This window comes from Arthrobacter glycogeni, assembly GCF_054511155.1.
The window spans coordinates 57,672-144,489 of record NZ_JBTNDE010000007.1 but is presented as its reverse complement, the minus strand read 5'-3'; the positions used below and the strand labels follow the sequence as shown (position 1 = coordinate 144,489).

Sequence of the window (86,818 nt, the reverse complement as noted above, 5' to 3'; positions counted from 1 at the left end):
GTGGGGTTGCGATCTCCTGGCACCCCCAGACGATACGGCGAAAGCACTCCCCCGCCCCCCCCCCCCGCCATTCAGCAGACCCGGAAAGCGACGACAAAAGGGGGACGCGTGCCTGTGGGGTCTCTTCGGCCTTCTTGGTCTGGCGGGCCTGGCGGGCCTCAAGAAGAACAAAAAGGATGACCACACTCGCATGGGCACTGCTGGTGTAGACGATTCCAGAAGTCCCGGATACTGATTGACCTGGTTCGCCGAGTCTGCAGTAGGGATTGACAGCGCATTGCTGGACGAGGGCTACCGAGTTGGGTGCGGGTGCTCCGGCGGAGTTGGCGAGAGCCCAGAATCAGCTCGGAAGACTGCAGTGAATACTGCCTGCACCCAGCGCCGCCCTCATTGTCTTGGGAGCCCAACAACGAGTATTGCGCTCAGCGGACATTTCCACGCGACGCTGACTCGACCCGAACGCAGGGTCAGACCCTCCAACCTAAACCCCATCGAATCAATAAAAAACCGGTTGAGCACACGGTCACCAGCGTGGATCTATTCATCGCCACCGCGAACACACCCAGACGACAATCGACGACATTCCAGCTCTTGCGAAGAACTGATAAGCGTGCTTATCTTTAACTGTAAAGCTAAGCATGCTGTTCTTCCGGTAGTTAGGGCCCCGGGCCCCACCGGCAAGCGCACCAGAATCTTGACAACTTGTGTGGAGTAAAGAATGGTAACGTGCCGCGAGCACCAGCCGCCTTCTCGTACACAATCCGCGTCATACCGAACGCCACACCGATAAGGCCGGGTTTTCCACACTCGGCCCCGTACCAAAGGAGAACACTATGAGTACCCAAAATTGGTCGGAAGACCCGGTCATTCCCGTACCGCCTACGGAAAGGGTCGGCACCTCAGGCAGTGCTCAGTCGTCATCGACCCAGGCGAAGGATGAAGCAAAAAATCTTGGTCAGGAGGGTACGGATGCGGCGAAGGGAGTCGCGCAGACCACTGCTTCCGAGGTGAAGAATGTTGCCTCCGAGGCAGGCACCCAGGCGAAGAACTTGCTAGGCGAATTGGGCTCGGATTTGAAGAGTCAAGCGGGAGATCAGCAGCAGAAAGTCACCGAGGGCTTGCGGGCGTTGAGTGATGAACTGCGATCCATGGCCGACAAAACTGAGGACGAAGGGCCGGCAAAGCAGTTGGTGCAGCAGGCTGCTGATCGAACGGGATCCGCTGCCGGTTGGCTTGAGGGCCGCGACCCGGGTTCGCTGCTCAATGAGGTCAAAGGTTATGCTCGGTCCCATCCGGGAACCTTCTTGGTGATGGCCGCTGGCGCCGGACTCGTGGCAGGGCGTCTGGCCCGAAATCTGGGCGGATCCGACGGTTCCGGTTCAGGCAACACTTCCGTTGGTACCCAGAGTGGGCCACCATCGCAGACGGCGATGACGCCGCCAGCTGGAACACGGATTCCGGCCCATGCCGCCCCCGCGGTACCTGATACGCAGGTACTGGATCCGGCAGATACCTATCCGACCATCGCGCCGGGAACACCACCAATCGGCGACCTTCCCGGCCGACGAGAGATTCGCTAATGAGCTACCCACCAACAAGCGGCTCATCGTACACCCCTGGGCAACCGCCCCCCAGCGAGGCTCACGAAAAGGCCGAACACGAATCCTTGGGCAGCCTCCTAGGCGAGGTCAGCCGTGACATTTCTACCCTGATGCGCCAGGAACTGGAACTCGCTAAAGCTGAGCTCCGCGAAACCGGTACCCAGGCAGGTAAGGGCGCGGGAATGCTCGGCGGCGCTGGGATAGCAGGGCACTTTGTTCTGCTTTTCCTGTCTTTGGCTCTGATGTGGGGATTGGGGGATCTGATCGGTCTCGGTTGGTCCTCGGTCATCATTGCCGTGCTGTGGGGCATTGTTGCCGCCGTTCTTGCCTCCAAAGGCAAGAAGGAACTCAAAGCCGTCCGCGGAATGCCGGACACCGCTGAGACCCTCAAAGAACTCCCTCCCACACTGAAACCAGGTGAACACACTCCATGAACAAGACACCAGAACAAATCCGCGCAGAAATCGAATTGACCCGGGCCGACCTCGGAACGAACGTCGATGCCGTGGCCGATAAAGTCAACCCCTCCAATATCGCCCAACGTCAGACAGACAAAGTCAAGGGCGCCGTCGGTAACGTAAAGGATAAAATCATGGGTTCCGCTGACAACGTCAAAACTGGAGTCATGGGATCAGCCGGAAATGCCGGAGACTCCGCAAAGTCCGCAGTCCACGACGCCGGTAACGCCGTGCACGACGCGCCCCATCAGCTCAGCGATAAAGCCAAGGGCAACCCCCTTGCCGCAGGACTGATTGCCTTCGGAGCCGGCATGCTTATCGCGTCGCTGATCCCAGCAAGCGAGAAGGAAAAGGAAGCCGCGTCAGCCCTGAAGGACAAAGCACAGCCGCTGACAAGCGAAATCACCGGGTCCGCCAAGCAGGTCATGGAAGACATGAAAGAGCCGGCCCAGGAAGCAATGGATTCCGTCAAGGAAACAGCAACTGAATCAGCTCAAACAGTCAAGGACGAAGGTACCGGCGCCGCCTCCGACCTGAAGGATAAGACACAGGACGCAAAAGACAACATCCAGTCCAGCCAAACTGCCGGCACTGAAACCAGGAGCCCCGGGACCAGCGGCCCCATCTAACGCCCGCCAGGATCCAAGGAATCCGAACACAAATTTTCTCTAGGAGGACATCATGACCGCCCATAGCAATCAGGTTAATAGCACTCGCGAGAAGACGACCATGCAGAAAGCTGCAATGACTATCGGGGCGGTGTTTCTGCTAGTCGGCATCCTTGGCTTCATCCCCGGGGTCACCAGTCAGATGGACCAAATGGACATGGCAGGACACGAGTCCGAAGCGTTTCTGCTCGGAACGTTCCAGGTTTCGATCCTGCATAACATCGTCCACTTACTGTTCGGCGTCGCGGGATTGGTCCTTGCCCGCACCTATTCGAACGCCAAAAATTACCTCCTCGTTGGAGGAGTGATTTACCTGGTGCTCTGGATCTACGGGCTAGTGATTGACCAGAACTCCGACGCTAACTTCGTTCCGTTGAACGACGCGGATAACTGGCTGCACCTATTCCTCGGTGTCGCGATGATCGGTCTGGCCCTGATCCTCAGCCGGAAGCGGGAGCACGACACCGCCAGCCGGACCTAAAGCAACGCCAAACCGTCGGGGTCCCGCTCACCACCAGGACCCCGACGGTTTCCAGCACCGACCGTGGGGGTCTCGTCCACTAAGGAACAACCAATGAGTATTGCCGCCCCTACCCGTAGTGTGCGCGTTTCGAAGCCTAACGACATTGTCGCCTCCTATTCCATCCTGCTCAAGCAGGTGCGCAAGGAGGGGCTGCTGAACCGTCGCCGCCGATACTACGTCTCGGTCTTCGCCGTGCTGGCGCTGACCATGGGCGCCGCCTGGACCGGATTCGCCCTGCTCGGTGACACCTGGTTCCAGTTGCTCATCGCCGCAGTGCTCGGCATCGTCTTTACCCAGCTAGCGTTTCTGGCCCACGAAGCGTCCCACCGGCAGATCTTCAAGACCCGCAGCGCGAACGACTGGTCCGGGCGGATCCTGGCAGCCGGCGTCGTCGGCATCAGCTACCAATGGTGGATGAACAAACACACCCGCCACCACAACGATCCCAACGTGCTGGGCAAGGACCCCGACATCGAGATCGACACCATTTCCTTCATCGAAGAAGACGCCGCGAAAGCCAAGGGCCTCCACGCCTGGATCACCCGCCGCCAGGGCTACCTCTTCTTCCCCCTACTCACCCTCGAGGGACTGAACCTGCACGCCAAATCCATCGGCACCCTGTTCCGCCCCGGAGCCGTCCAGGGCCGCTGGATTGAACTCGCGCTCCTCGCGGTCCGGTTCGGCGCCTACCTGGGCGTCCTGTTCTGGTTCCTGCCCGTCGGCATGGCGTTTGCCTTCATCGGCGTGCAGATGGCCGTGTTCGGGATCTACATGGGTGCGTCCTTCGCCCCCAACCACAAGGGCATGCCGATCATCCCGAAAAACAGCAAACTCGACTTCTTCCAGAAACAAGTCCTCACCTCACGAAACATCAAGGGCGGAACGTTCGTCAACAACGCCTTCGGCGGGCTGAACTTCCAGATTGAGCACCACCTGTTCCCGGACATGCCACGCCCGCACCTGCGCCAGGCGGCCCTGATCGTCCGCGAACACTGTGAACGCCTCAAAGTCCCCTACACCGAGGTCGGCGTCGCCGCGTCCTACGGTGCAGTGGTCTCCTACCTCAACCGGGTAGGACTCGCAGCCCGCGACCCCTTCGACTGCCCCATGGTCAACAAATACCGGCACCAATAGCCGACCGGCTATTGAGCAAATAGGAGTTTCGAAGCGATGCAGGAGCTGGACTTGGATCAATGGTCAACAAACCGCCTTCTGCTGACCGCTACCCGGCTCGTAGAAAACGCGTGGAACAAGGAACTCGCCATCTTTGGGATAACTCACGCGGGGCTGACCGTACTGCTGGTGATTACCCTGCAAGGCGCGGGAACCCAAGCTGACATTGCCCGCCGCGTCCGGGTCCAAACACAAACCATGACCAGGATCCTGGACAATCTCGAAACCGGAGGCTTCATCTCCCACTCTCAACCTGCGGTCGAACAAAAAAGACGGCTATTCACCATCACCCCTGCAGGCAGTGACGTCATTCAGTCAACCACTGGAACCGAGCAAAACATTCTGCCGCTAGGCGCGCCCCACGACCGAAACGTACGCCACTATCTACAGCAAACAATTGTTGAGCTGACTCGACGTCACCACCGGCATTCACAGAAATATCTGTTGCCATGAAAAGTTCAACCGCAGTAGTGCCACAGGACGCGCCGCCAGACACGCCCTGACCACCGGGCGCAATCACGGCCATTAAGTGACAGTTATCGTCCGCGATCCCCCCCAAACTTCCGAAATCCACTACCACGTCCCAGGGTACGGCCGGTGCGCCTATGTCGCGGAGCATTGCATCCATAGCGGCGTCGACACGAATTCAGTTTGGCCTTTCAGACTCCGGGTGACCGACTACAGCGAACTAGTGCAGCACTGCCTTTTGTGGACGAATTCGTTCTCTGACAGGCAGATTCAGGCCTTCGTCTGGTGGGCTTCGACATTGGCGCGGCACGACGGCGTGCGGTTGCCGGAGCATGCACATATTCCCATTAGTGTTGCGAAGGTTACCGGCCAGTAGCTATCGTTTGTGCGGTGCATGCTCCCGTCCGGGGAGCTTCGATGATACGAAGAGGTTTCAGCGCATGCCCCACCGTTTTTCGACATTCCTTGCCACTCTGGCCCTGCTTGGCGGAAGCCTAGCCGGGGCGCCGCCTGCCACAGCCGATACCGAGGACATTTCCCCGCCCGGCGCGAACAACTGGTCCTGCCAGCCGAGCGCCGAACACCCGTACCCCGTCATCCTCGTGCCCGGAACGTTCGAAAGCATGCTCAAGAACTGGTCCACGCTCTCTCCGGTCCTCGCCGGGCAGGGTTACTGTGTCTTCGCCCTCAACTACGGCACCACCAACAACATCGATGCCACCGGCCCGGTAGCTGATTCTGCCGCGGAGCTTGGCTCGTTCGTCAACGCTGTGCTGGGTGCTACTGGAGCGGAGAAGGTCGATCTGGTCGGCCACAGCCAGGGCGGCATGATGCCGCGCTACTACATCGGGTTCCTCGGCGGCGCCAAGAAGGTCAACCACCTGGTCGGAATCGCTCCCTCCAACCATGGCACCGAGGGACTACTCGTGCCTGCCGATGAGGACCCGTCGCTCGCTGCGTCTGACTCCAACTCCCTCTGCCAGGCATGTTCCGATCAGCAGGCTGGTTCACCTTTCCTGACTGAGCTGAACTCGATCGGTGACACGGTGAATGGTCCGTCGTACACGGTGATCAGCACGAAGTACGACGAGGTTGTAACGCCGTACACCAGCCAGTTCCTCGACGGGCGAGCTCAGCAGGTCACCAACATCACCATTCAGGACAAATGCGCGCTGGACCTGGTCGAGCATGACCAGGCTCCCAACGATCCGGTGGTGCACCGGCTGGTGTCTCATGCTCTTGCGCAGGAGGGCCCAGCGGATCCGACGTTCCAGCCGCGCTGCCTGTAGGCGTTCCCGACCCAACGCACTCCGGCAGAGCCACAGCCGAGTCAAGGCGGCTCAACTTTGGTTCAACACTGGAGTGAGGCGGAGTAGTGTGCAAAACGCTCAATTTGGGCGCGTCGGCACCAGACCTGCTCTAGCTGGCCGACAAGCACGAGGGGACCATCAAGGCTGACGAAGGGCTGTGCAATGTCACTTTCAGGGAGGGTGACTCCTTCCGCCAAGCTCACTGCTCACTTGTTGGTCGGCTCATCCGTGGGATGTCCGAATGTGCCGGTCAAGAGAAGCAGTTCCTGGCAACCCTAAAAGGCCTCCAACCCACAGTCCGCTTGCAGGCTTCGGGCATGACATCCGATGACGCCCCGAGGTCAGCTACCTGGGCTCAACCGCCGACCACGAGAAATTCTAGGCTGTCAAAGCCCCGCCGAGCAGCTCGCGAGTCTCCTCTCACCACCGACAGACTCCTAAACTGTTGCAACGACCGCTGAAACCTGCCGCCGTCACAACGGCTCAATTTTCCGACCGCCACCGAAACTACCCGCCATGGACCGAGTTCACCCTCTGAAGGAACAGCCCCGCCACGCCGTCGCCGAACTTTGACTGGACAGATTGGGCCGACTGCACCCTCTGATAGATACTTGGAACCTGTTGAGAACTGCACGATACAGTTGGCCAAACTACCGTAGAAGGTGGCCATTTAGGGTGGGAAATGGCCACCTTCTGTAGAATCTCGCACGCAGCTCGGATACGGGACTGAATCGATGCGCGAACCGCCACCTCGTCTCCGACCTCACAGAAAAACTCAGATCAGACATAGACAGCAGACTAGAAGTCCCAGTCGTCGTCCTCGGTGTTGACTGCCTTACCAATCACATAAGACGAGCCTGATCCGGAGAAGAAGTCGTGGTTCTCGTCGGCGTTCGGTGACAGCGCCGACAGGATCGCAGGATTCACATCGGTGACCGACGCCGGGAACATGGCTTCGTAACCGAGGTTCATCAGCGCCTTATTGGCGTTGTAGTGCAGGAATTTCTTGACGTCCTCGGCCAGGCCGACGGAGTCGTAAAGATCGTGGGTGTACTGCACTTCGTTTTCGTACAGCTCGAACAGCAGTTCGAACGTGTAGTCCTTGATCTCCTGCTTCCGCTCAGCGGTCTCCTTCTCGAGCCCCTTCTGGAACTTGTAGCCGATGTAGTAGCCGTGAACAGCTTCATCGCGGATGATCAGACGGATCAGGTCAGCCGTATTGGTCAGCTTCGCCCTGGAGGACCAGTACATCGGCAGGTAGAAGCCTGAGTAGAAGAGGAAACTCTCGAGCAGCGTCGACGCCACCTTGCGCTTCAGGGGATCGTCACCGCGGTAGTAGTTCATGACAATCTCCGCCTTGCGCTGCAGATTCTCATTCTCCGTCGACCAGCGAAACGCCTCGTCGATCTCCTTGGTGGAAGCCAGCGTGGAGAAAATCGAGGAATAGCTCTTGGCGTGCACCGACTCCATAAACGCGATGTTCGTGTACACGGCCTCTTCGTGCGGAGTGATCGCATCGGGGATCAGGCTGACAGCGCCAACGGTGCCCTGGATCGTGTCCAGCAGGGTCAGACCCGTGAAGACGCGCATGGTGAGCTGCTGCTCGTCAGGAGTCAGCGTCGCCCACGACTGCACATCATTCGACAGCGGCACCTTCTCCGGCAGCCAGAAGTTGTTGACCAGACGATTCCAGACATCCACGTCCTTGTCGTCCTGGATGCGGTTCCAGTTGATTGCCTCAACGTGGCTAAGCAGCTTGACCTTCTCGGTCATGTCATCCCCTAAATGGTGGGTTAGTTCCTAGATAAAGCGTACGACGACGGGCGAGGACCCGCCGTCGTACCCAAGCAAATATCAACCGATATCGGTTACAACATACAGCTGACGCAGCCCTCCACCTCAGTCCCTTCCAGCGCGAGCTGGCGGAGACGGATGTAGTAGATGGTTTTGATGCCCTTCTTCCAGGCGTAGATCTGGGCCTTGTTGATGTCACGCGTGGTGGCGGTGTCCTTGAAGAACAACGTCAGCGACAGGCCCTGATCCACGTGCTGTGTGGCGGCCGCGTAGGTGTCGATGACCTTCTCGAAGCCAATCTCGTACGCGTCCTGGTAGTACTCGAGGTTGTCGTTCGTCAGGTACGGCGCCGGGTAGTAAACGCGGCCCAGCTTGCCTTCCTTCCGGATCTCGATCTTCGACGCCACCGGGTGGATCGACGAGGTGGAGTTGTTGATGTAGCTGATCGAACCGGTCGGCGGCACCGCCTGCAGGTTCTGGTTGTAGATGCCGTGCTCCATCACCGAAGCCTTCAGCGCGCTCCAGTCCTTTTGGGTAGGAATGTGGATGCCCTTGAACAACTCGGCAACCTTCTCCGTCTGCGGAACCCATTCCTGGTTCGTGTACTTGTCGAAGAACTCGCCGGAGGCGTACTTGGACTTCTCGAAGCCACCGAACGTTGTGCCGGTCTGAATCGCCAACCGGTTGGACGCGCGCACTGCGTGGTACACCACCGAATAGAAGTAAATGTTGGTGAAGTCCAGGCCCTCTTCGGACCCGTAGTGGACCCGCTCACGAGCCAGGTAACCGTGCAGGTTCATCTGGCCGAGACCGATGGCGTGGCTCTGGTCATTGCCGCGGGCGATCGATGGTACTGAAACGATGTTGGACATGTCCGACACCGCCGACAACGACCGGATAGCCGTCTCGATGGTCAAACCGAAGTCCGGCGAATCCATGGTCTTCGCAATGTTCAGCGAACCCAGGTTGCAGGAGATGTCCTTGCCGGTCTCGTCGTAGGACAGATCATCGTGGTACGTCGTGGGCTGCGAGACCTGGAGGATCTCGGAGCACAGGTTGGACATGATGATCTTGCCGTCGATCGGGTTGGCCCGGTTCACCGTGTCCTCGAACATGATGTACGGGTAGCCGGACTCGAACTGGATCTCCGCAAGAGTCTGGAAGAAGTCGCGGGCCTTGATCTTGGTCTTCTTGATCCGGGCGTCGTCAACCATTTCGTAGTACTTCTCGGTGACCGAGACGTCGGAGAACGGCATGCCGTACACCTTTTCGACGTCGTAGGGCGAGAACAGGTACATGTCCTCGTCCTTCTTCGCCAGTTCGAAGGTGATGTCAGGGATCACTACGCCGAGTGAGAGGGTCTTGATCCGGATCTTCTCGTCAGCGTTCTCACGCTTAGTGTCGAGGAAGCGGTAGATGTCCGGGTGGTGCGCGTGCAGGTACACGGCTCCCGCACCCTGGCGGGCTCCCAGCTGGTTGGCGTAGGAGAAGCTGTCCTCAAGAAGCTTCATCACGGGGATAACACCCGAGGACTGGTTCTCGATCTGCTTGATCGGCGCACCGACCTCGCGGATGTTGGTCAGCGCGAAGGCCACACCGCCGCCCCGCTTGGAGAGCTGCAGCGCCGAGTTGATGGACCGGCCAATGGACTCCATGTTGTCTTCGATGCGAAGCAGGAAGCAGGAGACCAGCTCACCGCGCTGGCGCTTGCCGGCGTTGAGGAAGGTGGGGGTGGCCGGCTGGAAACGACCCTCAATGATCTCGTCGACCATCTGCAGCGCCAACTGCTGGTCGCCGCGGGCCAGGTGGAGTGCCACCATGCAGACGCGGTCCTCATAGCGCTCCAGGAAACGCTTGCCGTCGAACGTCTTCAGCGTGTAGGAGGTGTAGAACTTGAAGGCGCCAAGGAACGTCTCGAAGCGGAACTTCTTTGTGTACGCGCGCTTGTAGAGGTCGCGGATGAAGTTCATTGAGTACTGGTCGAGGGTTTCCCGCTCGTAGTACTCGTTCTTCACGAGGTAGTCGAGCTTCTCCTCGAGGTCGTGGAAGAACACCGTGTTGTTGTTGACGTGCTGCAGGAAGTACTGGTGTGCAGCCTCGCGATCGGCCTCAAACTGGATCTCTCCGTTGGGACCGTAGAGGTTCAGCATGGCGTTGAGCTCGTGATAGCCCATGCCGTGGAACCGCTCAAGCTGAGGTGCGGCGGTGCCGCCTGCTCCCGTGGTCTCTGTCTCTGTCTCTGCAACAGTCATATCCAAAACGCTTCCAATCCTTGGGCTACGCGGTCAACGTCCTCGGACGTTCCCATCAGTTCAAATCTGTATAGAACGGGTACCCCACATTTGGCGGCGATGATGTCCGCCGCCAGGCAGTAGGTTTCCCCGAAGTTGGTGTTCCCGGCGCCGACGACGCCCCGGATCAATGATCTGTTTCCCTCGTCGTTGAGGAACTTGATCACCTGTTTAGGTACTGCACCCCGTCCGGAGACGCCTCCATAAGTGGGGAGGACCAGCACAAACGGCCGTAGTGCTTTGAGCGTCGGATTCCGTGTCAGCAGCGGCATTCGCGCAGACTCCACATCCATTGCTGCGTCCAGCTTCTGCACGAACCGGTGGGTGTTATCCGAGGACGACGAGAAATAGATCAGCCGGGCATTGGTCACTCCGCCCGGTTCGCCAGGAACCGGTGCGGTTGGTGAGGTGTCCACTGCTGTGAGGGTCATGTCCGGGTGGATGCTTCCCGACGACGGCTCGCTGGCCATCTGGTCGAGGAGAGATCCGTTTCCTCTCAGATCAGGCGACCGAGCTGACCGATGCATGGCTCAGTTCGGCCAGTTCGTTGATCTTGTCTGGGCGGAACCCCGACCAGTGGTCCTGTTCGGTGATGACAACTGGGGCCTGCATGTAGCCCAGCGCACGGACCCGCTCCAAAGCAGCTGGATCCTGTGAGATATCCACACTTTGGTAGGTGATGCCCTTCTTGTCCAAGGCCCGGTAGGTGGCGTTGCACTGTACGCATGCTGGCTTGGTGTAAACCGTGACGGTCATAGTCCCTCTCCCCTTGTAATTCTTAGCTTGTAATCGACGCATATTCAGGAATTGGAGGGCTTCAAAAAGCGGGCTGTCCGGTGGTGTTCCGGGCTGCTCCGCCTATGCCTACCTTGCCAGCGGTTCGATATATAAATACTACATCTAGTGCAAACCGATGGATGCGACCCCAAGATGATGTATTACAAGTATGTCATTCATCGGTGAGTTAGTCCACAGATAATCCACAAGCGAACCCCTCGAAAACGCGCGGAAACCGGCCAATCCGTGCGCGTCATCCACACCCCTGTGGAGTACTTGCACACAGGAAAAATACCTCTGTGTCGCGTGTCATCGGCGTGTCGCGGTTCCGTGGGCTAAGTGTCGGTAACCCGCAGTGCTTGGTGGCGAATGCCCATAGCCGCGAGCCGACGCCAATGAGGAAGTCGGTCGCCGCAGGTGGGGCGGGGCCGCCGTGGCCACTGGGCCACCGTCGTCGTTCCCTCGCCCCCACCGCCACCGGCCAACGCAGCCATCGGCACCCTCCCCACCGCCGTCACCGAACAACTGCGCAGTACTGGCGAGTGGGACCGCCCACAGACAAAACTAAAGCGCAGCTCTCGTGGGTGCGACCGCCCCGCACCCACCAGAGCTGCGCAAAAGACTGGAGGGAGCCCAAAACGGCGACGCCGCACCCACCACACCTGCACACATGAGGCAGACACCAGAGCGATCAGCCCCACGGATCAACCGGAGCTCGCCGGATAGCTGAGCCGACGCCAATGAGGAAGTCGGTCGCCGCAGGTGGGGCGGGGCCGCCATGGCCGCTGGGCCGCCCTCGTCGTTCCAACGCCGTCGCCACCGGCCAACGCCGTCACAGCCACCGGCCAACGCCGTGGCCGCCATCGGCACCCTCCCCACCGCCGTCACCGAACAACTTCGCAGTACTGGCGAGTGAGACCACCCACAGACAAAACAAAAGCGCAGCCCTGGCGGGTGCGACCGCCGCGCACCCACCAGACCTGCGCAAGACATTCAAACCCCGCAGAAATGCCTCGCCCACGGGACCGGGAGCCGGAGAGTCCGAGCCAGGGATTCCCAGCCCAAGGGACCGAGCCCACGAACGCGAGCCCGAAGAAACCTAGCCGAGCGGCTTCTGGGACAGAATCTGGTCCACTCCCATGCGCCCGTCGCGGAAGGTCATCATCGCGCCGACCAGGTAGAGGCGCCAGACGCGGGCCACTTCCTCGCCCATCATGTCGACTGCCTTGTCCCAGTTGGCGTCAAAGCGGTCATGCCAGGCATCGATGGTGCGAACGTAGTGCTCCCGCATTGCCTCGACGCCGAGAATTTCGAAGCCGGCGTTCTCGATCAGGTTGACCGTGTCTCCCACCGCCCGCATATGCATGTCGGGGGCGATGAAGGATTCGATGAACGGTCCGCCACCCGGATGCTTCCCATGCCGCGACATTTGCTGAATCAGCACCTTGCCGCCCGGCCGCACATTACGGAACAGGGTGGAGGTGTAGGTACCGTAGTTCTCTTCCCCGACGTGCTCCCCCATTTCCAGGGAGGCGACGGCGTCGTACGGTCCATCGCGGACGTCGCGGTAGTCCTGCAACCGAATTTCCACCCGGTCCTGCAGCCCACGCTCTGTGATGCGCTCGTCAATAAATGCCTTCTGCTTTCTGGAGATGGTCACGCCGGTGACCTTCGCCCCGAAGTGCTCGGCAGCGAACAGGCTTAGCGAGCCCCACCCACAGCCGACATCGAGGAACCGCTGGCCTGGCATCGTGTCCAGGCCGATCTTGCGGCAGACCTGGTCCAGCTTGTCCCGCTGGGCGTCCTCCAGGCTGTAGTCCTGATCGTCGGACAGCCAGTAGCCGCAGGAGTACGCCATGTGGTCGTCGAGGATCAACTGGTAGAACGCGTTGGACAGGTCGTAGTGGTGACTGATTGCCTCACGGTCGCGAAGCAGGCTATGCAGCCTGCCCTTGATTTTTGCCTGCGACGCCGGTGCGGGCAGCGGCGTCCCAAAAACCCCCAGCTCGCGGGCCAGCTTGGTCAGCTGCAGTACGAGGGTGGGGGTGAGCTTGGGCATCGTCAGACCCCGCATCGCCACAACGCTCCACACATGGGTCAGCGCAGCCTCGAGCGAGCCGGGCACGTCGATCTCGCCGGTGACATACGCCTGCGATGCGCCCAACTCCCCCGGGCTCCAGAGCAGCCGACGCAGCGCGTTGGCGCTGTTGATCTGCACCTCGGGCTGATCAGACGGCCCGGCCGTGCTGCCGTCCCAGGCGCGCAGGTGAACGGGCAGTTCGCCGCCCACGATGGGTTCGAGGATGCGCGCCAGCTTGCCGGCAATACCCCTATCGATGCTGGCGGCCTGGAGTGTGGATTCTGGGTGCGTCAAAGGAATGCTCCTGATGGTTACGGCCGGCGGTCAAAGATGAGCTGCTGCACATCGAGGTACCCGGACTGGAAGCCGGCCCTCGAATAGCACAGGTAGAACTGCCACATCCGCTGGAAGACCTGGTCGAAGCCCAGCGCCGACACATCGTCGGTGTGGGCGAGGAAACGTTCCTCCCACAGGCGCAAAGTCTGCGCGTAGTGGTCACCCATCGACAGCCGCTCCCGGACCCGCAGGCTGGTGTAGCGGTCGGTGATGTCCTCGATCGCCCGCACCGAAGGGATGAACCCGCCCGGGAAAATGTACTTGTGGATCCAGGTGTAGGACCGGCGGGTCACCATCATCCGCTCGTGGGGCATGGTGATCGCCTGGATGGCCACCCGACCGTCGGGCGCCAGTAGCCGGTCAATGGTCTGGAAGTACACCCCCCAGTACTCGTAGCCGACGGCCTCGATCATTTCCACCGACACAATGGCATCGAACTGGCCCTCGACGGCGCGGTAATCCTTCAGCTCGACGGTGATCTGATCCGACAGACCAGCCTCGGCGATGCGCCGCTCGGCCAGCTCCTTCTGCTCACTCGACAGGGTGACCGACACCACCGTGGCGCCACGACGTGCCGCACGAATCGCGAGTTCGCCCCAGCCGGTGCCGATCTCAAGCACCCGGGTGCCCACGCCGACGTCGGCCTGATCCAGCAGGCGGTCAACCTTGCGCTGCTGGGCTTCGGGAAGCTCATCCCACCGGGCATCGAGCAACTGCGGCCCGTTGGCGTCGAACAACGCGCTGGAGTAGGACATGGTGTCGTCGAGGAACAGTTTGAACAGATCATTTGAGAGGTCGTAGTGCCGGGCGATGTTGGACCGGGTGTTGACCTTGGTGTTGCGCTCCTTGCGGGGCGGCTTGGGCAGGTACAGCCCACGGAGCTTCTGCAACGGCACCGGCACCAGGTGGGCCGCCTGCGCGGCGAACACCTGCATCACGTCGGTGAGGTCCGACGCCGTCCAGTCCTGCGCCATGTAGGCCTCACCGAGACCGATCAGCCCGTTGTCACCGAGCCGGGCGAAAAAGTCGACGGGCCGGTGAATCCGCATTTCGGGGCGGGGTCCGCCGCCGGGTGCGCCGAGGACTGTGCCGTCGTCGTACACCACCCGCAACTGCAGGCGATTGACCGCCGCCGCGAAGATCTTCTCCGCGAGGGCAGCAGCGACCTTGTTCCTCGGGCCCGACGGTACGTTGGCGATACCGGGCCAATACTCCGGATCTACGTCTTCCTCGGAACGGACAAGGGTACTCATCGAACTGCCTCCTGTGATTCATGGTGCGGACGGGTGCGGACTGGCAAGCGACGCATCCAGAGTTTAACTCCCTGCCACCGGATCTGCGCAGCCGCGCGGAGTGGTGCAACAGGGATAGCGGTGATCATGCGGACAACATTGCGGGTGGTCGCTGGCAGCCGCTGCTGCGCCGCCATCGTTGCAATGAAAGGGGACTGGTCCTCCCGGTGGAGGGTGATAGCGATCTTGAGGCGCTCGTCAGGCTCCGGGACGCGCATCTCATAATTTCCCGAGACGTCGTTAAACGGCGACACATAGAACGCCTTTTCCGTCTCCGCCCGGCCCGACTGATCGGGGTCCAGCAGGTAGCAGTGCCGTTCCCCGTAAGTGTTGTGCACCTCGGCGACGACGGCGGCCAGCGATCCGTCGACGCGGTGGCACCAGAACAGGCTGAGCGGGTTGAACACGTGACCGAGCACCCGCCCGCTGGCCAGCATGGTCACCCGGCCGCCGTCGTCGTCGATCCCCTGGGCCGCAAGATAGGCGGCGACGTTGGCACGGATGGAGCGCTCCGGATCGCCCAGGTGGTCGGCCGCGGCGAACACGGCGAACGGTCTGAGCAGCCGTGGGAGCTGCGGCAGGTCATCGAGGTCAACGAACCAGCTGTAGCTGCGGTAGGTGAACTCGTTACGCAGTGGCGTCCGGCGCACATGCCGGATGGTCGTGGGGTACAGGGCAGCGGTCATGATGGGGCATCCACCAGCGCTGCGTCGAGGGGCTCGGCGTCCCAGGAGCCGCCCAACCGCTCCGCCGCGCGCAGTCCGGACAGCGCCCCATCCTCGTGGAACCCCCAGCCGTGATAGGCCCCCGCGAACGCAATACGGTCGTCGCTGAGCCCGGCGAGACGACGCTGCGCGGCGAGCGACGACGGCGTGTACTGAGGGTGCTCGTAGGTCATGGTGCGCAGCACAGCCGACGGCGCAACCTCGTCGCCCTCACCGAGGCTCACCAGGAAGCGGTGGTCGGTGCGCCCTTCGAGCCGCTGCAGCCGGGTGAGGTCGTAGGTCACCAGCACCCGGTCGGGGCTCGCCTCACAGGACGGCAACCGGTAATTCCAGGAGGATCGTGCGGCGTCGGCGCGCGGCAACACCGATTCGTCGGTGTGGAACAGGGTGTGGTTGATGGAGTACGGCATGTCACCGAGCACCGCGGCCTCCAACGGCCCGGCGTCGCCCAGCATGGCGAGCGCCTGGTGCGGGTGGGTGGCGATGACGGCCGCGTCGTAGGTCTCTGACGCTCCATCAACGGTGACGACGACGCCGTCACCCACCTTGAGCACCTGGGTCACTGGTGCGCCGAGCCTCACGTCGTCGAGGTGTTCAAGCACCCGGCTGACGTACTCCCCCGAACCACCGGTGACGGTGCGCCACTGCGGTGAGCCCTTGATGGTGAGCATCCCGTGGTGGGACATGAACGTGAAGAGGTACCGCGCCGGGTAGGTCAACGCCGTCGCCGGGTCGCAGGACCAGACGGCGGACACCACCGGGGTCATGAAGTGAGAGATGAAGTACTGGCTGAACTGGCCCTTGGCGAGGAACTCCCCCAGGGTCATGCCGTCGCCGGCGGTCGTAGCCTCGGCCGCGCCGTCGTACCCGCCGGTTTCCTTGAGCAGGGCCCGGGCATCACGCTGGAAGCGGAGTACCTCGAGCAGCATCCTGAGGTACCTCCCGCGCCGGAGCACCCCCGGCTGGGCGAAGACCCCGCGCCGCCCCTTGGCGCCCGCATATTCGAGGCCGCAGCCGTCGCACCGCACGGACATGGTCATGTCCGAGTCCTGGGTGGGGACACCCAATTCGCCGAAGAGCCGCAGCAGTGTTGGGTACGTCTTGTCATTGTGGACAATGAACCCGGTGTCCACTCCCGACGTGGTGCCGTCGGCCATGGGCATCTGGTGGGTGTGGGCGTGGCCGCCCGCGCGGTGGTCGGCCTCGTACAACGTGACCGCATGGTGACGGCTCAGCACGTAGGCTGCTGTCAGCCCGGCAACACCACTGCCGACGACGGCGACCCGGCGCCGGGGAAGGGTCTCGCCCCAACCGGCCACCAGTGGGTCAGTGTCATGCTGCTGCTCGGTCATCTGCGCTCCTCCGCGTGGGTTGAGTGACACCGCCGCCCGAACCGATCTGACCGGGCTAACTCGTCACCACAGGCCTCCCAGAAGGAAAACGCCTGTTGTAAATATAGTTTGGTAAGAGTTCGGAGACGGACGATTCCCGGATTGGTGCAACGGATCGGGCCAAAAGGCATGATTGAGGCTTCAACTGACGAAAGGATTGCCGGTGGTCAACCCAGTACATTTGCGCACCCTCCTCGAGGTGATCCGTCTGGGCTCCTTCACTGCGGCGGCGTCCCGGCTGGGTTACACGGCGTCGGCGGTGTCACAACAGATGTCGGCGCTGGAGCGGGATACCGGAGCCACCCTCTTCGAGAGGTCGGCACGCAGCGCTGTACCCACCGAGGCGGCAGTCGTCATGTCACGTCATGCGGCGAAGGTGCTCACCGACATCGACGCGTTGCTGGCGTCCACGGCGCGGGCCGAGGCCGAGTCCACCCAGGAGCTGCGGCTGGGAATTTTTCCGAGCCTGGCGACCTATGCCCTTCCCCGGTTGCTCGGCACCCCCGAATGGCGGCGGCTGGGGATCAGCCTGAAGGTGTATGTGGCGGAACCCGGCCAGACCATCCAGGGGCTGCGGACCGGCGGTGAACTGGATTTGGCCCTGGTGTTCCAGGTCGGCCAGGGCGGTCTCGCCTGGCCGTCATCGGTCAGCCGTCAGTGGATTGGGGACGACAATTTCCGGGTGGTACTCCCGGCCGCGTGGGGGATCCGGCCGGGAGCCGCGGTCAGCGCCGACCAGCTCTCCGACATGCCGTGGATCATGCACCACCCGGGGACCTCCGATGCCACAGTGATCGAACGCCTGTTCGCCAGCTGCAACCTGCATCCCCGGGTGGTGGCGTACTGCGACGACTTCCATGCCAGCCTCGCCATGGCCGCTGCCGGGTTGGGTGCCGCCCTGGTCCCCGACCTGGCCATGACTCACGGCCCGGCCGGGGTGGTGGCACTCGACGTGCCCGAGATTCGCCTGGCGCGTAGCATCTTCGCCCTCCAGATCAACGACAAGCAAACCACCAGGGTGCAGCTCTTCATGGACCAGCTGGCTGGGATCCTCAAGGCGCAGAGCATCGAACCGATCCGCCGTTAGAGCTGTGCCCGCACCCGGGCGGCGGCATTCACCAGATTGCGCAGCGACTCGGTAGTCTCCGCGTAGCCGCGGGTCTTCAGCCCACAGTCGGGGTTCACCCACACCTGCCGGGCCGGAACGTGCCGGACCGCCTTCTGCACCAATTCGGCCACCTCGTGCTCAGTAGGGATCCGGGGCGAATGGATGTCGTATACCCCGGGGCCCACTCCCCGGCCGAAGCCCTGCGCCTGAAGATCAGTGACCACTTCCATCCGCGAGCGCGCCGCTTCAATCGACGTGACATCGGCGTCCAGTCCATCGATGGCGTCGATGACGGCACCAAATTCCGAGTAGCACAGGTGGGTATGAATCTGGGTTGCTGGTGCGGCGCCCGACGTCGCCAGCCGGAAAGAGTTCACCGACCAGGCCAGGTAGTCGGGTTGCAACGCCTTGCGTAGCGGCAGCAGCTCGCGCAAGGCCGGTTCATCGACCTGGATGATGCGAATCCCTGCGCTCTCCAGATCGGCCACCTCATCGCGGAGTGCGAGCGCCACCTGGTTGGCGGTCTCCCCCAGCGGCTGGTCGTCCCTGACGAAGGACCAGGCCAGGATGGTGACCGGTCCGGTGAGCATCCCTTTGACCGGCTTCCCGGTGAGGGATTGAGCGTAGTCGGCCCACTGCACGGTGATGGCCTGCGGACGGCTGACGTCCCCCCACAGGATCGACGGCCGCGTGCACCGCGACCCGTAGGACTGCACCCACCCGTGCACGGTCACCTCGAACCCGTCGAGGTTTTCGGCGAAGTACTGCACCATGTCGTTGCGTTCCGGCTCGCCATGCACCAGGACGTCCAACCCGAGCTCCTCCTGCAGTGCAATGACCCGCGCGATTTCCTCGCGCATCAACAGCCTGTACTGCGCGGCTGTCAGGTCCCCCCGGTGGAAGCGGGCGCGGGCTGACCGTACCTCGGCGGTCTGGGGAAACGACCCGATGGTAGTGGTGGGAAGCACCGGCAGCCGTAGGGCGGTCTCCTGCGCCGCGACCCGTTCCTGATAGGTGGCGCGGGTGAAGTCCGACGGCGTCAGCGCACCCAGGCGATCCCGTACCTCGGGGCGGTGCACTCCCGTGGCCCCGGCCCGGGATGTCAGGATCGCCGAAGCGGTCGAGACCTCCGCGTCGATCAATCCGGCGGGTGACCCGTCGACCAACCGGGACAGGGTGACCACCTCGGCCACCTTCTGGTCGGCGAAGGCCAGCCAGGACCGCAGCTCGGGGTCCAGCTGCGGTTCGTCGTCGACGTCGTGCGGCACGTGCTGCAGCGACGTCGACGTTGCCACGCTCACCCGCGCCGTCATCCCGCTGAGGGCGGCGAGCGTACCGGCGGCGGCGGCCAGATCCGTCTTCCAGATGTTGTGCCCGTCCACCACTCCCGCCACCAGAGTGGTGGTACCCAGGCCGGCAAGGTCAGCTGCGGCGGGAAGTTCCCCCTTGAAAAGGTCCAGATGCAGGGCGTCCAGGCCGGTGGCGACCAGTACCGGCAGCAAAGGCCCGGGTGAGCCGTACTGCGTGGTGACCAGCACCGCGGGCCGCTCGGTGACCGCCGTGATGAACCGGTAGGCGCTGTCCACTGCTCTGGCCACATCGGCGACGGAGACCGTCTGGTCCACCACGAGGGCCGGCTCTTCAAGCTGTACCCACTCCGCTCCGGCGGCTGACAGCTGGCCTAGGAGCTCAGCGTAGAGCGGCAGCAGGTCATCGAGGCGGCTCAGCGGGTTGAACCCGGTCGGCGCCTCATCGGCTGCTTTGCTCAGCAGCAGGAAGGTAACCGGGCCGATCAGGGTCGGACGAACCGTGATCCCCTGAGCTGCGGCTTCGGTCACCTGCCGGAGCGTCCAGTCGTTGGCGAGCATGAACGGCGTGTCCGGGCCGATCTCGGGAACCAGGTAGTGGTAGTTGGTGTCAAACCACTTGGTCATCTCCAGGGGCTGCCGCCCGGTGTCGCCGCGGGCCAGGGTGAAGTAGGCGTCCAGCCCCAGCCGGCCGCTATCGTCGGACAGGTCCTGGAACCGGGCTGGCACCGCGCCGAAGGTGACAGCGGTGTCGAGTACCTGGTCGTAAAGGGAAAACGAGGCTGGGATCGCTGAGGTGGCCTTGCCCAGGCCGAGCGCGGCGAGCCGGGTGTAGCTGGCCAGGCGGAGCTCGCGGGTGATGCGCTCAAGATCCGCGGCGGTGCTCGTGCCGGCCCAGTAGGACTCAACGGCCTTCTTCAGTTCGCGGCGTGGGCCAATGCGGGGGTAGCCGATAATGGTGGCTGCGGGGAATTCACTGCTCATGGTGGTGGGTCCTTCGAAAGGGGGAATGGATCAGGCGGATTGGCTGAGGCCGACCGCTGGCGGACGGCTGAGCTCCAGCCGATCCAGGACGTCCAGTGCTGCCGCGTGTTCGTTGAAGGTGTAGATGTGGATGCCCGGGGCGCCGTCGTCCAGCGCCGCGTGTGCCAGGTTGACGGTGGCCCGCACACCGATGCGCCGGCGGCCGGCGTCGTCGTCGGCGTTCCTGAGGCGATCCACCAGCGACGCGTCGATCTCGACGCCGGCGAGCTCGCTCAGGCGCTCCAGTCGGCGCACACTGGTGAACGGGATGACGCCGGGGATGATGGGAATTTCCACTCCAGCCCGGCGCGCGGTCCGCAGGAGCCTGCTGTACTGCTCGGGAGCGAAGTAGACCTGGGTGATGGCGAAGTCGGCGCCGGCCGCCTGCTTGGCGAGGAGCACCTCGATGTCATGCTCAAGGCTCGGCGACTCAGGATGCTTGGTGGAATACGCTGCCACTCCCACCGCCACCTTCCCCGCGCATAGCTGTGCTGTCCTGAGCCGTTCAACTTGCCGGATCAGCTCCACCAGTTCGTTGGCGTACTGCAGTTCGCCCTCGGGAAGCGTGCTGTCGCGGGGTTGATCCCCCCGGAGGGCGAGGATGCCCCGCACACCGCTGGAGATCAGCTCGTCGACCAATTCCATCAGGTAGGTCCGCGAATTTCCGACGCAGGTCAGGTGGGCGAGGGGCTTGAGGGAGGTCTCGTCGAGGAGTCGTTTGAGGAGGCCGACGGCGGTGTCGCGGTTCGACCCTGAGGCACCGTAGGTGACCGACACGAAGTCGGGGCGGGTGTCCTCGAGTGCGCGAATGGTCCGCCACAGGCCGTTTTCCGCCTGGGCGGATTGGGGCGGGAAGAGTTCGTAGGACAGCGCCGGGTAGCTGGGTGGGGGCGGGAGAGGCAAAGACATTTGTGTCCAGTCGTTAGGTCACCGTCGGGGCGTGATCGCTCCGTTGGGTGAGATAAACAGAAGGAACGCAGCTCCGAGTCCCGGCACAGCGCGGCCGGGCCGCTCTGGAACTCCTGCGAACAAATGTCAGGCCCACATGGGGGCACCCACACTCTCCGCTGGAGAGTCGCTGACCCGTTACTGAAGTAACTTGATGGCTACGCTACGCCGTCCATCCCGCACCATCAAGTATCTTTCCCCAGATTTCCTACCCGCCCGAATGCTGGGACAATAATAAGCATGCTGAAAAACCTCTCAGGCGCCCGCTTGCTGACCGGCATGGGCGGACTGGTCCGACACAAGCGGCTGATCCTTGCGGCCAAGTCTGCGCTTGCCGCGTCGATTGCCTGGCTGATCGCCCTGCAGGTTCCGGGCGTCGCCTCCGAGTACCCGTATTACGCGCCCCTCGGCGCGGTGGCGTGCATGTATCCGACCATCGCTGGCTCCGCCCGGCAGGGGATCCAGACCCTGGCAGGGCTGGCCATCGGGTTCGCCCTGGCGTTTCCCGTCATTTTTTTGGGGGACCGCTCGGTGCTTTCGGTGGCCCTGGTGGTGGGCATCGGCGTACTGGCAGCCGGCCTGCCGCGCATCGGCGCAGGGCGGGACTGGATTCCCATTGCCGGACTGTTTGTGCTCCTGCTGGGCGGCGACGACCCAGACGGGTATTCGTTCGGGTACCTGCTGCAGATGCTGGTGGGAGTCACCGTGGGGCTGGTGGTCAACATGCTGATAGCCCCTCCCCTGCACCTCAACGGAGTGGTCGCCGGACTCGACAGCCTCAGGTCCGCGCTTGCCCTGCAGTTGCGGGATATGGGTGCAGCCCTTGAGGAACACTGGCCGCCCGAGCACAAGGATTGGGCGGACCGGCAGAACAAGCTCACCACGTTTAGTAGGGAGGTGCGCACGGCGGTTCAGCTGGCGGACTCCAGCCGCCACGGCAATCTCCGGCAATACCGCCACAAACGGGACCTCGCTGCCGATTTCCACTCCCTGCAGTCGATGGAGCGAATCACGTTCTATGTCGAAGACATGACCGAGCTGTTATCTGACGTCATCTGGCGTTCACCGGACAGCACTCCGCTGCCCGAACCTCTCGGACCGCCTCTCGCAACTGCCGCGACCCTCACGGCCTCGGCAGTTCAGGACTGGGACACCACCGGACCGTCAATGATTAAGGCGGAAGCCGCCGTGGAGGACCTGATGCGGCAGGTCAAACGTGTCTCATCCGACGAACGGATCGAGGCGACGGCGGCGCTGGGCATGGCGCTGCGCCGCATCCTGCTGACCATTCGCGCCGACGCGGGCCCTCAGGACCAGGACAGAACTACTCTGCCGGCCCCTGAAAAGAGCGGTCAATAATTCCCAGTTCCGCCAGCTGCGCTGACATTCCGGCGCCGTCGGGCGCGTAGACCCATTCGATGGCGGGTGTGCGAGACGACGGTTTGGCTTTGGACCGGCCACCGGCCAGAACAGCCTCGCTGATGGTGAGCTGGCGGATCGCGATAGCCCGCACGTTCTGCGGGTAGTGCTCCGCGAAATCGGCGTAGATCTCTTCATCATGCTGTCCGTTGTCGCCGATCAGCAGCCACTTGATATCGGGGAACTCTGCGGCCAGCCGTTTCAGCGAGCTTCGCTTATGCTCGGGCCCACTACGGAACCACCGGTCCGGGGTGGGGCCCCAGTCGGTGAGGAGTTTCGGGCCCGCCGGGTACAGGTTCCGTGAGAGGAACCTGGTGAGCGCCGGGGCGACATTCCAGGCACCAGTGGAGAGGTAAAGCACCGGGGCGCCGGGCACCTGCCGGGTGATTCGCTCCAGCAGCACTGCCATTCCCGGCGTGGCAGCGCGCGCATGCTCATCGAGAACGAAAGTATTCCACGCGGCAAGAAAGGGCCGTGGCAGGGCCGTGACCATCACTGTGTCATCAATATCCGACACAACACCGAAGGTCGTGCCGTCCTCGACGACCCGCACTGGCGACTCCGCAATAGTGCCATCGGCCGAGCGCAATGCAATGGTGTGCCACCCCGGCGCAAGATGGGCGTCGATCCGTGCATCGATGATGCCGCCCCGGTCGGCGGTGACCTCGTGAGTTTCGCCGTCGACCTCCACGGTGACCTTCGCGTGCCGCACCGGGGCACTGGTGAAGTTGCGCCAGCCGCGGATGCCTTCCTTGATGGTCTTGAGCACTTCACCACCACTGATCGGCGTCATCTCGTCTGGATTAGCGAGCACCACGCGTGCCAGGACACGGATCCACGTGCCCGACCCGTAGCCGGTGTAGGGGATGATCGTCTCCACATGGCCTCGCTTGAGGGCCAGATTGGTCTGGACTGAATGCCAGGCGTCGTCGATGCGCATCCCGACATGGGTGCGTTCCTTGACTCTGTCGCGGTGGGCCTCTGGCTGACTTGGTCGGGTGCTCGATGACATGGGATCAGTCTTTCACGCCGGCGCGCCCGGGGCGGTTCAGTAGGGTGGGGGCATGATCGAGACGTGGTGGACCCGGATCCTGGACGTGTTCGCCCGGGCTACCCCTCCGGACATCGCCTTCATTGAACTGACCATCATGGTGCTTGCCGCTGGAGCGCTCTCGCTCCCCCGCTCGATCTGGCGGTATTTCGGCTTGTTCACCACCCTCGTCCACGAACTGGGGCACGCCTTCGCGGCGCTCATGACGGGTCGGGTACTGAAGGGCATCACCCTGACGATGGATCATGCGGGTACGACGACGACGATGGGACGACCTGGGTGGCGCTCCGCCTGGGCGGGTTTCTGGGGGTACCCCACCCCGGCCGTGTTCGGGGCGACGCTGGCGTGGGCCGGGATCAACGGGTGGGGACCTGCGGCACTCTCAGTTGGTGCGTTGATCCTGCTGGCCGCGTTTCTGTTCATCCGTAACGGCGGTGGGCTGCTGATCCTGCTGGTCACCACCGGTGTCTCGCTGATCCTGGTGGTGGCATTGCCGGAGCAGTTAGTCGGCCATGTTGTAGTGGCGCTCGGAATGGCGCTGCTGGTCGGCTCGATCAGGGATCTGGGTAAGGTCACGTCGGTGCATCTGCGACGCCGCCGGGAACTGCAGACATCCGACGCCTACCTGTTGTACGGCAGCACCGGTATCCCTTCCCCCGTCTGGCTTGCGCTCTTCGCCGTCGTCATTGCCGGGTCGTTCATGTGGGCGTGGGTATCGCTCTCCACTTCACCACAATTTTTACGTTAGATCGAGTGAGGTAGACGGTTTCCGGTCGGATTGGGGCTACCGTTAGGATGCCACATTGATCGTGGCGCGGACGCGAAGCGCGTTCCTGGACTGATTCGAGGGCATTCTGGTGGTATCCCAGCGGGTGAGAGCTGTTCTCGGGGCTTTTCCGCGCGGTTCGAGACTCCCTGATCCTGCCTGGCACCTCCGCCACCGGCTCATCCTTCTCTTTGCAGTGGTCTCGGCCGGGATAGTTAGCCTCTTTTCCCTCACCCAGCAGACCCCGGTCTGGCTGGCATTGGTGCAGGGCGCCGCTCCAGCCGTCGTCGCACTTCTGGCATGGAAAGCCCCCGTGGGGAGGCGCTTCAGCGCGTCGCTCAGCTCGGCTTCCCTGATGGTGATTGCCGCCATGGTGGTGCAGATCAGCGGCACCATCGAGGCACACTTTCTATTCTTCATCCTGGTGCCCGTGGTTGCGCTGTACGAGGATTGGGCCCCGCTGGCCACTGCCTCGTTCCTGGTGCTGGGTCATCACGTGTTACTGGGTGTCAGCATGCCGACCACCGTCTACAACCACGGCGCGGCACACGAGCAACCACTTATTTGGTCGCTGATCCACAGCACCCTGTTCTTGGCGATGTGCGCGACGAGCATTGTTCATTGGACCATCCATGAGCGTGCCCGCCGTGAGGAGAATACGCTCCTCGACCGGCTGGCGTCCCAAGCTCTCCATGACCCCCTGACGGGCCTTGCCAACCGGACCCTGTTGCACGACCGCCTGGCGCAAGCCCTCAGCATCGGCCAACGGACCGGTGCGCCGGTCATGGTGCTCGCCGTCGATATTGACGGCTTTAAACCGGTCAATGATTCGTATGGCCACGCCGCGGGCGATGCCCTGCTGGTCGAGCTGGCGCGCCGCCTTGAGTCCTGTATCAGGGCCGGTGACACCGCGGCCCGCTACGGCGGCGACGAGTTCACCCTCCTGCTTCCCGGGACAGGTAGCGACGAGGGCGCGGCGATGGCTCAGCGCATCCTCGCCGCTGTGAGGCCACCGGTTGAGTTGCTCGGGATTCGCCTGCACATGAGCGTCAGCATTGGTATCGCCGTCAGCATTCCTCATATCCTGGGCGGGGTCCTTCTCCAGGAGGCCGACCAGGCGATGTACTCGGCGAAGCACAATGGCCGGGGCGGGTTCGTCATCTTCGACAAGACCCTCGGCGCCGGAGCGCTGGGCACCCTGGTTGTCCACACCGACCATGCACGTTCCTGGGCCGCTTACACCCAGTCCCTGCGCTCGGAGATCGCCTCAGCCAAAGAGCTGGGCCAGATTCCTGAACAGACCCGCGGACCGGAAACGGCGCGGCGTACCCTAGAATCGATCATCGCGGCCATCGAGCTGTTGCCGAAGGGTCAGCAGACCGCGGGCCTACAGTTGCCCGATCGAAATGCCCTGGAAGAGTTCGTGTTCCATCACGATCTGGTGCAGCACTGGGCCGACACGCTCCGTGCCAGTGCAACAATCCGGGCCGAACGCACGCCCGAAGCCGATCTCTTCTGGCGGGTACTGCGTCAGTCGGCGCTCAAAGACGAAGCCGGCCCGGTCGCTGATACTGACAGCATCCGGGCCGGCCACTCACCCAGCTAGGGCTATTTCGCCGTCACCGTGACGATGGGCTTGACGGGCGGCTTCGACGCATTGACCTGAAGACCGATGGTCGCCGTCTGCCCCTTTTGCAGGCTCTGGGTCCAGTCGGAGCCGACACAGGTGACCGACTTCTTCGGCACCGAGGTGCACTTCATGCCCCAGGAGTTGGCAATGCCGATGACCTCGGGATCGGTGAACGTCACCGACCAGGTGCTTACGTCCCGCGCCGCCTTGACCGCGATGTTGGCGACGTAGCCGCCGTTCCAGGAACTCTGCAACGACCACTGGGCGGTGACCGCTGTTGAGCCGGCCCCTGGCACGGGTGTCGGAGCCGGTGTTGGTGTTGGAACAGGAACCGGTTTGGTGGTTGGCGCTGGCGTCGCGGTGGGCACGGGCAGTGCCACGGGCCGCAGGATCGGCTTCAGGGCAGCGAGTTTGGCGGTTTCCGGGGTGCGCCAGTCGGATTTCAGCAGTCCGCCGGTGTCTGAGCTGTTGGGATTGAAGGACCAGTAGGCGAAACTGGTTTGATTCGTCGCCAGGTAGCTGACGAGCTTGCTCATCCATTGCTTATCCGACGTGGTTTCGAGTTTCGAGCCGAATTCGCCGACAAGCACCGGCGCAATCCCCTGCCGGGAAATGTAGCCCCAATTAGCATCCCAAATACCATTCAGGTTCGCAGGATAATTGGGCGCCGAGAACCATTTCTGTGGATAAACCGATGCCGGGTAATCGTGGGGCGAATACACCACCTGGTGAGGGACGGTCAGCTTCACCGGCTTCGTTGCCACATCGGCGAGCCCTCCGCCCCACCAGGTCCACGAATCATTGCCCTGGGCTTCGACGCCCTCAACAATGATCAGGAGCCTGGGATTGACCGACTGGACGGCCTTCCCTGCACGGGTAGCCGCGGCGTGCCAGTCATGGGCAGGGTTGGAACCACCCCACCGCGCTGCGCCATGCGGCTCGTTATGGAGGTCAAAGCCGATCACTGTTGGCTCGTTCTTGTACCGGGTGGCAAGCCTTTTCCAGTCGGCAATCCAGGTCGCTTCGCTGTACCGCGGGGTGTACCACAGCTCCGACTGGCTGTCGGATGACGGCCGGTGACGGTCGAGAATGACATTAAGTCCGAGGGCCCTGGACTTGGCGACAAACAGGTCCATGACCTGTTGTGGGCTCTTATTCAACAGCTCGGGGTTGGCATAGAAGTTGGTGTCCGAGCTGACCTTCCCCGAGGTGATGCACTGGTTGGAGAAGGGTAGGCGGATGGTGTTGAACCCCATCGACCTAATCTGCTTCAGGCCATCATCGAGTTTGATGGTCCACAGCCCATGCGGAACGCAGTCCGGTGTTTCGAGCCCAAACCAGTTGGCTGCCCTGATGACATAGGGCTGGTTGGCCGCATCGCGAATGGTGCCACCCTGCGTGTGCAGCCACCCCGACCCCTTGGGGGAGACGTCAGCGGCCCGCACCTCGCTGAGTACAGACGGCGTTGCCGCGGGCGACGTCACTCCACACCCAGCCACCGCCAGCAGCACCACAACTGTAGGGATAATTGCCCTCAAAAGACGGTTGATGGGCCCAGGGGTCCGTGCAGCTTGCTCCACCATATGATTTGAGTTCCTTCTACGTAAGAACAGCTGCGCCCCAATAATCCAAGATGAGAATACGCCAATAATCCGGTGTGACAGTGCCCGCCCGACACCAGATGCCATCCGGTGGTTGGCGCCGGCGCCACGCAACACAAAGGCTCGGGTATTCTGTTGGGTGTAGAAAGGGGTGTACGCCATGGAATTTTCGAACCACGACGATTCTCCCGCCGTCGACTATTACGCTTGGCCGCGGCCAGTTAACCCTCGACTTTTGAAAATTATGAAGACTGTGCTCGGCGCCGCCATGGTCATTGTCCTGCTTACCCAAGTGGTTCCGGCGAATCTCCTCGGCGGCCTGTCGAACCACTTCTTCACTATCCTGCTTCTGCTTTCCTGGGCAGGTCCTGCGCGGCGCATGATGCGCCGGCGTACCCCGGGCGGCCGAAACTCCCAGACCACCGATGAACCGTGACCCAGCTACATGGTGATCGCCAGTTTTCCTGAGACCTTCCCCTGCTCCAGCAGACGCATAGCCTCGGGCACTTGACTCACTGGGTACGTTCCGCCCACCTGCGGGGTGACGGCGCCCCCTTCGATCAGGCTAGCCAGGAGCTCCAGGTCAACCGCACGTTCCTTTGCGACGAACATTTTCAGGTTCTGCCTGATGAACGGCGACAGGGCAACCCCCAGTAGTTGCCGCCTGATTCCGATCCAGTCGCCGCCCCCTTCACCTCCGATGATGACGGCCGTCCCGGTGGGCGTGAGTGCGCTGCGAAGCCGGCGCAGCGAGGAGCTGCCCCCGGTGTCGAGGATCAGATCGTATTTCTGCGGACCTCTGGCGAAGTCCTCAGTGGTGTAGTCGATGACGCGGTCGGCCCCGAGGGACCTGACAAAATTCACCTTGCCGCTACTGCACACCCCGGTTGTTTCGGCGCCAAAGTATTTTGCCAGCTGGACGGCGTAACTGCCCACTCCGCCTGAGGCTCCGATCACCAGCACTGACTGTCCCCGCACCAGCCTGCCGATTTCCCTCAGCCCCTGCAGCGCCGTCACAGCAGACACCGGGACTACTGCTGCCCGTTCAAAGGAAAGGCTGGGCGGCTTGTGGGCGAGCTTGTCTGCCCTGGCCACCGCATACTCGGCGAACGCCCCGGCGCCGAACCCGAAGACCTCGTCCCCGGGCTGGAACCCGCTGACCTCTGAGCCGACCTCAGTGACGGTCCCGGCCAACTCCAGCCCGGGGACTTGCTGTCGTGGCGTCCGTAAACCGAAAACGAGGCGTAGCAGGTAGGGCTTCCCGGTCATGATGTGCCACGCTCCCCTGTCCACTCCGGCGGCATGCACCCGCACAAGAACCTCATGAGGCGCCGGTGTGGGGCGGGTCACCTGTCCGAGGGTCAGTACCGAGTCAGTCCCATACCTACGCTGCACTACTGCCCGCATCGCCGCGCCCTCCGACGGGGTACCATCCTGTTGCTCCTCCCTGGTCACCATGTCCGACTCCATTCCGAGGTCTATCCGTTTCCCAAAGGGATACGGAGATGACTCTCCGTGCTAGCTGCGACGATCGTATCGTACTATGTACGAAAATGCGATAGAGTCGCTGCACTATGGACCCGATCTAGCTGGTGGAGCGGGAATCGCAGCAGTGGCCACCCGATCGCTTGCGAAGGAGTTGGGCATCAAGCCCTGTCGCTCTGCTATCACCACTGGGCACGTGCTCACATCCGGCGACAACTTCTGCGACTAGCTCGAGGTCAGGCTAGACCTGGTTCTGGATGCGCTGAAGGCCTGGAGTAGCGATACCCGTCCGTGAGAGGATCACGGGGTGGCTAACCGACTGATGCTCCTCGATACCGCGTCCCTCTACTTCCGTGCGTTTTACGGATTGCCTGACTCCCTCAAGGCTCCCGACGGCACCCCGGTGAATGCCGTCCGCGGACTGCTCGACATGATCGCGCGGCTCGTTAGTGACTACCAGCCAACCCATCTGGTCGCGTGTTGGGACGACGACTGGCGTCCCGCCTGGCGCGTCAACCTGATCCCGAGTTACAAAGCGCACCGGATGGTCAGTGCGGTGGACGGCGGCGTCGACGTCGAGGAAATGCCGGAAGGGCTGGTGGCCCAGGTGCCGGTGATCCGTGAGATCCTGGCCGCCTTCGGGATCACCGTAGCCGGGGCGGCCGAGCACGAGGCCGACGACGTCATCGGCAGTCTTGCCGCACAGGCTGACTGCCCCGTCGATATTGTGACCGGCGACCGGGACCTGTTCCAGCTTGTCGACGACGGCCGGGGCGCGCGCGTGATCTACACGGCCCGTGGGATGAGTCGGCTGGAGGTTCTCACCGACGCCACAGTGGTCAGTAAATACCGGGTGTTGCCCGGGCAGTACGCGGATTTTGCTGCCCTTCGCGGAGACTCGTCCGACGGCCTGCCCGGCGTCGCGGGGATCGGCGACAAGACGGCCGCCAGCCTGCTGCAGGAGTTTGTCGACCTGGACGGGATCATCAAGGCAGCAAACGACGGCGCCTCAGCCATGTCCGCGTCGATGCGGGCCAAAATCACCCAGGCCGCCGACTATCTTGGGGTGGCACCGACCGTCGTCAACGTAGTCCGGGATCTCGACCTCGGCGAGCTCGATGCGGCCATTAGACCCCTCGATCCCAAACAGCTGAAGCACATTGAGCAGCTAACCTTGGATTGGGCCCTCGGCGGATCCTCGGGGCGCGCGCTTCAGGCGTTGGGGAACACCCCGACAGCCGCCTGACCTTCTGGCAGTGTGGTAGCGACGCTTGCCCCTTCATTTGGGCAAGGAACAGCAGTAGGCTTCCGGCATGGCTATCGCACGCTCCCCCAGTGTCGTCATCGACTGTCCCGATGCTACGATCCTCGCAACCTTCTATGGAGCACTACTCCGGTGGACAGTGGACGCCAACGACGGGTGGGCGGACATCCGCCCCGACGATGGCAGTAACTGCATTTCTTTCCAGCAGGTGGACAATTACCAACCGCCACGCTGGCCAGATCAGGCGGTCTCGCAACAAATGCACTTCGACCTGATGGTCGAAAACCTCGACGAAGGCGAGGCTGTGGTGCTCGGTCTGGGCGGAACGAGGGCCGACGTCCAGCCTGGCACAACCTTCCGCGTCTTCCTCGACCCGGCGAACCATCCGTTCTGCCTGTGCGTCGAGTGAGCCGGTCACCGCAATGAGGACACTGGATCCATGAGTGAGCCTGCTCTGTCCCCCACCGGATCCGATCCCAACGACTTTGTTGCCGCGGTGCCGCACCCCGTACGCCGGAGAGACGCTGAGGTGTTGCTGAGCATGATGGCTGAGATCACTGGTCAACCAGCAGCAATGTGGGGGCCCTCCATCATCGGTTTCGGGAGCTACCACTACCACTACGGGTCGGGCCGCGACGGGAATGCGGCAGCAGTAGGCTTCTCACCCCGCACGGCGCATCTCGTCCTGTACGGGCTCACCGACGGACCAGCCTCAGAAGAGTTGCTGGACCGGCTCGGCAAACATAAACGCGGGAGCTCCTGCATCTACGTCAACAAGTTGGCCGACATCGATCTGGACGTCCTCAAGAAGATGATCCGCGACGGGTACGACCACACCACACAGGACCCGCCGGTTGGATAACGGTTAGCTCACGCGACCAGGTCGTGCTCTGAAGTGGCGAATCGGATCTGTTCTGCAAGTGCTCCCGGGTTGCGACGCGCCGGGTCGAGCGATCGCGGACCGCGACTGCCGATCATCGCTGAGCCGGTCGACTCGCCGCAGTCGGCTTGCTTCCGCGCGCTCTTTCCGTGTTGGCTCGCAATCGCCTGCTTCGGCAGAGTTTTTCCAGGACGCCGATGCCCTTTGGGAAGGTTGACAAAGTTTCGGCGCAGGACTAGACCTGCTTTTGGGGTCTAGCATCCCTGAGCCTTCTATGAGCATCCGAGGAACGGTAGTCGATGACGCCCCCTCAGGCGGCACCCGTCGCCTGAGTAGCTTCATGAGAGGATTCCTCATGCGTCACCAATCACCAAGCCCTCGCCGCTCCTCGCGGCGCCCGCGGCTTGCCCGGCTGACCACCGTCGCTACTGCCTGGGCGGCCATCTCTGCGCTCGCCCTCAGCTCGGCGTCGGCCGGCGGCGGCGAAAGGATCGGCGACCCCGTCCCCGACGTGCCTCAGGGCCCCGTAAATGTCGGGCTTGCGCTCGTCACCACCGACGTGACCGCACCACTCGCAGGGATCACCGCACCAGGGCAGAGCCGCAAGCTCTACATCGTCGACCAGATCGGACAGCTCAAAGAACTCAGCATCGACGCCCCTCGTCCCGTAGCGCACCTAGCCACCATCCTCGACGTCAGCCCACTGCTGGTGGGCCCCAGGACGCCACGGACGAGCGGGGATTCCTCGGCGCGGCCTTCGCCGCCGATGGCCGGCTCTTCACCTACACTTCCGAAGCATTCAACCCAGCCGTGCCGGCCACCTTCCCACTGCCTCCTGACCCGCCCGGTCCCTGCGATCTCTCGGGCGCCGTACCCGACCATCGCAGCGTGATTCGAGAATGGCGCCCAACCGCAGGCCAACCACAACGCGGGCGACATGCACTTCGGTCCTGACGGCATGCTGTACATTGCGTTCGGTGACGGCGGCGGCGCAGACGACCAGAATTGCCAAACGAACTTCGACGGCGAACCGATGTTCGGCCACGGCGCCAACGGCAACGGGCAGAACCCCAAGAACCCGCTGGGTGACCTGCTGCGGATCGACGTAAACGGGACCAACTCCAGCAACGGCCAGTACGGCATACCAGCGGACAACCCCTTCGCTACCACACGCCCCGCGGGCCAGATCCCGGAGCTTTTCGCGATGGGCTTCCGCAATCCGTTCAGGTTCTCCTTCGATGCCCGTGACTTCACCTCCGCCAACACCGGAACTCCTGCCCAGGCCTGGGTCGGCGACGTTGGCCAGAACGACGTCGAGGAAGTCAACGTGGTCTCCGCGGGCCGCAACTACGGCTGGCGAGTCCGGGAAGGCGGGTTCCTGTTCAACCCCAACGAATTCCAACTCAAGGGTGCACGCTCCGACGGATTCGTGTTCGCTCGAACGACCAGCAACGCGACGTTCACCGACCCAGTGGCCCAATATGACCACGACGACGGCACCGCCATCATCGGCGGGTATGTCTACCGGGGCACAGAAGTCCCCGCCCTTCAAGGCGAGTACGTATTCGGCGACACCTCGCGTCGGCTGAACAACGCTCACGGTAGGCTGTTCGCCACTTCCGGCTCCAAGACAGGGGCCCACCGAGTCGTCGAACTCCGGGACGAGCCTCTGGACGTCCAGCTCATCGGCTTCGGTCAGGACGAGGACAACGAACTCTACGCATTGGTCTTCGAACCGGGTGTGTCTGGTCAGATCCACCAGATCACCCGCTGACGAATTCCCGCCACCTCTCGGACCTCCCGGTCCTAATCTAGACGTGGGAGGTCCTGCATTTACGTCGATAAGTTGGCCGATATCGACCTGCACTCCCTCAAGGAGATGATCCGCGACGAGTATGACCACACCACACAGGACCCGCCCGTTGTATAACGGTTAGCTCACGTGACCAAGTCGTGCTGTCAAGTGGCGCGTTGGATCTGTAGTGTCCAAGTCATCCCGACCATCTGATCCGAAAGCACACCAGTGAAGAAGTCCTCGCCCCTTCTTGTCCTCTCAATTACGGCCCTCCTCCTGACGGGGTGCGCCTCCAACGCCGAGCCTTCGGCGGGGGTGACCGAAACTGAATCCAGCGCCTCGCCCGCGCCGACATCGTCGCCGAGCACGACGCCGACGCCGACGCCGACGCCGACGCCGACCCCCGAGAGTTCACCCTCACCAGCCGAGCCCACTATCGATCCACCGTCGGCCAGCCCCGAACCGAGCCCCGGACCAAGCCCCGAACCGAGCCCTGAGCCCGCAGCAGCGCCTGTACCCGAACCGACCGTCGAGCCGACCGCGGTGGCAGAGCCAACAGAGGAGCCCATCACCGAAACGTCCGAGCCCCCCATCCCTGGGCTATCCGGAAGCTACGACGATCTTGTGCTGGTCCCCGCTTGGGATGGGGTCCGCGTGGTCCGCCATGTTGGTACGACGTGGAACATCGTCGGGTCCGGGTATGCACCGGGAGCAGAGATCCAGATCGGGTTTGGCCCCGCCCAAACGGATGTGTCAGTGATCGGATACCCGGTTGTCGTTGCAGATGCCAACGGCAACTACACCTTTCAGATCAGTCTGGCGCCCGATCTGGCGCCGGGAGACTACGGCGTGCTTGCAGTTCCCATCACTGGCCTGACGTCTGAGGAAACCGAAGCTGCCAAACGGTTCGCCCAGATTGAGGTCGTCTCCACCTGGGCGCCCTAGGCGCCCGGGTGGAGACGAAGCCAGCCGACCAGCTTGCCGGCTACTGCTCCAGTTTGATCGCCTTCCGCAGGCTGAGCGCTCCCCCACCCTGCATGACAGCCCTGCGGTAAATTTTCTCGCCACGGTGCAGGAGCGCAACCGCCGCTGCCAGAGCGATGACGAGGGAAAGCAGAGGCTCCCACACTGCGACCGGGGAGTTCAGGACCCTGATGGGCATCGCCACCGATGACACCACCGGCACGTAGGAAGCAACTACCAACAGAGTTGGCCCGAGGCGAACAACCCAACAAACAGGGCTGCGAAGATGAGACCCATCACCGGAGTCGAGTTGTTGGTCAGATCCTCGGGTCGGCTGGCGAGCGAGCCCAGGACCGCCCATATCGCCGCAAGAATCAGGAAGCCGGCCAGGAAGAACACGAAAAACCATCCGGAGGCAGGAATGATGCTTCCCACCAGGTCCGCTGTGTCGGTCAGGTTGAGTGCGAGCAGCGCAGCACCACCGTATAGAGCCAGTTGGACCATGGCCAGGATGGTGTTGCCCAACACTTTCACGCACAGCAGCTGGCGGATCGGTATTGCCGTAGCAAGGATTTCGACCACCCGGAGCCGGGCTCGGCGGTGGGGCGCGGCATCCCATTGTCTACCGTCTCCAGCTCCACCCAACGCTGGTCGCCGGCGCGTCCGGTGCGCAGGGTCATCGTGACGGATCCTGCGGTCGAGTGTTGTCGCACATTGGTCAGGGATTCCTGGGCGGTCCGGAACAGCGACAGCGCCAGCGGAGCAGAGATGTCGGCCAGCGCACCAGGGACGTCCTCCACCCTGCCGAAGCTGACCGTGAGGCCCAGGTCCCGGTGCTGGCCGGCCAGTTCCTCAAGGTCGTTGAGTCCCGGCTCCGGGCGCCGCCCGCCGTCGTCAGTGTCGTCGGACTCGCTTCCTTCGGTGCGGAGTACGCCGAGGAGGTTCCGCATATCGGTGACCGCCTGTCGGCTGGCCTGTTCAATGGTCCGCAACGAGTCGACTGCGACATCGGGTCTCCTGTCGATCACCCTGCGGGCGGCTCCGGCCTGGACCCCGATCCCTGACACGTGGTGCGCGACGACGTCGTGCAGTTCACGGGCAATGCGCAGTCGTTCCTCAACCACGGCACGCCGGGCGAGTTCAGCGGCCTGGCAGGTAATCTGCTCGGCCTGCTCGGCCAGCTGGGTGCGCTGCAGCGCGTTGCGCCACGATGACATGCCGGCGAGGATGGCGCCGCCGAAGTAGGCGAAGTTCACCAGGAAGTTGTAGAGCGCCACCGACGTCAGGGGATCAAGAATTCCGCCGGTGAAGTCGGGGTTGTCTTCGGCCTGGGCCAGGAGGCCGTCGAAAGTGTTGGCCACAGTCAGGGCGAGGATAAGCCACAGGGTCATCGCCGCTACCACCACGGCGATGCCAACCCACAGCACCCGGCGGTCTTTGGCCCACGCAATGGCCGAGTAGAGGGAGGCAAAATAGGCAACCTGGTACGACAGCTGAAGAGAAACCAGGGGTGACAGCAGGCTGAGACCGATGAAGAGAGCCGACATGACCAGCATGACCAGGACCGGGTATTTGCGCCGGAACACCAGGGGGACAATCATCAGCGCCAGCACTCCGTGCTGGACCCAGGCTGCGTGGGTGTCCTCGACGACCATCCCGAAGCCGCGGGTCAGCTCCAGGGCGAAGGCGCTCACCAGCGCGAATATGATGACTCCGATGACGTCCCGGCGGGAATCGTCCCTTGTGGGGCCGGGGCGTTCCCAGTTGTTGTCACAGTGGTCGACCGTCTGGGATTTCAGTCGGGTGAGGAGGTTCACCAGTTCGTCCTGCCGGGAGCGAGGCGCGCGAAATCGGTCATGAGTGCCAGTGTAGTCAGCGAGTGGTACGCTCCGGCTCCCTCGGAGGGCCTAGTCCGGTCGGATGACCCCACCCCTCCCCCTGGGTCCCCACCCCCGGATCGAGTCACCAGCTTTGACGGATTTCGCCCCCAAAAAATGATCCTTGGTGTTGACTCGATCCGGGGGTGGGGGAAACCTAGCCTAAGGTGGGGGCCTGCCCCGCATAACCGGTCGCCTGCTCGAAGCTGTAGGCGACCTGTAACAGGTCAACATCCTTGCCGTGAGCCATCGACAGTTGTAGACCGACCGGCAGACCGCTCAAGCTGAAGCCCGCTGGTACCGAGACCGCGGGGATCCCCGTCGCCGAAATGACACACGCGGAGCGCATCCAGTCAAGATAGGTTTCGAACTCCACTCCCTCCACCGACGTGGGGTACCGCATGGACGCGTCGAAGGGCAGCACCTGCGCGGTAGGACTGGCAAAAACGTCGAACCGTTCGAAAAAGTCATCCACCTTGCCAGCGAGCCGGGTCCTCGCCAGCGCAGCGTCGACAAGGTCCCGGCCTGTCAGCGCCTTGCCCTGTTCAATGTTCCACCGCACTTCGGGTTTGATCACGTCGCCATGCTTTTCCAGCAGCGTGCCGTAGGCAAGGAGGAAATCGAAGGCCCGCGTGGTACCAAAGACCTGATCGGCGTCGCGTAGGTCCGGCACTGCCTCTTCGACCACTGCTCCCAGATCCACGAAAATCTGAAGCTGGGATTCGAGGACACGGAGCACTTCCTTCTCCACCGGAACACCCAGGCCAAAATCAGGTGACCACGCGATCCGCAGCCCGGTGAGGTCCCGCTGCAACGGGTCACCGAACTGTGTGCTGCCGAGCGGGAAGGGGTACGGCACCGCCGGATGCGCTCCGGCAACCACCTTCATCCCCAGCGCAACGTCTTCGACGTCGCGCGCCATCACCCCGGTGCGGCCCAGCCAGGCCCAAGCGTTGCGGGTGGGGGCCATGGGGAGCACGCCCACCGAGGGCCTGAAGCCAACGATGTTACAGAACGACGCAGGGATCCGCAGCGACCCGCCCATATCACTGCCGTCGCTAAGCGACTGGATGCGGGAGGCGATCGCCGCGGCCGCTCCCCCGCTGCTTCCCCCGGCGCTCACCGTGGGGTCGTAGGGGTTCGTGGTGGTGCCGAAAACCTCGTTGAAGGTGTGGGAGCCGGCAGCGAATTCGGGGACGTTGGTCTTCCCCGTCGTTACCACCCCGGCACTCTTGAGCCGGGCGATCACCAGGTCGTCAAAGGTCGGCACATGATCCTTGAAAATGACCGACCCCTGGGTGGTCAGCAAACCCTTCGTGTTGTTGGTGTCCTTGTGCGCCATCGGCAGTCCGTGCAACGGTGGGAGGCCAGCACCGGACGCCGTCAGCGCGTCGGCCTCGGCCGCCAGCCGCTGCGCGCCGTCCCGATCCTGGGTCACTACCGAGTTGATCTGCCCATTTACCGCATCAATCCGGGCGAAGTGCGCCTCCAGCGCTTCACGGGCGGAAACCTCACGACGCCGAATCGCACCGGTGAGGGCAGTGGCCGAGAGCTCCATGAGGCCGTCGGTCATCGCGCAACTTTCGACAGGATGGCAGCCATGGCTGCCCGGACACCGATGGTGAGAGTCGGTTCCATGTCCGGTGCGAAGTACGGCGAGTGGTTACCCGGAAGGGGCGTGTCGGCATCGAGCCGTTCCTGGCTGTAGGCTCCAAACATCCAGTACACGGAGGGGACGCCGATCGCCGTCGCAAACAGGCCGAAGTCCTCGCTACCCATCACCGGCGGCACTTCGTTGACCGAGTCCTCCCCCAGTGTGAGGTGAAATTCGTTGATCAGCGCATCAGTGGCGTCGGGATCGTTGTAGCACTGGGGAAAACTGGAGATTTCCTCGATCGACGGTGCTGGGGCCCCGGATGCGTCTGCTTCGGCTTTGATGATGCGGCGCAGGGAGGCAAGCACCCGTTCGCGCACCTCTGGATCGAAGGTACGGACATTGACCGAGAACTCGGCGGTGTCGGGGATGATGTTCTCCTTCAACCCAGCGTGGAACGTGCCGATGGTGACGACCGCCGATTTCATCGGGTGCACCTCGCGGGCCACGATCGTCTGGATCCTGACCACCATATGAGCGCCGAGGACGATGGGGTCGATCGACTGATCCGGCTGCGAACCATGCGCCTGACGGCCCTGCACAGTGATCTTCCATGAGTCCGCCATGGCCATAGCGGTCCCCCGGCTGATATTCACTGTGCCGGCAAGGCCTGGCCATACATGCTGCCCGTAGATCACCTCGGGTTGTGGGGCCTTGTCCCAGATGCCGTCCTCCACCATGGCCTTGGCTCCAGCGGCCGTTTCCTCGCCGGGCTGGAAGATGAACACCACAGTGCCACCCCAGGTTTCGGTACCTTCGCTGAGCAGGCGGGCTGCGGTCAGGGCGGCAGTGATGTGGGTATCGTGACCGCAGCCGTGCATCACTGGTACGTCGGTGCCGTCGGCGAGTGTGCCGCGCGTCTGGCTGGCAAAGTCCAGTCCCGTAGCCTCCTGCATAGGCAGGCCATCGGTGTCGGCACGGAACCCGATCACCGGGCCTTCACCGTTGCGCAGGACGCCGACGACGCCGGTTCCCCCGCAGAGGTACGCCTCGATCCCTAGGTCGGTGAGTGCCTTCAGGATGAAATCGGCGGTCTCGGTTTCCTGCATGGACAGTTCGGGATGGGCGTGAAGGTGACGGTAGAGCCTGTGCATAGCGGTGCGGTGGTCCGCGGACAACTCTAATGAGGTGGTCTTCGTAGTCATGGGGTTCCTATCCTGTCGAGGGGTGGGGAGGCGCTGGGTCAGGCCTTGAGATGGTCTTGAGCGACGGGGGCCGGGGTGGTCTTCGACCTGAGGAACCAGGCAAGGACTGCCGTCAGCAGGACCACGATGCCGGTGGCTGGTTTGGCGAGGGCAGGGACGGCCGGCACGAGGACGAACAGGACGACGACGGCCACCAGGACGGCGATCACCGTCACCCGGGGCTGTTTCATGGTGACGATGAGCTGCACCAGGACGGCGCCGATGATGCTGGGAAAGATGTAGAGGCGGGCGACGTCGACAATATCGGTGGGAATGATGCTCACCAGCCAGGTACCGAGGACGCCCACGAATAGGAGCATCGAGAACACGTGCACCATGGCCGCCCCGCAGATGGCCATCAGGGCCGAGAATTCACCGCGCTTGGTCCCGGCTTTCGCCCCAACTGTGGCCTGGGCGACGAGGGCTGACGGCAGCAGTTTGTTGGCAATGTTGCCGATCATGAACGCCTGATACATGGCTGCCGGGCCGAGCACCGGGTAGTAGGTGATTGGTTCAACGATCCAGAGGACGAAGAAGGCGGCAGCGACGGCGAAAAAGGCCGTCCAGATCATGCTCGACGTAATGCCGAGGTCGGTGAAGAGGACCAGGTAGATCGGAGCGGCGAGGGATAGCAGCAGCGCGAAGATCATGGTGATGCGTCCCCAGCGGGACGTGGTGCGGTCAAACTGGTCGACGGCCGCGGTCTGCTCAGCAGTGGCAGTGAAAGTCATGGCGTGATTCCTTTCGTTGTGGGGTGCTACTCAGGCCGCTGCGGGAGCGAGGCCGGCGGTGTGGGCGAAGTAGGCGACGGCGAGGCCCACCAGGATGGCTATTCCCAGGCCCCACTCACGAAGCCAGGCGGCGGAAAGGGATTTGGCGAGGAAGAGACACACGCCCATCACCACCGCTGAGACGATTACAGTGATGATGTGAACCGGGGTTTTTCCAAGTTCCGCGATCCCGAGACTGGCGAAGGCGCCGATCAGGGCGGCCGCTGGAACGATCGCCATCAGTGCCGGGTTGACATGGCGGAGCTTGGAGTCGCCCCGCTTCAATAAGGGGGTGAGCACCAGGGTGGCGATCATCCACATGGCACCCGACATGCTCATCGCCATGAAGGCGACGACGAACACTGCCTGGGTGTAGTCGGGCCCACCGAGGGTTGCGCCCATGGTGGCGGCGGCGAGAGACGCCGAGGCCGATTCGGTAGCCGCCGATCCCACCAGACCGATCCGGACCAGCACCGCGGGCGTGCCGAAAAGCGTGAGCAAGGCAACGCTGACCAGGACCACGGCGAGTGACGGGCCGATGGCCGCTACCGCACCGGCGCGGAAGGAGGTCTTCAACTCTGCCTGGGAGATGCCTGCCGATGGACCGGCCTTTTGCGCAGCCCGCATATAGATCACTGACTGAAGGATGATCGCACCGAACACGCCAATGGCCAGGATCCAGAGAATCGGGATGTTGGCAATGGCGAGAATGTCGGTGGATCCTCCGGGGATGACTGCGGTTTTCATGGCTGCTCCAGTGGGACTGAGTGACGGGTCAGGTCTGCCTGGTCGAGGGCGATCAGGGTATGGGCGAGTGCCGCGACGCCGGTGGCGACAGCGGTGAAGTCTGTCCATTCCTCGGGACAGTGACTTTTCCCTGCGGCGGAGGGAATGAAGATCATTCCCATCGGGGCGAGTGTAGCCATGTGGACGGCGTCGTGGGTTGCCCCGCTGGGCACCGGCATCCACGGGATGCCAAGGGTGTCGGCAACCCGGGCGGCGGTGTCGTGGACGCCGGCGTGGGTCTGCACTACATCGTTGTCGGTCGACCAGGTGAAATCGACGTCGACGCCGTGCTGGTGGGCCTGGCCCAGGATCTCCTGGGCCAAGCGGCCCTTCACGCCGGAGAGCCACTCGGCGTCGACGCTGCGGACCTCGCTGGTCATCCTGACCAGCGAGGGCACTACGTTGGGGGATCGTGAATCGGATTCGAGGCGCGTGGTGGTCGCGACCCCGTGGGTGGGGGCGCCACACCCTTCCCGACGGACGGCGAGAACCGCCTCAGCCGCCGCCACCATCGCGTCAGCACGGTCCGACATGGGGCGGGTACCAGCGTGGTCGGGTGAGCCGGTGAAGACCGCAAGGAGCCGTTGAATGCCCGCGATGCCCGTAACAATGCCGAGCGGCAATCCTCGCTGTTCGAGGGTTGGTCCCTGTTCGATGTGCAGTTCGAGAAAGGAATGCAACTTCGTGGCGCGGGCCCAGTGGGCGGAGAGGGTCGACGCCGGGTCAAGGCCGAAGTCCGAATAGCTCCGCCCGAGGGTCACCCCGCGGTAGTCGGTGCGATCCAGATCCTCGGTGCTGAGCTGGCCGGCCGCAGCGCGACTGCCGAGGCAACTCAGACCGTAGGGGTTCGATTCCTCCCCGAAGAAGTCAACCACCAGCAGGTCGCGGGTCAGGGCGGTATCGCTCTCACGCAGCTGCTGCACGGCATCAATGGCGCCGAGCACGCCGACGATTCCGTCGAAGCGGCCGCCGCCGTCGACAGTGTCGGTGTGGGAGCCGGTGACCAGAGCGGGTGCGTTGGGGTTGGTCCCGGGAAGCCGCCCGATGATGTTGCCTGCGCCATCGGTGTGGACCTCAAGCCCGGTGCCGCTCATCCGTTCAACGATCCAGTGCCGGGATTCGCGGTAGGCCCCGCTGAAAACGTCCCGGGTCCAGCCCGGGCGAGAGCGGTCGCGATAGTCGGCTATTTCGCTGATGCCAGTTTCCAGCCGTTCGGCCGTTTCGGCGGTGGGACTCGTGGTGAGCACTGTGCCCTTTCATCGGATATACCTAGGATGTTGTGCAATCGTTTGCGTAGCGGTGCTGAATGTATGGCGCTTCGATCGAATATGGTCTTCATCACACTACTCTTGACCCATTTCGTCAAGGTTTCGGCTAAATTAAACTCCTGGCGACCGGGGTCTGCTGCAAACCATTGCGCGACGGGCGGTGTCTGGTCTTAGACTGCGCTAAAGGTTCGGAAGGATTGCCGTTATGGCTGACCACACGGGCTGGGAACGCCAAAAGCCAGTTACCCTGGCCACGGTGGCCCGGCACGCCCAAGTTCACGTGTCCACCGTTTCGCGAGCCCTCAGCGAGGATCCCGCGGGGGTGGGTACCGACACGGTACGACGGATTCGCGAACTCGCGGTGATGCTCGGGTATCACCGGGACGTGGGGGCAGCAGGTCTCCGTACCGGAAGCTCCCGACTCATTGGGGTTCTTGTCCCCCGGCTAACCGATTTGGTCTTGGCAACCATCTACGAGAGCATCGACGCCGCGGCCGGCACTGCTGGTTACACCACCGTGGTGTCGAACACCCTGGATGATCCGCTGCGCCGCCGGGCCCGGCTCGACGCGTTGCTCTCCCGTCGACTGGACGGCGTCATCATCGGCGACTCCCATATCGGCGACACTGCGGCTTTCGAGCTGCGGCAGCGCGGCGTCCCCTACGTCTTGGTGATGCGCAAACTCGAGGGCCACCTGTCGGTGACCACGGATGACCACCTGGGCGGACGCCTTGCGGCCGAGCATCTGCTGTCCCTCGGGCACACACGCGTGGGGGTGATCGCCGGTGATCTTCTGGCCAGCACGGGATTGCAGCGAAGTCAGGGCTTCCGGACCACCTTTGATGCCGCCGGTTACCCGGTTGAGGACCACTATGTGGTGAATTCCGGATTCGGCGCGCGGGCAGGGCGGATAGCCGGCGACCAGCTGATGCGGCTCCCCAACCCGCCATCGGCGATCTTCGCTGTTGACGACCTGACCGCCGTCGGCGCTATGGGTGCCATCCGCGCTGCGGGTAAACGGCTCCGGGAGGACGTTGCGGTGGTCGGTTACAACGACGTCGATCTCGCGGCCAACCTGCCGGTTCCCTTGACCTCCGTCCGCTCGGCGCTCACCGACATGGGCCGGCTCAGTTTCGAAGCCCTGCAGCGGCGGATCAACGGTGAGGATGCCGTGTCGGTGCTCCTCAAACCGGTGCTGATTCCTCGCGCGACCACCGTGGAACGTTGGGAGTAAGGGCTGCAGGGATGGGCTGTATGATTCCGGTTGGGGGACGCCACAGTCTATCCACGCACCGCCGGCGCAGCCGCGTCTATCACCGTCGGATTGGCCACTGGCATAGTTGCCGGGGCAACCTGACCTGGTTTCAAGGACACGTTCAATGACATTCAGGCGCCGGTATCTCGGAACAATTGCTTCAGCCTCGATTGCAACACTACTGATCAGTTCCATGACCGCCCTGCCTGCCACCGCCGGGCCGCAACTCCCCGGACTGGACGCGGTGCAGGAGGCTCCGACCCCCGAGTCTGCGCTCGCCGTCGAGCCCGCCGACCGTTTCATCGTGAAGTTCGCCGACCGGTCCCGCGCCAGCACCTTGGAACGTAGCAATGCCTATGAGGACACCGAGAGCAGCCTGGGAATTCCGGTCGAGGAGATCGGAGCAACCGTCGACGGCGCCACCGTGGTCGAAGCGACCAGCGAGCTGACCGAGGCCCAGGCCGACGACGTCGTCGCTGTCCTCGAATCACGGGACGACGTCGAGTACGCCGAGGTTGATGTTTTCCTGCGGCCGACGGCGGTCACACCGGACGACTCGCTGTACGCATCACAGTGGAACCTGTTCGAGGACCGGGGCGGGATGCGGGTTGATACGGCCTGGCCACGTTCCACTGGCGAGGGGGTCACCGTCGCCGTGATTGACAGCGGGATCACCGCGCATAGCGACCTGGCAGGAAACCTGGTCGCGGGCTATGACTTCATTTCCAGTCCGGCCATCGCCGGCGACAGCGACGGCCGTGATCCGAATCCGGCCGACGAAGGCGACCGGTGTGAATCGGAGCCCTCCACCTGGCACGGCACCCACGTGGCCGGGACGATTGGCGCCGTGGCCAACAATGCCCAAGGCATTGCCGGGGTTGCGTTCGACGCGAAGATCCAGGCCATTCGCGCACTGGGGAGCTGCGGCGGCTACACCAGCGACGTCGCCGCGGCCACTCTGTGGGCGGCGGGCGGCGCAGTATCCGGCGTTCCGGTGAACCCGACGCCGGCGAAGGTGATCAACCTGAGTCTCGGCGGCGCGGGCGCCTGTGGCACATCGTTTCAGGCAGCCATTAACTATGCGGCTAGCCAGGACGTCGCTGTGGTGGCGGCTGCCGGCAATGATCGTTCACCCGTTCGAGCCACGTCGCCAGCGAATTGCGACAACGTGATTGTGGTGGGGGCCACCGGCCGTGAAGGCAACCAGGCCAACTATTCGAACTACGGTCCGGAGGTCGATGTGAGCGCTCCGGGTGGCGATGCGTCCACGGGCCTTGCCAGCGCCATTCTCTCCACAGAGAACGACGGCGTCTACGGCCCGACAGCTGAAGGGTACGGCTACAAGCAGGGAACGTCCATGGCGACACCGCATGTGGCGGGCGCCGCCGCGCTCATGCTGGCAGCCAATCCGTCGCTCACTGCGGTCCAGATTGAGGCGCAGCTCAAAGCGACAGCACGCCCTTTGCCGGGGTCATGCTACACCGGCGGGTGCGGCGCAGGATTGGTGGACGCCGCGGCAGCGGTGACGTCAGTTTCCCCGGTCATGCCTGATCTTGCCAGCCCCATTCCGACGGTGACGGGAGAGCCGCGGGTCGGCGGCGTTCTCAGCGCTTCCGCCGGGGTCTGGGGACCGCCGCCCGTTTCCCTGGCCTACCAGTGGCTGCGCGCTGGAACCCCGATCCCCGGCGCAACACTGGCGAAATACACCATCGCTGTCGGCGATACCGGCGCGAAGCTCAGTGTGCGGGTCACCGGAACCAAACCGGGCTACAAGACCGCCACCCGAACCTCCCCACAGACCGCCGCGGTGACCAGCCCGGCCGACGGCGTCGTCGCCCGGGTCCCGACGATCCAGGGCACCCCCCAGGTGGGCAAGACCCTCACCGCAACACCCGGCGGGTGGCAACCAGCGCCCCTGCAGCTGACGTACCAGTGGTTGCGGAACGGTTCGCCGATCGCAGGTGCCACCGCACTCAGCTACACACCGGTCGCTGCCGATCTGAACCGAACCCTGAAGGTTCGCGTCACCGGTTCCGGCACGTCGGTCCCATCAACTGAGCGCACCTCAGCGGCAACGGCGGCGGTGGTGCCCGGCGTACTCCAATTGACCCGGCCAGTGATGGGCGGGGTAGCCGCCGTGGGGTCGTCGCTGGTGGCTCAGCCGGGCGTGTGGAGCCCGGGAACCACGCTTTCCTTCCAATGGTTGCGCAACGGGACGGCGATCAGCGGTGCAACCGCCCCCGCCTACCGTCCGACTGGTGCCGACATCGCCACACGCCTGAGCGTCAAGACCACCGGTACCCGTTCCGGGTACGCCACGGCCACTACGACGTCGGCGCAAACCCAACCGGTACCGCGGCCCTTCAGGGATGTCCCTGCGACCATGCAGTTCCAGGCTGAAATGTCGTGGCTGGCTGCCGAAGGCATCAGCACCGGCTGGCGCGGATCGGACGGCACCAGAACCTACCGGCCCCTGACCACTGTCAACCGGGATGCGATGGCCGCGTTCATGTACCGCATGGCCGGGAGCCCAGCCTTCACTCCGCCAGCCACCTCCCCGTTCACCGACGTGTCCACCACCCAGCAGTTCTACAAGGACATGGCCTGGCTGGCCGAAAGTGGAATCAGCACCGGCTGGGACGGCCCCAACGGCACCAAGACCTACCGCGCACTGACCCCGGTGAACCGCGACGCGATGGCAGCGTTCATGTACCGCATGGCCGGGAGCCCAGCCTTCACTCCACCAGCCACCTCCCCGTTCGCCGACGTGTCCACCACCCAGCAGTTCTACAAGGAAATGGCCTGGCTGGCCGAAAGTGGAATCAGCACCGGCTGGGATGGCCCCAACGGCACCAAGACCTACCGCGCACTAACCCCAGTCAACCGCGACGCGATGGCAGCGTTCATGTACCGGTTCTCGGACCTCGGCTAGGGGCGAGCCTCGGCGCCACCCGGAATGCTCGCCCCGCCGGACTGGACCATGAGCCGGAAGCACTCCTCCCCGCCGTACACGATCGAATGGGCTGAACTGCCGGTCGTCAAAGCCCGCTAGGTGCCTCCGCCGTCCGCGCTGAACTTTGCTGCGTTGATCGACTCTTCGGCTACAAGAAGATAGTTTTCGCGACTGGCGTTCAGTGGCAACGAGTGGTTTCCGTACTTAAGATAGGCGAGCCGAACTAGCGTTTCGGCGTCCTCGATACCGAGGGCCAGGGCGATCAGGCCAAGATCCTCTATGTCCTTCTGACGCTCCGCTGCAAGCATGAAGGAGCAGGGCCGCTCCCCCGACAATTTGGATGTCGAGCAACCCCATGCTTGTTCAGCCGATCTTCCAGGTCGGCAAGCAGTCTCAGGACGTCCGCCGATTCGAGTCCCGGCCGGTTCATACCGTGGCTAGGTCCCGTTCGCGGATCCAGACGTTCATCGCCGCCAGGTCAGGGGGTGTGCCCTGGCGGATCAGCTCCTTCATCTGAGCACGGACGGGGTGTATCCTCTCTGCAAGGAAGATCGGCGCTTCCGACGGTTTGGTACGCAGTGACCATCCCGGGGTTGGCGATCCGGCAGTGGTGGCGATCCACCGGGTGATGGCCGCGAGAGCAACTAGATAGTCAGCATCGTCGATTCGAGGGGCCGACGTGAGGCTGGCGCGGCGGTCAGCCACTGACGAAGCGGCGTAATCCCCGAGGAGGCGAAGCGCGAAACGATAATCCCGGGCCGCCAAGGTGGCTGCGAACTCCTGGCCATAGTCCTTGGCGTTGTGAGATTGAGGCTGAGCCGCAGTGATGCCGAACCCGAGGACACTCATCACTTTGAGCGCGAGCCCGAGAGAGGAATTGTCTTTGCCTGCTTCGAGTTCGTTGATGAATTTCCTCGATACTCCGCAGCTATCCGCAAGAGACTGCTGGGTCGCACCGAGCTCGCGCCGCCGCTCCCGGATGCGCCGACCGAGGGCCGCTGGGTCCGTCACGATGGCTTCCATCCGATCATTTGTCACCATTCAGTTACATCTGAAAGCCTTCAGGAGTGGGGCATCCGGTCAACGCACGAGCCGCAGCGCCGGCGGCCGCGATTGGGCAGCACCCTCATCCCGTCCGCGCTGCAGTCGGGTCAGGCCGATGAGCAGATCCTTGGCAACCGTTTCAGCGAATTCCGCAGGGATGACCGGCGACGGTCGAGACCAATGAGCTCATGGCCCTGGGTGGAGCTCACACGGGAGATCAGTGCGCCGCGAGCTTCGGCGGCCATCAGGTCAGCCTGCGTCTAGGTTTCGAAGGGCTGGAAATAACCCCGGCGGGGGCTCATCAGAAAGGTGCAGACGACCCGCCCGTCAACGATCAGCTGTCGGACGATGTCGGCAGGATTCACAGTCGTGGTCATGATCCAGGGCGCGCACCGCAGCGGAACGAGGAGTCGACCCGCGCAAGTTGGAGATGTCATCGCCCCGCGGACGGTAGCGATGAACTTGCACCAGTTGCCCACACGAGTTCCTGGCGCACACCAAAGCGGATGGCGTCCGAGGACCAGGGGATAGCGGTAGAGCTTAGTAGCCTTCCGGTCGGTCGAATCGCTGGCCCGCGGGGTTGGACGGCAAAATCGTCATGACGAGTAGGGCCAGGGCGCCCAAAAGCGGTACGAGGGACAGCAATAGGAACCAGCCGCTCAAGTTCAAATCATGGAGGCGCCGTATGGTCAAAGCGATGGACGGAACAATGGTGGCGAGCACCCAGACGGCAGTCAGAAGGAATCCGATGATCGCCGTGGGGCTGGCGGCGCCTCCGTCGGCTGGGGACATTCCGCCCCCAAAACCTGTCATGAGGTTCAGAACTGTGCCTAACACGATTGACACGGACATCCACCACCAGTATTCGCTGCGGCTGGCACGGCCGGAGAACATGGCGTACTTCTTAAAGAATCGCTGCACGGCTACCTTGAAGGGAGCACCGTAATAAGGTGCCTAGAGCGGCGGCTCATTGTTGGCGGCCGGTGTGCCGGATGCAGCGTAAGGCGATGAAGTCATCGTTCACCCAGAGAATTGGCGTCAGTCGGTGAGCCCATCGTAGGTGCTTGCACCCCTAATAGATCTACCGACTCGTTCTCGACCGTCCCTTAGAAGTCTCGGCCCACTTGCTGGTGCCCGAAGGCGGCGTTTTCAGCAGCAAAGGGTCTGCGCCTGGAATTCCGGCTGCGCACGGGTGCAGAAGGAGCTAGCTGTATTACCCATAGAGGTTAGTGACGGTCGGCGTGGTGTGGTGACATGAAGAAGACCTCCGGGTGTAGTGGGGCTTGTCAAGAGCATCGACGAAGTGACCTACACGACCTCACTCAAAGAAGCCGTGTCCTGGTCCGGCTCCGGTGGACTGGCACGCCCCGGGTCCATCACCGTTCTGACCCCGAACCCCCAGCTGGATGAAGATTACCTTCGGGTTGCCGTCCACGATCGGGCAGAGTGCCTGTCCGAGGATGGCGAGAATGAGTTCGAAGCGTAGCCACGACTGAAGCAGTGCAGCCTGCACAACGGCAGCCAGAACAGCCAAATGCAACCGGCGACGCGATCTCCGGTTTGCTGGCCAGCTTGTCCCGCAGCATCAAGAACGAGCGCCCGCCGTCGAACTCCTACAAGGCGATGGAAGCCTCAGAGGTCGTCGGACAGGTTGTCCGGCAACTCCACATTGCGATTATGGTCAGCCGAGAAGGTCCCGTATTTGCGTCCCCAAAGCTCGGGAAATGTCCTGTTTCGAGAAACAAGAAATCCGCTAGAACCGGGCTACTTCCCTTTGTTCTAGCGGATCTTTGGTGGAGCTAAGGGGATTCGAACCCCTGACCCCCTGCATGCCATGCAGGTGCGCTACCAGCTGCGCCATAGCCCCAATTCCTTGGTGCCACCCCGCCGAAACGGCCGGAGCAACTTGTTCAGTTTAGTCAACAATCCGCCCCCTGCAAAATCGGCCAGAATCCGGCGGCGTCGGAGCGGAGACTAGCCCTCCAACGGGGTGGAAGGCATCGACGCCAGACCCACATTGTGCTCGGTCAACTGCCACCTGGGCAGCGCTTTGGCCCCACCGCCCAACTCCTCAAGGACCGACCAGTGACAGTTGGAGACACCAGACAGCGAGGACCACAGCTGAGGGGGCAATCCCATCAGCGCTGCCAGCCCGGCACGAATCGCACCACCATGGCTCGCCACCACCAACGTCTCGCCAGCCGCAAGGCCGGATACGGCGTCGAGCGTGCCCTCGGCCATCCGGCGCCCCACGTCAACACGGCTCTCCACCCCGCCGGCCCGCGCCTCTGGATCGCCACCATGCCAGGCTTCCTGATCATCGGGGAACCGTGCGGCAATATCCTCGAAAGACAGCCCCTGCCACTCCCCCGCATGAGTTTCCCGGACCCGGGCATCCAACTGCACAGCCAACCCCGTCAGCGATGCCAGCTCAGTTGCGGTGTCAGCCGCACGCAGCAGGTCCGAGGAAAGGAGCCGAGCCGGCGCAAGATGCGACAGCTCGGCGGCAGCCTCTCGTGCCTGCTGCCGGCCAACCTCGTCGAGGGGAATGTCCTCCTGGCCCTGAAACAGGCCACGCGCATTCCACTCGGTCCGCCCGTGCCGCCAGAAAATGATCCTCCGCACGCCAGTGGAATCAGCGGCGGCAACCCTCACTCGGCGGCGGCAGTAGCAGTAGCAACGTCGGCAGGAGCAGCAGGCGTGGTTTCAAGCTGCAGGTCGATGACCGGGCAATCGCCCCAGAGACGTTCCAGCGCGTAAAAGACGCGGTCCTCCTCGTGCTGGACGTGAATTACCACGTCCAGGTAATCCAGGAGGACCCACCGGCCCTCGCTGCGTCCTTCACGCCGGACCGGCTTCAGCCCCTGTTTGGACAGTTCCTCCTCGATGCCGTCCACGATCGAGTTGACCTGCCGTTCGCTGGATGCCGAAGCAACCAGGAAGACGTCGGTAATTGCCAGCCGTTCGCTGACGTCAATAGCAACAATGTCCTGACCGATTTTCTCCGACGCTGCATGTGCAGCCGCCCGGGCAATCGCGATGGACGTTTCGTTAGCGCTCACTGATCTCCTTGTGTGTGGTCAGTCGTCAAGTTCAATTGAGGACACCGGCAATCATCATGATCCCGGTGACGAGCGCCAGAGCGCCCAGACTGACAATGGAATACTGCACTAGCTGCAGGCGTTTGACCCGCGCCAGCCCCGCCGTCATGGCGTCGAGTGGTTCGAGCCCATGCGCTGTCCGTGCTCCGATGGGAACCGCCGCCGACGTCGCTGCTGCCTTCGGCGCCGAGTGGGGAAACCCCGGCACGCGGATGAATTCCTTCGGCGAGACAATCGGTAGATTGTGAGCAGTGGTGGGATCGTTGACGCTCGGCTTCCGCTGTTCATTTGCCTGCGAAAGCTGCTGCATCTTCTGTGCACGGCTGTTCAGCACGGCGGCGCGCTCGGCCAGCGCTTTCTGCTGTGCCAGGATCTCCAGGTCGACCGTGAACGGATCATCCTCCCGGCCCGCTGCCATCTTGACGACCTGCGCCTGTGCCTGGCGGACAATGGCCTGCCGGGCGGCCAGCGCCTGCCCGATGCTCATCTGGTCGAGGTCAGGTGCGGTTTGCCGATCGTCCAGCACCCCTTCCTGCCCGGTCGGCTCAGTGACAAGCCCGCCGGTGTCGGTTGCTGGGTCGTCTGGCCGACGACGACGGTCCCTCCTGCCTCCTTCCCGCACGGGTCCCAGCCCGGCAGCCGGGCGGTCGACCTCAGGCGCAGACTCGGCGTCGGGGGTGCGCGGCAGCGCCTGATGGCTCTGCGTTGCGGTGGTGCCCTCCTGGCCGCGGCGTTGGCGGCGGAACGGCTCGACCGTCTGCTCGGGGCTGGGGCGCTGCTCTGCCAGTGCACGATATGCCCGCAACGCCTCACGGTCCCGGGCACGGGCCTGGGAGACCCGTTCTCCCGGGTGTACGGTTTGAGCGTCCACCGGGGCGTCTGCAGCGCGGCGGCTACGCCGTTCGGTAGCAACCAGATCGGTATGCACGAGCCTGCTGTTCACCAGCTCACCGGCCTGTGGCTCCAGTGTCTGTTCGTCAGCATTCGTCCCGCGGGTATGCCGATGGGACTTCCGGCTGTGTGCGGATTCGTTGCTGTTACTCATTGCTTTCTCACCCAGTAGTAGATTTCAGGTCGTTGTGTACATCGTGTGGCCGAGTGGTTCCGGCCGCGTCGCGGTAAAGCTCGTGCTTGGCGATGTACTGCACCACGCCGTCGGGCACAAGATACCAAACAGGGTCGTTGAGGGCGACCCGTCGCCGACAGTCTGTCGATGAGATCGCCATCGCCGGAACCTCCAGAAGGCTCACGTCCCGGCCACGCCCATCAAGTTCGTGGCCCGGGCGGGTGACTCCGATGAAGTGGGCCAAAGACCACAATTCGTCAGCGTTCTTCCAGGACAGGATCTGGGCCATGGCGTCGGCGCCGGTAATGAAGAACAGCTCAGCCTCGGGCCGAGCCACCTTGAGATCGCGCAGTGTGTCGATGGTGTAGGTAGGACCGGGACGGTCGATGTCTACCCGGCTGACGGTGAAGCGTGGGTTCGATGCCGTTGCCACCACAGTCATCAGGTACCGGTGCTCGGCGGCGCTGACCTCACGGTCCGCCTTCTGCCAAGGCTGCCCGGTGGGGACGAACACCACTTCATCAAGGTTGAACACCGCGGCGACTTCGCTCGCGGCCACCAGGTGACCGTGATGGATCGGGTCGAACGTTCCGCCCATGACGCCCAAACGCCACGGACTCCCGTCCGGGTGTGCTCTGTCAGCTGGATTCACGTCGTGTGACTTAGGTCCTTCCCCACTGCCGCGTTCAGCGGTGTGAGGATTCGCCGTGGTCGTGCTTGTTGGGGTGCTGCTTGTGCGGATCGGCATGCTCCTCAACGGCCTCGTGGCGGTTGCCCAGGCTGGAAAAGGCCAGCGTCACGAACATCAGGGCCACCAGTGCACTCATGATGAGTGCCCCATACAGCACCGGGTCCATCGGCAGTTCGACGACCGTGTGTTCCCCGCCAGTCTCGCTGGCTAGGAGCGTGGTAGTGAGAAGCTGAGAAAGCATATATTCTCCCCTTGAAATTTGAGGTGCTGGTTAGCCGGTCAACACCAGCCGGCGATTAGGTTCCCTCCCATGTTACGCGCTTCGTGGCGTGGCCCTAGGACCGGACCTGACCATCACCCTGAAGAATCCATTTGGTCGTGGTCAGCTCGCGCAGTCCCATCGGACCGCGTGCATGCATTTTCTGCGTCGAAATCCCCACCTCGGCGCCCAAACCCAACTCGGCGCCGTCAGTGAAACGAGTGGAGGCATTGACAATCACTGCCGCCGAGTCAATGCCGGCAATGAACCGCTCCGCGTTACCCAGATCATTGGTGATGATCGCTTCGGTGTGCCCCGACGTCCACCGCCTGATATGGCCGATGGCCTCGTCCAGAGAGTCCACGGTGGCGACTGCGAGGTCGAGGTCCATGTATTCGCGGGCCCAATCGTCGTCGGTGGCGAGGTCTGCTTCGACGCCGTCGGGCAGGCTGTCAAGGGTCCGCTGGTCGACGTGCAGCCGAACCCCGGCACCGGCCAAGGCCCGCAACACGTCAGCAGTGGCGCTGGAGTCACTGTGGACGAGAAGGGTTTCCACCGTGTTGCAGACACTGGGGCGCTGAGTCTTGGCGTTCAGCAGGATGTCGACGGCCATCGCCGGATCGGCGCTTTGGTCAACGAAAATGTGAACGTTCCCTTCGCCGGTTTCAATCACGGGCACCGACGAATTGGTGACTACCGTCTGGATGAGGTCGCGCCCGCCACGGGGAATCAGGACATCCACCCGGCCGCGCGCCGTCATCAACACAGTGGCACCCTCGCGTCCGTACTGATCGACGCTTTGCACAGCATCGGCGGGAAGACCCGAACGGACCAAGGCCTCCCGGATCAGGTCCACCAACGCCGAGTTGGTGTGGGCTGCGGCGCTTCCACCGCGCAGGATCACCGCGTTGCCGCTCTTCAGGGCCAGGCCTGCAATGTCGACTGTCACATTGGGCCGCGCCTCATAGATGGCCGCGACGACGCCCAGCGGCACATGGACCTGGCGCATCCGGACCCCGTTGGGCAGCGTCTGCCCCCGTTCCAGGGAGCCCACTGGATCGGGAAGCCCTGCCAGATTCTGCAGCGCTTCGGCGAGCCCGGCAATCCGGTCCTCGGTGAGACTCAGCCGGTCCAACAACGCCTTCGACGTGCCGTTGGCCAGCCCGGCTTCAACGTCAAGAGCGTTGGCTGCCAGAACCATCGAACTGTTGGCCACGAGATCCGCACCGATGGCGAGAAGTGCCCGGTCCTTGGCTGCCCGGTTGGCTGCGGCCACCAGCCGCGCCGCTTCGCGTGAGCGGTCGGCAATGGCGTGGACAGCGGCTGTTACATCGGTCTGCTGTTCGGTCACTGATGTCATGCGCCTAGTCTAACGAAGCACCACAAGGTCGTTCACGTGAACCACTGAGCGCTCGTATTCGCGGCCGAGCTCTTTGGACAGCTCGCGAGTCGTCCGGCCGAGCATCCTGGGCAGTTCGAATGAGCTGTAGTTGACCAGACCGTGGGCGACGACATGCCCGCCGACGTCCACCATGGCTACCGGATCGCCGGCTTCGAAGTCGCCACCGACCGAGACGATTCCCGCGGGGAGCAGTGACCGCCTGCGCTCCCCGACTGCTTTCGCCGCGCCATCATCGAGTGTGAGGGTGCCCCGAATGTCGGCAAGGTGCGCAAGCCACAACAGGCGGATAGGCTGCCGGCGGCCGCTGGTGCTGAACCAGGTGCCGACGTCGGCGCCCGCCAGCGCTGCAGCGGCATTGTCGGTTGAGGTGACCAGGGCGGGGATCCCGGAACTGGCGGCAATCGTCGCCGCCTCCACCTTGGTGACCATGCCCCCAGTACCGACCCCCGCCTTGCCTGTCCGGCCAATTTCCACACCCTCGAGGTCCTCCGGTCCGCGGACCTCTGGGATCCGCTGGGCGCCGTCTTTCGGCGGGCCGTCGTACAGGGAATCGACGTCGGACAACAGCACCAAGGCGTCGGCTTTCACCAGGTGCGCCACCAGCGCGGCCAGGCGATCGTTGTCCCCGAACCTGATTTCGTGGCTGGCAACCGTGTCGTTCTCATTGACGATGGGCACCACACCGAAGTTCAGTAGCCGTTCCATGGCCCGGTGCGCGTTGGCGTAGTGACCCCGACGAATCAGGTCCTCTGCGGTGAGTAGCACCTGGCTGACGGTGACCCCGTGCGCGCCGAAGGCGGCAGTGTATCTCGCCATCAGGAGGCCCTGACCGACGCTTGCCGCAGCCTGCTGGGATGACAGCTGATTTGGCCGCCGTTTCAGGCCGAGCGGCGCCAGCCCGGCAGCAATGGCGCCGCTGGAAACCAGAATGACTTCGGTGCCCTCGTTCCGGCGTGCAGCGAGCACATCGGACAGGCCCACCAGGGCTTCCTCGGAGAGCCCGCCGGAGATGGAGGTGAGCGACGACGAGCCCACCTTGACGACAATCCGCTTTGCTTTCGCGAGGCCGGACCGAGTCTTCAGCGCGCGCTTTGACGTCGTCGTCACCCTCAGCGTCCGGTTTCTTCGCTATCGTGCGCGGGTGCCGGTTCGTCGTTTTGCTGGTCGGCGGGTGCTGACTCGCCTTCGGGCACGGCCTGCGAGGTCTCGATGGTGGTTCCAGGGGAGGTCCGCGTCTTGTAGTTGACCGATTCGGTCCAGATTCCGGCCTTACGCTCTGTCTCCAAATCGAGGCGTGCCGCGGCCCGGGCGTCCTTGCGTTCCTGATGATCCTCGCGTTTTTCGTCGCGGGTCGGTCGCACAAACTCGGCCAGACGGATGTCGGTGCCACGCGGTGATGCGAGCAGTTCGGCACCACCCATCATGGTCGGCTCCCAGTCGAAGACGACTCCGTCGCCCTCACCAATGACGACGGTGTCACCCGGCTTGGCACCGCTCTTGAAGAGCTGTTCCTCGACGCCGAGCTTCGCGAGCCGGTCGGCCAGGTAGCCCACGGCCTCGTCGTTGTTGAAGTCGGTCTGCTTGACCCAGCGCACCGGCTTCTCGCCGATAATCCGGAACAGTGGCAGGAGGTTCTTCTCCTCGTTGCGGATGATGAACCCGCGGGAGTTGACGGCCCGGGGCCGGAGGATCGGCGGTGTGATCTTCGGTGGTGTTGCCTTCAGCGCTGCGCGGGCGGCGGTGACGATCTCGCCCATCGCGAAGCCGAGCTGCCGCAGCCCTTCGTGGCTGGACGCCGACACCTCGAACACTCGGTATCCGCGCGCCTCGAGCTCGGGACGGACGAAGGACGCCATATCCTTGCCGTCAGGCACATCGACCTTGTTCAGGGCGATCAGCTTGGGCCGCTGATTCAAGGGTACGACGTCGCCGTCCGGGCCGGCGAAGCTCATGTCGACCGCGTACTTTTCCAGTTCGCGCTCGATGATATCGAGGTCGTGCAGCGGGTTCCGGTCGGACTCCAGGGTGGCGCAGTCAAGGACGTGCACCAGCGCAGCGCAGCGCTCGACGTGACGCAGGAAGTTGTGGCCCAGACCCTTGCCTTCGCTGGCACCCTCGATGAGGCCCGGCACGTCGGCGATGGTGTAGCGCACATCGCCGGACTCGACGACGCCGAGGTTCGGTACCAGCGTAGTGAACGGGTAGTCGGCAATCTTGGGGCGTGCCGCTGACATCGCGGCGACGAGGCTGGATTTGCCGGCGGACGGGAAGCCGACCAGGGCAATGTCCGCGATCGACTTCAGCTCAAGGACGATATCCCGGGCGTCACCCGGGATGCCCAGTAGTGCGAACCCGGGTGCCTTGCGTTTCTGGGAGGACAGCGACGAGTTTCCGAGACCGCCCTGGCCGCCTGAAGCGGCGATGAACTCGGCGCCTTCGCCGACCAGGTCGGCGAGTACTTCGCCGTCCCTGGTTTTGATGACTGTGCCGTCTGGCATCGGGAGGATGAGGGTTTCTCCCTGCTTGCCGCCGCGCCAGTCGCCCATACCGTTGCCGCCGTTGGTGGCGTGGCGGTGGGGTGCATGGTGGTAGTCGAGGAGGGTGGTGGTTTGGGAGTCGACGCGGAGAATGATGCTGCCGCCGTCGCCGCCATTACCGCCGTCGGGGCCACCCAACGGCTTGAACTTTTCACGCTTGACGGAAACGCAGCCATGACCGCCGGTCCCGCCCGACACATGCAGAACCACCCGGTCAACGAAGCTTGCCACGTTGATCTCCTTCGTAAATTGCGAATTGATGCCGAGTCTATCCCGGCTTAAAAAGAAAGTGGGGCGAGCCGGATCGGCTCACCCCACCTCACTGCCAATGCCTGGTGCGCAGGAACTACTCTGCGACCGCGCCGACGATGTTGACGACGCGACGTCCACGGCGGCTACCGAACTCCACCGAGCCTGCCTCCAGTGCAAACAGCGTGTCGTCTCCGCCGCGGCCAACGCCAGCGCCGGGGTGGAAGTGGGTGCCACGCTGGCGAACAATGATTTCGCCAGCCTTGACAACCTGTCCACCGAACCGCTTGACGCCAAGGTACTGGGCGTTTGAATCGCGACCGTTGCGAGTGGAACTCGCACCCTTCTTATGTGCCATCTGCTTTGCCTACCTTTTGATAAAGAACGAAGAGGTTACTTGATGCCTGTGATCTTGACGCGGGTCAGTTCAGAACGGTGACCCTGGCGCTTCTTGTAGCCGGTCTTGTTCTTGAACTTCTGAATGACAATCTTCGGTCCACGAAGATTCTCAATAATCTCGGCAGTGACAGCAACCTTTGCCAGGTCGTCTGCTGCTGAGGTTACCTTGTCGCCGTCGACCAGAAGGAGGGCGGGCAGCTGAAAGCTGCTGCCGGCCTTACCGGTGACGCGGTCAAGGGTTACGAGGTCTCCCACGGAAACCTTTTCTTGGCGGCCGCCTGCGCGGACAATCGCGTACACCACTTGGGAACTCACTTCTCTCGACAACTCTGCTTGGAAAACTACTGGTGTGCGTACTTACACCGGCAAACCACACTGGTTGGTCCTACCGCTGACGCTGTGCATCGACGCCCCGGATGACCGGTTAGAAGGCGAACGCACCGAGGATCTAGATTACGCCAGTTCGGCGGGTTCCTGCAAATCACCCAGGGTGTGGGCGAGTCGCAGTCCACCGCCGGACCGGACCTGTGTCTACAACTCGGACGCGGGAACCCCTACCCCGAGGATCATCGGCTCATCCCTTGCGGGCACCACCGTGCGGGGCTCAGCCTGGGCTGTCGCAACAAACCGTGCCGCCGGGTGCTCGGCTACCCCGTCCTGGTCTGCCTGCTTCCGTTCGATAACCGAGGTTGCAGCGGTCCCCTGGGCGCTGCTGGCGGCCCTGCGCCGGTTACGCCGCGGGCTGCGGGGAGCTGGCTCGGGCGCAGGCGCCGGTTCACCAACCGAGTCCACCGCCGATTCGACCGCCGGTTCGGAAGCGGAATCAGCTGTCGCAGGCTTCCGGTCGAACGCCTGGGTGAGGCTGTCGAGGGTCAACCGGCCCGCCCCCAGCACTTCGGCGTCGCTGCTCTCCGCGCGGGGCAGGCTGACGGTCTCCCCGTTGATTGTCAGCACCACTTCCGCGGCGTCGTGGGCCGCGGGGAGTCCCTCGGCCTCATGCGCTGCGTGGGTAGCCGCGGCGATGCTCGCAAGCGCCACCCTAGCCGCCTCGGCGCGGGTCTGGCGCTCGGCATCGTCCTGTGGCACCTCGGGTGTCTGCTGCTCGTCGTCGGCCGGTGAACTGGGCCGGCTCCGATTGCGCTTGCGTTCACTGCGGGATACCTTCTCCTGGCGGAGGTGCTGCTGGTGGTTATCGGGGGCAACGACGTGCCGCTTATGTTCCACCGGCTCGTCATGTGTAACGACGCCGCGTCCATCACAGTGCTCACAGTTCTCGCCAAAGACCTCCAGGAGCCCGGTGCCCATCCGCTTCCTGGTCATCTGGACCAGACCCAGGGAGGTCACCTCGGCAACCTGGTGCTTGGTGCGGTCCCGGCCAAGACATTCAACCATCCGACGCAGGACGAGATCCCGGTTGGCTTCAAGGACCATATCGATGAAGTCAATGACGATGATGCCACCGATGTCCCGCAGCCGGAGCTGGCGGACCACTTCCTCTGCGGCTTCCAGGTTGTTCTTGGTGACGGTTTCTTCGAGGTTTCCGCCGCTACCGGTGAACTTGCCGGTATTGACGTCAACCACGGTCATAGCCTCGGTGCGGTCAATGACGAGCGACCCGCCGGAGGGCAGGAAGACCTTCCGGTCGAGGGCCTTGTGGATTTGCTCATCGATCCGGCTGGCGAAGAAAATGTCCTCATTGCCGGTCCATTTCTCCAGGCGGCCCACCAGATCGGGGGCCACGTACATGACGTAGGCCTCGATGGTGTCCCAGGCTTCCTCACCGGAGACGATGAGTTTGGAGAAGTCTTCGTTGAAGACGTCACGGACCACCTTGATGGTCAGGTCCGGCTCCCCGTACAACAGCTCCGGAGCCAGTGACTTGGTCGAGCCCGACTTGGCCTCAATGGTCTCCCACTGTGACCGCAGCCGGTTGATGTCGTGGGTCAGCTCTTCCTCGCTGGCGCCCTCCGCTGCGGTGCGGACGATCACGCCGGCGTTCTCGGGCAGACGGTCTTTAAGGATGCGCTTGAGCCGGTTGCGTTCCACATCCGGCAGCTTCCGGGAAATCCCGGTCATGGAGCCACCCGGCACGTACACGAGGTAGCGTCCGGGGAGGGAAATCTGGCTGGTCAGGCGGGCGCCCTTGTGGCCCACCGGATCCTTGGTGACCTGCACCAGGACGGTGTCGCCGGACTTCAACGCCAGTTCGATGCGGCGTGGCTGCCCATCGAGGCGTGACGCATCCCAGTTGACCTCACCGGCGTACAGGACCGCGTTGCGGCCGCGGCCGATATCAACGAACGCTGCTTCCATGCTGGGCAGCACGTTCTGGACCTTGCCCAGGTACACGTTGCCGATCAGCGAATCCTGCTGCGTCTTGGACACGAAGTGCTCAGCAAGCAACCCGTCCTCGAGGACAGCAATCTGGATCCTGTCATCGCGCTGGCGGACGATCATTTGCCGGTCCACCGATTCGCGACGCGCCAGGAACTCGGCTTCGGTGATGACCTGGCGGCGGCGCCCCGTATCGCGGGACTCGCGGCGACGCTGCTTCTTGGCCTCCAGCCGGGTGGATCCCTTGACGCTGGTGACTTTGTTGGAGGGTGCGGCTTCCTGCACCTGCCGGGGTGCCCGGACCCGGGTCACCGTGTTGGGGGGATCGTCGTCCTGACCGCCGGTCAGTTCAAGGTCCTGATCTCCACGGCGACGCCTCCGACGACGACGCGACGTCACACCGTCATCGCTGTCGCCGTCCGGGCTGGCCTCGTCGGCTGGGCCGGCCTCGTCGCTGGGTGTGTCCTGGTCGCTACGGCTCTTACCCCGGCTGCGGCGATTACGACGGCGGCGGCGCCCTCCGGGCTCGGTGTCACTATCGTCGTCGTCATCATCTTCGGCGTCGGACGCCGCGGCGGCGTCAGCTTTCCTGACCGGGGTCGGAGCAACTGTCAGGTCGGGTGCGTGAAACAGTGACGCGGGGATGGCGAACGGGTCGGCTGCCGAGGACACGGGGGCCGGGAAAACGGGCGCCGGTGAAACGGGGGCCGCCTCCTTGGCAGTCTCGGCCGCCTCAACCTGGGCCGCATCGATCGGTGCCGGGTCGGCCTGCGCTTCCACGGGGGCGTCCTGACCTTCAACTGCTGCGGGAGCAGTTTCCTCGGGAACCGGCACCTGCTTCTGCGCGGCCGTCGACCGGCGGCGGGTAATTTTTTTCACTGGTGCCGGTGCGACGTCGGCCGGCGGAACATCGGTGGCTTCGGTGGCGACGACGTCGGCCGCCTGGGCGACGGGGGCCAGCGCTTTCTCGACGGTGGGTTCGACGGCAGCGGGTGCTCCGGAGGGGCTGCTGGCCTTCCGGGGCGCGCGGCGGCGGGCTGGGGCCATCACCGCCTTCTCGGCGACGGGTTCGGCGACCGCGCCAGCGTCGGGAGTGGTCGCCGGAGCGTCGGTAATGATAGCCGGAGCGTCACCAGCGGTAGCAGCAGCGTCAGCGTTCATCTCGCCAGCACCGGCGGACGGCGCGGACGGTGCCTCGGGGAGCACGACGTCGCTGGTAGCAACCTTGCGGCTGCGCGTCGCACGCCGCTTCGGCGCTGCAGCTGGCTCTGGTGCTTCAGTGGTCGCTGACTCGCCGCTGGCGCCCGCCGCAGGCTCTGCTTTGCCCACCGCAGGCTCTGCCTTTTTGCGGCGGGTCCGGGCTGCCTTGGTCACTGGGACGTCGAGCTGCTCCTGCGCGGAGTCCTGAATCTGGTCCGTGGGGTTCTGATCCGTGGGGATCTGATCCGTGGGGTTCTGATCCGTGGTGTTCTGCTGATTATCCATATGGTGTTTTGCTCCAGCCCCTGCGGCGTCGGCCACATTCCGACGCCCCCGGGGGCAGTATGTCGGTTGTCGGCGGGCCTTGGCGCCTCGCGTCCACCGGAAGTCGTCTAGTGAGCTTCGAGGTCGCACCATCCGTGGGGTGCGGCATCACTCGAAGACCAGTGGCGCTTTTCCCTATCCGCTGCTTTCCCAGCGGTTGGCCTGCACAGCGGATTCTCGGCATCCCACCCGTCAGGATGTTTTCACGATGCACCCAGAAGCGTCGCCAGCACAGCCGGAAGCCTGTCACTGGACCGGCCGGGGAATGTGGTTCCCCTGCCAGCCACGTTCATTGTCTCACAGACTGTTTCTGACGCCCTGCTTTCGCGGACAGCGTTTTTGCGCTCCCGGGCACTTCATTGCCTGGTCAGCCGAGCCCGTCAGAGCGTGGGTAACTGCCCGGTCACTGGTGAAGTGAGCCCGGGGAGCGGACGGGCGACGGGCACCCTGGTGCCCAGTACCTGCTCGACGACGTCCTGGGCTACTTTCCGCGCGGTCAACCCAACCCGTTCCAACACTTCGGTTCGCGTGCCGTGGTCAAGGAACTCCACGGGCAGTCCCACCTCGTTGAGCGCGGTGTCCACCCCGACGGCACGCATCTCCTGCCGGATCCGTGATCCGACACCGCCAGCGCGCACCCCGTCCTCGATCACGATCACAATCCGGTGTTCGGCTGCCATGGTGATTACTGATCGACGGACCGGCAGCACCCAGCGCGGATCGATCACCGTCGAGCTGATCCCCTGTGCGCCCAACCGGTTGGAAACATCCAGAGCCAGTTCGCTCATCGCGCCGATACTGACGATGAGGACGTCGTTGTTGCTCGAACCGGAGGGCCTGCGGGCCAGCACCTCAACGCCGTCGTCGAGCCGTTCAATCGCCTGCACCTCAGCGCCGACAGCGCCTTTCGAATACCGTACGACGCTCGGCGCGTCGCCGATGGCAACAGCCTCCCTGAGTTCCTCGCGGAGCCTGGTGGCGTCACGAGGTGCTGCCAGATGCAGTCCGGGAATGATCTGCAGCATTGCCATGTCCCACATCCCGTGGTGGCTCGCACCGTCGGGGCCGGTGACACCCGAGCGGTCCAGCACCACGGTGACCCCCGCCTTGTGGAGGGCGACGTCCATCAGGAGCTGGTCAAATCCTCGGCCCAGGAACGTGGCGTACAATGCCACCACCGGGTGCAGCCCGCCGAAGGCCATCCCCGCAGCGCTGGTGAGCGCGTGCTGTTCGGCGATGCCGACGTCGAACACCCGTTCAGGGTACTTTTCGGCAAACTTGTGCAGCCCCACAGGGATCAGCATGGCGCCGGTGATGCCGACGATGTCCTTGCGCTCGTCGGCGATGGCAGCAATTTCGTCGGCGAACACGCTGGTCCAGGACTGCGGTCCGGCCGCGCCAACCGGTTGTCCGGTTTCGGGGTCGATGATACCGACGGCATGGAACTGGTCGGCGTCGTGGGCCCGGGCCGGCGCGTAGCCGTAGCCCTTCTCCGTGATCGCATGGACGATCACCGGTCCCTCGTAGTTGCGCGCCTGGTGCAGGGCATGCTCTACGGCAGCCATATCGTGGCCATTGATGGGTCCGATGTACTTCATGCCAAGGTCTTCGAACAGACCCTGGGGGGCCCACCAGTCCTTGATGCCTTTTTTCGTGGCGTGCAGGCTCTTGTAGGTGAAGCGGCCGAGCGGGCCACCGTTCTGGAGGCGCCGTTTGGACCAGTCGAGGGTCCCTTCATAGACGCGGTGGGTGCGGACGGTGTCAAGGGTTGGTCGCAGGGAAGCCAGGTAGTCGGCCACACCCCCGATGGTCGGCGCGTAGGACCGGCCGTTGTCGTTGACAACAATCACTACGCGACGTCGTTTGTCGGCCGCAATGTTGTTGATCGCTTCCCAGGCCATTCCGCCGGTCAGGGCGCCGTCGCCCACCAGCACCACCGTGTAGCGGTCACCTTCACCGGCGATCACCCGGGCGCGTGAAATCCCGTCGGCCCAGGACAGGGAGGAGGACGCATGGGAGCTTTCCACGACGTCGTGTTCGGATTCGGCGCGTGAGGGGTAGCCGGAGAGGCCGCCCTGTTGACGGAGGGTGCTGAAGTCCTGCCGTCCGGTCAGCAGTTTATGCACGTAGGACTGGTGGCCCGTGTCGAAGATCACTGCATCACGGGGGGAATCGAAGATCCGGTGAATGCCGAGGGTGAGCTCGACGACCCCCAGGTTGGGGCCGAGGTGGCCACCGGTGCGGGACACATTCGTGATGAGGAAGTCACGGATCTCCGCTGCCAGACGGACCAGCTGGTCGGCGGTCAGCCGGCTGAGGTCCTGAGGGTGGCGGATGGTTTCCAAGAGTCCCATCGGAGCCTCCTTGCGTTGGTCATTCCCGCCGGACGTACACCTGCGGGTCATTAACTCTAACGCGGGTTGACGGTCAGAGGCGCTCGATCGCTGTGAGCTGTCGGAGCACGTAGTGAAGAATACCGCCGTTGCGGTAGTACTCCGCTTCACCCGGGGTGTCGATGCGCAGCACCGCATCGAAGGTGATGATGTCGCCGCCCTCCTCCGGTACGGCGCTGACCCTCACGGTCGCTGGGGTGCTGCCCTCGTTGAGGACCGTCACGCCGTCGACGGCGTATGTCTCGGTGCCGGTGAGGCCCAAGGTCGCGGCGCTTTCCCCCACCGGGAACTGCAGCGGCAGCACTCCCATTCCGATCAGGTTGGAGCGGTGGATCCGCTCGTAGCTCTCGGCGATCACGGCGCGGACGCCGAGCAGAGCGGTGCCCTTCGCCGCCCAGTCCCGGGACGAACCGGAGCCGTACTCCTTTCCAGCGAGGATCACCAATGGAACACCGGCCGCCTCGTAGTTGACCGCGGCATCGTACATGTAGGCTTGCGGGCCGCCGGTCTGGGTGAAGTCTCGGGTGAATCCGCCTTCCACCCCCTGCAGCAGGGTGTTGCGCAGCCGGATATTGGCGAAGGTTCCTCGGATCATCACCTCGTGGTTCCCGCGACGGGACCCGTACGAGTTGAAATCCTTCCGCGCCACTCCGTGTTCCAGCAGGTAGCGTCCGGCCGGGCTGTCCGACCTGAACGAGCCGGCCGGGCTGATGTGATCGGTGGTCACCGAGTCTCCCAGCCTGGCAAGCACTCGCGCTCCCGAAATGTCGGTCACCGGATTCGGCGCGGCCTTCATCCCCTCGAAGTACGGCGGCTTACGCACATAGGTGGAGTTCTCATTCCAGGCGAACGTGTCACCCTCGGGAGTATCCAGGGCTTTCCACCGGTGATCGCCGTCGAACACTCCCTCATACCCTGCGGCGAACATCGCCTCGTCAATGGACGAGTCAATGGTGAGCTGGACCTCGACCGGGCTGGGCCAGATGTCGCGCAGAAAGACGTCAACGCCGTCGTCGTCGCGGCCCAACGGATCCGACTCGAAGTTGAAGTCCATTGTGCCCGCCAAAGCGTAGGCGATCACCAGCGGCGGCGACGCGAGGTAGTTCATTTTCACGTCAGGGTTGATCCTGCCCTCAAAGTTGCGGTTCCCGGAGAGCACTGCTGCCACGGACAGGTCGTTATCCTGGATCGCCGCGGCAATTTCCGGTTCCAGTGGCCCCGAATTTCCGATGCACGTGGCGCAGCCGTACCCCACCACGAAAAACCCGAGCTTCTCGAGGTAGGGAGTGAGCCCGGATCTGTCGTAGTAGTCGGTGACCACCTTTGACCCGGGGGCAACGGACGTCTTGACCCACGGTTTGGAGGCGAGCCCGCGGTTCACTGCGTTGCGGGCCAAGAGGGCCGCGGCGAGCATCACCGAGGGGTTCGAGGTGTTGGTGCACGAGGTGATCGATGCGATGGTAACCGCCCCGTGGTCCAGCTCGAATGTCCGCCCATCGGACATGGTGACCGGGACCGGCGTCGAAGGTCGACCGCTGGCACCCGGCCCCCCGGCGTGCCGCAGCGTCGACGTCATCGCCGGGACGTCGGAGGCCGGAAACGACTCCTCCAGGGCCTCGTCCAGTGCCACGTCACCCACCGAGCTGACGTAGTTGTGGATGTCCCTGCGGAACTGTTTCTTGGCGTCGGTGAGGTCGATACGGTCCTGGGGCCGCTTCGGTCCGGCGATCGACGGCACCACCGTGGAAAGGTCTAGTTCGAGGTGCTCGGAGAAGCGGATCTCCCGTGCCGGGTCGTGCCAGAGGCCCTGTTCCCTGGCGTAGGCCTCGACCAGGGCAACGCTCTGCGCCGACCGGCCCGTGAGCCGCAGATACTCGAGGGTGACGTCGTCGATCGGGAACATTGCGGCGGTGGAACCGAATTCGGGGCTCATGTTGCCGATGGTCGCCCGATTAGCCAACGGCACGGCCGCGACGCCCTCGCCGTAGAACTCGACGAATTTGCCGACCACCCCATGCTTGCGCAGCATCTCGGTGATGGTGAGGACGACGTCGGTGGCGGTGGCACCCGCCGGAATGGAGCCGGCCAGTTTGAAGCCCACCACGCGAGGGATGAGCATCGACACCGGCTGGCCCAGCATGGCCGCCTCCGCCTCGATACCGCCCACACCCCAGCCGAGCACGCCCAGGCCATTGACCATCGTGGTGTGCGAGTCGGTGCCGACACACGTGTCGGGGTAGGCCTGCAGGACAGTATTACCCCCCGTGATGTCCCCCGTGGTGAGCCCGCGGGTCATCACGATCCGGGCCAGGTATTCGAGGTTCACCTGATGGACGATCCCGGTTCCGGGTGGCACCACCTTCAAGTCGTTGAAGGCAGTCTGACCCCAACGAAGGAACTGGTACCGTTCACCGTTGCGCTGGTACTCCAGGTCCATGTTGCGTTCGATCGCGTCGGCGCTACCGAACACATCGATCTGCACCGAATGGTCGATAACCAGTTCCGCTGGTGCCAGGGGGTTGACCCGGTTCGGGTCACCGCCGAGGTCCTTGACCGCTTCACGCATGGTCGCCAGGTCCACCACGCAGGGCACGCCGGTGAAGTCCTGCATGATGACGCGGGCGGGCGTGAACTGGATCTCGGTGTTGGGCTGGGCGTCTGCGTCCCAGCCGGCCAGGGCGCTGACCTGCCCGGCGGTAATGTTGGCACCATCCTCGGTGCGCAGCAGATTCTCGAGCAACACCTTGAGGCTGAAAGGAAGGCTTTGGGCGCCGTCGACCGCGCTCAGCCGGAAGATCTCGTACTCGGTTCCGGCGACCTTCAGCACACCCCTGGAACCGAAGCTGTCGATAGTACTCACCGCTGGACTCCTCTCCCCTGCATTGTCATCCTAGCCGTTGGGCGTTTCCGATCCCCGTCCCGGGCGGAGCACGGCGAAGGACTCCATGTGGTGGGTGTGCGGGTACAGCTCAAACACACGCAACGTGTCCAGCTCCCAGCCCGCCTGCTGGAAGTAGCCCACGTCGCGGGAGAACGACGCCGGGTCGCAGGACACATACCCGACAGCCCGCGGACCGGCGGCGATGACCTCGGTGATGGCCGCCTGACCGGCGCCGGCGCGCGGCGGGTCCAGCACGACGACGTCGAGGTCCGGTTTCCGCTCGTTGAGCACCCGATCGACCCTTCCCTGCACAATCTCGACCTGGGACCGGCCGTGCAGGTTCCGTTTCGCGTCGCGGGACGCGCCGGAGGAACCCTCAACGGCCAGCACACTGCCGGTGTCCCCCACCGCGTCGGCGATCGGCGCAGTGAACAGCCCTGCGCCCGAGTACAGGTCGGCAGCGCGCTCCCCCGGCTGGATGGCCAGGCCATCCAGCACCGCGTTCATGAGGAGTGCTGGCGCACCCCGGTGGACCTGCCAGAAACCGTCACCGGTGATCCGGTAGGTCTGCGATCCGACGGTCTCGGCCAGCCAGGTCCTGCCGCGGACCCGCTCCACAGTCCCCTTTTCCGGATCCCACAGCGCCACCGACGGCCCGTCGAGTTGGTGAATCACCGCGGCGGTCTGTTTCCGCCGCGCGCCGGGAGCGGGCACCAATAGCACCAGGGGTGGGCCCCCAGCCGAGCCGACTGCTACTTCCACCCGCTGGATTCCGGTGAAGTTGACGGTCCACAGCTGCAGCTCGTTAATCGCGTCAACAGCAAGCGGCATCTCGGCGACGGGGATCAGCTCGTCGGACCGGTGTGCGTGCATGGCAAGGTGACCGTCGAGCGCCACGGCGAAGCTTGCCCTGGTGCGCCACCGCAGGCCATCGGGTGTTTCATCCGGGACGGCTTCGACCTCGATGTGCCGGTCAATTCCGGCCAGCCGCTTGAGTTGTTCGCTGAAGACCGTTCCCTTGAGTTGCCGCTGGAGGGGAAGGGCAATGTGGCCGAACTCGGCACCGCCCACCGGCGCGGCACCACGGTGGGCCGCCAGCAGCGCATCGGCCAGGGCCCACGGATGGTTGACCCGGTGCTCCGAAGCTTCGAGCACCTCGATCACATCCGCGCGCCAGAAGCTCGCGCCGTCGTCGTGCTCGGTCAGCCTGACCCGCACCGTTTCGCCGGGCAAGGCGTGGCGGACGAAGATGACCCTGCCCTCATGTCGGGCAACGCAATGGCCGCCGTGGGCGACCGGTCCGATGTTCAGGTCGAGGGTAGCTGACGGCTCAATGGTCACTGCTGGTCCTGCGATGTCGTAGCTCCTGAGGGGTCACTGTAGATCCTGGAATTTTCGTGCGGCGTCGGATGATGCGAGCTGCCACGGGACACTTGCCACCATAACCCCCGGCTCGAAGTGCAGCCGGGTTTTGATGCGAAGTGCTGTCTGGTTGTGGACCAGTTGCTCCCACCACCGTCCCACCACGTATTCGGGAATGTAGACGACGATCAGGTCGCGGGGCGAGTCACTACGGATGCTGCCGATGTACTCCATGATGGGCATGATCGTGTCCCGGTAGGGTGACGCGAGGACGGTGATCGGCACCGGGATCTCGTGCCGTTCCCAGTCACGCAGCGTCCGCTCCGTTTCTTCGGGATCAACATCGACCACAATCGCGTCCAGTTTGGAGGGCCGCGACGCGCGGGCGAACGCCAGCGCCCGCAGGACGGGCTTGCGGACGTGCGACACCAGGATCACTGCATGTACGCGGGACGGCAGGGCACGGGAGAAGGTGGAGTCGTCAAGGGCCAGTTCGCGGGCCACCTGGTCGTAGTGCCGCTTGATGCCGTGCATCACGGCGAAAAGCACCATCATGGCCAGCACCGCCACCCAGGCTCCGTATTCGAACTTGGTGACCAACACCACCACCAGTACCGCAGCGGTCAACACGAATCCGATGGTGTTGATGGAGCGGGACTTCTTCATCCGCCACCTGCGCTTTTTGTCGGCGGTGCTGCGTAGTTCGCGGGTCCAGTGTTTGATGAGCGCCGCCTGGCTCGCCGTGAACGACACGAACACGCCGACAATATAGAGCTGAACCAGCTGCGTGACATCGGCGCCAAAGACCACGATCAGCAGAATGGCGCCGGCACCCAGCGCGAGGATGCCGTTGCTGAAGGTCAACCGGTCGCCGCGGGTCCGCAGCTGGCGCGGCAGATAGCCGTCCTTGGCCAGGATCGACGCGAGCACGGGGAATCCGTTGAACGCGGCGTGGCCCGCCAACACCAGGATCAGTGCCGTAGCGCCGACCACCAGGATGAACGGGAGCGCCGCGTCGCTGAAAATGGTGCGCGCCAGCTGGCTGACCACGGGGTTTTGGATGTAGTCGGCCGACACGGGATTGCCGTCCAGCCGCAGCTGTTCCTGCGGGTTCTGCACCACATGAACCTTCGCCGCGTTGGCAAGGTAGATCACCCCGGCCGTCATGGCGCCGGCAGTCACTCCAAGGATCAACAGGGTGGAAGCGGCGTTGCGGCTGCGCGGGGCCTGAAAACTGGGTACGTTGGCGCTCGGAACCTCGACACCGGTTAGGGCTGCTGCGCCGGCCGAGAAGGCCCTCAGGATCAACAGCGCCCCCGCCAGCCCCACGAGGCCCGCATCGAGGGCTGGATCGGGGATGATTTCAAACCTGGCGCTGGGCGCCTCACCCAGTGTGCCCGTGAGCCGCTGAATGATGCCAACAGCGCACATGCCGAGGATCGCTGCGAGGAAGACGTAGGTGGGGATGGCCAGGGCCAGAGCGTTCCGGGTCACGCCGCGCAGGTTCAGGAGGACGAGAACGACGACGCCGGCCACCGCCATCGCTGTCTGCCCACCAGCCAGTCCCGGCGCCAGGGCAATCAGGTAGTGGGCTGCGGCCGAGACCGAAACAGCCACCGTCAACACGTAGTCGACCATCAGCGCCGAGGCCACAGTGAGGCCCGCCGTGCTGCCGAGGTTACGCCGGGCAATCTCGTAGTCTCCACCACCCGAGGGGTAGGCGTGGACCGCCTGCCGGTAGGAGGCAATCACCACGAGCAACACCACCAGAACGGCCAACCCCACCCACGGCGACACAGATACTGCTGCAAGGCCTGCCAGGGCCAGGGTCAGCAGGATTTCGTCGGGTGCGTACGCCACCGAGGAGAGGGCATTCGCAGAGAACACCGGCATCGCGATCCGCTTGGGCAAGGTCTGATGCCGCAGCCGGTCGTTGCGGAACGGTTTGCCCACCAGCACCCGCTTGACGGCTTCAAAGAAAGTCAGCACAGCCCACAGACTAGCGCGTTTCAGCTCGCGCAACTCCATTAGGCTGGGTGCAGCGGATGCAAGGCTCCCAAAGAGGGCCGCGTTGACAATTCGGTTCGAACGGCAGGTGGCACGGGTGGCGCATTTTGTAATCATGGGGTGTGGCAGGGTGGGCGTCAGTCTTGCCCACACGTTGGATGAGTCAGGGCACACCGTGGCCATCATCGATCAGGATGACCGTGCCTTCCGCCGGCTCAGGGGATCCTTCGGCGGTAGGAAGGTCACTGGCGTCGGTTTTGACCGGGACACCCTGAAGAACGCCGACATTGAAAACGCCTACGCCTTCGCCGCGGTGTCCAGCGGCGACAACTCCAACATCCTCGCCACCCGGGTAGCCCGGGAGACGTTCCATGTGCCGCACGTGGTGGCCCGGATCTATGATCCCGGCCGCGCCGAAATCTATCAGCGGCTCGGCATTCCCACCGTCGCAGCAGTCCGCTGGAGCGCCGATCAGGTGCTGCGCCGGATCCTCCCGGAGCAGAGCATCAACGGAGACTTCAGGGAAACATCGGGGCGCCTGATCCTCGGCGAATTGGCCCTGCACGATGGCTGGCTGGGCCGCTCCCTGGCTGACATTGAGGCAGCCTCGGGGATCCGCATCGCCTACCTCACCCGGTTCGGTGAGGGCACGCTGCCCACCTCGGAGACCAGCTACCAGGAAGGCGACATTGTGCACGCCATGATGAAAACCGACGCCACCGACGAAATCGGGCGCATCCTGACCAAAAAACCAGTGGAGGAATCGGAGTGAGAGTAGTCATTGCGGGCGCGGGGAGCGTCGGATCGTCGATCGCCAAGGAGTTGCTGTCCAATAACCATGAGATTCTGCTGATTGACGAAAAACCCGAGGTGATTGGCCGCAGCGGGCTCAAAGGCGCCAAGTGGCTGATCGGCGACGCCTGCGAGTTGACCACCCTGAAGGACGCCCGGCTGGATGAAGCCGACGTGGTGGTGTCCGCCACCGGCGATGACAAGGTGAACCTGGTGGTGTCGCTGCTCGCCAAAAGCGAATTCGGTGTGGGTCGGACCGTCGGCCGGGTCAACAACCCGAAAAACGACTGGATGTTCGACGACTCGTGGGGCGTCGATGTCGCCGTCAACACGCCCCGCCTGATGACTGCCCTGGTGGAAGAGGCAGTGGAGATTGGCGACCTGGTGCGGTTGCTCACCCTGCAGAGTGGCGTCACCTCGATTGTCGAATTCACTGTTCCCCAGGAGTCCCCCCTGGTCGGCCGAACCCTCGGCTCGTTGATCCTGCCGGAGGACTGTACTGTGGTGGCGATCCTACGCGATGACGCGTCAATCACGCCGAGCCCTGACGACGTCGTCGAGCCCGGCGACGAGCTGTTCCTGATCGCCGCGATCGCCGCCGAGGATGCGCTGCGCAGCGTCCTGCTCGCAGTGACCGGTGATCCTGACGCACCCGACGACGGCGCGCCGATAGACGCGCCGGGCCTTGCCTAGCCGGGTTTCTGCGTCCCGGATTCCAGCGTTCCAGGTTCTTGCGTTCCAGGTTCCACCGGTTTCGTGACCGGACGGGACACCAGCCAGGCAAGCCAGAGGCCGAGTGCGTAAAGGGGAAGCCCCATGATCAGCCTTGTCGTGCCGAGCGCCACGAAATTCTCGGCAAAGTACAGCGGCATCTGCACCGCGAGCCGCAGGCCGAGGACGGTGATGATGATCCAGGTGGCAATGGTATAGGCCTTGACCCGCCGCGGATCTTTGCGCCAGTCGACGCCTTCACCCCTGATGAACCCGAACAGCAGCCCGGCGATTGGCCAGCGGGCTGCAATGGAAATCACCATGGCGATGATGTAGGCGCCGTTGGTGAAGAACCCAGGAACGAAGAAGTCCTCGGCGTTGCCTGTGCGGCCGGCCACGAAGGCGCAGATAGCGACGCCGATCAGTCCTGAGAGTGCCTGGGTCAGCGGGCTCCGCGAGACCAGGCGAATGATTGAGAAGACCGCTGCCACCGCGAGGGCGGCGATCAGGGAGCTCTGTAGATCCTGGTTGATGGTGAAGATGACTGTGAAGATCAGCCCAGGCAGGATGCTCTCCGCGAGGCCGCGAACACCCCCGATCGACTGGAGCACATCGATCTTCCCGTCGTCGGTGCGCCGCATCCCCGACCGGGCGGCATACTGTCCGGCCAGCTCCGCTGCTGTAGGCGCCTGACGGCGTGCTGGATCATCCTCGGGCGGGGTGTTAGATGGTTGGGGGGTGCTCACTGCTGTGCCTCCGGACGGCCAATAATTTCGTAACGCGGATTGTAGATCGTGGGCATCCCGTCGACGGGGCTGACCATTCCTTCGAACGCGATCTGGGCTCCCGCTTCAATCCCGGGAACCCGACGTTGTCCGATCCAGACCAGGCGTACCTGGGCTGATTGACGGCGGGTTGGGTTGTCCCGGCGGTCGGCCCCGGCCGTTGCTGGTGGGTCGTCGTCCGAAACCACCGCCGCGAACTGCGGTGCCGAGCTGACCGGCAGGATGGTGATCCGTGAAATGAACCCACGCGCCCGCGCGCGTCCCCGGGTGGGGAGCTTCGCGACGGTCGCTGCAGGGCGGCGTCCGCCCGGGCTATCCAGCCCAGGACGGTCAGCCAATGTGGGTGATCTCGGGCCCGCGTTTTAACGGATCAGTGAGATCGGGGGTCTGCTGGGCGGGCTCGGCTGGTGGCGCCGTCGCCGTCTCCTTGGGCAGGCGCAGCTGCAGCAGTTCGCGTGGCGGAAGCGGGTGATCTCCCCTGACTACCACCACGTTGCGGAACAGCTCCTCGATCGGCGCGGCCGCCTCTCGGTTGATCGCTGCTGGTCCGCCAATCACTCCGCGGAGGAACCAGCGTGGGCCGTCCACTCCCACGAAGCGGGCCACCCTGAAGCCCGGCTGGCCCTCGGGCGTCTGAGCCGGCAGGTGGGCGACCAACTCAGTGCCAAACGCACCAACCCGGTCCTGGACCGTTCCGCCCTGCGAACCGACCGAGTCGCCAATCTGGGAACGAATCTCATCCCAGAGACCGTCCGTCCGGGGTGCAGCGAACGCCTGCAGTTGCAGGTTCGATCCGTTGAGGTCCAGGGTGACAGCGATGACCCGCTTGGTCTTTTCCTCCACCTCGAGGCGGAGCTGAAGGCCTTCGGCGGCACCGATGCGCAGTGCACCGAGGTCAATGTAGCCGGCCTCCGAAGCCTTTTCCGAAAGGTCGAACGGGCCGTTATCGCGGGAGACGACGACGCCGGCAGCGGGCTCGGCGGCGTCAACCGGCTCGCCAGGATCAGCGGGCGCGCGGGCGTCGTCGGCTGCTACGGCTGACTCGGCTACATCGGCCTCTACCGATTCGACGGATCCGGCCAGCTCCGGTGGGGTGAGCGCGTCGGCTGGTGAACCCTTATCGGTTGGTGAACCCTGCGCGGGTGCCTCGACCGGCGCATCAGCGGCCGTGGCGTCCTCCGCCGGGAGGGGTGGTTGCTTCTTCTTCAGGCGCCCAAAAACCATGATTGGGTTCCTTTCCTTGGGTATATGGGAGCCCCCGGAAGGGGTCCCGATCTGTTTATCCTTGGGGTTATGCGTGGGTCGGATGGGCTGCAGCGTCGACGCTGTAACCTCCGGTAGAACCGAAGCCCGCCCTGCCGCGGACCGATTCGGGAAGTTCCTTCACCACGGTGAATACCGCGTGTTCAACCCGCTGGATCAGGAGCTGGGCAATCCGGTCCCCCCGCTTAAAGGTGAGGGATTCGGTGTGGTCGGTATTCAGCAGAGTGACTGCAATTTCGCCACGATAACCAGCGTCGATCGTGCCGGGAGCGTTCACCACAGTCACCCCGTGCTTCGTTGCCAGTCCCGACCGCGGATGGATTAACCCCACGTAGCCGTCAGGCAAGGCAATGGCCACACCGGTGGGCACCAGCGCCCGCTCACCAGGTGCCAGCCGAAAGTCGATGCGGGTCCTGAGGTCGGCCCCAGCGTCGCCCGGCTGCGCGTATTCGGGCGCCGCCATGTCGCCGTCGAGCAGTGTGATCTGCACGGGAAGTGTCCGCTGTGGGTCCAGCACGTTCATACTCCAGCTGCCTCGATGATTCGGGTTAGGCCTTCACTGTAGCGCGAAAACCTGAGCGACGACCGGGTGCCGGGTATCGCAGCGCGGGGATGAAGTGGGCAGGGAAATCTGGGATGGTTAGGGTATGTCAACACCCACGTCAGGATCATCGGTCGGCACGGCACTCTACGAGGAACGGTTGTGGCCAGCACCCTGGATTTGGTTGGTGGCCGCAGGCGCGGCTGGAGCGTCAGTGGTCACGTTTGCCCCGATCAACCTGACCACCGGATACATTGCGGCTACCGTCGTCGCCCTTGTCCTCGGATCTTTACTCGTGCTGTCCACCCCACGGATTATCGTCTCGGCAACCCATCTCACGGTGGGGCGCGCTACGATCGAACGCCGCTTCCTGGGGGAAGCGTCAGCGCACACCGGCGACGACGCCACCGCGCAGCGAGGACCGCTACTCAATGCAACCGCCTACCTGTGCATCCGCGGCTGGGTCTCTCCAGTGGTGCGGGTCGCGATCACCGATCCCGAGGACTCCACCCCTTATTGGCTGACATCTACCCGGCGTCCTCAGGAACTGCTGGCAGCCCTCGCCAACTGACTGGCCGAGCGATCAGGCGGTCAGCCCTCGCAGTCGCTGCAATAGGCCAGTTCGCCAAGATGCCTGGCAATCTGTGACCGGTGGCGCACCAGGAAACAGGAGGCGCAGGTGAACTCGTCGGCCTGCGCCGGGAGGATCCGGACCTGGACGTCCTCGGCGGACAGGTCGGCTCCGGGCAGTTCAAACGAATCGGCGGCCTCGAGTTCATCCTCGTCAACAACCGGGGACTGCTGGTCTGCACGATGGGCTTCCAACTCCCCGATTGATTCCTCGCCGGCGGCGTCGTCGGTGGTTCGTGGCGTGTCGTAATCGGTCGCCATAGCTAGGTGTTCACTCTCCGGTGTTCTGAAGTTTCTGGACTCGGGTCTGCCCAACGTCGAGTCCAACGCTGGCAGGCGGCTTTTTGTGCCCGTCCGCAACAGATTCCCGCTGAACGATCCACCTTTAACCCCAATAGTGGCCAAAAGTTCCGCGCCACACCACTGGTGTAGTAGGCATGTCGGCGAACAGGTGGCAGAGTTTCACGGTAAGGAAGCAATGTCGGCTCGGAGGATTTTCATGCAGGAACTACGGCTGGTAGGTGTTCGCGAGGATGGTGGACACCTGCTCCTGAACGGCGAGGACGGCTCCAACTTCAGCCTGCCGATCAACGAGGCGCTGCGTATGGCGGTCTCCCGCCCCATGGACCACCAGAAGATCACCACCCCGCCCCCACCAGCCGGCAAACCAGTCGTTCCGCTCTCACCCCGCGACATTCAGTCACGGATCCGTAGCGGCGCGACCGCCCAGGACATTGTCGACGAGTCGGGGCAGGATCTGGCCCAGGTGCTCCGCTACGAGAGCCCGGTGCGCGCTGAGCGTGACTACATGGCCATCCTGGCGCAGCGGGTAGAAGTGTCGTCACCCCTCCCGTCCCACGACGGCAACCGCTCCGCCTTCGGCGACCATCCCGCCCAGCTCGGCGACATGGTCGCCCACCGGTTGCAGGCATACGGTGTGGACCCCAACGCAGTGGAATGGGATGCCTGGCGTCGCCCCGATGGACTGTGGAACGTCGTGGCACGGTTTGACCTGGCAGCTGACACCCGGGTCACTGTCGGCGAGGAACCCCCGGCCCAGTGGACGTTCAATCCGAGCCGGAAAACGGTCCTCAATACCAACCGGTGGGCTCAGCTGCTCAGCGAACTGGAACCGTTGGACGGTCCCCTGCCCTCCCGGCGGCTCAGCGCCGTCGCCGATCATGTGTTTGACTTCGAAGCCCAGAAAACCGCAGACGCAGCACCCGAGGAAGAAGCATCCGACAATTTGCTGGATGTGCTCCGGTCGCGGCGCGGACAGCGTCTCGGGGTGGACGAGGACGGCGATGACGCCTTGGCTCACCTGCTCGCCAAGGGCAGTATTCCTGCCGCGCACCCCCGCCCGTCCGAGGGTACCGAACCGGGGTTGGAATCTCCCGCCACTGCACATGAGAGCACTGCACATGAGAACACCGCTCAGCAGAACACCGGCGAAGAAAACACTGGTGATCAGGGCGCCGATGACGGGGAACCGCGTCGGTTTGCCGGCCTCAGCCTGGCGCCAGCGGTAGCCGACAAGGCCGAGTCCGACGGTCACCGCCCCGGTATTCACGGCGCAGCGACCTACACTGACGGATCAGCGTACAGCGACGGATCTGCGTATAGCGACGGATCTCCGTATAGCGACGGATCTCCGCGATTGTTCGATTCGGTGGGCACCGACACACGGGAGATCAGCATCTTCGCCCGGCCCAACCGCCCAGCCCGGCAGGCTGCTGGCCCGGAAGAAACGGCACAGGATCGGGGAACGGCACAGGATCGTCCTGCTGCACCCGACAGTTCGCCCAAGCCTGCCGAGGAACCGGCTGACCGTAAGATCCGCCCGAAGCGGTCGAGCGTTCCGAGCTGGGATGAAATCGTGTTCGGCACCAAGAGCGACTAGTTTTTCGGGCCGCTCGGGCACCTGACCCGGCTAGCTGGAGAACGGGAGCAGGATCTCGCTGCTTTGCATTGCCGTCGCGGTGCTGAGAGTGACCCGGCGGGTGTGATGGCGTCGGCATAGCGTCTCATACCCGGTAACCGGGGTGTGGGGGACAGCATCGGCCACACCTTCGATGATCGGCAGCTCAGGTTGCAGGGGATCCCGTGGCGTCATTTGCAGTTCCACGTCTCCGACCACCACCTGATCACCCTCGACCACCATCACCCCGTCGATGGTCCGCGCATTGTGGGTCGCTCGACGGCCGCACCAGCAGAGCGCCTCCACCTGGAGGACCTGTACCCGGTCGGCAAGTTCAATCAGCCGCTGGGACCCCGGGAACAGCTTGGTCCTGAAGTCTGAAGTGATCCCGAACGCGAAAACATCGACATCCATCTCGTCGACGATGCGGGCTAGTTGATCGATGTGCTCACCCGTGTAGAACTGGGCCTCGTCGCAGATCAGGTAGTCCACCCGTTCGGCGGCGGTACGCCGCCTGACAATTTCAGCCCAGAAGTCGGTCGCGTCAGTCACTTCAACAGCGCCGGTCTGTAATCCGAGCCGACTGGAGATCATCGCCTCCCCCGCACGGTCGTGGGAGCTGCAGAGCAGCCCAGCCCGGCCGCGGGCGCGATGGTTGTGGTCCATTTGTAGAGCGAGCGTCGATTTGCCGCAGTCCATGGTACCGGAGAAGAAGATCAGTTCAGCCACGAGCCCCCTTCCCACCGGGACGGTTCAGGGTTAGCAGCGGCACGTCCCGTTCGGCGCGTGTGAGCGAGCCATGTTGGCCGATCACCTCCATCGCCGATGCGGAGGTACGGCGCCGGTCGTAGAGCGCGATAGGTTCCCGCGCCGCGACCATCAGGTCACCGATGCGAGGCAGGACCCGCTGATCGACCTGACCGAACAAGCCAGCGGCGACCGCCTGATCGCGGGTGAAAATCCAGGCGAACTGGCCGTAAGCGCCCTGCCAGGCTTTGAGGAGCCGCTCACGGCCTTGGACGGAGAAGTCAGGTTCAAGGTACAGGTGCAGCATCCGAGGTTCGCCGGCGGTGTGCGCCACACCGTCGATCAGCGCCGGTTCGGTGGAGAAGTCGTAGCGGTGCGCCTCGTCGACGTCGACCATTCCGTGGTCGGCGGTGAGGATGAGCAGGGTGTCGGAGGGTACGCGGGAGGCCAGCGTTTTGACGGCCGCGTCGACGTCCTCCAGCTGGTTTCCCCACTCGGCCGAACCGCAGCCATACCGGTGACCCGCCTTATCCATCTCGTTCAGGTAGAGGTACACCAAAGATCGCTCGGATGCGGCGAGTTGTTCGTAGGCGGCGCGGACCCGGGCCTGAAGGGTGCCCGCGGCGACGTAGCTGCTGCCCCTCAGCGCTGCCCTGGTCATTGCCGAATTGGCGAATTTGGGCAGGGACACGGTGACCACCGGGACCTGACCGGCGGCCTGTTCAAAGACCGAGGGGTATGGTTGCCACCGCAGCGGGTCTACCCCCGCGTCCCAGCCGCCCAGCATGTTGACCACCTTGTTCTGGTCGGGGTCCAGGACGTCGTAGCCAACCAGTCCGTGCTTGCCCGGCGCGAGCCCCGTCCCGAGGCTTCCCAGGGACGCGGCGGTAGTCGAGGGGAAGGCGGATCCGAGGGTCCGCGAACTGTCCAGGTGCTGGCGCAGGAACGGGGCGTGCCCGCCGCGTTTTTTCAACAGGGTAGAGCCGAGTCCGTCGACTACGACCACGCAGACCCGTGCTGCTGCGGGGAGGCCCAGCGCGTTACTGAAGGGCCCCGCCGCCGAGTTGAGCCCCAGCGCGGCTGCCGCGCTGGTAAAGACCTCTGCGATGGTGCTGCGGCCATAGGCGGGCGCCGCCGGGAGGGCGTCCCGGTGTCCGGTAGCGTGTTCCACCAACGGCTAGCTCTGGTGGTGGGTGCGGCTGAAGCGGGCGCCAAGGCCTGGCTGCCTGCGGGGCGCAGGGGGGGCAGTGCTGGCGGCTGCCGGGGTGACCGGGTTGGCGGTGTTGACCTTCCGGAGGGCCCGGGCGAAGGATTTGGCGTTCTGGACTGCCTGCATGCCGTCGGCCTCCGCGCTGACGCGTAGCACAATGTCCTCCTGGGAAATGGAGCCGGTATACCCGTGGTCGGCGTCACACTGTGGGTCGCTACACCCTGCTGGGCCCATGTCAAGGCGCTGGCCGCCGGACCAGGCGATGGCAAGGGTGAGCTCGCGTGCCTGGTCGGAGGGCTTGTAGTCCTGTGGCTGGGCGTAAAGGTAGCTGAGCACCACTGAGCGGATCTGGCTGACCGGCACCGATTCGGTGGAGACCTGGGCCATCATCTGCTGCCCGTCCTCATCCAACTGCTGGTCGTCGACGTGGGTGATCACCAGCATGTCCTCGGTGAGAACCAGGACCGTGATGTGACGGTGCACTTCGTTGCGTTCGAAGTGGGTTTCCAGGTGCACCACATGGGAGAGCGGTTCCCGACCGTCCAGGGCGTCGTGCACCGTGTCCGCGACCAGGCGCGGGTAGAAACCGGCCCGTTCCAGGGAGGCGTCGAGGCTGCGGCGTTCAGCGGAAAGCGATGTCATACCTTCAGTTTCCCCCACCCGGGCACCCACTGCCTAACCCGGGGAGGTGCGAGGCGCGCCGCTGGTCACCGGCACCGTCGCCCTCCCAGCGGTCAATCCCGCATGGCGCGGCGGGCACTATCGGTGCGCCGCTGCGGGTTACCCACCAGAATGTTCGTGCTGAGGATGACTAGCCCGGCTGCCGAGACCAGCACCGGATTGAATTCGAGCAAGGCAATTTCCGGGTGCCTGTCCTTTAGCGCTGCGACCCTGCCGATCAGGTTTTCGATCGCCGCAATGTTCGTGGCAGGCAGTCCGTGATACCCGAACAGCTTGCGTGCGGCCCGCGGGGCCCGCACCAGGTCGGCAATGTCCACGGTCGACAGCGGGGGGATGCTGTGGGCCCAGTCGTCGAGGAGGTCGACGGCGTCGCCCGCCAGCCCGAACGAGAGCACCGGCCCCAGCAGCGGATCCTCGATAGCGCGGAGTGTGCAGGCCTGGCCGGAGGGCGCCATGGACTGCACTTCCATGCCCCTGACGCCGAAGGGCGCCAGCACTTTCTCCATCTGGGCTATATTCTGGCGGAGCGACCCGGCGTCCTCGATGTTCAGCCTGACCCCGCCCAGATCGAGGCGGTGCCTGAGGTGTTCGTCGACGGTTTTGATGACCACCGGCCAACCGAGCTGGTCCGCCGCTGCCACCGCCTCGTCAGCGGTGGTGAACCGGACGGCTGGCAGGAGCCCGACACCATAGTGGCCCAACAGGGCAGCAGCTTCGGTAGGATCCAGCCGGGTAAGACCGTCGCCGTCGACCCGGGCCAGGGCCCGATGCAGCACCGCCGCCGCCGCGTCCGGGTCGATGTCCAACGGTTCATGGAACCCGCCGTTGTCCCGGGAACGCCAGCGGGCATAGGTTACCACCGCGCCCAGGGCGGCGACTGCTGCCCCGGGTCCGGCGTAACACGGCAACCCCCGCTGGCTCGGCAGCGATTCCTGGTCGGCCCGAGCCACTGGTGGGCCGGTGGGGGCGGCCAGCAGGCCGTCGGATTGCACGGCCGGGTCAAGGATGCCGGCGAAGGACGCCACCACAGGCTTATGCGCCGTCTCGGCGCACTCCCTGAGACAGTCGGCAATCGCATCGACGGTCAGCCCCGGCGCGGGAAGCAGTGCGACGACGGCCGAGTGCACCTCGTCGTCAGCCAACGCCTCCAGGACAGCGTGATGCAGGGCGGGCAGGGCGATGGATTGGCCGGTGTCCAGGTCAAGGTCGGTGACCAACCGCTGCACGTCCAGCGCCTGGGCTGCGGCGGCGTCGGCCACCACCTTGCCGAGGGCGAGCGAGTTGCTGAAGACCGCGAGACCCGGGCCGGCCGGGAGCGGCTGGCTGACCAGAATCTGGGCGATGTCAACGAGCTGCGCGGTGGTCTCCACCCGGATCACCCCCGATTGCCGGAGCATCGCGTCGAGGGCGCCGGCGGGCGCCTGGGTGGTGCGTACCGCGTGGCCGGGCGGCAACTGAAGGCCCATCACGTCGGACTTCGCCACGATCACCGGTTTGGTTTTGGAGAGCCGGCGGGCAATCCGGGAGAACTTGCGTGGGTTACCGACCGACTCCAGGTACAGCCCGACGGCCCGGGTAGACGGGTCGTCCTCCCAGTACTGCATGGCGTCGTTGCCCGAGATATCTGCCCGGTTACCGGCCGAGACAAAGGAACTGAGCCCCAGTCCTCTCCGCCCGGCTGCGGCGTAGAGGAGGACACCGATGGCCGCGGACTGGCTGAACAGGCCCAGGGTGCCGGCTGCGGGCAGAGCGGGGGCCATCGACGCATTGAGGCGGACGTCGGGGTGCGTGTTGACCAGGCCCAGCGACGCCGGTCCCACCACCCGCATGCCGTAGGCCCTGGCCCGGTGCACCAGGGTCCGCTGGCGCGCCAACCCGTCAGCGCCGTCGTCGGCGAAACCGGCGGTGGCCACCAGCAGGCCCTTCACGCCGGCCGCCCCGCACTGGTCAACCACTGCGGCTACCTGATCGTAGGGGACGGCGATCACGGCCAGGTCGACGGGCCCGGGCACCTCGGCGATGGAGGCGAAGGAGATCATCCCGGCCAGTTCGAAAGCTTCGGGGTTCACCGCATAGACGTCGCCGGTGTAGCCAGCGTCGATGATGTGTTCGAGAAAGGAGTACCCCACGGTCCCCCACTCGCGGCTGGCTCCGATGACCGCCACCGACGACGGCGAGAGCAGGTCGGCGACGCTGCGTGCCTCGGCGCGGTGTTCGCGGGATTCCATCACGGCGCGGGACTTGTCGGTGGGGTCGATGTTGAATTGGAGCATCACCACGCCGTCGTCGAACCGTCGCTGGACTTCGTAGCCAGCCTCGGCGAAGACGGTGATCATCTTCCGGTTTTCCGGCAGCACCTCGGCAGAGAACCGGCTGATGCCGTTCTCCCGCGCGGCTGCGGCGAGGTGCTCCAGCAGGATGGAGCCGAGCCCCCTGCCCTGGTGCGCGTCGGAAACGTTGAAGGCTACCTCGGCCTCGGCAGGGTCATCGAGGCGGTCGTACCGCCCGATGCCCAGAATGTCGGACCCACGGGTGATGACGAACGCTACCCGGTCCTGGTGATCCACCTCGGTGAACCGTTTGAGTTCTTTGCTGCTCAGCGACGACTTGTAGGTAAAGAACCGCAGATAGATGGAGTTTTCGGACTGTTGCATGTGAAAGTGCTGCACAGCCGCCGCATCATCCGGTGATATGGGCCTCAAATGCGCCGTGGCACCGTCCCGCAACACGACGTCGGCCTCCCAATATTCCGGGTAATGTCCGCCAGCCGCCATAGACTCAGCCTAGTGGGCGTTCGGCGCCCGCGTCATTACCCTTGGCAGCAGACCCCTTTCACAACCCGAGGACCACCCGATCATGGCCAGGCGCCACAGCACAGCAGCCCCGGTGGACTACACCGAGAACATCATCGACATTGACGTCACTTCCGAAATGGAAGGCTCTTTCCTGGAGTACGCCTATTCGGTGATCTACTCCCGGGCCCTACCGGACGCGCGGGATGGGCTCAAGCCCGTGCAACGGCGCATCCTGTACATGATGACCGATATGGGCTTGCGTCCCGACCGGGGCCATGTGAAGTCCGCCCGCGTCGTGGGCGAAGTGATGGGCAAGCTCCACCCGCACGGTGATGCAGCAATCTACGATGCAATGGTCCGCATGGCGCAGGACTTCTCCCTGCGCCTCCCCCTGATCGACGGCCATGGTAACTTCGGGTCGCTCGACGACGGCCCGGCAGCCCCCCGCTACACCGAGGCACGCCTCGCCGCTGCTGCCCTCACGATGACTGATCACCTCGACGAAGACGTGGTGGACTTCGTCCCCAACTATGACAACCAGCTCATGCAGCCGGAAGTGCTCCCGGCAGCCTTCCCGAACCTGTTGGTCAACGGCGCGACCGGCATCGCCGTCGGGATGGCCACCAACATGGCCCCCCACAATCTTGGCGAAGTGATCGCGGCGGCCAGGCACCTGATCGCCAATCCCGACGCCGGGCTGGATGACGTGATGCGCTTCATCCCCGGGCCCGATCTTCCCAGTGGGGGCAAGATTGTGGGGCTCGAGGGGGTCCGCGACGCCTACGCCACCGGCAGGGGGTCCTTCAAGACCCGCGCCACGGTGGGGATCGAGCAGCTTTCCGCCCGGCGCACCGGGCTGGTGGTGACCGAGCTGCCCTACACGGTGGGGCCGGAAAAGATCATCGAGAAAATCAAGGACGCGGTCACGTCCAAGAAGCTGCAGGGCATCTCCGACATTGTCGACCTGACGGATCGCCGTCACGGGCTGCGCCTGGTGATCGAGTTAAAGAATGGGTTCAATCCCAACGCCGTCCTTGCCCAGCTGTACCGGTACACCCCGATGGAGGACTCCTTCGGGATCAACAATGTGACGCTCGTTGACGGGCAGCCGCGGACACTCGGTCTGGTGGAGTTGCTCCAGGTGTACATCAAGCACCGGCTTTCGGTGGTCCGCCGGCGCACCGGCTACCGGCTGGGCCGGAAGCAGGACCGGTTGCACCTGGTCGAGGGCCTCCTGATCGCGATAGTGGATATCGATGAGGTCATTCAGATCATCCGCTCCTCGGACGAGTCGGCGCAGGCCCGGGAACGGTTGATGTCGATCTATGATCTGAGCGAGCTGCAGGCCAACTACATTCTCGAGCTGCGCCTGCGTCAGCTGACCAAATATTCGCGGATCGAATTGGAAAAGGAGCAGGAGGAGCTGCGCCGGGAGATTGCCCTCCTCGAGGAGCTGCTCGGGTCCGAGGAGCGCCTGCGAGCCCTCCTGTCCGAGGAACTTGCGGAGGTGGGGGCAAAGTTCGCTACCCCGCGACGCACTGTGCTGCTGGCGTCCGAATCCAGCGCTCCGCTGAAGGGCACCGTCATGCCAGCCGCAGTCACCCCCGGAGGGAAGGTTGCGCCGCTGCCCCTGGAGATCGCCGATGACCCCTGCTGGGTAATCCTCTCGACCTCGGGTCAGCTGGCCCGCACGTCCTCCCAGGAGGAGTTCGGCGAGGGCGGGCAGCGCGTCAAGCATGACGTCTTCCGCTCCGTGATCCGCTCGACAGCCCGGGCCGAGGTGGGGGCTGTCACATCGGCCGGGCGGATGCTGCGCCTTCAGGTGATGGACATGCCCGCCCTGGCGCCGACCGCGGGGATCCCCAATCTGGCCGGCGGTGTGCCGGCACAGGAGTTCATGACCCTGGTTCCCGGCGAAACTTTGGTGGGGTTGGCCCCACTCGATGCGGTGGTCGCCCTGGGCAGCGCGCAGGGGGTCGTCAAGCGGGTTGCCCCCGAGTACCCGCTCAACCGGGACGAATGGGAGATCATTTCCCTGAAACCGAAAGACAAGGTGGTGGGTCTGGCGGTGGCTGGTGACCAGGACGAACTGGTCTTCATCACCGCCCAGGCCCAGCTGCTCCGGTTTCCTGCCTCGGCGGTCCGGCCACAGGGGCGCACCGCAGGGGGTATGGCGGGGATCAAGCTCGGCTCAGCCGACACGGTCATCCACTTCGGTGCCGTCAGCGCCGAAGATGCGGCCGCCGTCGTCGTCACGATCGCCGCAGCGAGTGGCGCACTACCGGGCACCTCGCCCGGGTCGGTGAAGGTGACCGACTTCGCCGAGTATCCCGTCAAGGGCAGGGCCACCGCTGGGGTCCGTGCGCACCGGTTCCTCAAGGATGAAGACGGATTGCTGCTCGCCTGGGCCGGTCACGGCCCCGCGAAGGCAGCATCGGCGACCGGCGTTTCCCGGGCGCTGCCCACCGAGCATGGGCGGCGGGACGGATCCGGGGTGACCCTGAGCCAGTCGGTGGACGCCATTGGACCCAGCCCAGTGTGACCCTTCGGCGGGGAGTCAAACCTTGATGGGCAGTTCGTAAACCCTCACGCGGTGGGTCGGCTCGTAGCCGAGCCGCTCGTACAGGCCGAGGGCGCCCGACGGGTTTTCGGTGTCCACGCCTAGCCCGGCGTGCTCGATCCCGTCGGCCTTGAACCGTCGCATTGCCTCGGCCAGCAGGGCCGGGGCGAGGCGGAGGCCCCGCCAGTTCCGCCGCACACCCAGCAGATCGGTGTAGCCCTCAGTGTGGCCTAGCAGTTCCCTGGACGCCGGATCGAAGCTGGCCAGCTGGTACGCGGCGACCTCACCCGTGGGCTCGTCCACCACGACCAGGCTCCACTCGGGCCTGAACTCGGGGTGGGTCACGGTGAACTGCCACGACTCCTGGTCGCGCGGCTCGCTCCCCCAGTGGTCCTGGAACGCCTCGTTGTGGGCCAGCCGGACGGCGTCGGAGAGCCGGTCGGTGAAGGTCACGATTTTTAGACCCGGGGCGATCCCGACGTCCGGGATGTCGGTCTGCAACGACCGGGTCATTTCCGTGAAGTACCTGACCACCGTGTTCCCAGTTGCCTCCAGCAGCGCGAGCTGCGACGGCACCCTCTCGGCAGCGTAGGTGCGGAGAACGCCTGCCACGTTGCCGTCGTCGGCGTCGTCTAGACGACGCCGGGCCCGGCCGACCTGCCAGCCGTAGAGGGCCGCACCGATGCCTTTGCCCCGCCAGGCGGGATCCACCCCACCCATGCTGTGGATCACGGTGGAGCCAGGGTTCAGCTGAATCGCACCCACGGCTCGGGGCACCCCGCCCCCGTCGACCCCCAGGAGCGTGTCCTTCACCGGGTCTGTCTTCGACGACTCAAGGATCTGTTCGAGGTCGGCTCGCTCTTCCACCCAGTCCGGCTTGTCCTCCTCGGCCATGCGGAGGAGCAACTCCTGCCACGCACCGATGTCGTCCAGTGTGATGGGACGCCACTGGAGCGGCGTTCCGATGGGAAAGAACTCCGACACTGACGTGGTCATGGCAAAAGCGTAAAGCACTGCCGGGCGCTGAACCACCCGCACAGAACCCGGCCACCTGTTCTACCGCATGTAGAACCTTGCCGGGAAAAGGAGTAGATTTGGAGTTGTAATCCACACCCGCAATGAAGGACGTGCATGGCCACCCTCGGAGAACTTGAACGCACAGTTATGGATTTGCTGTGGGGCACCCCCGGGGCTCTGACCGCCAACGCCTTACGCGATCTGTTGGCGCTGGCCACCGATGAGGCAGCGGGCAAGGAACTTGCCGTGACAACAGTGCTCACTGTGCTGTCCAGGCTGGAGAAGAAGGGGCTCGTGGAGCGTGAACGGGAAACCCGCCCGCACCGTTACCGCGCGATTACCAGCCGTGAGGAGCACACGGCCGACCTGATGCACGAAGTCCTCGTCACCGCTCCAGACCGGGAAGCCGTGCTGGCACGGTTTATTGGCAGCGTTTCCGACAGCGAGGCACAGGCTCTGCGTAGACTGCTCGGCAGCTAAGCGGATGTTTTGGGCCGCCCATTTTTTGGCCGGGCTCGCCATCGTCCTCGCCTGGCCTGCGCCTGTTGCATTGTCGCGGGCCAAGTGGCCCTCCCGGTCACCGTTCACTGCCATGATCCTGTGGCAGGCGATCGCATTGGCCGGTGGCCTGTCCATGATCGGCGCGATGCTCGTGTGGGGGCTCGACCCCCTCGGGGACAGTCTGGTGGAGGCACTCGGCCAGCTCGCCGACATGGTGTTCGCGAACCAGTCGGCCGCCTCCCTCGGTCTGCTGCATGTTTTCGCCCTGAGTGCTGCCGGCCTGTTGGGCGCGCACCTGATCTTCACTCTCCTGCTCACCTACGCCAAAATCCGGGGGCAGCGTAAACGGCACCGCGACATGCTGAACCTGCTCAGCTCACCCGCAGCGAACCGACCAGCAACGCTGGTGATCAGCCACCCCACCCCGGTGGCATATTGCCTCCCCGGGGGTGCCCGCTCGGTGACGGTCCTCTCCGACGGGCTGCTAGATCTGCTGACGGCCGCCGAACTCGACGCGGTCCTCGTGCATGAGCGGGCCCACCTGCATCAGCGGCATCATTTGCTCCTCTGGGCGTTCGCCGCCTGGCGTGCCGCGCTGCCGTGGCTACCCACCTCCCAGTTAGCGCAGCGTGCGGTCAACGAGCTGATTGAGATGCTCGCCGATGATGAAGCGGTGAAGCGGGTCAGCGAACCCGTGCTGGCCCGCGCCATCGCCATTGTTGCGTCAGCGTCCCTGCCCGATCCGTACGCCGCCTGCCCGCCCGAGGACTCGGTAGCGGCCGTCGCTCTGAACCCCGGCGCGCCAGGCGGCCAGGACACCGGGGCAACAGTCATCCGGGTCCAGCGGCTGCTCGCCCCGCAGCCCTCGCTGTCGATGCTGCAGCAGGCTACGGCTCTTGGCACCTCGGGCCTGCTCCTGGGGGCTCCCACGCTGCTGCTGATCGCACCATGGGTGCTGGGTTAGGGACCTGCCAGGGTCGCACTCGTCTCGCCCTACACAGCTGCCCACCTGCAGCGCGGCCTCACTGAGCATGACCGCTCATGCGCAGCAAAACGGCCTGCCCGCTGAGCATTTGCGCTTCCGCGCAACCTCGGTGGGCAGGAGCAGCCGCAGGCCCCAGACCGGACAGCATGATGTGGCCGCTCGGAAACACCTACCCTCGCAGTGGGGTCGGATGCCGGTCGCTGACTGATCTATGGTGGTGATCTGCAGTGGAGAAGTGGTGAATCTCCCTCGACATTTAGTCACACATCGTCAACGACATCCTCGGACAGGTCTGTACCTTTCGGGAAATACTGACCAGCAACCCGATCATGTTCTCAAAGGACCCGCTGGGTAGGACCGCGCCAACAACAACCTGGAGACTAACCAGAACGCATCAGTGATCGCCCGCGGATATTACCGGCCAGACCATCCCGCATCTGCGCCCTTATGAACTTGGCATGCGACAGTCTGCGGCGAGCTCTGTTGCCAGCCCTTCCAAGTCTTTCTCGCTGCGGTTTTGACCGACCGCCTCATTAAGGTCGAGTACACAGAACCGGGG

77 protein-coding genes, 1 tRNA gene and 2 pseudogenes (1 of these 80 running past the window's edge) are annotated in these 86,818 nt (G+C 64.1%); 29 read left to right on the top strand and 51 right to left on the bottom strand.

From position 1 onward, the window contains the following. The first annotated feature begins 833 nt into the window (after nt 1-833). The 7 genes from ACX80O_RS07005 to ACX80O_RS06975 all read left to right on the top strand — a co-directional run bounded on the left by ACX80O_RS07005 (nt 834) and on the right by ACX80O_RS06975 (nt 6,180). Nucleotides 834-1,580 (top strand): hypothetical protein, encoded by a 747-nt coding sequence (locus ACX80O_RS07005; protein WP_459308797.1) that lies wholly within the window; start codon nt 834-836, stop codon nt 1,578-1,580. After that, nucleotides 1,580-2,035: a phage holin family protein gene (locus tag ACX80O_RS07000; protein ID WP_459308799.1), complete on the top strand. Its 456-nt coding sequence runs from the start codon at nt 1,580-1,582 to the stop codon at nt 2,033-2,035. The genes ACX80O_RS07005 and ACX80O_RS07000 overlap by 1 nt, the downstream gene beginning before the upstream one ends. Further along, on the top strand, nt 2,032-2,688 hold the full coding sequence (locus ACX80O_RS06995) for a DUF3618 domain-containing protein (protein WP_459332980.1): 657 nt from the start codon (nt 2,032-2,034) through the stop codon (nt 2,686-2,688). The genes ACX80O_RS07000 and ACX80O_RS06995 overlap by 4 nt, the downstream gene beginning before the upstream one ends. A gap of 52 nt (nt 2,689-2,740) precedes the next feature. Then, nucleotides 2,741-3,208, top strand: a complete 468-nt coding sequence (locus ACX80O_RS06990; protein ID WP_459308803.1) for a DUF4383 domain-containing protein — start codon at nt 2,741-2,743, stop codon at nt 3,206-3,208. 93 nt (nt 3,209-3,301) lie between these two features. Beyond that, nucleotides 3,302-4,384, top strand: a complete 1,083-nt coding sequence (locus tag ACX80O_RS06985) for a fatty acid desaturase family protein (protein WP_459332979.1) — start codon at nt 3,302-3,304, stop codon at nt 4,382-4,384. Between the two features lie 36 nt (nt 4,385-4,420). After that, entirely contained in the window at nt 4,421-4,876 is a 456-nt protein-coding gene (locus ACX80O_RS06980; protein WP_459332978.1) for a MarR family winged helix-turn-helix transcriptional regulator, read from the top strand. A gap of 455 nt (nt 4,877-5,331) precedes the next feature. Then, nucleotides 5,332-6,180, top strand: a complete 849-nt coding sequence (locus tag ACX80O_RS06975; RefSeq protein WP_459332977.1) for an alpha/beta fold hydrolase — start codon at nt 5,332-5,334, stop codon at nt 6,178-6,180. A gap of 819 nt (nt 6,181-6,999) precedes the next feature. Here the strand turns inward: ACX80O_RS06975 and nrdF are convergent. The 8 genes from nrdF to ACX80O_RS06935 all read right to left on the bottom strand — a co-directional run bounded on the left by nrdF (nt 7,000) and on the right by ACX80O_RS06935 (nt 16,848). Beyond that, nucleotides 7,000-7,974: a class 1b ribonucleoside-diphosphate reductase subunit beta gene (gene nrdF, locus ACX80O_RS06970; protein WP_459308808.1), complete on the bottom strand. Its 975-nt coding sequence runs from the start codon at nt 7,972-7,974 to the stop codon at nt 7,000-7,002. A 95-nt stretch (nt 7,975-8,069) separates the two neighbouring features. Next, a complete protein-coding gene (nrdE, locus tag ACX80O_RS06965; protein WP_459308856.1) occupies nt 8,070-10,169 on the bottom strand; it encodes a class 1b ribonucleoside-diphosphate reductase subunit alpha in 2,100 nt (699 codons plus the stop codon). Between the two features lie 74 nt (nt 10,170-10,243). After that, a complete protein-coding gene (gene nrdI / locus ACX80O_RS06960) occupies nt 10,244-10,756 on the bottom strand; it encodes a class Ib ribonucleoside-diphosphate reductase assembly flavoprotein NrdI (protein ID WP_459332976.1) in 513 nt (170 codons plus the stop codon). Nucleotides 10,757-10,787: 31 nt separating this feature from the next. After that, nucleotides 10,788-11,042, bottom strand: coding sequence for a glutaredoxin-like protein NrdH (nrdH, locus tag ACX80O_RS06955; RefSeq protein ID WP_459332975.1), 255 nt, complete (start codon nt 11,040-11,042; stop codon nt 10,788-10,790). Nucleotides 11,043-12,162: 1,120 nt separating this feature from the next. After that, nucleotides 12,163-13,437, bottom strand: coding sequence for a class I SAM-dependent methyltransferase (locus ACX80O_RS06950; protein WP_459332974.1), 1,275 nt, complete (start codon nt 13,435-13,437; stop codon nt 12,163-12,165). A gap of 17 nt (nt 13,438-13,454) precedes the next feature. Beyond that, on the bottom strand, nt 13,455-14,732 hold the full coding sequence (locus ACX80O_RS06945; protein ID WP_459308815.1) for a class I SAM-dependent methyltransferase: 1,278 nt from the start codon (nt 14,730-14,732) through the stop codon (nt 13,455-13,457). Continuing rightward, on the bottom strand, nt 14,729-15,457 hold the full coding sequence (locus ACX80O_RS06940) for a DUF1365 domain-containing protein (RefSeq protein WP_459308817.1): 729 nt from the start codon (nt 15,455-15,457) through the stop codon (nt 14,729-14,731). Before ACX80O_RS06940 ends, ACX80O_RS06945 begins: the two co-directional genes overlap by 4 nt. Next, nucleotides 15,454-16,848 carry an NAD(P)/FAD-dependent oxidoreductase gene (locus tag ACX80O_RS06935; protein WP_459332973.1) on the bottom strand — a complete coding sequence of 465 codons (1,395 nt, stop codon included), beginning with the start codon at nt 16,846-16,848 and terminating at the stop codon, nt 15,454-15,456. The genes ACX80O_RS06940 and ACX80O_RS06935 overlap by 4 nt, the downstream gene beginning before the upstream one ends. Nucleotides 16,849-17,050: 202 nt before the next feature. On the opposite strand from ACX80O_RS06935, the gene ACX80O_RS06930 reads away from it, so the two are divergent. Next, nucleotides 17,051-17,974: a LysR family transcriptional regulator gene (locus tag ACX80O_RS06930; protein ID WP_459308821.1), complete on the top strand. Its 924-nt coding sequence runs from the start codon at nt 17,051-17,053 to the stop codon at nt 17,972-17,974. On the opposite strand, the gene metE is transcribed toward ACX80O_RS06930, so the two are convergent. Both metE and ACX80O_RS06920 read right to left on the bottom strand, forming a co-directional pair. Continuing rightward, nucleotides 17,971-20,286, bottom strand: coding sequence for a 5-methyltetrahydropteroyltriglutamate--homocysteine S-methyltransferase (gene metE / locus ACX80O_RS06925; RefSeq protein ID WP_459332972.1), 2,316 nt, complete (start codon nt 20,284-20,286; stop codon nt 17,971-17,973). The two genes, ACX80O_RS06930 and metE, sit on opposite strands and share 4 nt — an antisense overlap. Nucleotides 20,287-20,316: 30 nt before the next feature. Next, nucleotides 20,317-21,234, bottom strand: coding sequence for a methylenetetrahydrofolate reductase (locus tag ACX80O_RS06920; protein ID WP_459308824.1), 918 nt, complete (start codon nt 21,232-21,234; stop codon nt 20,317-20,319). Nucleotides 21,235-21,513: 279 nt separating this feature from the next. Between ACX80O_RS06920 and ACX80O_RS06915 the strand changes: the two genes are divergently transcribed. After that, the gene (locus tag ACX80O_RS06915; RefSeq protein WP_459332971.1) at nt 21,514-22,632 is read left to right on the top strand and encodes an FUSC family protein; all 1,119 of its coding nucleotides are present in this window, start codon (nt 21,514-21,516) and stop codon (nt 22,630-22,632) included. Here ACX80O_RS06915 and ACX80O_RS06910 read toward each other — a convergent pair. Then, nucleotides 22,598-23,704 (bottom strand): App1 family protein phosphatidate phosphatase, encoded by a 1,107-nt coding sequence (locus ACX80O_RS06910; protein WP_459308826.1) that lies wholly within the window; start codon nt 23,702-23,704, stop codon nt 22,598-22,600. The genes ACX80O_RS06915 and ACX80O_RS06910 overlap by 35 nt on opposite strands. Nucleotides 23,705-23,756: 52 nt before the next feature. Between ACX80O_RS06910 and ACX80O_RS06905 the strand changes: the two genes are divergently transcribed. Both ACX80O_RS06905 and ACX80O_RS06900 read left to right on the top strand, forming a co-directional pair. Further along, nucleotides 23,757-24,491, top strand: a complete 735-nt coding sequence (locus tag ACX80O_RS06905) for a M50 family metallopeptidase (RefSeq protein WP_459332970.1) — start codon at nt 23,757-23,759, stop codon at nt 24,489-24,491. 124 nt (nt 24,492-24,615) lie between these two features. Then, nucleotides 24,616-26,115 (top strand): diguanylate cyclase domain-containing protein, encoded by a 1,500-nt coding sequence (locus ACX80O_RS06900; protein ID WP_459332969.1) that lies wholly within the window; start codon nt 24,616-24,618, stop codon nt 26,113-26,115. A 2-nt stretch (nt 26,116-26,117) separates the two neighbouring features. On the opposite strand, the gene ACX80O_RS06895 is transcribed toward ACX80O_RS06900, so the two are convergent. Beyond that, entirely contained in the window at nt 26,118-27,722 is a 1,605-nt protein-coding gene (locus tag ACX80O_RS06895; RefSeq protein ID WP_459332968.1) for a cellulase family glycosylhydrolase, read from the bottom strand. 178 nt (nt 27,723-27,900) lie between these two features. Between ACX80O_RS06895 and ACX80O_RS06890 the strand changes: the two genes are divergently transcribed. Further along, nucleotides 27,901-28,176, top strand: a complete 276-nt coding sequence (locus ACX80O_RS06890) for a hypothetical protein (RefSeq protein WP_459332967.1) — start codon at nt 27,901-27,903, stop codon at nt 28,174-28,176. A 5-nt stretch (nt 28,177-28,181) separates the two neighbouring features. On the opposite strand, the gene ACX80O_RS06885 is transcribed toward ACX80O_RS06890, so the two are convergent. Further along, a complete protein-coding gene (locus ACX80O_RS06885; RefSeq protein ID WP_459332966.1) occupies nt 28,182-29,198 on the bottom strand; it encodes an NAD(P)-dependent alcohol dehydrogenase in 1,017 nt (338 codons plus the stop codon). A gap of 334 nt (nt 29,199-29,532) precedes the next feature. Here ACX80O_RS06885 and ACX80O_RS06880 point away from each other — a divergent pair, with 334 nt between their 5' ends. From ACX80O_RS06880 to ACX80O_RS06855, 6 genes and pseudogenes are all read left to right on the top strand, one after another. Beyond that, on the top strand, nt 29,533-30,471 hold the full coding sequence (locus ACX80O_RS06880) for a 5'-3' exonuclease (protein ID WP_459332965.1): 939 nt from the start codon (nt 29,533-29,535) through the stop codon (nt 30,469-30,471). 67 nt (nt 30,472-30,538) lie between these two features. After that, nucleotides 30,539-30,898 carry a VOC family protein gene (locus tag ACX80O_RS06875; RefSeq protein ID WP_459332964.1) on the top strand — a complete coding sequence of 120 codons (360 nt, stop codon included), beginning with the start codon at nt 30,539-30,541 and terminating at the stop codon, nt 30,896-30,898. A gap of 30 nt (nt 30,899-30,928) precedes the next feature. After that, a complete protein-coding gene (locus ACX80O_RS06870) occupies nt 30,929-31,351 on the top strand; it encodes a DUF1801 domain-containing protein (protein WP_459308838.1) in 423 nt (140 codons plus the stop codon). Between the two features lie 373 nt (nt 31,352-31,724). Further along, the gene (locus ACX80O_RS06865) at nt 31,725-32,261 is read left to right on the top strand and encodes a hypothetical protein (protein ID WP_459332963.1); all 537 of its coding nucleotides are present in this window, start codon (nt 31,725-31,727) and stop codon (nt 32,259-32,261) included. Nucleotides 32,262-32,291: 30 nt separating this feature from the next. After that, nucleotides 32,292-33,143, top strand: a pseudogene (locus tag ACX80O_RS06860) (PQQ-dependent sugar dehydrogenase); the annotation flags it as partial. Nucleotides 33,144-33,392: 249 nt separating this feature from the next. Continuing rightward, complete coding sequence (locus ACX80O_RS06855) at nt 33,393-34,109, top strand: hypothetical protein (RefSeq protein ID WP_459332962.1); 717 nt, start codon at nt 33,393-33,395, stop codon at nt 34,107-34,109. Between the two features lie 40 nt (nt 34,110-34,149). Here the strand turns inward: ACX80O_RS06855 and ACX80O_RS06850 are convergent, their stop codons facing one another. The 8 genes from ACX80O_RS06850 to ACX80O_RS06815 all read right to left on the bottom strand — a co-directional run bounded on the left by ACX80O_RS06850 (nt 34,150) and on the right by ACX80O_RS06815 (nt 41,645). Further along, entirely contained in the window at nt 34,150-34,368 is a 219-nt protein-coding gene (locus tag ACX80O_RS06850; protein ID WP_459308842.1) for a hypothetical protein, read from the bottom strand. Further along, the gene (locus tag ACX80O_RS06845; protein ID WP_459308843.1) at nt 34,362-34,661 is read right to left on the bottom strand and encodes an ABC transporter permease family protein; all 300 of its coding nucleotides are present in this window, start codon (nt 34,659-34,661) and stop codon (nt 34,362-34,364) included. Before ACX80O_RS06845 ends, ACX80O_RS06850 begins: the two co-directional genes overlap by 7 nt. Next, on the bottom strand, nt 34,658-35,944 hold the full coding sequence (locus tag ACX80O_RS06840) for a sensor histidine kinase (protein WP_459332961.1): 1,287 nt from the start codon (nt 35,942-35,944) through the stop codon (nt 34,658-34,660). The genes ACX80O_RS06845 and ACX80O_RS06840 overlap by 4 nt, the downstream gene beginning before the upstream one ends. Nucleotides 35,945-36,161: 217 nt before the next feature. Beyond that, the gene (locus ACX80O_RS06835; RefSeq protein WP_459308847.1) at nt 36,162-37,577 is read right to left on the bottom strand and encodes an amidase; all 1,416 of its coding nucleotides are present in this window, start codon (nt 37,575-37,577) and stop codon (nt 36,162-36,164) included. Continuing rightward, nucleotides 37,574-38,803 (bottom strand): amidohydrolase, encoded by a 1,230-nt coding sequence (locus tag ACX80O_RS06830; protein WP_459308848.1) that lies wholly within the window; start codon nt 38,801-38,803, stop codon nt 37,574-37,576. The genes ACX80O_RS06835 and ACX80O_RS06830 overlap by 4 nt, the downstream gene beginning before the upstream one ends. A gap of 38 nt (nt 38,804-38,841) precedes the next feature. Then, complete coding sequence (locus ACX80O_RS06825; protein ID WP_459308849.1) at nt 38,842-39,573, bottom strand: hypothetical protein; 732 nt, start codon at nt 39,571-39,573, stop codon at nt 38,842-38,844. Nucleotides 39,574-39,603: 30 nt separating this feature from the next. Next, nucleotides 39,604-40,359 carry a DUF5058 family protein gene (locus ACX80O_RS06820; RefSeq protein ID WP_459308850.1) on the bottom strand — a complete coding sequence of 252 codons (756 nt, stop codon included), beginning with the start codon at nt 40,357-40,359 and terminating at the stop codon, nt 39,604-39,606. Continuing rightward, the gene (locus ACX80O_RS06815) at nt 40,356-41,645 is read right to left on the bottom strand and encodes a M20 family metallo-hydrolase (protein WP_459332960.1); all 1,290 of its coding nucleotides are present in this window, start codon (nt 41,643-41,645) and stop codon (nt 40,356-40,358) included. The genes ACX80O_RS06820 and ACX80O_RS06815 overlap by 4 nt, the downstream gene beginning before the upstream one ends. A 226-nt stretch (nt 41,646-41,871) precedes the next feature. Between ACX80O_RS06815 and ACX80O_RS06810 the strand changes: the two genes are divergently transcribed. The 3 genes from ACX80O_RS06810 to ACX80O_RS06800 all read left to right on the top strand — a co-directional run bounded on the left by ACX80O_RS06810 (nt 41,872) and on the right by ACX80O_RS06800 (nt 45,973). Then, on the top strand, nt 41,872-42,900 hold the full coding sequence (locus tag ACX80O_RS06810; protein ID WP_459332959.1) for a LacI family DNA-binding transcriptional regulator: 1,029 nt from the start codon (nt 41,872-41,874) through the stop codon (nt 42,898-42,900). A gap of 145 nt (nt 42,901-43,045) precedes the next feature. Next, nucleotides 43,046-45,853 carry a S8 family serine peptidase gene (locus ACX80O_RS06805; protein ID WP_459332958.1) on the top strand — a complete coding sequence of 936 codons (2,808 nt, stop codon included), beginning with the start codon at nt 43,046-43,048 and terminating at the stop codon, nt 45,851-45,853. 24 nt (nt 45,854-45,877) lie between these two features. Continuing rightward, nucleotides 45,878-45,973 (top strand): DUF4113 domain-containing protein, encoded by a 96-nt coding sequence (locus ACX80O_RS06800; RefSeq protein WP_459332957.1) that lies wholly within the window; start codon nt 45,878-45,880, stop codon nt 45,971-45,973. Here ACX80O_RS06800 and ACX80O_RS06795 read toward each other — a convergent pair. From ACX80O_RS06795 to ACX80O_RS06785, 3 genes and pseudogenes are all read right to left on the bottom strand, one after another. Continuing rightward, a complete protein-coding gene (locus ACX80O_RS06795; RefSeq protein ID WP_459332956.1) occupies nt 45,970-46,182 on the bottom strand; it encodes a hypothetical protein in 213 nt (70 codons plus the stop codon). The two genes, ACX80O_RS06800 and ACX80O_RS06795, sit on opposite strands and share 4 nt — an antisense overlap. 118 nt (nt 46,183-46,300) lie before the next feature. After that, on the bottom strand, nt 46,301-46,885 hold the full coding sequence (locus ACX80O_RS06790; protein ID WP_459332955.1) for a helix-turn-helix domain-containing protein: 585 nt from the start codon (nt 46,883-46,885) through the stop codon (nt 46,301-46,303). A 573-nt stretch (nt 46,886-47,458) separates the two neighbouring features. Next, nucleotides 47,459-47,935: pseudogene (locus ACX80O_RS06785) on the bottom strand (DUF805 domain-containing protein). 286 nt (nt 47,936-48,221) lie between these two features. On the opposite strand from ACX80O_RS06785, the gene ACX80O_RS06780 reads away from it, so the two are divergent. Continuing rightward, nucleotides 48,222-48,404, top strand: coding sequence for a hypothetical protein (locus tag ACX80O_RS06780; protein WP_459332954.1), 183 nt, complete (start codon nt 48,222-48,224; stop codon nt 48,402-48,404). Nucleotides 48,405-48,709: 305 nt separating this feature from the next. On the opposite strand, the gene ACX80O_RS06775 is transcribed toward ACX80O_RS06780, so the two are convergent. The 16 genes from ACX80O_RS06775 to ACX80O_RS06700 all read right to left on the bottom strand — a co-directional run bounded on the left by ACX80O_RS06775 (nt 48,710) and on the right by ACX80O_RS06700 (nt 69,105). After that, nucleotides 48,710-48,785, bottom strand: a tRNA-Ala gene (locus ACX80O_RS06775). A gap of 107 nt (nt 48,786-48,892) precedes the next feature. Further along, nucleotides 48,893-49,543 carry a histidine phosphatase family protein gene (locus ACX80O_RS06770; RefSeq protein WP_459332953.1) on the bottom strand — a complete coding sequence of 217 codons (651 nt, stop codon included), beginning with the start codon at nt 49,541-49,543 and terminating at the stop codon, nt 48,893-48,895. A gap of 26 nt (nt 49,544-49,569) precedes the next feature. Continuing rightward, the gene (gene rsfS / locus ACX80O_RS06765; RefSeq protein WP_459308380.1) at nt 49,570-49,980 is read right to left on the bottom strand and encodes a ribosome silencing factor; all 411 of its coding nucleotides are present in this window, start codon (nt 49,978-49,980) and stop codon (nt 49,570-49,572) included. Between the two features lie 31 nt (nt 49,981-50,011). After that, a complete protein-coding gene (locus tag ACX80O_RS06760) occupies nt 50,012-51,064 on the bottom strand; it encodes a hypothetical protein (protein ID WP_459332952.1) in 1,053 nt (350 codons plus the stop codon). A 7-nt stretch (nt 51,065-51,071) separates the two neighbouring features. Further along, nucleotides 51,072-51,737 (bottom strand): nicotinate-nucleotide adenylyltransferase, encoded by a 666-nt coding sequence (gene nadD / locus ACX80O_RS06755; protein ID WP_459332951.1) that lies wholly within the window; start codon nt 51,735-51,737, stop codon nt 51,072-51,074. A gap of 34 nt (nt 51,738-51,771) precedes the next feature. Beyond that, entirely contained in the window at nt 51,772-52,017 is a 246-nt protein-coding gene (locus ACX80O_RS06750; RefSeq protein WP_459332982.1) for a hypothetical protein, read from the bottom strand. 94 nt (nt 52,018-52,111) lie between these two features. Next, a complete protein-coding gene (locus ACX80O_RS06745; protein ID WP_459332950.1) occupies nt 52,112-53,395 on the bottom strand; it encodes a glutamate-5-semialdehyde dehydrogenase in 1,284 nt (427 codons plus the stop codon). Between the two features lie 9 nt (nt 53,396-53,404). Then, nucleotides 53,405-54,544: a glutamate 5-kinase gene (gene proB, locus ACX80O_RS06740; protein ID WP_459308386.1), complete on the bottom strand. Its 1,140-nt coding sequence runs from the start codon at nt 54,542-54,544 to the stop codon at nt 53,405-53,407. A gap of 2 nt (nt 54,545-54,546) precedes the next feature. Then, the gene (obgE, locus tag ACX80O_RS06735; protein ID WP_459332949.1) at nt 54,547-56,205 is read right to left on the bottom strand and encodes a GTPase ObgE; all 1,659 of its coding nucleotides are present in this window, start codon (nt 56,203-56,205) and stop codon (nt 54,547-54,549) included. Between the two features lie 115 nt (nt 56,206-56,320). Next, a complete protein-coding gene (gene rpmA, locus ACX80O_RS06730) occupies nt 56,321-56,581 on the bottom strand; it encodes a 50S ribosomal protein L27 (RefSeq protein ID WP_081743419.1) in 261 nt (86 codons plus the stop codon). A gap of 35 nt (nt 56,582-56,616) precedes the next feature. Beyond that, nucleotides 56,617-56,925, bottom strand: a complete 309-nt coding sequence (gene rplU / locus ACX80O_RS06725; RefSeq protein ID WP_019482657.1) for a 50S ribosomal protein L21 — start codon at nt 56,923-56,925, stop codon at nt 56,617-56,619. A 228-nt stretch (nt 56,926-57,153) separates the two neighbouring features. Next, complete coding sequence (locus ACX80O_RS06720; protein ID WP_459332948.1) at nt 57,154-60,441, bottom strand: Rne/Rng family ribonuclease; 3,288 nt, start codon at nt 60,439-60,441, stop codon at nt 57,154-57,156. Between the two features lie 419 nt (nt 60,442-60,860). After that, nucleotides 60,861-62,834 (bottom strand): 1-deoxy-D-xylulose-5-phosphate synthase, encoded by a 1,974-nt coding sequence (gene dxs, locus ACX80O_RS06715; protein ID WP_459308391.1) that lies wholly within the window; start codon nt 62,832-62,834, stop codon nt 60,861-60,863. 73 nt (nt 62,835-62,907) lie between these two features. Further along, nucleotides 62,908-65,733 carry an aconitate hydratase AcnA gene (acnA, locus tag ACX80O_RS06710; protein WP_459332947.1) on the bottom strand — a complete coding sequence of 942 codons (2,826 nt, stop codon included), beginning with the start codon at nt 65,731-65,733 and terminating at the stop codon, nt 62,908-62,910. A gap of 30 nt (nt 65,734-65,763) precedes the next feature. Next, nucleotides 65,764-67,095, bottom strand: coding sequence for a class I SAM-dependent RNA methyltransferase (locus ACX80O_RS06705; protein ID WP_459332946.1), 1,332 nt, complete (start codon nt 67,093-67,095; stop codon nt 65,764-65,766). A gap of 33 nt (nt 67,096-67,128) precedes the next feature. Then, entirely contained in the window at nt 67,129-69,105 is a 1,977-nt protein-coding gene (locus ACX80O_RS06700) for an APC family permease (RefSeq protein WP_459308395.1), read from the bottom strand. Between the two features lie 115 nt (nt 69,106-69,220). On the opposite strand from ACX80O_RS06700, the gene ACX80O_RS06695 reads away from it, so the two are divergent. Further along, entirely contained in the window at nt 69,221-69,895 is a 675-nt protein-coding gene (locus ACX80O_RS06695) for a potassium channel family protein (RefSeq protein WP_459308396.1), read from the top strand. Beyond that, complete coding sequence (locus ACX80O_RS06690; protein ID WP_459308398.1) at nt 69,892-70,608, top strand: potassium channel family protein; 717 nt, start codon at nt 69,892-69,894, stop codon at nt 70,606-70,608. The genes ACX80O_RS06695 and ACX80O_RS06690 overlap by 4 nt, the downstream gene beginning before the upstream one ends. Here the strand turns inward: ACX80O_RS06690 and ACX80O_RS06685 are convergent. The 4 genes from ACX80O_RS06685 to dut all read right to left on the bottom strand — a co-directional run bounded on the left by ACX80O_RS06685 (nt 70,605) and on the right by dut (nt 73,197). Next, entirely contained in the window at nt 70,605-71,372 is a 768-nt protein-coding gene (locus tag ACX80O_RS06685) for a DUF3159 domain-containing protein (protein ID WP_459332945.1), read from the bottom strand. The genes ACX80O_RS06690 and ACX80O_RS06685 overlap by 4 nt on opposite strands. Next, nucleotides 71,369-71,749 (bottom strand): single stranded DNA-binding domain-containing protein, encoded by a 381-nt coding sequence (locus ACX80O_RS06680; protein WP_459308401.1) that lies wholly within the window; start codon nt 71,747-71,749, stop codon nt 71,369-71,371. Before ACX80O_RS06680 ends, ACX80O_RS06685 begins: the two co-directional genes overlap by 4 nt. Next, nucleotides 71,742-72,635 (bottom strand): DUF3710 domain-containing protein, encoded by an 894-nt coding sequence (locus tag ACX80O_RS06675; RefSeq protein ID WP_459308402.1) that lies wholly within the window; start codon nt 72,633-72,635, stop codon nt 71,742-71,744. Before ACX80O_RS06675 ends, ACX80O_RS06680 begins: the two co-directional genes overlap by 8 nt. A 67-nt stretch (nt 72,636-72,702) precedes the next feature. Beyond that, nucleotides 72,703-73,197, bottom strand: a complete 495-nt coding sequence (gene dut / locus ACX80O_RS06670) for a dUTP diphosphatase (RefSeq protein ID WP_459308403.1) — start codon at nt 73,195-73,197, stop codon at nt 72,703-72,705. A 124-nt stretch (nt 73,198-73,321) separates the two neighbouring features. On the opposite strand from dut, the gene ACX80O_RS06665 reads away from it, so the two are divergent. After that, nucleotides 73,322-73,786, top strand: a complete 465-nt coding sequence (locus ACX80O_RS06665) for a DUF3093 domain-containing protein (RefSeq protein WP_459332944.1) — start codon at nt 73,322-73,324, stop codon at nt 73,784-73,786. Nucleotides 73,787-73,806: 20 nt separating this feature from the next. On the opposite strand, the gene ACX80O_RS06660 is transcribed toward ACX80O_RS06665, so the two are convergent. Further along, entirely contained in the window at nt 73,807-74,106 is a 300-nt protein-coding gene (locus tag ACX80O_RS06660; protein WP_459332943.1) for a DUF4193 domain-containing protein, read from the bottom strand. Between the two features lie 238 nt (nt 74,107-74,344). On the opposite strand from ACX80O_RS06660, the gene sepH reads away from it, so the two are divergent. Beyond that, nucleotides 74,345-75,745: a septation protein SepH gene (sepH, locus tag ACX80O_RS06655; RefSeq protein ID WP_459332942.1), complete on the top strand. Its 1,401-nt coding sequence runs from the start codon at nt 74,345-74,347 to the stop codon at nt 75,743-75,745. A 30-nt stretch (nt 75,746-75,775) separates the two neighbouring features. Here the strand turns inward: sepH and ACX80O_RS06650 are convergent, their stop codons facing one another. The 4 genes from ACX80O_RS06650 to ACX80O_RS06635 all read right to left on the bottom strand — a co-directional run bounded on the left by ACX80O_RS06650 (nt 75,776) and on the right by ACX80O_RS06635 (nt 81,175). After that, the gene (locus ACX80O_RS06650; RefSeq protein ID WP_459332941.1) at nt 75,776-76,492 is read right to left on the bottom strand and encodes a thymidine kinase; all 717 of its coding nucleotides are present in this window, start codon (nt 76,490-76,492) and stop codon (nt 75,776-75,778) included. After that, the gene (locus tag ACX80O_RS06645) at nt 76,485-77,681 is read right to left on the bottom strand and encodes an alkaline phosphatase family protein (RefSeq protein WP_459308408.1); all 1,197 of its coding nucleotides are present in this window, start codon (nt 77,679-77,681) and stop codon (nt 76,485-76,487) included. Before ACX80O_RS06645 ends, ACX80O_RS06650 begins: the two co-directional genes overlap by 8 nt. A gap of 6 nt (nt 77,682-77,687) precedes the next feature. Then, complete coding sequence (locus tag ACX80O_RS06640) at nt 77,688-78,362, bottom strand: DUF5998 family protein (protein ID WP_459308409.1); 675 nt, start codon at nt 78,360-78,362, stop codon at nt 77,688-77,690. Between the two features lie 92 nt (nt 78,363-78,454). Beyond that, on the bottom strand, nt 78,455-81,175 hold the full coding sequence (locus ACX80O_RS06635; RefSeq protein WP_459308410.1) for a bifunctional acetate--CoA ligase family protein/GNAT family N-acetyltransferase: 2,721 nt from the start codon (nt 81,173-81,175) through the stop codon (nt 78,455-78,457). A gap of 82 nt (nt 81,176-81,257) precedes the next feature. Here ACX80O_RS06635 and ACX80O_RS06630 point away from each other — a divergent pair, with 82 nt between their 5' ends. After that, entirely contained in the window at nt 81,258-83,738 is a 2,481-nt protein-coding gene (locus ACX80O_RS06630; protein ID WP_459332940.1) for a DNA gyrase/topoisomerase IV subunit A, read from the top strand. A 15-nt stretch (nt 83,739-83,753) separates the two neighbouring features. Here the strand turns inward: ACX80O_RS06630 and ACX80O_RS06625 are convergent, their stop codons facing one another. Beyond that, nucleotides 83,754-84,752 carry a GNAT family N-acetyltransferase gene (locus ACX80O_RS06625; protein ID WP_459332939.1) on the bottom strand — a complete coding sequence of 333 codons (999 nt, stop codon included), beginning with the start codon at nt 84,750-84,752 and terminating at the stop codon, nt 83,754-83,756. A gap of 135 nt (nt 84,753-84,887) precedes the next feature. Between ACX80O_RS06625 and ACX80O_RS06620 the strand changes: the two genes are divergently transcribed. Then, nucleotides 84,888-85,253, top strand: coding sequence for a BlaI/MecI/CopY family transcriptional regulator (locus ACX80O_RS06620; protein ID WP_459332938.1), 366 nt, complete (start codon nt 84,888-84,890; stop codon nt 85,251-85,253). A 4-nt stretch (nt 85,254-85,257) separates the two neighbouring features. Next, nucleotides 85,258-86,238: a M56 family metallopeptidase gene (locus ACX80O_RS06615; RefSeq protein ID WP_459308415.1), complete on the top strand. Its 981-nt coding sequence runs from the start codon at nt 85,258-85,260 to the stop codon at nt 86,236-86,238. A gap of 466 nt (nt 86,239-86,704) precedes the next feature. Here ACX80O_RS06615 and ACX80O_RS06610 read toward each other — a convergent pair whose 3' ends face one another. After that, nucleotides 86,705-86,818 carry the 3' end of a glutamyl-tRNA reductase gene (locus ACX80O_RS06610; protein WP_459332937.1) on the bottom strand. 1,422 nt of this gene lie beyond the right edge of the window, so only the last 114 of its 1,536 coding nucleotides appear in the window; the start codon falls outside the window, past its right edge — the gene reads right to left on this strand; it ends in the stop codon at nt 86,705-86,707.

Coding starts and splice junctions, on each gene's coding strand:
- ACX80O_RS07005 (WP_459308797.1), top strand. CDS start 834: ATGAGTACCCAAAATTGGTCGGAAGACCCGGTCATTCCCGTACCGCCT.
- ACX80O_RS07000 (WP_459308799.1), top strand. CDS start 1,580: ATGAGCTACCCACCAACAAGCGGCTCATCGTACACCCCTGGGCAACCG.
- ACX80O_RS06995 (WP_459332980.1), top strand. CDS start 2,032: ATGAACAAGACACCAGAACAAATCCGCGCAGAAATCGAATTGACCCGG.
- ACX80O_RS06990 (WP_459308803.1), top strand. CDS start 2,741: ATGACCGCCCATAGCAATCAGGTTAATAGCACTCGCGAGAAGACGACC.
- ACX80O_RS06985 (WP_459332979.1), top strand. CDS start 3,302: ATGAGTATTGCCGCCCCTACCCGTAGTGTGCGCGTTTCGAAGCCTAAC.
- ACX80O_RS06980 (WP_459332978.1), top strand. CDS start 4,421: ATGCAGGAGCTGGACTTGGATCAATGGTCAACAAACCGCCTTCTGCTG.
- ACX80O_RS06975 (WP_459332977.1), top strand. CDS start 5,332: ATGCCCCACCGTTTTTCGACATTCCTTGCCACTCTGGCCCTGCTTGGC.
- nrdF (WP_459308808.1), bottom strand. CDS start 7,974: ATGACCGAGAAGGTCAAGCTGCTTAGCCACGTTGAGGCAATCAACTGG.
- nrdE (WP_459308856.1), bottom strand. CDS start 10,169: ATGGGCTATCACGAGCTCAACGCCATGCTGAACCTCTACGGTCCCAAC.
- nrdI (WP_459332976.1), bottom strand. CDS start 10,756: ATGGCCAGCGAGCCGTCGTCGGGAAGCATCCACCCGGACATGACCCTC.
- nrdH (WP_459332975.1), bottom strand. CDS start 11,042: ATGACCGTCACGGTTTACACCAAGCCAGCATGCGTACAGTGCAACGCC.
- ACX80O_RS06945 (WP_459308815.1), bottom strand. CDS start 14,732: ATGAGTACCCTTGTCCGTTCCGAGGAAGACGTAGATCCGGAGTATTGG.
- ACX80O_RS06940 (WP_459308817.1), bottom strand. CDS start 15,457: ATGACCGCTGCCCTGTACCCCACGACCATCCGGCATGTGCGCCGGACG.
- ACX80O_RS06935 (WP_459332973.1), bottom strand. CDS start 16,848: ATGACCGAGCAGCAGCATGACACTGACCCACTGGTGGCCGGTTGGGGC.
- metE (WP_459332972.1), bottom strand. CDS start 20,286: ATGAGCAGTGAATTCCCCGCAGCCACCATTATCGGCTACCCCCGCATT.
- ACX80O_RS06920 (WP_459308824.1), bottom strand. CDS start 21,234: ATGTCTTTGCCTCTCCCGCCCCCACCCAGCTACCCGGCGCTGTCCTAC.
- ACX80O_RS06915 (WP_459332971.1), top strand. CDS start 21,514: ATGCTGAAAAACCTCTCAGGCGCCCGCTTGCTGACCGGCATGGGCGGA.
- ACX80O_RS06910 (WP_459308826.1), bottom strand. CDS start 23,704: ATGTCATCGAGCACCCGACCAAGTCAGCCAGAGGCCCACCGCGACAGA.
- ACX80O_RS06905 (WP_459332970.1), top strand. CDS start 23,757: ATGATCGAGACGTGGTGGACCCGGATCCTGGACGTGTTCGCCCGGGCT.
- ACX80O_RS06895 (WP_459332968.1), bottom strand. CDS start 27,722: ATGGTGGAGCAAGCTGCACGGACCCCTGGGCCCATCAACCGTCTTTTG.
- ACX80O_RS06890 (WP_459332967.1), top strand. CDS start 27,901: ATGGAATTTTCGAACCACGACGATTCTCCCGCCGTCGACTATTACGCT.
- ACX80O_RS06885 (WP_459332966.1), bottom strand. CDS start 29,198: ATGGTGACCAGGGAGGAGCAACAGGATGGTACCCCGTCGGAGGGCGCG.
- ACX80O_RS06875 (WP_459332964.1), top strand. CDS start 30,539: ATGGCTATCGCACGCTCCCCCAGTGTCGTCATCGACTGTCCCGATGCT.
- ACX80O_RS06870 (WP_459308838.1), top strand. CDS start 30,929: ATGAGTGAGCCTGCTCTGTCCCCCACCGGATCCGATCCCAACGACTTT.
- ACX80O_RS06865 (WP_459332963.1), top strand. CDS start 31,725: ATGCGTCACCAATCACCAAGCCCTCGCCGCTCCTCGCGGCGCCCGCGG.
- ACX80O_RS06835 (WP_459308847.1), bottom strand. CDS start 37,577: ATGACCGACGGCCTCATGGAGCTCTCGGCCACTGCCCTCACCGGTGCG.
- ACX80O_RS06830 (WP_459308848.1), bottom strand. CDS start 38,803: ATGACTACGAAGACCACCTCATTAGAGTTGTCCGCGGACCACCGCACC.
- ACX80O_RS06825 (WP_459308849.1), bottom strand. CDS start 39,573: ATGACTTTCACTGCCACTGCTGAGCAGACCGCGGCCGTCGACCAGTTT.
- ACX80O_RS06820 (WP_459308850.1), bottom strand. CDS start 40,359: ATGAAAACCGCAGTCATCCCCGGAGGATCCACCGACATTCTCGCCATT.
- ACX80O_RS06810 (WP_459332959.1), top strand. CDS start 41,872: ATGGCTGACCACACGGGCTGGGAACGCCAAAAGCCAGTTACCCTGGCC.
- ACX80O_RS06805 (WP_459332958.1), top strand. CDS start 43,046: ATGACATTCAGGCGCCGGTATCTCGGAACAATTGCTTCAGCCTCGATT.
- ACX80O_RS06800 (WP_459332957.1), top strand. CDS start 45,878: ATGCTCGCCCCGCCGGACTGGACCATGAGCCGGAAGCACTCCTCCCCG.
- ACX80O_RS06795 (WP_459332956.1), bottom strand. CDS start 46,182: ATGCTTGCAGCGGAGCGTCAGAAGGACATAGAGGATCTTGGCCTGATC.
- ACX80O_RS06760 (WP_459332952.1), bottom strand. CDS start 51,064: ATGAGTAACAGCAACGAATCCGCACACAGCCGGAAGTCCCATCGGCAT.
- ACX80O_RS06750 (WP_459332982.1), bottom strand. CDS start 52,017: ATGCTTTCTCAGCTTCTCACTACCACGCTCCTAGCCAGCGAGACTGGC.
- ACX80O_RS06745 (WP_459332950.1), bottom strand. CDS start 53,395: ATGACATCAGTGACCGAACAGCAGACCGATGTAACAGCCGCTGTCCAC.
- rpmA (WP_081743419.1), bottom strand. CDS start 56,581: ATGGCACATAAGAAGGGTGCGAGTTCCACTCGCAACGGTCGCGATTCA.
- ACX80O_RS06720 (WP_459332948.1), bottom strand. CDS start 60,441: ATGGATAATCAGCAGAACACCACGGATCAGAACCCCACGGATCAGATC.
- dxs (WP_459308391.1), bottom strand. CDS start 62,834: ATGGGACTCTTGGAAACCATCCGCCACCCTCAGGACCTCAGCCGGCTG.
- ACX80O_RS06675 (WP_459308402.1), bottom strand. CDS start 72,635: ATGGTTTTTGGGCGCCTGAAGAAGAAGCAACCACCCCTCCCGGCGGAG.
- dut (WP_459308403.1), bottom strand. CDS start 73,197: ATGAACGTGCTGGACCCACAGCGGACACTTCCCGTGCAGATCACACTG.
- ACX80O_RS06665 (WP_459332944.1), top strand. CDS start 73,322: ATGTCAACACCCACGTCAGGATCATCGGTCGGCACGGCACTCTACGAG.
- ACX80O_RS06660 (WP_459332943.1), bottom strand. CDS start 74,106: ATGGCGACCGATTACGACACGCCACGAACCACCGACGACGCCGCCGGC.
- sepH (WP_459332942.1), top strand. CDS start 74,345: ATGCAGGAACTACGGCTGGTAGGTGTTCGCGAGGATGGTGGACACCTG.
- ACX80O_RS06640 (WP_459308409.1), bottom strand. CDS start 78,362: ATGACATCGCTTTCCGCTGAACGCCGCAGCCTCGACGCCTCCCTGGAA.
- ACX80O_RS06635 (WP_459308410.1), bottom strand. CDS start 81,175: ATGGCGGCTGGCGGACATTACCCGGAATATTGGGAGGCCGACGTCGTG.
- ACX80O_RS06630 (WP_459332940.1), top strand. CDS start 81,258: ATGGCCAGGCGCCACAGCACAGCAGCCCCGGTGGACTACACCGAGAAC.
- ACX80O_RS06625 (WP_459332939.1), bottom strand. CDS start 84,752: ATGACCACGTCAGTGTCGGAGTTCTTTCCCATCGGAACGCCGCTCCAG.
- ACX80O_RS06620 (WP_459332938.1), top strand. CDS start 84,888: ATGGCCACCCTCGGAGAACTTGAACGCACAGTTATGGATTTGCTGTGG.
- ACX80O_RS06615 (WP_459308415.1), top strand. CDS start 85,258: ATGTTTTGGGCCGCCCATTTTTTGGCCGGGCTCGCCATCGTCCTCGCC.